Source organism: Rhizobium sp. WW_1 (assembly GCF_003610155.1).
Taxonomy (GTDB): Bacteria; Pseudomonadota; Alphaproteobacteria; order Rhizobiales; family Rhizobiaceae; genus Rhizobium; species Rhizobium tropici_A.
The window spans coordinates 57,446-155,378 of sequence record NZ_RAIN01000014.1; the positions used below are offsets into that span (position 1 = coordinate 57,446).

The 97,933-nt window shown below is 59.4% G+C and carries 89 protein-coding genes, 1 pseudogene and 1 riboswitch; of the genes and pseudogenes, 41 read left to right on the forward strand and 49 right to left on the reverse strand.

What is annotated here, in order from left to right:
- Positions 1–78 precede the first annotated feature (78 nt).
- Together BJ928_RS29280 and BJ928_RS29285 are read left to right on the forward strand one after the other, a co-directional pair.
- Complete coding sequence (locus tag BJ928_RS29280) at positions 79–291, forward strand: hypothetical protein (RefSeq protein WP_047634535.1); 213 nt, start codon at positions 79–81, stop codon at positions 289–291.
- Positions 292–492: 201 nt separating this feature from the next.
- A complete protein-coding gene (locus BJ928_RS29285) occupies positions 493–1,365 on the forward strand; it encodes an undecaprenyl-diphosphate phosphatase (RefSeq protein ID WP_047634533.1) in 873 nt (290 codons plus the stop codon).
- Positions 1,366–1,440: 75 nt separating this feature from the next.
- Here BJ928_RS29285 and BJ928_RS29290 read toward each other — a convergent pair whose 3' ends face one another.
- Genes BJ928_RS29290 through thiM form a run of 4 tightly spaced genes read right to left on the reverse strand, consistent with a single transcriptional unit; the run spans position 1,441 to position 4,455 of the window.
- Positions 1,441–2,205, reverse strand: a complete 765-nt coding sequence (locus BJ928_RS29290; protein ID WP_047634532.1) for a 3-oxoacyl-ACP reductase — start codon at positions 2,203–2,205, stop codon at positions 1,441–1,443.
- Positions 2,202–3,023, reverse strand: coding sequence for a bifunctional hydroxymethylpyrimidine kinase/phosphomethylpyrimidine kinase (gene thiD / locus BJ928_RS29295; RefSeq protein ID WP_047634531.1), 822 nt, complete (start codon positions 3,021–3,023; stop codon positions 2,202–2,204). The genes BJ928_RS29290 and thiD overlap by 4 nt, the downstream gene beginning before the upstream one ends.
- Positions 3,020–3,655 (reverse strand): thiamine phosphate synthase, encoded by a 636-nt coding sequence (gene thiE, locus BJ928_RS29300; protein WP_047634530.1) that lies wholly within the window; start codon positions 3,653–3,655, stop codon positions 3,020–3,022. Before thiE ends, thiD begins: the two co-directional genes overlap by 4 nt.
- Positions 3,652–4,455 (reverse strand): hydroxyethylthiazole kinase, encoded by an 804-nt coding sequence (thiM, locus tag BJ928_RS29305; RefSeq protein WP_047634528.1) that lies wholly within the window; start codon positions 4,453–4,455, stop codon positions 3,652–3,654. Before thiM ends, thiE begins: the two co-directional genes overlap by 4 nt.
- 50 nt (positions 4,456–4,505) lie before the next feature.
- Positions 4,506–4,602: riboswitch (TPP riboswitch) on the reverse strand.
- A gap of 234 nt (positions 4,603–4,836) precedes the next feature.
- On the opposite strand from thiM, the gene BJ928_RS29310 reads away from it, so the two are divergent.
- The 3 genes from BJ928_RS29310 to BJ928_RS29320 all read left to right on the forward strand — a co-directional run bounded on the left by BJ928_RS29310 (position 4,837) and on the right by BJ928_RS29320 (position 8,257).
- The gene (locus BJ928_RS29310) at positions 4,837–4,983 is read left to right on the forward strand and encodes a DUF1127 domain-containing protein (protein ID WP_015342994.1); all 147 of its coding nucleotides are present in this window, start codon (positions 4,837–4,839) and stop codon (positions 4,981–4,983) included.
- A 571-nt stretch (positions 4,984–5,554) separates the two neighbouring features.
- Positions 5,555–6,430, forward strand: a complete 876-nt coding sequence (yghU, locus tag BJ928_RS29315) for a glutathione-dependent disulfide-bond oxidoreductase (protein WP_047634526.1) — start codon at positions 5,555–5,557, stop codon at positions 6,428–6,430.
- 216 nt (positions 6,431–6,646) lie between these two features.
- Positions 6,647–8,257 carry a hypothetical protein gene (locus BJ928_RS29320; protein WP_047634525.1) on the forward strand — a complete coding sequence of 537 codons (1,611 nt, stop codon included), beginning with the start codon at positions 6,647–6,649 and terminating at the stop codon, positions 8,255–8,257.
- A 53-nt stretch (positions 8,258–8,310) separates the two neighbouring features.
- Here the strand turns inward: BJ928_RS29320 and BJ928_RS29325 are convergent, their stop codons facing one another.
- Together BJ928_RS29325 and BJ928_RS29330 are read right to left on the reverse strand one after the other, a co-directional pair.
- Positions 8,311–9,687: a sigma-54 dependent transcriptional regulator gene (locus BJ928_RS29325; RefSeq protein ID WP_047634524.1), complete on the reverse strand. Its 1,377-nt coding sequence runs from the start codon at positions 9,685–9,687 to the stop codon at positions 8,311–8,313.
- Complete coding sequence (locus tag BJ928_RS29330; protein ID WP_047634523.1) at positions 9,684–11,561, reverse strand: sensor histidine kinase; 1,878 nt, start codon at positions 11,559–11,561, stop codon at positions 9,684–9,686. The genes BJ928_RS29325 and BJ928_RS29330 overlap by 4 nt, the downstream gene beginning before the upstream one ends.
- A gap of 218 nt (positions 11,562–11,779) precedes the next feature.
- On the opposite strand from BJ928_RS29330, the gene BJ928_RS29335 reads away from it, so the two are divergent.
- The 9 genes from BJ928_RS29335 (at position 11,780) to BJ928_RS29375 (ending at position 22,721) form a co-directional block, all read left to right on the forward strand.
- Positions 11,780–13,108, forward strand: a complete 1,329-nt coding sequence (locus tag BJ928_RS29335; RefSeq protein WP_047634522.1) for a dicarboxylate/amino acid:cation symporter — start codon at positions 11,780–11,782, stop codon at positions 13,106–13,108.
- 296 nt (positions 13,109–13,404) lie between these two features.
- Positions 13,405–13,938, forward strand: coding sequence for an NUDIX hydrolase (locus BJ928_RS29340; RefSeq protein WP_047634521.1), 534 nt, complete (start codon positions 13,405–13,407; stop codon positions 13,936–13,938).
- Positions 13,939–14,255: 317 nt separating this feature from the next.
- Positions 14,256–14,501 (forward strand): helix-turn-helix transcriptional regulator, encoded by a 246-nt coding sequence (locus tag BJ928_RS29345; protein ID WP_047634520.1) that lies wholly within the window; start codon positions 14,256–14,258, stop codon positions 14,499–14,501.
- Between the two features lie 520 nt (positions 14,502–15,021).
- The gene (locus tag BJ928_RS39445) at positions 15,022–15,564 is read left to right on the forward strand and encodes a DUF982 domain-containing protein (RefSeq protein WP_245432601.1); all 543 of its coding nucleotides are present in this window, start codon (positions 15,022–15,024) and stop codon (positions 15,562–15,564) included.
- Between the two features lie 940 nt (positions 15,565–16,504).
- Positions 16,505–17,200: an outer membrane protein gene (locus tag BJ928_RS29355; protein ID WP_047634519.1), complete on the forward strand. Its 696-nt coding sequence runs from the start codon at positions 16,505–16,507 to the stop codon at positions 17,198–17,200.
- Between the two features lie 54 nt (positions 17,201–17,254).
- Positions 17,255–18,448, forward strand: coding sequence for a Hint domain-containing protein (locus BJ928_RS29360; protein ID WP_047634517.1), 1,194 nt, complete (start codon positions 17,255–17,257; stop codon positions 18,446–18,448).
- Positions 18,449–18,608: 160 nt separating this feature from the next.
- Positions 18,609–20,927, forward strand: a complete 2,319-nt coding sequence (locus BJ928_RS29365) for a glycosyltransferase (RefSeq protein ID WP_047634516.1) — start codon at positions 18,609–18,611, stop codon at positions 20,925–20,927.
- Positions 20,905–21,882, forward strand: coding sequence for a hypothetical protein (locus tag BJ928_RS29370; protein WP_047634515.1), 978 nt, complete (start codon positions 20,905–20,907; stop codon positions 21,880–21,882). Before BJ928_RS29365 ends, BJ928_RS29370 begins: the two co-directional genes overlap by 23 nt.
- A complete protein-coding gene (locus BJ928_RS29375; RefSeq protein WP_047634514.1) occupies positions 21,879–22,721 on the forward strand; it encodes a tetratricopeptide repeat protein in 843 nt (280 codons plus the stop codon). Before BJ928_RS29370 ends, BJ928_RS29375 begins: the two co-directional genes overlap by 4 nt.
- Before the next feature lie 44 nt (positions 22,722–22,765).
- On the opposite strand, the gene BJ928_RS29380 is transcribed toward BJ928_RS29375, so the two are convergent.
- A complete protein-coding gene (locus BJ928_RS29380) occupies positions 22,766–23,977 on the reverse strand; it encodes a capsule biosynthesis protein (protein WP_047634513.1) in 1,212 nt (403 codons plus the stop codon).
- A gap of 164 nt (positions 23,978–24,141) precedes the next feature.
- Between BJ928_RS29380 and BJ928_RS29385 the strand changes: the two genes are divergently transcribed.
- A complete protein-coding gene (locus BJ928_RS29385) occupies positions 24,142–24,951 on the forward strand; it encodes an ABC transporter permease (RefSeq protein ID WP_052227862.1) in 810 nt (269 codons plus the stop codon).
- Between the two features lie 28 nt (positions 24,952–24,979).
- Here the strand turns inward: BJ928_RS29385 and BJ928_RS29390 are convergent, their stop codons facing one another.
- The 4 genes from BJ928_RS29390 to BJ928_RS29405 form a co-directional block, all read right to left on the reverse strand.
- Entirely contained in the window at positions 24,980–26,095 is a 1,116-nt protein-coding gene (locus BJ928_RS29390) for a DUF6270 domain-containing protein (RefSeq protein ID WP_047634511.1), read from the reverse strand.
- Positions 26,096–26,164: 69 nt separating this feature from the next.
- On the reverse strand, positions 26,165–27,217 hold the full coding sequence (locus BJ928_RS29395) for an FkbM family methyltransferase (protein ID WP_047634510.1): 1,053 nt from the start codon (positions 27,215–27,217) through the stop codon (positions 26,165–26,167).
- Positions 27,218–27,305: 88 nt separating this feature from the next.
- Positions 27,306–28,673, reverse strand: a complete 1,368-nt coding sequence (locus BJ928_RS29400) for a glycosyltransferase family 1 protein (protein ID WP_047634509.1) — start codon at positions 28,671–28,673, stop codon at positions 27,306–27,308.
- The gene (locus BJ928_RS29405; protein WP_047634508.1) at positions 28,670–30,784 is read right to left on the reverse strand and encodes a capsular polysaccharide biosynthesis protein; all 2,115 of its coding nucleotides are present in this window, start codon (positions 30,782–30,784) and stop codon (positions 28,670–28,672) included. The genes BJ928_RS29400 and BJ928_RS29405 overlap by 4 nt, the downstream gene beginning before the upstream one ends.
- Positions 30,785–31,437: 653 nt before the next feature.
- On the opposite strand from BJ928_RS29405, the gene BJ928_RS29415 reads away from it, so the two are divergent.
- The 10 genes from BJ928_RS29415 to BJ928_RS29460 all read left to right on the forward strand — a co-directional run bounded on the left by BJ928_RS29415 (position 31,438) and on the right by BJ928_RS29460 (position 43,260).
- Positions 31,438–32,643 carry a capsule biosynthesis protein gene (locus BJ928_RS29415; RefSeq protein ID WP_047634504.1) on the forward strand — a complete coding sequence of 402 codons (1,206 nt, stop codon included), beginning with the start codon at positions 31,438–31,440 and terminating at the stop codon, positions 32,641–32,643.
- Positions 32,640–33,374, forward strand: a complete 735-nt coding sequence (locus BJ928_RS29420; protein ID WP_082011955.1) for an ATP-binding cassette domain-containing protein — start codon at positions 32,640–32,642, stop codon at positions 33,372–33,374. Before BJ928_RS29415 ends, BJ928_RS29420 begins: the two co-directional genes overlap by 4 nt.
- Before the next feature lie 649 nt (positions 33,375–34,023).
- On the forward strand, positions 34,024–35,037 hold the full coding sequence (locus tag BJ928_RS29425) for an AraC family transcriptional regulator (protein ID WP_047634503.1): 1,014 nt from the start codon (positions 34,024–34,026) through the stop codon (positions 35,035–35,037).
- Between the two features lie 57 nt (positions 35,038–35,094).
- Positions 35,095–36,267: a polysaccharide biosynthesis/export family protein gene (locus tag BJ928_RS29430; RefSeq protein WP_047634502.1), complete on the forward strand. Its 1,173-nt coding sequence runs from the start codon at positions 35,095–35,097 to the stop codon at positions 36,265–36,267.
- Between the two features lie 92 nt (positions 36,268–36,359).
- Positions 36,360–37,223: an FkbM family methyltransferase gene (locus BJ928_RS29435; protein WP_047634501.1), complete on the forward strand. Its 864-nt coding sequence runs from the start codon at positions 36,360–36,362 to the stop codon at positions 37,221–37,223.
- 38 nt (positions 37,224–37,261) lie between these two features.
- Complete coding sequence (locus tag BJ928_RS29440; protein WP_052227861.1) at positions 37,262–38,587, forward strand: glycosyltransferase family 1 protein; 1,326 nt, start codon at positions 37,262–37,264, stop codon at positions 38,585–38,587.
- Between the two features lie 15 nt (positions 38,588–38,602).
- The gene (locus tag BJ928_RS29445) at positions 38,603–39,664 is read left to right on the forward strand and encodes a hypothetical protein (RefSeq protein WP_047634500.1); all 1,062 of its coding nucleotides are present in this window, start codon (positions 38,603–38,605) and stop codon (positions 39,662–39,664) included.
- Positions 39,665–39,902: 238 nt separating this feature from the next.
- Positions 39,903–40,634 carry a response regulator transcription factor gene (locus BJ928_RS29450; RefSeq protein WP_047634605.1) on the forward strand — a complete coding sequence of 244 codons (732 nt, stop codon included), beginning with the start codon at positions 39,903–39,905 and terminating at the stop codon, positions 40,632–40,634.
- On the forward strand, positions 40,631–41,896 hold the full coding sequence (locus BJ928_RS29455) for an ATP-binding protein (RefSeq protein ID WP_047634499.1): 1,266 nt from the start codon (positions 40,631–40,633) through the stop codon (positions 41,894–41,896). The genes BJ928_RS29450 and BJ928_RS29455 overlap by 4 nt, the downstream gene beginning before the upstream one ends.
- A gap of 734 nt (positions 41,897–42,630) precedes the next feature.
- Positions 42,631–43,260, forward strand: a complete 630-nt coding sequence (locus tag BJ928_RS29460) for a glutathione S-transferase family protein (RefSeq protein ID WP_047634498.1) — start codon at positions 42,631–42,633, stop codon at positions 43,258–43,260.
- A gap of 284 nt (positions 43,261–43,544) precedes the next feature.
- On the opposite strand, the gene BJ928_RS29465 is transcribed toward BJ928_RS29460, so the two are convergent.
- Positions 43,545–44,162 carry a hypothetical protein gene (locus BJ928_RS29465; RefSeq protein ID WP_047634497.1) on the reverse strand — a complete coding sequence of 206 codons (618 nt, stop codon included), beginning with the start codon at positions 44,160–44,162 and terminating at the stop codon, positions 43,545–43,547.
- Positions 44,163–44,592: 430 nt separating this feature from the next.
- Between BJ928_RS29465 and BJ928_RS29470 the strand changes: the two genes are divergently transcribed.
- Positions 44,593–45,738: a Xaa-Pro peptidase family protein gene (locus BJ928_RS29470; protein WP_047634496.1), complete on the forward strand. Its 1,146-nt coding sequence runs from the start codon at positions 44,593–44,595 to the stop codon at positions 45,736–45,738.
- 21 nt (positions 45,739–45,759) lie between these two features.
- Here BJ928_RS29470 and ugpC read toward each other — a convergent pair whose 3' ends face one another.
- The 6 genes from ugpC to BJ928_RS29500 form a co-directional block, all read right to left on the reverse strand.
- Positions 45,760–46,818 (reverse strand): sn-glycerol-3-phosphate ABC transporter ATP-binding protein UgpC, encoded by a 1,059-nt coding sequence (ugpC, locus tag BJ928_RS29475; RefSeq protein WP_047634494.1) that lies wholly within the window; start codon positions 46,816–46,818, stop codon positions 45,760–45,762.
- Between the two features lie 4 nt (positions 46,819–46,822).
- Complete coding sequence (locus BJ928_RS29480; RefSeq protein WP_047634493.1) at positions 46,823–47,653, reverse strand: carbohydrate ABC transporter permease; 831 nt, start codon at positions 47,651–47,653, stop codon at positions 46,823–46,825.
- 3 nt (positions 47,654–47,656) lie between these two features.
- On the reverse strand, positions 47,657–48,592 hold the full coding sequence (locus BJ928_RS29485) for a sugar ABC transporter permease (protein WP_047634491.1): 936 nt from the start codon (positions 48,590–48,592) through the stop codon (positions 47,657–47,659).
- A gap of 90 nt (positions 48,593–48,682) precedes the next feature.
- On the reverse strand, positions 48,683–49,942 hold the full coding sequence (locus BJ928_RS29490) for a sugar ABC transporter substrate-binding protein (protein ID WP_047634490.1): 1,260 nt from the start codon (positions 49,940–49,942) through the stop codon (positions 48,683–48,685).
- A 40-nt stretch (positions 49,943–49,982) separates the two neighbouring features.
- Positions 49,983–51,149: a PLP-dependent transferase gene (locus tag BJ928_RS29495; protein WP_047634489.1), complete on the reverse strand. Its 1,167-nt coding sequence runs from the start codon at positions 51,147–51,149 to the stop codon at positions 49,983–49,985.
- Positions 51,146–51,841 (reverse strand): FadR/GntR family transcriptional regulator, encoded by a 696-nt coding sequence (locus BJ928_RS29500; RefSeq protein WP_047634488.1) that lies wholly within the window; start codon positions 51,839–51,841, stop codon positions 51,146–51,148. Before BJ928_RS29500 ends, BJ928_RS29495 begins: the two co-directional genes overlap by 4 nt.
- A gap of 194 nt (positions 51,842–52,035) precedes the next feature.
- On the opposite strand from BJ928_RS29500, the gene BJ928_RS29505 reads away from it, so the two are divergent.
- Positions 52,036–52,290 carry a hypothetical protein gene (locus BJ928_RS29505; protein ID WP_047634486.1) on the forward strand — a complete coding sequence of 85 codons (255 nt, stop codon included), beginning with the start codon at positions 52,036–52,038 and terminating at the stop codon, positions 52,288–52,290.
- A 277-nt stretch (positions 52,291–52,567) separates the two neighbouring features.
- On the opposite strand, the gene BJ928_RS38950 is transcribed toward BJ928_RS29505, so the two are convergent.
- Positions 52,568–52,804: a hypothetical protein gene (locus BJ928_RS38950; RefSeq protein ID WP_156151455.1), complete on the reverse strand. Its 237-nt coding sequence runs from the start codon at positions 52,802–52,804 to the stop codon at positions 52,568–52,570.
- Positions 52,805–52,994: 190 nt separating this feature from the next.
- On the opposite strand from BJ928_RS38950, the gene BJ928_RS29515 reads away from it, so the two are divergent.
- Positions 52,995–53,900 carry a heparin lyase I family protein gene (locus BJ928_RS29515; protein WP_047634484.1) on the forward strand — a complete coding sequence of 302 codons (906 nt, stop codon included), beginning with the start codon at positions 52,995–52,997 and terminating at the stop codon, positions 53,898–53,900.
- 37 nt (positions 53,901–53,937) lie between these two features.
- On the opposite strand, the gene BJ928_RS29520 is transcribed toward BJ928_RS29515, so the two are convergent.
- The gene (locus BJ928_RS29520) at positions 53,938–54,609 is read right to left on the reverse strand and encodes a PAS domain-containing protein (protein WP_052227860.1); all 672 of its coding nucleotides are present in this window, start codon (positions 54,607–54,609) and stop codon (positions 53,938–53,940) included.
- A 126-nt stretch (positions 54,610–54,735) separates the two neighbouring features.
- On the opposite strand from BJ928_RS29520, the gene BJ928_RS29525 reads away from it, so the two are divergent.
- On the forward strand, positions 54,736–55,872 hold the full coding sequence (locus BJ928_RS29525) for an aminotransferase class I/II-fold pyridoxal phosphate-dependent enzyme (RefSeq protein WP_047634483.1): 1,137 nt from the start codon (positions 54,736–54,738) through the stop codon (positions 55,870–55,872).
- A gap of 80 nt (positions 55,873–55,952) precedes the next feature.
- Positions 55,953–57,239 (forward strand): DUF763 domain-containing protein, encoded by a 1,287-nt coding sequence (locus BJ928_RS29530; protein WP_052227865.1) that lies wholly within the window; start codon positions 55,953–55,955, stop codon positions 57,237–57,239.
- Positions 57,240–57,288: 49 nt separating this feature from the next.
- On the opposite strand, the gene BJ928_RS29535 is transcribed toward BJ928_RS29530, so the two are convergent.
- On the reverse strand, positions 57,289–59,625 hold the full coding sequence (locus BJ928_RS29535; protein WP_047634482.1) for a glucose/quinate/shikimate family membrane-bound PQQ-dependent dehydrogenase: 2,337 nt from the start codon (positions 59,623–59,625) through the stop codon (positions 57,289–57,291).
- A gap of 356 nt (positions 59,626–59,981) precedes the next feature.
- Here BJ928_RS29535 and BJ928_RS29540 point away from each other — a divergent pair, with 356 nt between their 5' ends.
- The gene (locus BJ928_RS29540; RefSeq protein ID WP_245432602.1) at positions 59,982–60,164 is read left to right on the forward strand and encodes a hypothetical protein; all 183 of its coding nucleotides are present in this window, start codon (positions 59,982–59,984) and stop codon (positions 60,162–60,164) included.
- A 59-nt stretch (positions 60,165–60,223) separates the two neighbouring features.
- On the opposite strand, the gene BJ928_RS29545 is transcribed toward BJ928_RS29540, so the two are convergent.
- From BJ928_RS29545 to BJ928_RS29555, 3 genes are all read right to left on the reverse strand, one after another.
- Positions 60,224–60,952 carry an alpha/beta hydrolase-fold protein gene (locus BJ928_RS29545; RefSeq protein WP_047634480.1) on the reverse strand — a complete coding sequence of 243 codons (729 nt, stop codon included), beginning with the start codon at positions 60,950–60,952 and terminating at the stop codon, positions 60,224–60,226.
- Positions 60,949–61,908 (reverse strand): acetylxylan esterase, encoded by a 960-nt coding sequence (locus BJ928_RS29550; RefSeq protein WP_047634478.1) that lies wholly within the window; start codon positions 61,906–61,908, stop codon positions 60,949–60,951. The genes BJ928_RS29545 and BJ928_RS29550 overlap by 4 nt, the downstream gene beginning before the upstream one ends.
- A gap of 72 nt (positions 61,909–61,980) precedes the next feature.
- Positions 61,981–62,538, reverse strand: a complete 558-nt coding sequence (locus BJ928_RS29555) for a GNAT family N-acetyltransferase (RefSeq protein WP_047634477.1) — start codon at positions 62,536–62,538, stop codon at positions 61,981–61,983.
- Between the two features lie 231 nt (positions 62,539–62,769).
- On the opposite strand from BJ928_RS29555, the gene BJ928_RS29560 reads away from it, so the two are divergent.
- The 3 genes from BJ928_RS29560 to BJ928_RS29570 all read left to right on the forward strand — a co-directional run bounded on the left by BJ928_RS29560 (position 62,770) and on the right by BJ928_RS29570 (position 65,559).
- Positions 62,770–63,048 (forward strand): hypothetical protein, encoded by a 279-nt coding sequence (locus BJ928_RS29560; RefSeq protein WP_052227859.1) that lies wholly within the window; start codon positions 62,770–62,772, stop codon positions 63,046–63,048.
- A 30-nt stretch (positions 63,049–63,078) separates the two neighbouring features.
- Positions 63,079–63,384 (forward strand): hypothetical protein, encoded by a 306-nt coding sequence (locus BJ928_RS29565; RefSeq protein WP_047634475.1) that lies wholly within the window; start codon positions 63,079–63,081, stop codon positions 63,382–63,384.
- A gap of 450 nt (positions 63,385–63,834) precedes the next feature.
- On the forward strand, positions 63,835–65,559 hold the full coding sequence (locus tag BJ928_RS29570) for a GGDEF domain-containing protein (RefSeq protein ID WP_183079473.1): 1,725 nt from the start codon (positions 63,835–63,837) through the stop codon (positions 65,557–65,559).
- 14 nt (positions 65,560–65,573) lie between these two features.
- Here BJ928_RS29570 and BJ928_RS29575 read toward each other — a convergent pair whose 3' ends face one another.
- From BJ928_RS29575 to BJ928_RS29590, 4 genes are read right to left on the reverse strand one after another with little or no spacing between them, the layout of a single operon-like run.
- Positions 65,574–66,536, reverse strand: coding sequence for a spore coat U domain-containing protein (locus tag BJ928_RS29575; protein ID WP_047634473.1), 963 nt, complete (start codon positions 66,534–66,536; stop codon positions 65,574–65,576).
- Positions 66,537–66,550: 14 nt separating this feature from the next.
- Positions 66,551–68,992 carry a fimbria/pilus outer membrane usher protein gene (locus BJ928_RS29580; protein WP_245432603.1) on the reverse strand — a complete coding sequence of 814 codons (2,442 nt, stop codon included), beginning with the start codon at positions 68,990–68,992 and terminating at the stop codon, positions 66,551–66,553.
- On the reverse strand, positions 68,937–69,656 hold the full coding sequence (locus BJ928_RS29585) for a molecular chaperone (protein ID WP_047634595.1): 720 nt from the start codon (positions 69,654–69,656) through the stop codon (positions 68,937–68,939). The genes BJ928_RS29580 and BJ928_RS29585 overlap by 56 nt, the downstream gene beginning before the upstream one ends.
- Before the next feature lie 25 nt (positions 69,657–69,681).
- Positions 69,682–70,179, reverse strand: coding sequence for a spore coat U domain-containing protein (locus BJ928_RS29590; RefSeq protein WP_047634472.1), 498 nt, complete (start codon positions 70,177–70,179; stop codon positions 69,682–69,684).
- 819 nt (positions 70,180–70,998) lie between these two features.
- Here BJ928_RS29590 and BJ928_RS29600 point away from each other — a divergent pair.
- Positions 70,999–71,640: a hypothetical protein gene (locus tag BJ928_RS29600; protein WP_047634471.1), complete on the forward strand. Its 642-nt coding sequence runs from the start codon at positions 70,999–71,001 to the stop codon at positions 71,638–71,640.
- Positions 71,641–71,738: 98 nt separating this feature from the next.
- Here BJ928_RS29600 and BJ928_RS29605 read toward each other — a convergent pair whose 3' ends face one another.
- The 4 genes from BJ928_RS29605 to BJ928_RS29620 all read right to left on the reverse strand — a co-directional run bounded on the left by BJ928_RS29605 (position 71,739) and on the right by BJ928_RS29620 (position 76,241).
- A complete protein-coding gene (locus tag BJ928_RS29605; RefSeq protein WP_047634470.1) occupies positions 71,739–72,521 on the reverse strand; it encodes a hypothetical protein in 783 nt (260 codons plus the stop codon).
- Positions 72,522–72,796: 275 nt separating this feature from the next.
- On the reverse strand, positions 72,797–74,029 hold the full coding sequence (gene pepT / locus BJ928_RS29610; protein WP_047634469.1) for a peptidase T: 1,233 nt from the start codon (positions 74,027–74,029) through the stop codon (positions 72,797–72,799).
- 188 nt (positions 74,030–74,217) lie between these two features.
- The gene (locus tag BJ928_RS29615) at positions 74,218–74,742 is read right to left on the reverse strand and encodes a DUF992 domain-containing protein (RefSeq protein ID WP_047634468.1); all 525 of its coding nucleotides are present in this window, start codon (positions 74,740–74,742) and stop codon (positions 74,218–74,220) included.
- A gap of 251 nt (positions 74,743–74,993) precedes the next feature.
- The gene (locus BJ928_RS29620) at positions 74,994–76,241 is read right to left on the reverse strand and encodes an adenylate/guanylate cyclase domain-containing protein (protein WP_047634467.1); all 1,248 of its coding nucleotides are present in this window, start codon (positions 76,239–76,241) and stop codon (positions 74,994–74,996) included.
- A 222-nt stretch (positions 76,242–76,463) separates the two neighbouring features.
- Between BJ928_RS29620 and BJ928_RS29625 the strand changes: the two genes are divergently transcribed.
- Positions 76,464–76,949 carry a nucleoside 2-deoxyribosyltransferase gene (locus BJ928_RS29625; RefSeq protein ID WP_047634466.1) on the forward strand — a complete coding sequence of 162 codons (486 nt, stop codon included), beginning with the start codon at positions 76,464–76,466 and terminating at the stop codon, positions 76,947–76,949.
- Positions 76,950–77,009: 60 nt separating this feature from the next.
- On the opposite strand, the gene BJ928_RS29630 is transcribed toward BJ928_RS29625, so the two are convergent.
- The 10 genes from BJ928_RS29630 to BJ928_RS29675 all read right to left on the reverse strand — a co-directional run bounded on the left by BJ928_RS29630 (position 77,010) and on the right by BJ928_RS29675 (position 87,893).
- Positions 77,010–77,819 carry a PhnD/SsuA/transferrin family substrate-binding protein gene (locus tag BJ928_RS29630; RefSeq protein ID WP_047634465.1) on the reverse strand — a complete coding sequence of 270 codons (810 nt, stop codon included), beginning with the start codon at positions 77,817–77,819 and terminating at the stop codon, positions 77,010–77,012.
- A 6-nt stretch (positions 77,820–77,825) separates the two neighbouring features.
- Positions 77,826–78,830 (reverse strand): ornithine cyclodeaminase family protein, encoded by a 1,005-nt coding sequence (locus BJ928_RS29635; RefSeq protein WP_047634464.1) that lies wholly within the window; start codon positions 78,828–78,830, stop codon positions 77,826–77,828.
- Positions 78,831–78,946: 116 nt separating this feature from the next.
- On the reverse strand, positions 78,947–80,461 hold the full coding sequence (gene hutH, locus BJ928_RS29640; RefSeq protein ID WP_047634461.1) for a histidine ammonia-lyase: 1,515 nt from the start codon (positions 80,459–80,461) through the stop codon (positions 78,947–78,949).
- Positions 80,458–81,222 (reverse strand): histidine utilization repressor, encoded by a 765-nt coding sequence (hutC, locus tag BJ928_RS29645; protein WP_052227857.1) that lies wholly within the window; start codon positions 81,220–81,222, stop codon positions 80,458–80,460. Before hutC ends, hutH begins: the two co-directional genes overlap by 4 nt.
- Positions 81,219–82,013: a MaoC/PaaZ C-terminal domain-containing protein gene (locus BJ928_RS29650; RefSeq protein ID WP_245432604.1), complete on the reverse strand. Its 795-nt coding sequence runs from the start codon at positions 82,011–82,013 to the stop codon at positions 81,219–81,221. Before BJ928_RS29650 ends, hutC begins: the two co-directional genes overlap by 4 nt.
- Before the next feature lie 404 nt (positions 82,014–82,417).
- Complete coding sequence (locus BJ928_RS29655; protein WP_047634459.1) at positions 82,418–83,164, reverse strand: ATP-binding cassette domain-containing protein; 747 nt, start codon at positions 83,162–83,164, stop codon at positions 82,418–82,420.
- Positions 83,157–84,221 (reverse strand): ribose ABC transporter, encoded by a 1,065-nt coding sequence (locus BJ928_RS29660; RefSeq protein ID WP_047634458.1) that lies wholly within the window; start codon positions 84,219–84,221, stop codon positions 83,157–83,159. Before BJ928_RS29660 ends, BJ928_RS29655 begins: the two co-directional genes overlap by 8 nt.
- A 108-nt stretch (positions 84,222–84,329) precedes the next feature.
- Positions 84,330–85,319 carry a substrate-binding domain-containing protein gene (locus BJ928_RS29665; protein ID WP_047634456.1) on the reverse strand — a complete coding sequence of 330 codons (990 nt, stop codon included), beginning with the start codon at positions 85,317–85,319 and terminating at the stop codon, positions 84,330–84,332.
- A 227-nt stretch (positions 85,320–85,546) separates the two neighbouring features.
- On the reverse strand, positions 85,547–86,959 hold the full coding sequence (locus tag BJ928_RS29670; RefSeq protein WP_047634453.1) for an ROK family protein: 1,413 nt from the start codon (positions 86,957–86,959) through the stop codon (positions 85,547–85,549).
- The gene (locus BJ928_RS29675; RefSeq protein WP_047634452.1) at positions 86,952–87,893 is read right to left on the reverse strand and encodes a tagatose-bisphosphate aldolase; all 942 of its coding nucleotides are present in this window, start codon (positions 87,891–87,893) and stop codon (positions 86,952–86,954) included. Before BJ928_RS29675 ends, BJ928_RS29670 begins: the two co-directional genes overlap by 8 nt.
- Positions 87,894–88,120: 227 nt before the next feature.
- Between BJ928_RS29675 and BJ928_RS29680 the strand changes: the two genes are divergently transcribed.
- The gene (locus BJ928_RS29680) at positions 88,121–89,041 is read left to right on the forward strand and encodes a sugar-binding domain-containing protein (protein WP_047634451.1); all 921 of its coding nucleotides are present in this window, start codon (positions 88,121–88,123) and stop codon (positions 89,039–89,041) included.
- On the forward strand, positions 89,041–89,694 hold the full coding sequence (locus tag BJ928_RS29685) for an HAD-IA family hydrolase (protein ID WP_047634450.1): 654 nt from the start codon (positions 89,041–89,043) through the stop codon (positions 89,692–89,694). Before BJ928_RS29680 ends, BJ928_RS29685 begins: the two co-directional genes overlap by 1 nt.
- A gap of 16 nt (positions 89,695–89,710) precedes the next feature.
- On the opposite strand, the gene BJ928_RS29690 is transcribed toward BJ928_RS29685, so the two are convergent.
- The 5 genes from BJ928_RS29690 to BJ928_RS29710 form a co-directional block, all read right to left on the reverse strand.
- On the reverse strand, positions 89,711–90,694 hold the full coding sequence (locus BJ928_RS29690) for an aldo/keto reductase (RefSeq protein ID WP_047634448.1): 984 nt from the start codon (positions 90,692–90,694) through the stop codon (positions 89,711–89,713).
- A 9-nt stretch (positions 90,695–90,703) separates the two neighbouring features.
- Positions 90,704–91,081, reverse strand: coding sequence for a DUF2255 family protein (locus tag BJ928_RS29695; RefSeq protein WP_047634447.1), 378 nt, complete (start codon positions 91,079–91,081; stop codon positions 90,704–90,706).
- A 25-nt stretch (positions 91,082–91,106) separates the two neighbouring features.
- Positions 91,107–91,340: a 4-oxalocrotonate tautomerase family protein gene (locus BJ928_RS29700; RefSeq protein ID WP_047634446.1), complete on the reverse strand. Its 234-nt coding sequence runs from the start codon at positions 91,338–91,340 to the stop codon at positions 91,107–91,109.
- A 242-nt stretch (positions 91,341–91,582) separates the two neighbouring features.
- Positions 91,583–92,821 (reverse strand): FAD-dependent oxidoreductase, encoded by a 1,239-nt coding sequence (locus BJ928_RS29705; protein ID WP_047634445.1) that lies wholly within the window; start codon positions 92,819–92,821, stop codon positions 91,583–91,585.
- Positions 92,818–93,135, reverse strand: a complete 318-nt coding sequence (locus tag BJ928_RS29710; protein WP_047634593.1) for a MocE family 2Fe-2S type ferredoxin — start codon at positions 93,133–93,135, stop codon at positions 92,818–92,820. Before BJ928_RS29710 ends, BJ928_RS29705 begins: the two co-directional genes overlap by 4 nt.
- Positions 93,136–93,313: 178 nt before the next feature.
- Between BJ928_RS29710 and BJ928_RS29715 the strand changes: the two genes are divergently transcribed.
- Positions 93,314–94,351: a LacI family DNA-binding transcriptional regulator gene (locus tag BJ928_RS29715; protein WP_047634444.1), complete on the forward strand. Its 1,038-nt coding sequence runs from the start codon at positions 93,314–93,316 to the stop codon at positions 94,349–94,351.
- A gap of 180 nt (positions 94,352–94,531) precedes the next feature.
- Here BJ928_RS29715 and BJ928_RS29720 read toward each other — a convergent pair whose 3' ends face one another.
- Positions 94,532–95,566, reverse strand: a complete 1,035-nt coding sequence (locus BJ928_RS29720; protein ID WP_047634443.1) for a sterol desaturase family protein — start codon at positions 95,564–95,566, stop codon at positions 94,532–94,534.
- A 195-nt stretch (positions 95,567–95,761) separates the two neighbouring features.
- On the reverse strand, positions 95,762–96,691 hold the full coding sequence (locus BJ928_RS29725) for a sugar ABC transporter substrate-binding protein (protein WP_047634442.1): 930 nt from the start codon (positions 96,689–96,691) through the stop codon (positions 95,762–95,764).
- 230 nt (positions 96,692–96,921) lie between these two features.
- On the opposite strand from BJ928_RS29725, the gene BJ928_RS29730 reads away from it, so the two are divergent.
- Together BJ928_RS29730 and BJ928_RS29735 are read left to right on the forward strand one after the other, a co-directional pair.
- Entirely contained in the window at positions 96,922–97,755 is an 834-nt protein-coding gene (locus BJ928_RS29730) for a sugar phosphate isomerase/epimerase (RefSeq protein WP_047634441.1), read from the forward strand.
- Between the two features lie 50 nt (positions 97,756–97,805).
- A pseudogene (locus BJ928_RS29735) lies at positions 97,806–97,933 on the forward strand (S-(hydroxymethyl)glutathione dehydrogenase); the annotation flags it as partial.

Genomic DNA, 97,933 nt, shown 5'->3' on the forward strand with positions numbered 1-97,933 from the left:
GCGTCGCAGGCAAGTCCTTCGTCGTAATTCCTCCCCAATCCCCGTAGATTCTGACGGCCTCCGAACGAGGTACGCGTGATGATCAATTTCTTTCAGCGAAACATGGCGCTTGTGCTCGCCCCCATCATGACGGCGGTCGCCATCACCCTTTACAATCTGACGTGCCTCCTGCTCAGGCATCACCATGCGCTCCTGCACGATCTGCATCGTGCGACAGGTGCCCTGATCCTTCTCGTCGTCTTTTACGGAATCATCCGTTACATGCAGTCCCTGCCGGATGAAGAAAGTTAGAAATACGGCAAACTCTGACATTCGAGCCGACAATTTCAGATAGAGTTCAGCCTTCGCGGCTATATCCTCGCCCTGTCATGACGCGGATTCGGCGATGCTTTCGGTAACGGTTGTCGATTTCGTGTTGTAAAATGCTTTTACAACAAGTTCGTCGCACCGGTCCGGTGCAAAGCCCCCATGAAGAACTGAGGATATCGAAACGTGGCTGATGTTTGTACGCAAGGCGTAGACACGGGCTTTGTTGCCCTGGGCTATGCCAAGATCGCATTTCTGGGTGTGGTACAGGGATTGACTGAGCTGCTGCCGGTCTCCTCGACCGCCCATATGCGCCTGGTGCCGGCACTGCTCGGCTGGCAGGACCCGGGTTCTGCCTTTTCGGCGACCATGCAGTTAGCGGCGCTTGCGGCGATCGTCTCCTACTTCTGGAGCGACGTGCGCTACGTCACCTTCGGATCGCTCGATGCCGTCAGGCGAAGGGATTGGCGCTCGCCTGCGATGCGGCTTGCGATCGCCATCGTGATTGCGACCGTGCCGATCGTCATTGCCGGCCTGCTGCTGTCGTCTTCCCTGAATGCTTGCGGAACGTCTTTCCGCAGCCTCTGGGTGATCGGCATCGCGTGCGTGGTCATGGGCTTGCTTCTGGCTGTTGCGGAGCTTTACAGCCGCCATCGCAAGAGCATCGAGCAGATGACGCTGATGGATGCTCTGTTCGTCGGCATCACGCAGGTCGGTGCGCTCGTTCCCGGCGTCTCGCGGTCGGGTTCGACGTTGACCGGCGCGCTTTTCCTCGGACTGAAGCGCGAGGAGGCTGCGCGGTTCTCGTTCCTGCTCGGCTTGCCCGCCATCGCGCTCGCCGGCCTGAAGGAGCTTTATGAACTCCACAAGGCACATATTCCAATGGAAGCCTGGTCGGTGCTGCTCGTCGGTCTGATCGTCGGCAGCATATCGTCCTTCATCACGATATGGGGGCTGATGCGCTTTCTGGAGCGCTTCTCGACCTGGCCCTTCGTCATCTACCGTATCGTGCTCGGCGCCGTCATTCTTTTCGGCGTGTTGACCATGGGTTGGGCTTGAGCGGCCTGTGCCATTCGGCCACCGCATAGAAAAGGGGGCGCCGCTTGTTGGAGCGGCGCCTTTTGTTTGAGGGTTTTACCCGAAGACAAGGCCACCATCGACGATGAGGTTCTGTCCGGTGACGGCCCGCGCCCAGGGGCTTGCGAAGAAGAGAACAGCGTCGGCCGCTTCCTCCGGCGTGGTGACGCGGCGCAGGGGGGTATTTGCGGCAATGATGTCGAAAACGGCCTCCGGCGTGGCGCTGCTCGCATCCGTCGTTCGCAGAAGTCCGCCGGACACCATGTTGACGGTGATCCCGAGAGGGCCGAGTTCGGCGGCAGCCGTTCGGGTCAGCGACAGCAATGCCGCCTTCGCCGCGGTGTAGTCGTGGTAGGGCACCACCGGATTCTGAAAGAGGTTGGTGCCGATCGTGACGATCCGGCCAAATCCCGCCGAGGCCATTGCCGGCCGCGCCGCCTGTATCAGGTTCAAGGCTCCCTGCAGCGCGGTTTCCAGCTGTATCGCCATCTCGGCCCAGCTCAACGCGTCCAGCTTCGAACGCGCATCGCCGTTGAAGCTGAAATCGGCCAGCGCGTTGTGCACGAGCGTCGTTGGTGCACCGAAATGCTCTGTCACCTCGGCGACAAGCCGCTTTGTATCTTCGAGTTTGCGAATATCGGCCCGAAAGGCTTTGGCGCGATCGCCAAGCAGGGCCGCGAGTGCCTCCGCCCGCTCGCGGCTGGCGCGATAATTGATCGCCACCTTCGCGCCCTCCCGGGCGAACGCCGTGGCGATGGTGGCGCCGAGACCACGCCCGGCGCCGGAAACGATGACGATCTGATCCTTGAGTGGCAGGCTCATTTCTCTACTCCTTTTCTGTCTGTCCATAGCGCATGGAAATGCTGCACGGGCCCGTGGCCGCTCCCGACGGAAAGTTGCTGCGCGGCGGCAACCGCGGCGGCGAGATAAGCCTTGCCGACGGCGACGGCTTCGGGAAGTGGCAAACCCTTGGCGATCTCAGCTGCTATGGCGCTGGAAAGCGTGCAGCCCGTTCCATGCGTATTCTTCGTCGGCAGCCGTTCGGCTTCGAACCAGGTCAACCTTCCAGCGCTTGCCAGCACATCCGGACTTTCATCACCTTCGAGATGACCGCCCTTAACCAGAACGGCGGAGGGGCCGAGCGTTGCGAGCGCTAACGCCTGGCGCGCCATGTCCTCGCGGCTCGTCGCCTCCGCCTCGTGCAGCAGCGCGGCTGCTTCGGGCAGGTTTGGCGTTACGACGGTTGCGAGGGGCAGCAATCGCGTGGTCAGCACGTCCACGGCATCGGCGGCGAGGAGCGCGGCGCCACCCTTGGCGATCATCACGGGATCGAGCACGACGGGCACGTCGCGATGTTGCTCCAGAATGTCTGCAACCGCGTCGGCGATCGCCGCATTTGCGATCATGCCGATCTTGACGGCATCGACGCGAATATCGGCAAAGATCGCCCGGATCTGGTCCGTGACGAATTGAGGAGGCACCGGATGAACACCGGAGACGCCTTGCGTGTTCTGGGCCGTCAACGCGGTCAGAGCCGCCATGCCATAAACGCCGCGGGCGGAGAAAGTCTTCAGATCGGCCTGAATACCGGCGCCGCCAGAGGGATCGGAGCCGGCGATGGACAGGACGTTGCGGATCATTGACGCGCCTCCTTGATGGCCTTTGCGATGAGGGCCGTTGCCGCTTCCGGGTTCGGTTGGCCGCATATGGCCGAGACGACCGCGAGACCGTCGGCGCCGGCAGACAGAGCATCGGCGGCATGTTCCGGTTTCAGGCCACCGATCGCGACCGCCGGAACCGGGCAGAGCTTGATGATGCGGGCAAGGCCTTCGAAGCCGATCGGTTGCTTGTGGTCGGGCTTGGTGGGCGTGGCAAAGACCGGACCGATCCCGGCATAGTCGACGATATCGGCATCGATGGCGGAAGCCAGGGCTTTCGTCTCCACCGAAAGGCCGAGGATCATGTCCGGGCCGATCATGCGGCGGGCATCGGCGGCATTCATGTCCTCCTGCCCGATGTGCAGGCCGTCGGCGCCGATGGCGATGGCTGCCTCGACATTGTCGTTGACGATCAGTCGGACATTCGTGCCATGCAGGATCTGCTTGAGGGCGCGGCCAGTCTCGACCATTGCTGTGGTCGAAGCGTCCTTATCGCGAAGCTGGATGATGGTAGCGCCGCCAGCGACGGCCGCACGCGTTGTCTCCACCATGCCGAGGTCACGGCACAGCACCGGATCGAGAACGAGATAGAGGGAGAGATCGAAGTCTTTCATGCGGCTGATATCCTTGCTGCGCGATCCAGCGCTTCCGGGGTAAGGCTGGCGAGGGCATCGAGAAAGCGCCACGAGAACGAGCCGGGTCCCTCTGCTACGGCTCCCGCCTGTTCGCCAGCGGCGGCAAAGACCGCAAGAGCCGTTACAGTGGCGTCGAACGGATTGCCTGGCGCTGCTGCGGCGAATGCGCCGACAAGGCAGGTCAGCGAGCAGCCGAGTGCCGTTACCTGCGGCATGAGGGGCGAGCCACCGGCAATGCGCTTTGCCTTTTGCCCATCCGTCACGAAATCTGTCACGCCCGTTACCGCGACCACGCAACCATGCTTTTCGGCCAGCAATCGGGCCGAATCTTCCGCCTGCTCGACTGCGTCGCGGCTGTCGACGCCTTGGCCGCGGCTGGCGCCGCCGGCAAGCGCGATGATTTCAGACGCGTTGCCGCGAATGATCGCCGGCTTTAGCTCGAGCAATTGGGCGACGGCCCGGCGGCGAAACGCGGTCGCGTAGTGCGCGACGGGATCCAGCACCCACGGCTTGCCTGTCGCGCTTGCGGAGCTCGACGCCGTCAGCATGCCCGAAAGCCAGCCGGACGAGAGCGTGCCGATATTGATCGTCAGCGCGCCCGATATGGCGGCAAACTCGCCGGCTTCCTCCTCGGCATGCACCATTGCCGGCGAGGCGCCGGCTGCGAGCATCACGTTGGCTGCGATGTTCATGGCGACGAAATTGGTGATGCATTGCACCAGCGGAGGGTTGGCCCGCATGATGCGAAGCAGATTGCCTGCTGTGGTCTGGTCTTGCATATCGCCCCTTTCAGGCGGGCGAGACGCGTAGGGACGACGAGCTGTGCTTCACGAGGTCCCGAGCGACTCCCTCCGCCAGCATGATCTGGTTCAGGTTCGAAGGGTGCTTCTCAGCCCGCCGGTTGGCGGACGCCCCTGTCTCTCATCTGTCTTCTTTTCGCAGACAAAGGCGGCGCTGTCATCAGCAAATCACAAAGGCCATTACGATGGCTGAACCGAGGCTTGCCCGCCTTTCGAGCGACCCATGCAGTGATTGCATGGGTGCAGTGATCCCTTAGCTCTGCAAAAGGCTGCGGGTTTCAACTATATGTTTCTCATCGAAGCGACGGGAGCGCCAAGCACGGCAGCTCAGCTTCGAAAACCCAAGGAAAGGGGATCATCATGAACGTAGCACGCTCTTTCAATAACTGGCGCAAGTATCGTCAGACGGTCGCCGAACTGGGCCGTATGTCCACGCGCGAACTGCACGACCTGGGTATCGATCGCGGCGAAATCCGCAATGTTGCCCGCGCAGCGATCGCTCGCTAACGGCCGCACCGGCTCCTTATAAAGCTGCATTATGCCAGCGCCTGTTCGTCCCGAGCAGGCGCTTTTGCTTTGTCGATATGGCTGATGGGTTCGGCCATGCATTCCGAGGATTGCACTGACCCAGCCCTCCGGTTTTCGCATAACGCATAACTGCCTTGCAAAGAAATGCCTATGAACTGAGCAAAAGATTGGTATGTTGTCTCCATCGAAGCGATGCATCTCCTCCCGCATCCCTTCGCTTGGCAATCGTCCTTATCCTCCTCCCAAGGGCGATTGCAGGAATAGCGGAACTCCTCCTCCCATCCGCTATTCGGTTCTCATAAAAGCCTGCCGCACCTCCTCCCGCGGCAGGCTTTTTATTTGTCGAACTATCCCATTAGCGGGGATCTCACGTAGCTATGGCGCAAAGAGATCCGTAGAAGCCCATGGCAGCAGCGCCAAACTGCGCCAGCGCATTGAAGAGTGGGCAATCTCCTCTCGCAAAAATGAACGGCGGCCACTATGTGCCACCTATGTAGCGCGCTACATCGAAGTTCGCCCCCAATTTGATTCCCGAAAAAGGAGGATGCCCATGACCGGTTCTGCCGAGTATACGCCGCCGAAAATCTGGACCTGGAACAAGGCCAATGGTGGCCAGTTCGCCAACATCAACCGCCCGATCGCGGGGCCTACCCATGACAAGGAACTGCCGGTCGGCCGCCATCCCCTTCAGCTCTATTCGCTGGGAACGCCGAACGGCGTGAAAGTCACCATCATGCTCGAAGAGCTGCTGGCGCTCGGTCACAGCGGCGCCGAATATGATGCATGGCTGATCAAGATCGGCGATGGCGACCAGTTCGGCAGCGGCTTCGTCGACGTCAATCCGAATTCGAAGATCCCCGCCTTGCTGGATCGCAGTGGTCCGAAGCCTGTGCGCGTCTTCGAATCGGCCTCGATTTTGATGTATCTCGCCGAAAAATTCGGAGCCTTCCTGCCGACTGAGCAGCCGGCTCGCGCCGAATGCATCTCCTGGCTGTTCTGGCAGATGGGCAGTGCTCCTTATCTCGGCGGCGGCTTCGGTCATTTCTATGCCTATGCACCGACGAAGATCGAATATGCGATCGACCGTTTCGCCATGGAAGTTAAGCGTCAGCTCGACGTGCTCGATCGGCGCCTTGCCGAGAGCGAATATATCGCCGGCAGCGACTACACCATCGCCGATATCGCCATCTGGCCCTGGTACGGCGGTTTGGCCAAGGGTTGGCAGTATGGTGCGGCCGAATTCCTGCAGGTGCAGGATTACAAGAACGTGCAACGCTGGGCCGAGCAGGTCTATGCCCGCCCAGCCGTCAAGCGTGGCCGCATGGTCAACCGCATGTCGGGCGATCCCTCCGAACAGTTGCGCGAGCGCCATGATGCCAGCGACTTCGACACGAAGACCCAGGACAAACTGGAAGCTGCCGGCTGATATCCGGAGATTCCTTTCTGAATAAATGAAGCCCGCGATCCCAAAGGTCGCGGGTTTTTTGTTGCCTCTGCCACCGGGCGTTGCTGGCCCCGGCAAGTCAGCCTCGCTCCATCTTGCTAGGCGTAATGTTCGGCTGCCGAGGTTCCCCCGCTCGGCACGAAACGCGCCGCGATCCTGCGAGGCGTTTCGACTTCGGCGAAAGAGGAATGCTTCCCCATGCGGCAAATTGCTGATGATCGTGCCTTGGACGAGAACATGAGCGCGGGCGCACTATCGCAGCGAGGAAGTGGGCAAAGAGATGCACTCCTCAAGCACCTCGTATCCGGCGGCGACGAGCGATTGGATTGCGACCCGGTCAGCGGATTGAACATGTATGGCTATGGGCCGGCGCCCCGGCCGGGCGATCTGGCTTTCGGCTCTTCAACGGCATCCACCATCTCTGCCGCCGCCTTTGCGGCCGTCGAATCCTATTACGCGGAGTTGGCGCGAGAGATGGAAGCAGGCTCACCGGCGGCCATCTACGATCGCGAAATCGGACAGGTGCGTGACGACCTGTTGCGTCTGCTTGGCCTGAGTCAGACGGCGGAGCCCCGGATCGACACGATCCTGGCGACATCGGGTACCGACATCCATCTCTTTTCGGCCGCACTGTTGGCGGGCGAGGACGAGCGGTCCTTGATGACCATCACGCTGATGGGCAACGAGACGGGCAGCGGCGTCATGATGGCGGCATCCGGGCGACATTTCATGAGCCGCGTCAGCAGCGAACAGACCGTCGGCAAGGGCGAGGAGCTGCGGCAGGGAGATGCGACGCGCAATGCCACCATTGCCGTCCGCAACAAGGACGGCTCCCTCCGTCCTGACAGTGAGGTCGAGGACGAGCTGCGTGGCCTCATCGAGCTCGCTCGTGCAGCTGGCCTCAGATGCCTGCTCGTGGTGACGGACGTGTCGAAGACCAGCCTGCTGGCGCCGAGCCTCGGTGCGGTCATGCGTCTGAAAGAGCGCTTCGGCACGATGTTGGATATCATGATCGATGCCTGCCAGTTTCGCCTGTCGGCGGCAACGATCCGCGCCTATCTCTCGCGTGGTTTCATGGTCGCAGTCACGGGTTCGAAATTCCTGGCCGGGCCAATTTTCAGCGGCGCGCTTCTCTGCCCGCCGCAAATCTCGGAGCGCTTCAGGTCTCTTATGCTACCCGCTGCCTTGGCGGATTATTGCGGGAAGGCGGAATGGCCGGAAGGCTGGATCGCTCGTGACGCCTTGCCGGGGCGGGCCAATCTCGGCCTGCTGCTGCGCTGGAAAGCTGCGTTGTTCGAGCTCGAACGTTTCGTCGGCGTTCCGGAAGACCGGGTGACAGCGGTTTTGTCCGCTTTCGCAGAGGCTGTTTCTCATCGCCTTGCGATCGATCCGGCCTTCGAACCGCTGCAGAGCCGGCGTTTGGACCGGAGTGAGCTATGGGGCGTGTCATCCGACCTCCGTTGGGATGAAATTCCCACCGTATTCTCGTTCTACCTGCGCAATTGCGCAGATGGTGTGATGCTGACGGCCCCCGAAATGGCGGCCGTCTACAAGGATCTGGCCGTCGAGGTAGACGAAATTGCATCGGTGCGGCTCGGACAACCGGTTCGCTGCGCCGATTTTGGCGAAGTACCCGCCAGCGCCCTTCGAATCTGCTTGAGCGCAGCGCTGGTCGTTGCGGCCAGCAAGAGCGATGAGGCGCTTGCTGCGTTGATTGCGCAGGCAATGAGGGTTCTGGATCGGACCGCCGAAGTGGCGGCCCGACAAAAGGATTCTTCCGGGACCAAGGATATACGACGAAGCGCCTGACGCGTGTCGCGCGAAACCGCTTCAGTTAACGTGTCTCACCGGCAGGTAATGGGTCAGGAACCCCGGCGTTCGTCGCCGTCAAAACCGGCGAAGTCGCCTCTGACGATGCCGTGCCGCTGGAGCTTGTCGTAGAAGGTCTTTCTGGGAATGCCGAGTGCCTCGATGGTGCGGCGAACGTCGCCATCGTTCTGCGACAGCGTTTCGCGGATGAGTTCGGCCTCGTAGCGCTCCACTCTGACGGGCAACGGCAAGCCTTCGTCCACCGCCGGCACTTCGCTGGATTTCGGCGTCGCCGCCGATTCAAGTCCGAGCACGAAGCGTTCGGCAAAATGCGAGAGTTCGCGAACATTGCCCGGCCAGTCGTGCTGCTGCAGATGGCGGCGCACCGTCGTGGATATGGCTGGCACCTCGCGCTTGAAGCGGCCGGCGGCGCGGTCGGCGAAATGGCCGAAGAGCAGGGGAATGTCATCGCGCCGATCGCGCAACGGCGGAATGGAAAGCGTGACCACGTTGAGGCGATAATAGAGATCCTCGCGGAAATCGCCGCGCTGGCGGGGATCGCCGAGATCGACTTTTGCCGCCGCGACAACGCGAAGATCGACGGGGCGGACTTCATTGGTGCCGAGCGGCGTCACCTCGCGCATTTCCAGCACGCGGAGCATCTGCACCTGAATGGCGGGCGGCATGCTTTCGATCTCGTCGAGAAACAGTGTGCCAGAGCTTGAGTGTTCGATGCGTCCGACGCGTTTCTTCTGCGCGCCGGTGAAGGCGCCGGGCTCATGGCCGAACAGCTCGCTTTCGATCACGGTTTCCGGCAGGGCACCGCAGTTCAGCGCGACGAAATTACCTTTCGCGCGGCGGCTCCAGCGATGCAGCAGGCTCGCCACCACTTCCTTGCCGCTGCCGGTTTCGCCTGTCACCAGCACATCGACATCCGTATCGGCGATCTGCCGCAGCGTATGGCGCAGGCGCTCGATGGCGGGGGTCTGGCCGATCAATGGTAGATCGCCCTGCGCCTGTTCCGCAGCCTGCCGCAAAGCCCGGTTTTCCAGGACAAGCCGCCGCTTTTCGGTCGCCCGCCGTACGCTCTGCACTAGCCGATCCGTGGCGAAGGGTTTGGCGATGAAATCATAGGCGCCATCCTGAATCGCCTGCACCGCCATCGGTATGTCGCCATGGCCCGTCATCAGAATGACCGGCAGATCGGCGTCGAGCGCCTTAATGTGAGCAAAGAGCTGCTGCCCGTCCATCTGCGGCATGCGAATGTCGGAGACAACGACGCCGGCAAAGTCGGCGTGCAGAGCCTGAAGCGCTTCGCTCGCGGCAGAAAAGGCGGAGACGGCAAAGCCCGCCAGCTCAAGCGTCTGCTTCGTCGCCCGCAGCAGATCCTTGTCGTCGTCGATGAGGAATACGGGGGAATTCTCGTTCATAGTGGGGCCTTGCGCAAATGGACGGTAAAGCGGGTGCCGCTGCCGTTGCTCTCGACGTCGATCCGGCCGCCATAGTCGACGACGATATCCTTGGAAATGACGAGGCCGAGACCGAGGCCCTTTTCCTTGGATGTATTGAAGGGCGTAAACAGCGAGTCGAGGATCGTTGCGGGAATGCCAGGACCATTGTCGGAAACCACGATCTCGACCTGCTCAGCCGTCTCGCGCACCGAAACCTCCACCCTGGCCTGGTCGCGTCCTTCCAGCGCCTCCAGCGCGTTCTGAAAGAGGTTGATCAGCACCTGCTCAAGCCGGATGCGGGTCCCGACAACGCTGAGCCCTGTTGGCGGCAATTGGATCTTGAGCGCATCCAGGCGGCCGGCAAAACGGCTCCTGAGCAGGATGACAGCCCCTTCGATCACGCTTCTGAGGTCCACGGGCTCGGGAGCGGTCCTGCCTTTGCGAGCAAAGGCTTTCAACTCCTCGGTGATGGTGCCGATACGCTCCGTCAGCGCCGCTATTGCTGAGAGGTTCTCTTTGACCGGCTGTGTCTGCTGCCTATCGAGAAAGACATTCGCGTTCTCCGCATAGGCCCGGATCGTCGCGACCGGCTGGTTGATCTCATGGGCGACGCCGGCGGCGACCTGGCCGAGGATGGCGAGGCGATTGGCCTGGACAAGATCCTGCTGCACGCCCTGAAGCTTGGCTTCCGTCGCACGGTGGTCGGCAATCTCCGCCTCCAGCCGATCACGGGCTCGGCTCAGATCCTCCGTGCGTTCAAGAACGCGGCGTTCAAGCTCTTCGCGCGCCATCCTGCTGACGGCGATTTGCATGGCGGAGACATCGCGCCGGCGCAGCAGGAAGGCGGCAAAAGCGAGGATCGGCAACAGTACCGTCAAGGTGAGAAAGCGCGTTTCGCGCACGGAGGAGGCGATCGCCTGATCGGTTGGGATCAGGTAGCCAAGCTGCCAGGGCGTCGATGGAATAGCTGTTGTCAGCCGTAAATATTCGGCAGCACTGCTCCCGGGTAGAACGGCGCGGACGATTGTCGCATCCGGGCCGACCTTCTCGGGACGACCGATCGGTAGCGGCGAGAGAGGCGCGGCACCGAACTGCAGGCTCTTGCGAATAGCCGCAGCCTCCTCCTGCGAGAGGGGCGAGGTCGTCATGAAACGCCAGGAGGGCAGGCTTGTGATGAGCACGACGCCTCGTTCATCGGTCACGTAGGCGGGACGGCCCGTTTCGCTCCAGTCGGCTTCCAACTGATCGAACTCCATCTTCACAACGACGACACCGAGCGCGGAACCGGCATCGCCGACGCGGCGCGAGATGTAGAGGCCGGGGCGATTGCTGACCGTGCCAAGCGCATAATGTTCGGCGGTTCCCGCCTCCATGGCTTTGCGGAAGTAATCGCGGAAGGAATAGTCGTTGCCGACGAAGCTCAAGGGCTCTCGCCAGTTGCTGGAGGCCATGGCGACACCGTCCTTGCCGGTGACATAAAGCACGGACGCACTGGTGCCGGAAACCAGGCTTTCAAGCTTGCGGTCGAGTGCGACGATATCGTCGGTGCGTTGGTTGGCGAGCGCATCCCGCACCTGTTGATCGTCGGCCAAGAGGAGCGGCAAGGCGCGGGGACGCTCGAGAACTGCTCGCAGCAGCGCGACCTTGAGATTTGCGTCCGTATGCCCCTGTCTTTGCAGCGTCTCGATAGCCGAAAGGCGGCCATAGAAATTGGCGCCATAGAGGCAGGCCGCAATGATGGCCGCACTTAGGAACGCGAAAACGAACCAGACCCGACGGGAACGCCGACCCAGTTGCTCGGGCGTCAAAAATCGTTCGTGGACCGGGCGCTGCAGCATCACCGCATTGTGCATGATTTCGCGCGAGCCGCAATTCCATCTGTGCGGATTACCGCACGCGTCGATGCCTTTCGATTGGCGGCATGAATTAAAATTCAACGAAAGCAATGTGTTAAAATGAAGGCGCCCATTTGGCACGGCCGTTGCAGGGAAGAACGGAACAGTCGGAGGCTGTTGAATTCTAGTCGTCGCCCGGAGGGCCGAGAGATCGGTTGGGCTTAACGGAGGACATCATGATTGCTCCCATCGCTGCCGCGGAAACGCGCGTCAAGCTTCCTTTCTATCGGCACCTCTACGTGCAGGTTCTCACCGCCATCGCCGCCGGCATCCTGCTCGGTCACTATTATCCGCAGCTCGGCACCTCGTTGCAGCCGCTTGGCGATGCCTTCATCAAGCTGGTGCGCATGGTCATTGCGCCCGTCATCTTCCTGACGGTCACGACCGGCATTGCCGGCATGTCGGACTTGAAGAAATTCGGTCGCGTCGTCGGCAAGTCGTTCATCTATTTCCTGACCTTTTCGACCCTGGCGTTGATCATCGGTCTCATCGTTGCCAACGTGGTGCAGCCGGGCGCCGGCATGCATATCAATCCGGCAACGCTGGATACCAAGGCCGTCAACAATTACGCGGCACAGGCCCATGACGCCTCGGTCGTAGGCTTCCTGATGAACATTATTCCGGACACGATCGTCGGCGCATTCGCCAAGGGCGACATTCTCCAGGTGCTGTTCTTTTCGGTCGTCTTCGGTATCGCGCTCGGCGCGGTCGGAGAGCGTGGCCGCCCGGTCGTCGACTTCCTGCAGGCACTGACCACGCCGATCTTCCGGATGGTTGCGCTGCTGATGAAATTCGCCCCGATCGGCGCTTTCGGTGCCATGGCCTTTACCATCGGCAAATATGGCATCGGCACGATTGCCAATCTCGCCTTCCTGATCGGCACCTTCTATGCCACGTCGCTACTGTTCGTGCTCGTCGTGCTGGGTGCCGTCGCCCGCTACAACGGCTTCTCGATCCTGGCGCTGATCCGCTACATCAAGGAAGAATTGCTGCTGGTGCTTGGCACGTCTTCATCGGAAGCCGCTCTTCCCGGCCTGATGAACAAGATGGAACGCGCCGGCTGCAAGCGCTCCGTCGTCGGCCTTGTCATCCCGACGGGCTATTCCTTCAATCTCGACGGCACCAACATCTATATGACACTGGCTGCGCTCTTCATCGCACAGGCGACCGACACGCCGCTGTCGTTCGGTGACCAGATCCTGCTGCTGCTCGTCGCCATGTTGAGCTCCAAGGGTGCCGCGGGCATCACCGGCGCCGGCTTCATCACGCTTGCCGCAACCCTTGCCGTCGTGCCTTCGGTTCCGATCGCCGGTATGGCGCTCATCCTCGGCATCGACCGCTTCATGTCGGAATGCCGCGCGCTGACCAATTTCGTCGGCAATGCGGTTGCCACGATCGTTGTCGCGCGCTGGGAAAACGAGCTTGACCAGACCAAGTTTGCCGCCGCCATGGCGGGGCAATTGAGCGAAGAAATAGAGGTGCCTGTTTTGCAGGCTGCTGAATAAGCTTCGCCACATTCTCCCAAGCATGAAACGGCCCCCAGCGGGGCCGTTTTCCGTTTCTGCATGGCGCAATCACTGTTTTGTGTTGGGGGTAGTGGCCGCCAATCAGGCCACGTCATCAACAGCGGCCTTCATAAAACTGTCACCGCAACGGCTCACAGCATCATACTGACAGTTGTGAATTTCGGGCGAGCCGTAAGCGGAGGGAGGGCAGCGTGTCACAGACAATTTTCGTGAGCGCAGGTCAGCCGGTCCCAGGGGGCATTTGCGTCGATCGACCGTGTCGCGAGTAGCCGCGCATGGGTTCTTCATCGTCAGCACAACAAAAGGCCCTGAGGCGTTCGGAGAGTTTTCTGTCCGAACTTGCCTCCCATGCGGATGAGCTGCTGCACGGCCGTTTCCATGAACAATACGCCGCCATTTGTTACAGGAAGGCGCCGGAGTGCGTTGATGCGCAAGTGCTCGTCGTCACCAGCCGGGAAAGCGGCAGGTGGGTCGTGCCCAAGGGTTGGCCGATCAAGGGCAAGAAGCCGCATGAGGTCGCTGCCATAGAGGCTTATGAGGAGGCCGGCGTACGCGGCAAGGTGAAGAAGAAGCCCTTTGGCTATTTCACCTATCTGAAGCAGCTCGCCGACGGCAATCGCGTTCCCTGTATCGTCGGGCTGCATCTTCTGGAGGTCGACCAGATGCTTCAGGATTTTCCGGAGCGAGGCCAGCGCCGCCTCGAATGGGTTTCCTTCATCGAGGCCGCCAGTCGCGTGCGCGAGCCTGAGCTCAAAGGGCTCTTGCTTGCGGCCGAGCGGAAGCTGCGTAAGGCAAAAGGCAAGAAGTGATTTTGCCGGGCAGACGGCATTGTCTTTCTTCTGCGGAGCTTCCTGAAGGGTGGAAACTTCGCAGCAAATAAGGTTTGGGGGCGTTCAGTTATTCCGTAACCGTGACGTGTTGTCGCTATCACAGAATATTAAGACGCGAAACGAGCCGAGAGCCAGGCGCTTGGCAGCTATGCGCTTGCGTGCTTGCCCTCGCCGCATTGATGCCTATATTGACGCAGCGTTCGGCCGCGTCTGTTTAGGCCGAGATGCCTCATGGCTGCAATAGCTGCCTTCACCCGGCAACGATTTGGCCGGCGGACGTTGGAAGGAGAAATTTCATGTCCATTACTCCAAACAATATCGATAGTTCAAAGGCTTCTACCGTTCCTGATGGTGAGATCGCTGCTGCCGTGCGGCAGGCGCGGGAAGCCATCGGTTACACGATTGACGATCTCTCCGAAACGTGTGGCCTCACCAGTGAGGAAATTACTGAAATCGAGGCTGGTGCCGAGGCTGATCCGGCGAAACTTCGCCGCATTGCCACCGCATTGCAGGTTCCGCCATCGACTTTCTTCATCGTTTGAACAGGCGGCGCACTTCGGTGCGCCCCTTTGAATCTCCGCGTGAGTCGCTCGCATAGGCTTCGCATGTGAACGATTGCAATCATAACGAGTTCCATCGTGCCTTCTGCGTGCTCGTCCACTCACATCGCGCGGGCGATGTCTCATCGAAGAAGCATTGAGGGAGTGAATTGCAGCAAGCTGCAATCCTGGATGGATAATAGGCCCTTTTGCTTCATGGTTTGCAATTATAGATAATCAAGCTTACGCAGACTGGAAGAAATTTGGCAGCGATCATAGGGCCATCTTCCGGCTTTTTAGGCGAAAACCCTCATATCTATACATTGAAAATAAGCCAGTATCAGGGCGTTTTAGGAGTATTTGCGCTTTCTGTTGTCGCGATACTGGTCAAACTCGTTTCAAAGTTTTAATCTGGCAATCTCGATTACCTTTTTGTTTAGTAGTACTTTTTTGATGCAGCATATAGCGACTATGCAGGCCCGTGCTGGGGTGGGTTTGGTGTCGCTTGTCGGGACATATGGGCATGGGGCAGAATGATAAGACTTCAGATGTCGAGCTGAATGTCGACACGCAATTGATTGGCTTGGCTCCCCCCGAAGTTAGCAGCCCTTCGACGAATATGGATGGTCGTGCAGCTTTGCCGCACGAGCCGCATGAAGAGGATGATGGCAATCTGGGCCGTGCAGGAGAAGTGACGATGTCGGGCGAAATTGCTCGTGACATGTCATTGCTTTCCAGGTTGGTGATGTGGCGGCGAAACGCAAAATCGGTAAATGCCGATGACCAGGATCAGACACCGCAGCCAGAGGCATCAATTGATCGCGCAGCGCTAGACTTCGTACCGATCGGGATCTCGTTGCAGGGCGATGAGCAGGTTCGTATCGTCAATTCCGTTGCGCAAGCCATCGAATGCCTTACCACGGAATGGCCTGTACGCTATGGAGACGCCTTCGAAGAGGCGTTGCAAGCCTGTATCGACAGCGTAAAAGGCAAAACTTCCCCCGAACAGGTTCGAGTAGCCCTCGTCAATGCGGCGAAGGCAGCTGGCATGCGCGTAACTCCCTGATACCTTCAAAATCTCTCGACTTGCGCAGCCTGGCGGCTACGGACGTTTGCCCGTCTATTGATTTGCTGGAAAAGCTGATGTCCATCGAAACTCGCGACTGGCACATCGAGGAGGCCCGACCGGTCCTTGAAGCAAGGCGACCGGGCCTCCCGACCATCGCAAATTGGCGGTTGCGATAGTTCCAAAGATGTGGCCCGCCACCGCTACTCCGTCCATACACAAAGCGACGGGAGAAGCCTGATTGCGTCTGGCGCCGGAAAGCCGATTTCACAGTAAGCTGATTGGTAACGCCGGCATGGAGTTTGTCTAAAAACGCTACGGCCAAGCAACGGGTCTAAGTCGTGTTTTGAACCCGTTGGGGGGGCCGTCAGCAAGACACATGGGAGTGTATTGTGCCGCGCGGCGGTCGGCGACGCTTTCGCATGAGATCGGTGAGAGGTGGGCTTTCGTGCCGTTGGGAGACCCGACGTTCCTTCAAAGGTCCGCCCCGTCGGGCCTCCCAGCGCAGCAGATCGATATCTGCAGTGGCGCTTAAAGCCTGAAGAAGGGGGCGTTTCCTGTCTATATTGAAAACGACACCTCACGTTTGATTACGTCATGCCGAAGTCCCTGGAACCGGCAGCTTCCCGTCGAGATGCGAAATTACCTTGGCCTGCTTTGTCCACATTCCGCATCCCGACGATGTCGCTCCATTCATCCCGGTCCAACGGCTCATGCTCCGAAGGGCATGAAACGCGCCGCTCTTGGAGATTCCATCGGTATAGAAGCAGTATATTCTCAATACATATTGCGACAGAATTGTACAAATAAAGCATACATTTTGGAAATATTTATTAGCAATCACGTATTTACAGAGATAATCGCGCCTATATTATGGCTTCAGCGTGAACTTTCGCAAGTTACATGTTGAATCGCGAATTCCTTCGAGGAGAGTTTTCGAATGCGCAAGTTTTTGGGATCTACCGTTTTCCTGCTGATGACGGTCGCAGCGAGTGCCGGCTATGCGGCGGATCTTGCCGTCTCCACGCCGCCTGAGGCTCCCGTCGAAACGACGCCGGTATTTTCCTGGACCGGTTTCTATGTCGGTGTGAACGCCGGTGGTGCCTTTGGCGGCAACGACGACGTCGGCTTCCATTCCTTCGGAAACTATCTTGGTAGATATGGCAAGCTTGACGGCTCCGGTTTCATCGGCGGTGGCCAGATTGGCTATAACTATCAGATCGACAACAACTGGGTGATCGGTCTCGAAACCGATTTTCAGGGCGGCGATATCAACGATTCCTTCAATACTGGCACGGCAAGCGCGTCGTCCAAGATCGACTGGTACGGCACATTGCGCCCGCGTATCGGCTATTCGTATGACAGGACGCTGTTCTACGGTACCGGCGGTCTTGCCTATGGTCATATCAACTACAAGGGTTCTGTCGCAGGTGTCGGCAGTTTCGATGACGACAAGACCAGGGCTGGCTGGACCGTGGGGGCTGGTGTCGAACACGCCTTCACCGACCACATAACCGCAAAGCTGGAATATCAATATGTGGATTTTGGTGGCTACAACGTGGGCGGAGATGCACTGTCGACGAAGGCCAGTTCCGACTTCCACGCCATTCGGGTCGGCTTGAACTACAAGTTCTGACGGTCGGCTTCTCGGAAAGATAAGCTTTAAATCTGAACCGGAGAGGAAAATCATATGGCTTTGATTGGCATCAACCTTGTGAATAACGGTACCACGACGATCAACAGCAGTAATGCTGGTACGTCGACGGATACGATCCAGCTCAATCTGGTTTCCAACGGCACGGTGGTAGTTGATGGTGTAAACGTTAATATCAGCAATCTCGTTGGCACAGGCGCGGTTTCGAGTACGACGATTGATGCCATCAACGGCGCCAACGTTACAATCAATGCCAGCCTTGCGAATATCGCCGCTGGCTCGACATACACTTACGGGATTGGCGCGGGGTCCAGCATCACCGTCGATGCGAGCACGCTCAACATCGGACTGCTGAACGGCGTCACCGTCGATTTTGCGAGCGCCAACGGAACTGGCCTGTTCGTCTACAATCCCGGCGGCGTCAATTTGAACCTGTCGACGCCTCCGAACGTCCTTAATGTTCAAAACGGCGACAGAATCGAAGTCGCTGGCGCGACTAGCGTGAGCCAGGTAGGCAACACCGTAACCTTCAATGAGACGGTGCTGGGGCTGCCCGTCGCTCTCGGCTCCTACACCATCCCTGCCGGTGTCACATACAGTTTCGATGCAGGCACGAACACTCTCACATTCACGAGCTGCTTCCTGCGCGGGACCCTCATTCATACGCCGCAGGGCGATATTCAGGTCGAGGATCTGCGGGTCGGAGATCTCGTCGTCACGCATAATGGCGTGGCGGAAATCAGATGGGTCGGCCGGCGGCGGATCGATCCCAAGGCGATCGACAAGCCGCGTGATACGCTGCCTGTAAAGATTCAGGCGGGCGCCATTGCGGAAAACGTTCCTTCCCGCGATCTCTACGTCTCTCCCGATCATTGCATGTTCCTGGAGGAATCGCTGATTCCGGCCAAATTCCTGATCAATGGGACGACCATCACCCAGGAAGCGACGCTGGCACCCTTCGAATATTATCACATCGAGTTGGAACAGCATTCCATCATCCTCGCCGAAGGTGCGCAGACCGAGACCTATCTCGATCTCGGTGGGCGCATGTCCTTCCTCGAGCCGGGCGTGTTGAGGTTCGGCGCGTTTCCAAATGCGGCAACGCGGACCTGGAACGATTGGTGCTATCCGCCGGTCTATGCGGGCAAGGTGCTTGAGCAGGCCCGCGTATCGCTCGAAAAGCGTGCCGAGGAAATGGGTTATCTCGTTCGAGAAGCCGCAGCATCCTGACAATAAGTGCAGAGCATCGAGGTACGGGCGGCGACGGCCGCCCGTATCGAAGCCGGCGATAGGTGCGAGACAGGGTTTTCGTCATCCGTTTGATCACGCGTCTTCGAATTTGCGTGTTGGCCATCGCCATTTGTCTGCCTCCGGTGTCTGGGAGTCATGAATGCGTCATGACGATACTGCTTCGCCTTACTCGCTTGATGCGGCTCGCATCGACGAACGCTCGCTGATCGAGAAATTTTCCGGCAAGACAGTTTTCTTCGACGGCGTGTTCAAAGGCGATTACAGCCTAGCGATTGTCAATCGCCATCTCGCGCAGGCGCTCATCGACTTGGGCGTCAATCTGACCTGCCACACCGCGGAAGACGAGTGGCAGGGCGATGCAACCCTCTCGGCCGCCACCGATATCATGCGGCGAATGCGCGATGATTATCCCTTCAACGAGACATTCGATATCCATCTGCGGAACACTTGGCCGCCGGTGACGCACAATATGGTCGGCCGGCAGAACGCCTATGTGGCTTTTGCCTGGGAAGAGCTTGAATTTCCGCAATATCTCGTGGATCGCTTTAATCATGATCTCGACCTCGTGACGGTGATTTCGAACTTCGTGCACGACAGTTTCGAGCGCTCCGGGGTGACGTTACCGGTGGAAGTCACGGGCAATGGCTGCGATCATCTTTCGGCAATTGCTGACGATGTGCCGTGCCCTCTGCCTGAAACCGGCCGCCGGCGCATCCTGCATGTGTCTTCCTGCTTTCCCCGCAAGGGCATTGATGTCCTGATCGATGCGTTCCTGCGCAGCTTCCGCGCGGATGATCCGGTCGAACTGGTCATCAAGACGTTTCCGAATCCGAACAACATCTCGGCGTCGGTTCTTGCCGAACGACGGGGCCGGCTTGCCGATGCGCCGCCCATCACGATCATCGACGAGCACTATGATGCGAGCCAACTGCGTGCGCTCTATCGCTCGGCTGCGATGCTGGTAGCGCCGAGTAGAGGGGAGGGCTTCGGCCTACCTCTGGCGGAAGCCATGCTGCTCGACATTCCGGTGGTCACCACGAATTACAGCGGCCAGCTCGATTTCTGCCGCCCCAGCACGGCCTGGCTGGTCGATTGCCACATGTCGGCCTCACAGGCCCATGTCGCGGGTTCCCATAGCCTGTGGGCCGAACCGTCCGTGGAGCATCTTGGGACGCAGATGCGCGCTGTGCTTGATCGCCCCGACGAGGCGCGCAGCCGGACAGAGCGAGCCAAAGCACTGTTGAAAGCACATTTCAGCTGGAGATCGGTCGCTATCCGCACGCTGGCCGCCCTTGCCAAATCTGCGCCGGTCGCGGCCGAAGCGCGGCGGAACTGGACGATCGATCTTATTTCTTCCTGGCAGCAGCAGTGCGGCATTGCCACCTACGCGCAGCATCTCTACGGCACGCCTGCATTCGAAGGCAGGATCGATCACATCTTCGCGCGGCGGATCATGGACGATGCCTTGCCAGAAACGCCTCCGCATACCACCGAGACTGCACCACGCAGCATATCGCGCCTGTGGGGCTACGATCTTGCTTCGCTCAAGCGGCTGGCGGGGCGCCTGGAGCAGGGGCGTGGCGAGGTCCTTTGGATGCAACATCATCCCGGCCACTTCTCGACGCCGGACATGGAATTGCTCATCCAGCCGATGGCGGCGACCGCTCATCGGCTGCGTGTGCTGACCATGCACAGCGTGAAGGAGACGTTGCGCGGGGGGACACTGGACTGGACCCGCGCGTTCAACATGGTCTTCGTGCATTCGGCGGAGGACGCGGCAGCGCTTTCAGCCGCGGGGCATCCGAACCCAATTGTCATGCCGCACGGTGTTCTCCTGCCGCCGGAAGACGCTCCGGCACCCGACCCCTCGCATTTTACCATCGGCACCTTCGGGTTCCTGATGCCCCACAAGAATATCGACCGTCTCGTATTGGCCTTCGCGGAAGCGTTGAACTACGAGCCGAGACTTCGCCTCAAACTGTTCAACTGCGTGGTCGCGAACGACGAATCTCGGGCGATGCGAGCCATGATCGAAAATCTGATCGTCTACCTCGGACTATCCGACAAGGTCATAGCGCGTTTCGATTTCATTTCCGAAGGAGAACTGCGTCGCGAGCTGATGACCTGCGATCTGCTCTCATTCCTCTATGGTCATTCGAGTGAAACGGCGACCGGGGCGGCTCGTATAGCAATGAGCGTCAATCGCCCGCTTCTGTGCTCCCGTTCACAGGTTCTGCGTGACCTGTGGCCGATCAGTCATGTCGTCAAAAGCACCGAGATAGACTGTATTGCGGAGGCGCTCGTCAGCCTTGCGCAAAGTTCCTCCCTGCTGGCGATGCTGGATCGCGATCGCAGCCAGGCGGCGCTTTGGTATTCCTATCCGCGCACTGCCGCGCGGCATGTAACAGCCATCGAAAAGATGTTGGAGGGCAACATTGACCATCGCCGAGTTGCATAGACAGCCCTTGAGTGTCCTGCCCAAAGACGTCTTCTCCCTGCCGGCAGAATCCTTCGTCGATGCCTGGGCAAAGGCGTTGGACCTGACGGAGATCGATCTGACCGAGGACGATCGCCTGTCGCTTGCGAACGCCATTCGCGGCGGCACCAATCGGCTGCGCGTGGTTGACGCGCTGAAGGCGCGGCGGCCCGTACCATTGTCGCTGAGCGGCCTTTCCGGCGTGCATGCGCTGCGCCGAGAACCGGATCAGTTCGCCATGGTCGAGAATTTCGTCCGTTTCGCAAAAGAGGATGATGCGGCTTTCCTGCGCTATGCCTTCTCGCGGATTTGCGGGCGCGATCCGACATCGGCCGAACGCCTGGGGCTAGAATTCGATCTCCGGCGTGGCGTCCTCACTCGAACGGCCGTTGTGAAGCGGATCGTCGCCATCGCGCGCCGGGATGGACAGACTGCCTATTGGGATACGCTGTTGCCCGATGATTATGGCAGCGAGCGTGAAGGTTCTGATCTATCCAACGCAAACATCTCGCCGTCGGGACTGCTGGTCAGCCCGGACGGGCAGGCAATGCTCGTGTTCGTTCGCGAGGTCGAGAATATCGGCTGGATGATCGCACCCGATCTGCTGCGTCAGCCTCTGCAGATCGATGATGGTAACTGGCGTGTGCAAGCTGGCTGGCTGCTGACGGGTCCTAAGCGCAGTTTTGCGGAAGGCGAATGGCTGCTGGATCTCGATCTGATCCAACCGCAGGCGGCCAAGCTCGATATCGAAATCGTCGCCAATTCCGGTCTCGATTTTCTGCAGGCCATAACGCTTGTCGGCTCGTTTTCGGGAACCGTATGCATGACCGTCAAGCGCGAGCATCGCTTCATCGAGCTGCGTGTTCGCATTCACGAACGCGCCCAGGAAGACCGCTGGCTGCGTCCCCGAAACATTTCCATGCGGCGTGTGCCATGAGGCGGGAGCTGCGGTTTGCATCGACGCTTCTGCGCGTCGGCCAGGGGAATGCGGCGGCCGAAACTCGCGCACCGGTCAACGTGCTGGCCGAGGCAGATGCCGCGCGCGACAGACGGGATTGGGCAACCGCGGCCTTCCATTATGAGCAGGCCGTGGAGCAATATCCGGCGCGAATATCGTTGCTCGTGCAGCTCGGCCATGCCCATAAGGAGAATGGGGATTTCGAAGCTGCGCTGGAAGCCTATCGGCACTTCCTTGAGGAAGAGCCCGACGATGTCGACATCCACCTGCAGCTTGGCCATCTCTACAACAAAATGAACGAGCCGGAGGCCGCGCTTCAATGGTACGAACGCGCCCATGCGCTTGCGCCCGGCAATGCGGATATCGCCGGCCATCTGGAGACGGCGCGCCTTCGGCTTTCGCGCGTCGATGTAGAGCGCAAACGCCAGAATGCCATGGAACTGATCCAGTCGCGGCGCTGGCCGCAGGCACGAGCGCAACTGCGTGATCTCGTAGACACGGATGGTGAAATCGACCTGATTGCGGTCTATGCGAACGTGACGAAGGAGGCCGGAGATTTTGATGAAGCGCTGCGGCTCTACGATGTCTATCGCCAATATGCGCAGAACCTCGATGCCGCCGCGGTGATCGATGTCGAGATCCAGACGGCCCATCTCTACAAAGCCATGCGGGATATCGAAGCGGCTCTGCGATATTATATCCGTGCGCGCGACGCGGAGTTCGACGTCTATGGCCATGTCACCGCGGATTCGATTACCGGTCGTGAGATCCGCGCCTGTATGGCGGAGATCTATACCTGCTTCTGGCATCCCGACTGATATCCTGATCGATAGGTTCGGGCCCGACGGAGGCTGCGGCAGGATCAGCCGCTTTCGTGATCCTTGATGGCCGTCACCATCAACCAGCCGAGCAGGTAGGCAAGGCTCAGGGACAGGAAGACGACCAGAATATTCTTGAGCGCATAGGGCATTTCTGCCTCGTCGGGCATCTGCGGGGGAACGATGATCTCGAGATAGAGTTGTTGGCGGCGTGCATCGCCTCTGGCGGCTTCCAGCGCATCGAGAGCAGCAACGAGCGCCTTGTTGGCAAATTCCCGCATCAGCACGAGACTTTCGTAATCCGCAATCCTGGGCGCGACGGAATTGTCGGAGCCGACCATCTTGGTTCGTTCATTCTCGATCTGCTGCTCCAGCGCGGCAATCTGGCTCGTCAGAAATGGGATGGAACTGCTGTCGGGCGCGGTCTTGCGCATTTCGGCAAGCCGCGCCCGCGTTGTCGCGAGCTCGGCCGTCAAATTGCTGATGAGATCGATCATCGACATGGAACTGGCGTTCGGATCGATCATGAGTTCCTTGTTTCTGAAATCCGTTATGTTTCGCTGTGCATCTATCACCCGCCGCTGAGCCTCCTGCACCTCGCTATCGGCGAAGCGAACAGCGTCACCGCGGGCACGGTCGTTTAAGCGGTCGAGCAGATCGCCGCCAAGCGCCAGCAATGTGGAATTCAGGTCGGCAGCGTCCTGCGCGTGAAAGGCGGTCGTGCGCAATACCGTGATGCCGGTCGTGTCGTTGTGGATGACCGAGACGCGGTCGGAGTAATAGCCATAAAGTTCTTCCTCGCTGTTGCTTTCCCAGAAGCGTGGAAAGCGGGTCAGCCAATCGGCCTGTGGACTGCCGAAGATCGCGCGCACGGGAAGCTTCAGGCCAAGCTCCTTCAGTGCCTGGCGAGAGCGGATATACTCCTGCACAGAGAAAGTATCGTCCTGCGAACGAGTTATACCGCTATTCTGCAACAGCGAGCCGAAGGCGTTGGACGATGGCGGGGCCGCCATGCGGACGACGAAAGACGCCTCCGAGACGTAGATCGGGGCGGCGACGAATGCGTAGTAGGCGCTGACGACAAGGGTAGGGGCGATGACGACCAACCAGTAGACGCCTAGTCGCTTGGAACGCTTGCGTTGTTTGCCGGACTTTGCCGGCCTGACGATCGATCGCACAAGTCTCCGGCGCAGAGGCTGTCGCTTGTTCTCGGCATCCGCCACCTTGCCTTGGGTTTCGGAGTCTATCAAAGCCATGACGGCGCCTTTCCTGATGGATGCAAGCCATTGCACATCAATGTTGCTGCGTCCTCGGCGGTAATTGTCCAAGTTCGACGCAATGAAAATTGAGCGAGAGGCCTTCGCCGGTATCGTTGGATCGTCGCTCGATGCCGATGGGACGACGAACAGGAGGCTGCCGCATGCATGACGTCTCGATAAATTCCGGTCGTGGCTCGCTGTTCATAACCGGATTGAAGATCCAGGGGCGCGTTCTCGGTGCGCTCATCATGCGCGAGATGCTCATCCGTTACGGGCGCGAAAACATCGGTTTTCTCTGGCTCGCGCTCGAGCCGATGATTCTGACGACAGGCGTCATGGTCATGTGGACGCTGCTTCATCACGAAGCACACGGATTGACGGTCGCCGCTTTCGTTCTGAGCGGTTACATGCCCCTGACGCTCTGGCGCCACATAAGCGGTCACGCCGTTTCGTGCCTGCGCCAGAATCTGCCGCTCATGTATCATCGCCAGATCCGTCTCGCTGACGCGCTTGTCGCCCGCGCGCTTCTGGAGATTGCCGGCACGACCGCGGCCCTCATCGTGGTCTACACCACCGCGCGTCTGGCCGGTTTCATTCCGCCCTATCAGGACCTCGGCCTGCTTTTGACCGGCTGGCTGTTCATGGCCTGGTTTTCCTTTGCGGTCGGCCTCATCTTTGCAGCCGGCTCGGAGCGGTTCGAGTTCGTCGAAAAGTTCATTCCGCCGTTCCAATATCTGACGCTGCCGATTTGCGGCATGTTCTTCATGGTCGCCTGGCTGCCGAGCGGCCTTCAGAAGTTGGCGCTCTACGTTCCCACCGTCCATTGTTTCGAACTTTTTCGCGCCGGCGTTTTCGGGGATACCGCGCAGACCTTCTTCGATGTCGGCTATCTCTTCAAATGCTGCGTGTTCACGACTGCTATCGGGCTTTGCCTCGTCAACATGGCGCGCAATCACATCAAGTTCGAATGAGAGGGCGATTTTCCGGCCCGTGACCGCGCTATAGCTTGGCATAGTGGGGCGCCTGGCTCTGGAATTCGAAGGAACGCAGCAGCGTTTCGCGTAGCTCGCGCCGGTTGGGCAGCGCATAGTGATTGAGGAAGGTTTCCGCCGATTCCGGCTCGCGCCCCAATATCCAGCGAAAGGCCGCGACGACGTCGTGGGAGTCGATCGGATCGCCGAAATGGCTGTGGGCGGGACTGCTGATTTTTGCAAAAAGATAGGGCAGCGCCCCATGCAGAATATCGAGGCTGAACCGATAGAGATTTGGATTCGACAAGGCTGTCCTGGTGAACGCCTCCATGAGACCGGAATAATTGGTGAGGATCGAAACTAGGTCGCTTGAACGCGGCAGTCCCCCGAAACCGCCATCCGCATGGAAGCGCCGGGCGATCTCCTTCCAGATCTCGGCTGAATAGTGCATCGGCGCAGGCCCGTAGAGCGCGGTGTCGTCGGAGTAGAGATCGATGGAGGGGGTCAATACCCGGCTGCTTTCGATATGCTCCAGACAGAAGTCGACGAGCATGCGCGACATAGGATAGCGCATCTGCCAGCGGCAGAAATCGATCATGTAGGTATTGCTGTCGATGAGCGTGCCACGATAGTCGGCTGTCGGCGGAACGTCGAGCAGGATCAATTCCGTGCCGGGAAGTTCCTCATTCACGAAATCGCTGAACGTCCGCATCGCCTCGATCACCAGCGTCCAGAATTCGTGACTGCCAAAAGGGACGATCTTGAAGATGCCGAAGGCCTGCCGCTGCAGGTCCGGGCTGGCCTCCAGTAGCTCGTAGGGCACTGTCAGCAAGGTGTTCCCGTGGCGCATGAGCGAGGCGCGGGTGATGCGGCTGAAATCAACGACGAGTGTTTTCGGCGCGGCCTGCTTCAGCCGGTCGCGAAAGCCCTTGCGTGCTTCGAACTGCAACTTCTTTCTGATCGGCTCCGGCCATCCGGAGATCGCCCTGATGCTGGCCTTTCGTTCGTCCATGAAGCTGGCGATGTTGATGCCGTAGCAAAAGAAGGCGACCCTGCTGCTCGGAAACGCATGGGCGACGAATTCCTCGCTCGGGCACGAGCCGTAATAGGCGATATCATCTATGTTGTTGATCCGCTTGTTCAATCATGTCTCCGTATTTGAACCGGGCATGCCGGCGCTTCATGCCGGAGCCCGTACGGCCGGGGGCTAGGGCTAGAGTGCCACCTCCCGCTGTCGCTGCTTTTTGGGCTTCGCCATCCCCAGTGTCAGTCCAAGCTGCTGGAGGCTTTCGTTGGTGCTCTCCGCACGCTCATCGTGAACCGCCAGAATGTTCGCAACGGTGCCGACCTGAAAATTCAAGTCGAGTTCCTCCGGCGTTGTCATCCGCGTCAACCTATCTTGGGCGCTGTTCCAGATGCGGTAGCCAAGTTCCGAGAGCTGGTGATGGATCGCGCCCGGCGTCGTTTTCGACAGAACGGAGAGCATGTCGCGGTTGATCTCCATCAACAGCGAGGGCTTGTGTGCCGAAAGGGTTCTTTGTGCGCCCTTCAGGAACAGGCCCTCGGCACCCTCGATATCGACCTTCATGACATCGGGCCGCAGGTTGCCGACGACGCGATCGAGTGTCTCGACTTTGGTCATGCGGCCGACCCTGGTGCCGGACGAATTCGTTATCAGCCGTGTCGCGCCTGCATTGACTGTGTCTTCGGCATTGTTCAGCTGGAGTTCCCCCGGAGCGTCGGCGAGGGCGAGCTGCCGGACGCTCACGCGGCCTTCAAAGCCGTTTTCCAAAATCGACCGGTTGAACAGATCCCAAAGCTTCGGCAGAGGCTCGAAGGCAAGGACCGTTCCCTTGAATGGCGGATTGGCCGCGATGGAGAGCGAGTAGTATCCGACATTGCCACCGACATCGATGAACTGTCCGGTTTCGGGCAGGATGGCCTTGACGAGGTCGACGTCGAACTTCTCGTACTCCCCGCTCATGATGCCAAAGGATATGTGATACTGGCGCAGATCGAGATACAATTTAAAATTGTACTTTGTCTCGAATAGAACAACAAGCGACTTCGGCACGAAATTATCGAACAGCAATTCGCTGTGGCGCTGATGGAATTCGTAGGAACTGAGAAAACGTCGACGATGTTCGTCTAGCGAAATGTCCGTCAGTTGCAGCAGATTCTGCCCGATGACATTGCGCTCATCCTCATTCATCGTCCGGCCGAGGATGAATTTATAGCAGTTCTCTATGTCGTAGAAACTTGTCACTTCGCTGCTCCCTCGTTTTCCTGATGATCCTGATCTGCCTTGTTGCTGTCTTGCGCCTGCATTGTTGCCTCCCCCCGCCAAGCGATGATCACTGCAACGCCGCCGACGGTGATGCTCTGTCGAGCCGCCGCAAGGCCCTTTGGGCCGCGTGGCGCCGAGCGGAGGGATCAGTGTCGATCAGCGTCTCCAAATCGTCGAAATGCGTGTCCCATCCGCTTACGGCGCTCGGCCTGGTTCGGCGTTGTGGCGAGGTGGCGATCATATCGAGCGCAGTTCTCCAGCTCAGCCCATCAAGCGGATCGAGGAAGATGGCCGGCTGGCCGGCCGCGGCCTCCCGATGGGCGCTGATGCTGGAGGCAACGACCGGTGTGCCGAGTGCGATCGCCTCGGCGACAGGCATGCCGTAGCCCTCCGTGAAAGAGGGGGCGAGAAGCGCGGCCGCGCCGCCGACCAGCTGCGCCAGTGCGGCATCCTCCAGGCCAGGTACCTCGATAACCAGCCCCGGCAGCGCCGGGCATCGTTCCAGCATTGCCAGAATGTGGCTGTTTTCCCACCCTCTCTTGCCGACGATCACCAACCGCGGAGCCATCGGTCCGTCGCGTTCGGCGAGGTATTGCCACAGGTGCAGCAACAGAATGTGGTTCTTGCGCGGCTCAATCGTTCCGAGCGTCACGAAATACGGCATTCGCGGGCGCGCCATGTCCGTCGGTGGTGACAGGAAGCACTGCTCGACGCCGGGCGGCAACACGGCGATCGAGGGAAGCGTCTTATCGCTCTCCTGGGCGAAAGTGCGCAGAGCGCGCGCCGTTACCTGAGAGTTGCAGAGTACCAGCGATGCGTGTTTCAGCACCGTCTCCATACGGCGGCGGTGCCGTTCCGGCTCTTCTGGTCTGACGAATTCCGGATGCGACAGCGGAATGAGGTCGTGGACATAGAAGACGCCGTTCCGGTCGGTCTCGCCGAGCCAGGAAAAGGCGGAGGTCCGCTCCAGCCGGCTGTGTGATACGTGGACGAAGGAGGCTTTGTCCGGCAGCATCAACCCATGGGCAAAGTGGTTGACGACGGCATGGGCGATCTTGCGCAGCGTCTGTGTATGTGCCTCACCCGCCTTTACTTCCGCTGCAGCCTGCCACCGGATCTTGCCATCGATGGCGGCAAAGATGCGATCGAGAAGCGCGGCCTGTGAGGGCGATATTTCCTTCGCCGCCCAGCGACTGTTGAGGATGGAGACCAGCCTGTCAGCCCGTTCGGATGGAACGGTAATGGCGCTGTTGTGTCCGGTTTCGACGAACCAGGATGGTTCGGGAAAGCCATCGAGATTAGTTGGCCTCGTCCGCTTGCGGCGCTCGTTCAGCCAGTTTGCATAATGAAGTTCGTAGCGATCTATGCCCGTTGGAGTCGGGCTATGCGCCCGCTCCATCAACCGCGAAATATCCATAACGACGGGCTTCGTCATGATTTTCGCGCCTCGATCATGTGAATGGCCTGCGCCAGCCAGCGGCGGCGCGATGGATTGGGGGCCATACCCTGGCGGGCGCGGTAAAGTTCGGCGACGATGTCTTCCGCCTCGCAGGGAAGATCGGTGATGTTCGACCAGTATCGCGGATAGAGGATGAGGGTGCCTGCAACGAGCGCGTCGAGTGTTAACATGCGCTTGCGCCTCAAGGAGACGACCGTATCGTGCGTGAGGCCCCAGCCGGCGTAGAAGGGCAGGCCATGACACCAAACCTCCTTTTCCCGCAGCAGCGCCTCGAACCCGATCTGCGACGTTGCGACATGAACTTCGTCGACGACACCGAGGAGATTGTCCAGATCGACATTGCCGATAACGAGATCGGCAGCTTGCGGAGGAGGGGATGGCGGCGGATGGCGACCGACCGCCTTTGCCAGAAGATCCGGATGCTGTTTATAGATGATGAACGCCTTCGGCCTCGCGCGCCTGATGGCCTTCAGCAGCTCGACATCGGATGGGTGACGTGCCTTGCCGAAGCGCAGAGAGGCGTCGTTCGGAACTTGTCCGGCCACCAGAACGATGGTGCGGCCCTTGGCCAGGTCGCGATAATCCGGTGCCGGCTGCGGCGGCAGATTGTATTTGGTAATGCCCATGGAGACGATGGCCTGCCGCAAGCGCTGCGCCCGCGCCAGCAGCGCTTCGTCGAAGACCGTCTTATTCAGGATCGTCTCAAGCTGGCTTGGCGCGGAGGCGTCGAAATAGATACCCTGATCATCGAAGCAAAGCGAGGATGGAGGCACAAGCGAGCTGCCGAGGCCGGAAGAGCGGATGAAACCGTCTTCGACCCGGATGATTGGCAATCGCTTGCCTTGCTTTCGCATGATGTGGTCCTCCGGCGGGCTCGCATTTCCCCAAAGGACGATCGTGTCGGCATTCTGGATTTCGGCGGCGGTCGGATTGGTCACAAACCGAATCTGCGATCGAGGGCTAGTCAGATAGCGGCGCATGACCGCCCGTTTGTGGAGCGAGAAATTGACGCAAAGGTAACGGCCGGAAAGCGAGCGGGCGCGGCTACGCCATGCAAGGAGCCGCTCGACGGCCTGTTCCGCAGTGATCGGGCTGCGCGAGACTGGATCGACGTAGCGGGAATATTGAAGGAGCGCTGCGTCGGCAAATTCGTCTATGCTGACATGACGTCCGCGACGAGAACGAGCGGCTGTCGCCACCGCGCCTTCGGCACGATCCGCCGTCAGTCCCCAGCCGGCATAGGCGGGCATGGCGAAGGTGACAACGGGTATTTCGCGCAGAAGCGCCTCCAGCCCGAGCGGGCTCGACACGGTCCAGACCTCGTCCACCTGATCCAGCAGGGATTGCGCCGAGATGGGGCGGTCGACAAATTGTACGCCGGCCGTTCGAGCGAGCGGTTGAAGAAAACCTCTTGCCCGGCTCGCGACGACCTCGGGATGGCACTTGACGATGAGGTCGGTATTTCGTTCGGCCAGAGCGGTGCTCCACATCCTCGCGAAGGTCCCGGCATCGGCGCCTGCGCTGTCAACAGCGCGATCCCCCACGACTTCGTCGACAAGCAGGATGCGTCGGCGACGGCTTCGGCGAAGCGAAACCGTCCCCTCCCGCAGATGATCATCCTGGGAGAGCCGCTCGCGGACGATCCATTGCCGCAGGTCGCGTGCCCGCTGAATGTCCGCATCTGATTGCGTATTTTGAAGCAATGCCTCCAATCGCGACGGCTGACGGGCGGAAAAATGAATGCCGAGGTCGTCGGCAACGATGGAGACCGGCGACGCTGCGCCCAGACCCGCGGATTGGAGAAAACCGCCTTCGACTGCCCAGAAGGGCAGGCGCAGCAGTCGCGCATAGAGGCGTGCGAGGCGATTGAGCGGCCCATCCCCCCAGCCGACGACACCATCGGCAGCGCCCATCGTCAGTTCGATGGGCTTCAGCGATGCGGAGAAAGCGAGACCCATCAGGGGGAACCGCTGACGTGTCGGTAGGAAGGCGAGCAGCCGTGCGTTGGTTGGGGGCAACCAGGACGGCCGGTCGCTTGCTCTTGCGGCCGAGAATTGCGTCTTCTGGGGAAAGAACTTCGAATCCATGTTTATGTAAGTCCCCCAAAAATGCCCTCTAGGAGCGATGACCGATGCTTGAGCGAGGCGATCTGCAATGTTCGATCACGACCGGCACCGCCTTGGGGGACATGGGGAGCGGTTGCGGCGGGATGATCTCTGAGAATAGCGCCAATACGCCTTTGCTGTGCCAGGCGGAGCTAGGGCCAAGAAGTCCTCGCACAACTTCTTTCAACAAGCGCCTGCGGAACCTGCCAAACGGCGAGGCGCCGCAATGATCCGACGCAAGCTTGTTGCCGACATGCTTCGAGGTGCCTCCGAGATTTCCCATTCCGAATTCCTTGGATCAGCAATAAGTGAGAAATAGCTAATGGAAGGAAAGTTATTGCTGCCACAATTTCGCCTCGCCATACGGATCGCGTCGCCAAAGTATTAATTGCGACAGAAGGCAAATTATTCTTGTTTCCAAATGTAAAAATTTCAAATTTGCGGAATTATATTTGACTTTCCAAGGATATATGGGAATCTCTTTTGAAGTAAATTGTCTTCGAAATCGCCGTGCATGTCACCCGGACGTCGGTCGGACACGATGGAAACCGGCAGGTTGCAGAAGGCTGGTCGGGCCTGGGAAAGGCGGCTGCGGAATGGTTTAGGCTATTCCAATAGAGATTTGATGGTCGCAGATGAGTCGCATCGAGAATAACAAGGAATTTGTCGATTTCGTTACGCTGGTGGATGCGCGTTCATCGGGCGTTGTCATAGGCCAACCTGTATTCTGGCCCCGTTTCGTTGCACGGTGGCTTCGCGCGCAGGCACTCCTGTTGCTGATCGTTGTCGTGCCCGGCCTGCTTGGGGCGATCTACTACGGTTTCATATGCTCGGATCAATATGTGTCGGAAACGCAGTTCGTGGTGCGCAGCCCCAACAGGAATGCTGCAGGGCTGCTCAGTGGCTTCCTCCAGAGCACCGGGTTCGTTCGCGCGCAGGACGACAGCTTCATCGTCACTGAGTTCATCAAGTCGCGCGCAGCCGTGGATGCCTTGGTAGAGCAGAATCGGCTGAAGGAGATCCTGTCCCGACCGGAAGGAGATTTCCTCAGCCGATATCCGCTGCCTTGGGCCGAAAGCAATAATGAGGAGCTTTATCAGCATTATCTTCGATTCATTACGGTGCGCACCGATAGCGGCAGCGGTGTGACGACGCTCGACGTTCGCGCATTTCGCGCCGAGGATGCCTATCACCTGGCCAATGCGCTCGTTCAGCACGCCGAAGAGCTCATCAACCGTCTTAACGATCGCGCCCGCGAGGACGCGATTCACTACGCTCAAATCGAGGTGAACGACAGCCAGGTCAGGCTGTCCAACATGCAGAAGAGCCTGACGGATTTTCGCAATCGGGAGGCGCTTGTCGATCCGAACAAGCAATCGTCGGCCGCTCTGGACATGATTGCTCGGCTTTCGGATGATCTGGCCGACAGCAAGGCACGTCTTTTGGCACTTGAAGAACAGGCGCCGCAAAGCCCGCAGGGCGAGGCGCTTCGAGCGCGCGTGGCGGCGATGGAGCGTCAGATCAGCGACGAACGGGCGCGCATCGTCGGCAGCGACGGCTCGATGGCGCCGCGCATCGCGCAGTATGAGCAGCTGCTGCTGGAGCGGGAAATGGCGGCGAAGATGTTGACATCGGCAACCGTCTCTCTGGAAAATGCCAGGATCGATGCGCAGCGACAACAACTGTATCTGGAGCGGATCGCTAATCCGAATCTGCCCGACCATGCACTCTATCCGAAACGTCTTGGTTCGTTTCTGATGTTGCTTGCCGTCTGTTTTGCCACATTCTGGATCGTGCGCTTCTTCGTGATCCAGGTTTACGAGCATGCAACCCAGCAATGACCGATGTTCCCTCCAGCCTCACGCGAATCACTTCTCCGGGCGTGCTAGCGCCGAAAGACGAGCTTACCTGGCATGAAGACGGCATTGTCGGTGTGGTTGATCTCGTCAAGGAATATGAGGTGAATGGACGGATGCGCCGCGTGGTCGACGGGGTGACATTCAAGATCGGCCGCGGCGAAAAGATCGCCGTCCTCGGGCACAACGGAGCCGGCAAGTCGACACTCGTCCGCATGATCGCCGGGATAGAGGAGCCGACTTCGGGCAGGGTCGTGCGTAATATGTCGATGTCCTGGCCGATCGCCCTCAGCGGCGGGTTCGGCGGCTCGATGACGGGTTTCGATTGCATGCGCTTCCTGTCGCGAATCTACAACAAGCCATTCAACGAGATTCGCGATGTGGTGGAGGATTTCAGCGAGCTCGGCCGCTATCTGCGCATGCCGCTCCGGACCTACTCCTCCGGCATGCGGGCGCGGCTTGCTTTCGGCATGTCGCTTGCCATCGATTTCGATTGCTACCTCATCGATGAGGTATTGGCCGTCGGCGACAAACGCTTCCAGTCGCGCTGTTTCGAAGAGCTTTTCGTCAAGCGCAAGGATCGGTCGATGATCATTGTGGGACATAATCTCAATGTGATCGGTGATCTGTGCAAATCGGCGTTGGTGTTGAAAAACGGCCGTGGTCGGGTCTTTGACGACATTGAAGCCGCGTTTCGAATCTACTCTACATTGTAGACATGTAGCGTAGCGCTGCATGCTTCGATGGCAATACACCTGGCTGTTTTACAAAATTGACACAATATCGGACGCTAGGGTTGCACCTTTCCGGCGGACCGTGGGCGGCGTGCACGAGGCGGATCGCATTGGGGACGATCGGGAATTCCTGCGGCTAAGCCACATAATATATTAGATAAACTGCAACAATCGCGCTATCCTAATTGCCGCCGGAATAGAGATCTCTCCGGCCCTGCACTTGCTCCGCTCTTTTTGTTGATATGTAATCGTAGCGGGAACTCTAGAGGTCTTGCCATATAATTTGGTAACTAATTCCGCAACCTGGGCCAGTAGATGCACTGGATATAGTACCCGATAACGATGTATTTTGTCCGATATGGTCGCTTGAAGAATTCAACTCGAGGCAGCGCCTTGAAGAGGTAGGATTCTGTATAACATCGTCACTATCTGTACTGTCGCGCTAAAATCCGTCGTGCTAATTTAAAAATTAATAATGCAACTTAAGCTCACCGATCCTGCATCTTGGGGTGGTTGCGGGAGCAAGACAACGGAGTCGTCGTAACGAACGCTAGAAAAAATGTAGCCTAGATAGAAATCACGTGTTAGCGATAGCTAATATGCAACCTGAGATTTTGAGTAGGATTAGCGGATGGCGATGTTGGAAAGAGTTGTCGAGCAATGCATTGGTACTTTCGAGGTCTACTCCCGTGATGCAATCATTCGCAATCTCGACGTGCTCGAGCCAAACTGGAAATGGACGGTCCCCTCGGAAACCTCCGGCGACTATTCCTTCAAGTTCAGCAAGCAACCGCTCCAATCGGCATCGATCATAAGCGCCGAGCATTCGGCCGGGCTGGAAGGGGTTGCAAAACAGGATCTGCCCCGCGTCAGCATCGTCTTCGTTCTAGCCGGAGAGATTGAAATCAATCATCGGCGGATGCATAAATCCCTGCGCATTCCCGCCAACAATGTCGCCAGCATCAGCGATCGCGCCGGCAAGCGGCTGGAGATCAAGCCGCGCAGTTCGTGGTTGCTCTTCCAGATACCGGAAGCCGTGATCAGACAGCATTTCGAAGAACTGACCGGCAAACCTTACGTACAGGAATTCGCGCTGGCGCCGGTGAGCTTCCGCCAAGGCGGGGCGCAAGGGCTTTATCAAACGCTGCGTCAGGCCGAAAAGGATTTGACGACCGCCCGCCAAACCGAACGGATGATGCTCGCTAAGGCATATAGCGAGCTCTTACTCGTCAAATTGTTTGCCAAGCTGCCTCACAATCTCTCCGATGCCTTCAATCGCGGCACGCTGGAAAATGCACCGCGGCAGCTTCTGAGGGCAGAGGCATTCATGCGTGACAATCTGCACAACGCCATCATGCTTGAGGATCTCGCAAACGCTGCGAGCTGCAGCCCGCGTGCGCTGCAGCGCATGTTCAGGACCTATCGCGGCGATACGCCAATGGCAATACTCTGCAACTATCGGCTGGCTGCTGCACATGGCGCCATCAAGGGCGGCCAGGCCGAAAGCATCACCGATCTCGCCATGAGCCTGCAATTCTCCAATCCTGGGCGCTTCTCCGTTCTCTACAAACACGCCTACGGCTCCAGTCCTTCATCGATCCTTCGTTTTACCCGGGAGCGCAGCGACGATGCTGGAACGGCCTAGCCTGCCTGGCACTATGATGCCTATTCAAAACTGTCTCCATGCCATTCAGGATCGTCGATGCCGTTGAAGTTCGGACTATTGTGCGTTCTCGCCTGCGTTCTTACGGGCTGTGCATTACCGGAGGCCGGTCCCAAGGCCTCCCGCATATTGCAGGAGGCGGCGGCAACCACCGTGCCGCCCTTCGCACTGGTCGACGTGACATCGACGGCGATGGTCAGAAGCGCATCTCGCCCCGAGGCGAGCTTTGCGGCCGCGTTCGGTGAGGGCGCGCGCGATCCGGGCGTGAGAATCGCCGTCGGCGACATCGTCTCCGTCAGCTTGTGGGAGGCGCCGCCGGGAAGCCTGTTCGGCACGGCGTCAAGCGCTTCGGGACAGCAACAAGCGACCGGGAGCGCGGTCACCATTCCCCCGCAAACCATCAACAGCGACGGGACGATCAGCATCCCCTATGCCGGACGTATCAGCGCGGTCGGCAAGACGCCTGCTGGCGTCGAACGAGCCGTGGTCTCCGGCCTTACGGGCAAGGCGGTGCAGCCGCAAGCGCTAGTGACCGTGCAGCAGAGCGTATCGAATACGGTAACCGTGACAGGCGAGGTTGCCGGAGGCGCGCGCGTGGCACTATCGCCAGCCGGCGACCGTGTGCTCGATGCCATCGCGGCAGCCGGTGGGTTGCGCGCCGCGGTCAACGACAGCGTCGTTTATCTGACACGCGGGCGCCGCACGGCGCATATGCCGTTCACCGCAATTGTTCAAAATCCGCGCGAAAACGTAAGATTGCGGCCCGAGGACGTTGTGACTGTCATCCGTGATCCGATGACCTATACGATTCTTGGCGCATCGGCCCAGAATGGCGAAGTGCCCTTTAGCGTGCAGCACTTGACCATGGCAAACGCCGTCGCCCGCGCCGGCGGATTGCAGGACAACCGCGCCGACGTCTCGGGCGTTTTTCTCTTCCGCTACGAGCCGCTCGATATTGCCAGGCAGGTCGTTGCGCCCAGCAATCCGCTGCTGCGCAGGGGCGGCCCCGTTCCGATCGTTTATCGGTTTGACATGAAAAACGGCGGCACTCTGCTCGCTATGCGCAACTTCGAAGTCCAGCCGAAGGATATCATCTACGTTTCGAATGCGTCCTCGCTCGACTTCCAGAAATTCATGGGCCTCTTCCAGGGCGTCACCGGAACTGCTCTGTCAGCGGCGTCGGTCGGCATAGCTGCATCCACGGCCAACTAGGGACACCGTACGGAGGGACGAGACGCGCGGGGATCGACAAAATTCATGATGTTATCCGGCTACAGAAGGCATGCTGGATCGAGTGAGGTGAAATGGGTTCTTCGGCATTGCTACATCTTCATGAGCTGATTGCCTTCGACCGGCATCAGGCCGAGGCTGCCGTCTTGCAGCGGGTCAACAGCGCCTATCTCGGAGATCACACGGCTCTGGTGCGTGTACTCGGCCGCTACAAGCTTTATGTCGACACCCGCGACAGGGGGTTCGGATCGCATGTTCTCCTGGATGGTTTCTGGGAAATCTGGCTGACGCTGTTCTGCGCCCGTAATGTCAAGCGCGGCATGACCGCGATCGATGTCGGCGCGAATTTCGGCTATTACTCGCTTCTGTTTGCTGAACTCGTGGGCGCCAAGGGCGAGTTGATCGCCGTCGAACCCAATCCTCATGCCGCTGATTTCTTGCGTCGCAGCGTCGAACTCAATGGGCTGCTCGGCCGGACCAGGATTGAAAGGTTGGCGCTCGGCGCGGCGATATCGGGCGAGGCATCTCTTTACGTTCCCCATAGCGAGCCGAAGAATGCTTTGATAGTCGAGGAGACATTCATGCCTCGCGCCGAGGATGGCGCGGTCATCAAGGTTCCCGTGACGACGCTGGACCGATTGAGCGGCACTTGCTCGCGCGTCGACTTCATAAAGATCGATGCTGAAGGGGCGGAGGAGGCCATCATCGAGGGAATGGGCGAAACCATTGCCCGTCACAAGCCGATGCTCGTCGTCGAATTCAATCCCGGTCGTTATGTCGACGCACGCGGCTTTCTTGAGCGGCTTGCCGGCATCTACGGCTCGCTGCGGCGTCTGGATTTCAGCGGTGAGGCCATTCCCATGAAGAGCGACGATCTGCTTACGAATTACGGGGGTGATGACTCGCTCCTCGTCCTTTCGCGTGACAGGCCGGCTTGAATGCGCGGAGGCGCGCCCAGATTAAGAGAGGGACGGAAGTGAGCCATACGATCCTCTACGACGGCCTTAATCTTTCCCTAAAGAAGGGTACGGGTGTTGCGACCTACACGCGCAGCCTGATGTCAACAGCCCAGTCCCTCGGCTATCAGACCGGCGTCGTCCACGGAATTCCCGGAAACGTCCCGAAGGACCCGGTCTTGCGGGAGGTTTTGTTGTTCGACGATGCCAGCGCTCGCGTCCCCGGCGCGATCGCGGTTGGCCGGCGCTGGCTGCGTCGGCGCGTCGCGGCTCCGTTCGGCATCAAGCCGGTTGCCATTCCATTGAGCGGCACGGTCATCCTGAGATCGCTGCAATCGCAATTCGGTGTATCCGATACCGTCTACGCCGCCAACGATCTGTTTCAACTCGCGCGTTATCATTTCAAGCGCTACGGCAACAATCTTACAATGAAATTCGATGCGCAGCCGGATCTTCTTCACTGCACCTATCCGATGCCGATCGCGGCGAAGAGGGCGCTGAACGTCTACACGATTCACGATCTGGTTCCGTTGCGGCTGCCCTATCTGACCGAGGACGACAAACGCTATCACTACAAGATGCTGCGCTCGCTGGTCAGGCGCGCTGACCATATCGTGACCGTGTCCGAAACTTCGCGTGCCGATATCATCAAGGTTCTCGGCGCGGACGAGGCGCGGGTCAGCAATACCTATCAGGCGGTTCACGTGCCGGAGTGGCTTCGCGAGAAGCCAGCCGATGTGATTGCCGACGAGATCGCTGGCATCTTTCATCTCGACTGGAAAGGCTATTTCCTGTTCTTCGGCGCTTTCGAACCGAAGAAGAATATCTCGCGACTGATCGAAGCATATCTTGCTGCGAAGACGACCAAGCCGCTCATTATCGTCGGCGCGCCGGGGTGGAAGGGTGCGGAGACACAGCAGCTCATTGATGACGATCGCTTCCGTTTCTATCTTCGCGCAGAAGACCGCATCCTGCCGCAACGGCAGATCCAGCGCTTCGACTTCGTTTCCTATCCTTTGCTCATCAGCCTGATCAGGGGAGCGCGTGCGGTCTTGTTTCCCTCGCTATACGAGGGCTTCGGCCTGCCGGTGCTCGAATCCATGCAGCTCGGAACGCCGGTCCTGAGCTCCACCGAAGGTTCTATCCCCGAAATCGCCGGGAACGCGGCGCTGCTGGTCGACCCCTACGACACCGAGGAAATGCGCAAGGCGATCGTTAGCCTGGATCAGGATGACGGGCTATGCGCCTCCTTTGCCAAGTCCGGCCCCAGGCAGGCAGCCCGCTTCTCACCGGATCGATATCAGCAGAAGGTGGGCACGCTCTATGATACCCTTCTCAACGGATAGTCGGAGGAGTTGGCCATGACCATCCTCTTTGCGTTCGGCATGCCTGGCGTCATGTCCTCCTGGGGCGTCGCCGCGGTTCATGCTCTTGCGCGTGAGGCCTTCGGCGATTATGCGATCATCGCGACGGATACGGTTGACGAGCTCAGGCAGCATGTCGTCGCGCAGTCGGGCAAGAATGCCGTACTCGTCTCGCAGTTTCCCGAACCCAAGCTTTCGGAGCTGATCCTTCGGGTCAATGTGCCCTTTCTGCTGTTTCTCGAGGATCCTGTCGATGCGGTTTCCTATCTCGCCCGGGCGACCGAGCAGCGGGATATCGGTCTGGTAAGGGTGGTCTCGGCGAGCCTTGCCTGCCTCGAGCCGCTCGCGGGCGCCTCCGGAGCGCTCGTCTTGCGCCGCAATGACGTCGATCAAAGCAGCGGCATAGACCTGCTTCTGAAGACCATCGACAGGCACCTCAGCACCGATCTGAAACTGGAGCAGATCGCCAATGCGCTGCTGCAGGTCGGCATGTCGATGTCGCCCTCCGGGCAGCCATTGCTCGCCAACGCGCCGAAGCTGGAGGAGGCTGCCGCGGCTGTCATCGCAGGATACTTGACGCCGCGAGAGGTGGTGCCGGAAGTCAGCGAAGCGCTGCGTGAGACGGCGAGGAAGATTCTTTGTCCTCTGGAGTTCGGACGACGGGAGAACTCGGGCGGCACCATCTTCTGGCCACAGGAGGCATTTCTCTCTGGCGATAGTTTGGGACACGCCCTGGACAATCTTGTCGATCTGGCCGGGGGAGCCCGTTGCCTCATCTATGGCCCCTATCTTCATTTGCCACCGGGGCGCTGGAATGCGAAATTCATTTTCGATGTCGATGAAGACTGCCACGGGCAAATCTTCACCGTTGAGGTGCATGCTACAGAATTGCTTGGAAGCTTGCGGGTCTGCCCGCAGGGCACCGGCTCCTTCGAAGCCGCAGTGCCTGTGGATGTGACCGATCCGCGTGCGCCGATCGAAATCCGAGTGATGATGGACAGCGGCGCGATCGAAGGGCGGCTCTCCGCCTGGAATGTCGAGTGGCTGCGAGCGGCCTGACAGGTAGAATCGCAGGTGTCATTAACGGGCCGCTGGTGAGCGCAGAATTCGCCGCGTGGATGCCACTTTCTCCACGAGTTTCGTCTCTGGCGGATTATTCTGTTACCCAACATTTCCGACGCCCGGAATTTTGTAAACGAATGTTTCCTGGCGCGAATTTTCCGTATTGACGCCGCAAAACCCTTCTTTTCAGGGAAGCGATAGTTTGTATAAGAGTTGAGAAAACGGAATGAAGCCCATGAACGCGAGCGCCGCACCGGATATTCTGATAGTTGATGACGATCACGAAATACGTTCGCTCCTCAGCCGATATCTCGAGGAGCAGGGCTTTCGCGTGTCGACGGCAAGCGATCTTCGCGGTTGCAACGATGCGCTCAATCGCCGTCAGCCTGATCTTCTTGTTCTGGATGTGATGCTCCCCGATGGCTCTGGCCTCGATCTCTGCCGGGATCTTCGAAACCGCCGCCCCCGCGTGCCGGTTATTCTGCTGACGGCACTGAAAGAGGATATAGATCGCATCCTCGGTCTTGAAATCGGCGCCGACGATTATCTCGGCAAGCCGTTCAATCCAAGAGAACTGGCCGCACGCATCCGTGCCGTCCTGCGCCGTACGAACGAGGATTCCTCGTCGGAACCGGAGCAAAGACGCTATCAGTTCGCCGATATGATGCTTGATCCGCAACTTCGCCGGGTTAGTAGAGACAGCGGTGAGGTGATTTCGCTGACGGGCGCCGAATTCGATCTGCTCAAGGCATTCCTGGAGCGGGCGGGCCGGCTGCTGTCGCGGGATCAACTACTCGATCTGACGCAGGGGCGCGATCGCGATCCTGCCGATAGATCCATCGACGTGCTGATGAGCCGGCTACGCCGCAAGCTCGGAGAAACCGTGGAAGATCCGATTTTCAGAACGATCCGCAATGGCGGATACCAGCTGGTCGTTCCGGTAACCGCCGTCAAAGGCGATTCATGAGGTCGCTCGGCGCCCGACTGGCGCTGCTTTTGATGACAGCCATTGTCCTTGTCGTGATTTCCTCGTCTTTCGTGGCAAGTCTCGTCATGCGTGGTCCGCGTCCGGACATGACCGTCGAGCGGATGGCCAGGCAGCTTTCCATCCTCGCAACCTTCGCGGAAAAGGATCGGCCCGCCGCGACGGCGGCGGGACTGGTCGTTACGCCCGTGCCGGCAGAAGGCGAGGGCGACCAGGAGCTATCCCGCTTCCTGATGGAAGCCCTGCTTCGCATCTCAGGCATGCGGCAGGCAATCATAGCGCGTCAATCGACTGGCGAAATGATCGCATCGCTGAAGCTCTCTGATGGCAATTGGCTGATCATGCCGATGCCGCAGCATGGGCCGCCGCCGGGAGGATGGAAGATCCTCGTGGGGTGGCTCGGTCTCATCATCATCGGCAGCGTGCTGGTATCCATCTTCGCGGCCTCGAAGATTATGAAGCCGCTACGTTTGCTGGAAGAGGCGGTTGCGGCGGTCAATCCCGATGGCACCCTGCCGCATATAGCAGAAAGCGGTCCGGGTGAAATTCGAGCGACCGCGCAGGCGCTCAATGGCCTGTCGGCCCGGGTGAAGGCAGCCACCGAGAGCCGCATGCGGCTCGTTGCCGCCGCCGGACACGATCTGCGAACGCCAATGACCCGGATGCGTCTGCGGGCGGAGTTCATTCGGGATGAAGAGGAGCGGCGCAAGTGGCTTGCCGATCTCGAGGAGCTCGACAGGATCGCCGACAGCGCCATAAGGCTTGTCCGGGAAGAGATTTCCAAGGATAGTCTGGAACAGGTCAGGCTTGATATGATAGTCGACGACATCGTCACGGAGCTGAAGGCGATCGACATGAACGTCGCGAGCGGCGAACTGGAGCAGGCGACGATCCACGCAGGCCCGCTCGCCGTCACCAGGGCCTTGCGAAATCTGCTCATCAATGCGGCGACGCATGGGCAGTCGGCGACGGTAACTGTGACGCATCTCGGCAACAGGGCAGTCGTTCGGATCGTGGACACGGGGCCTGGCATTCCCGAAGATCGGCTCAACCAGGTATTCGAACCGTTCTTCCGCATCGACATAGCAAGGCAGAGATCTTTTCCGGGCGCCGGTCTGGGCATGGCCATCGCGCGTGAGATCATCACCCGGTTCGAGGGCGAAATCACGGTGCGAAACCGTCAGCCGCGAGGCCTGGAACAGGTCGTCTCATTTAAGAACGCCGAGACAAAGGCCGCAGGCTAGAGACTTTCAGCAGGATTGCTGAGCAGTTTTCATCCGAACCATTCGAAACAAAAGGGCAGGGCGTTTTTGCGATTCGAAGAAGAGCGCGGATGCTCTGGCGCGCGCAGCACAAACCGTACATCACTGAGTCGCAGCCTGCCTGCCCGGAATGCAGAGGCGGTCACGGCATATTGGCATCGTAAAGAAGGCTTTACTTGCGCGAAACTGTCGAAAATTCTACATAATGCAATATTGATAGTAATATTGTAGTGATTTCTAAATAGATCGATCTCAATAGAAAAGCCGAGACACCAAATTTCGCCAAAATGCCTTGTTTCGGCAATGTTCGGAAATGTTCGCGCCCGTAACTGATGTAAAGTTGTGGTCGATCAGCAGCTTGGCTCGAGCAGGCTTTGATCGCCCCGCATACCCGGCTTCGCCATGACGCCCCCAACACGAATGGCGAAGCCGGATTGCTTTGCGCCGTAGAGCGCGCTCTTTCCCAAGTAATCCCGCCCAGCAAGAACATCCAAGCGCCCGCTGTGCGCGTGACGGCTGCGGCGATTTCCGCGAAATCACGAAACGTGATTGCCTGCGGAGTTGAGTGAAAGCAAAGGGATAGAGCATTTCTCTGATACGATCTTAGACCGCGGCGCTCTCGATCATGACAATCAGCGTCTGGCGCGATAAACTTCCGCACTGGAGTTGAACGGCCGGGTGGAGCCGGCTGTGGATCATGCCAAGGGAGATGCTGCATGACCGGAGCGTTGACGATCTGGACATATGACTGGGTGCCGCCAGGTCCTCGTGGCCACGTGCGAGACATCAGGTTGCGCTGGGCTTGCGAAGAGGCCGATCTCGATTATGAAATGAGGTCCGTGCCGTTCAAGAACCGTGGGCCGGGGCATTTTGCGCGCCAACCTTTTGGCCAAGTGCCCTTCCTCGAGGACAACGGCCTCAAGATGTTCGAGAGCGGCGCATGCCTTCTCTATCTGGCGCGTAAAAGTGAAAAGCTGATGCCGCGCGATGCCGCGGGCGACGCCGAGACGCTGGAATGGACCATTGCCGCGCTCAACTCCATGGAGATGGTGACTGTGCCGTGGTGGTTCATTGGTCTTTCCAAGACCGAGAACAATCCACTCGAAGGCTGGCTGCTCCAGCGCTTGCAGCACCTGGAAGCCGTACTGGAACAACGCGAGTGGCTTGCCGCCGGACGATTTACCGTCGCTGATATTCTGATGACGGAGGTGCTTCGCGTTCCGAAAGTGAAGGCTGCCGGCGATTTTCCGGCCATGCGCGCCTACGTCGATCGCGCCTGCGCGCGGCCTGCTTTCAAAAGAGCCTATGACGGTCAGATGGCGTATTTCGCAGCCGCTGATGGTTGAGAATCCTGGCGCGATAGCGTCGCTATAGCCGCAGGACACCCCCCGGCAGGCTAAGGTCTATCGGAATTCGATCTGATCGCTTCAGTGAAGGAGGCGGCGGTGTCTGGGCGCGAGTAGTCCGGGAGCGCCGGGCGGGGCGTTCCCGGACCATTCGACCCTTCGATGGGCCGCTCCTTCCAACCAATAGGGGCGTCCGGGGGGATCTCTAATGATTGGAGGCGGAGGGGAGATGGTCTGCAGAGAAACGGGGAGGGATTCTTGTTGCGGAAGCCCTCCTCTGTCGATCAATGGAACGGGCGCGGGCCGCCCGGGGGGACGAGTGAACGCTCAACGTCTTCCAGCTTTGCGAGCTGATCGGCCGTCAGAACATTGCGCAGGGCAAGAGCCTTGTCCTTGAGAACCTTGGCCTTGGCGGCACGATCGAGCGCGCGATCGGCCAGGCGCTCTCCGAAGAGTTGTACCTGTCCATCGCCGCCGTGATCGGCCCGAGGAGCGTCGGCATCGTCGGCGTCCGCCGGGTCGGGCTGCTCGTGTTTCGGAGGCGTCAGGAAGTCCATCAGGGCACTCGTATAGTCTCTCCAGGCATCGAGCTGGCTGCTGCGGATGCCGACCAACGTTTCAAGCGCCGACAATTTGCCAGCAATCATCAGCGCCGGATTCGGCCTGTGCGGAAAGCCAGGCGGAATGAACGCACCGCCAAAACCCATCATCGGCCACTGGGGACGCCGGCCTTGCGGATACCAGCCGGGTGGTGGCGGGCCGGCCGGATCGGGCTGCACGGTCTGTGCGTCTGCCGCTCCTTGCGGGTCTGGGGCGCCATCCGGGCCTGCCGCGTAGGCCGAAGCGGCTACGCCGCCGATTGCCGCTATCAATAAAGTTGCGACGATAAGTCGTTTCTTCATAATCAATGCCTTCGCTACGAATAACTGTTGCGAAGGCTAGGCGCTTCGTATGAACGCAGTACGTCATTATATTTCGGAATATTTCTCGCAAAGGGAATATTGCGAACGAAGTTTGCTGATGGATCGATGGCAATACTTTCTTACAATTTACGTTATTGCACAGCCGGAGAATAAGTCTGCGGCGGGCGTTTGCGGCGGGCAGGGCGACACCCCACGGCGCGCTTTTGATGGAGGCAGTGAGCCATCGAGACAGCCTTCGCTCTGTCAGATAATTTGGCGGTCGAACACGGCGGCAATCGTCGGGGAAGGCAGTTGCGATTCTCTTGCATTTTCTTTGTCGACATGATGACCGCGGGAGCGATAATGTCGGCGCAATTCCGCCTGTGTGGCGATGGATGAATATAAGGCAAAGTTATTGAGGAGAGTAGGAATGTCGTGGCAACATCCAGTACCCCAGATCACTGAAGAGGAGAGGCAGCAGCGCCTTTCGAGGCTTCGAAAGTTGCTCGATGCACAGGGGCTGGCCGGCATGTTGCTCGGGCCGACCGAAAGCCTGCGTTATTTTACCGGGCTCGTCTGGCATGCGAGCGAGCGGTTTCTGGGCGCGCTGGTGACGCCGACGGGGCTCTATTACATCGTACCGGGCTTCGAGCGCAGCCGGGTCGAAACCCTGTCGCATCTACCGGCCGAGATCCTCGAATGGCAGGAGGAGGAGAGCAGTGCGGCGCTGATCGCCCGTGTGCTCGGAAGCGTAGGCACCCTGGCGCTCGACGACAATATGCCGCTTTACTTCTATAATGCGCTGGCGAGCGAGCTTGGAGCCGAAAGGCTTGTCAATGGCGGGCCGATCATCAGCGGCCTGCGCCGGATCAAGTCTCCGGCAGAAATCGCGCTCATTCAATATGCGATGAACCTGACGCTCGATGTGCACAGGCAGGCCCACGCCTTGTTGAAGCCGGGAATTCGCGCGTCGGAAGTGGTCGAGTTCATCGATCGGCGTCACCGCGAGGCGGGCGCCCATGGCGGTTCCACCTTCTGCATCGTGTCTTTCGGCGAAGCCACATCATTACCTCATGGCGCCGATGGCGATCAGACGCTTGGCGACGACGATGTCATTCTCGTGGATACGGGAGCGCGTATCGATGGCTATCATTCCGATCTGACCCGCACATACAAGCTGAAGAGCGGCGACAGCGCCTTCGAAGATGCCTGGGCGATCGAGCGCGAGGCGCAGCAGGCCGTTTTCGACGCTGCAAAGCTGGGTGCTGCCTGCTCCAGCCTGGATGACGCGGCGCGCGCCGTGCTGGCGAGACATTCGCTCGGACCGGACTACAAGCTGCCTGGATTGCCGCATCGCGCCGGTCACGGCCTTGGCCTCGAAATTCACGAGGAGCCTTACATCGTGCGCGGCAACGCGACCGAACTCGCGGCCGGCATGTGCTTCTCAAACGAGCCGATGATCGTCTTTCCGCAGAAATTCGGCATCCGGCTGGAAGACCACATTTACATGACGCCGGATGGGCCGCACTGGTTTACGCAGCCGTCCAGCGGGCCGACAGAACCGTTTGCGAACTGAGAATTTCGAAGAGGGCGGCCGTCAAGCCGCCCTTTTTCCTTCCTCATCGAAGACATGAAGATGCTGCGCCGGAAAGGCGACATTCACCTGCGAGCCGGCGCTCAGAGCGCTGCGATCCAGCGTGAACACCTTGAACGGCAAACCATGCAGCGAGAGATGCAGGATGATGCCGAAGCCGGTGGGCTCGATCAGCTCCACATTGGCTGCCATGTCGGACGGATTGGACGACAGCACGACATGTTCGGGCCGAATGCCGAGCGTCACCTTCGCACCGTTGGCCAGCTTCAGCGGCTCGGGAAGCGAAACGAGCGTGCCGTCCTTGAGCTTCACGCCGTTGCCGTCAAAGGTTGCGTCGAGGAAGTTCATCCCCGGCGAGCCGATGAAGCCGGCGACGAAGAGATTGGCGGGGTGGTCGTAGAGCTCGAGCGGGCTGCCGACCTGCTGAACCACCCCGCCATGCATGGCGACGATCCGGTCCGCCAGCGTCATCGCCTCGATCTGGTCGTGGGTAACATAGATCGAGGTCGCCTTGAGATCGCCATGCAACTTCTTGATTTCAGCGCGCATCTGCTCGCGCAGGCGTGCGTCGAGGTTTGAAAGCGGCTCGTCGAAGAGAAAGGCTTTCGGCTGCCGCACGATGGCGCGGCCCATGGCTACACGCTGCCGCTGGCCGCCGGAGAGCGCCTTCGGCCGGCGTTCCAGCAGCGGGTCGAGACCGAGCTTGGATGCGGCATTCGCGACAGCTTTGGCGATGCCATCCTTTGCCACTTTCCGCAGCCGCAGACTGTAGCTCATGTTGCCGGCCACATTCATATGCGGATAGAGCGCATAGGACTGGAAGACCATGGCAATATCCCGGTCTTTCGGATGCAGCTCGTTGACGCGGTTGTCGGCAATGCGGATTTCGCCGCCGCTGATGTCTTCGAGGCCGGCAATCATCCTCAGCAGAGTGGACTTGCCGCATCCGGAGGGGCCGACGAGAACGACGAATTCGCCGTCCTTGATCCTGAGATCGATGTCGTGCAGCACCTGCACGTGGCCGTAGGCTTTCTTGACGTTCTGAATATCGATCGATGCCATTTGACTAACCCTTGACCGCGCCGGCCGTCAGGCCCTGCACGAGATAGCCTTGGATGAGCAGGAAGAAGAGCGCGGCCGGAATGAGCGCCATGACGCCCGCCGCCATCATCTGCCCGAAATCCACCGAGAATTTCGAGACGAAGGTGAGAAGCCCGACCGGGAAGGTGGCGGCCTGGTTGCCGTTGATCAGCATCAGCGCGAAGAGCAGCTCGCTCCACGCCGCCGTGAAGACGAAGCCGAGCGTTGCGGCGATGCCGGGCAGGGTCAACGGCAGGATGATCTGCCGGAAGGCGGTGAACTGCGTTGCGCCGTCGATCATCGCGGCCTCCTCCAGATCCTTCGGAATGCCGTCGAAGAAGGACTGCATCAGAAAGGTGGCGAAGGGCACGTTGAAGGCCGTGTAGACGATGACGAGCCCGGTCAGGCTGTTCGTCAGGTGCAGCGGCGTCAGGATCTTGAAGATCGGGGCGACGAGCATGACCAATGGAAACATCTGCGTCAGCAGCATCAGCGCCACGATCCAGTATTTGGCGCGGAAGTTGAATCGCGAAAGCGCATAGCCTGACAGTGACGCGCAGATCGTGACCGCAATCGCCGTCGAACCGGCGACGATCAAGCTGTTCTTGAAGAAGGTTGGGAAGTCGCTGTGCTGCAGCACGAAGGCGTAATGTTCCCAGGTCGTGCGCGATGGCCACATGCGCACGCCTTCCGTATAGAGCAGGTCGTTCGGCGTCACCGAGACCTTCAGCAGCCAGAAGAGCGGAAAGAGCGCGAAGAGGACGTAGCAGAGAATTGCCAAGCGATGCGCGATGATGGGAAGGACGGATCGTCTCATGATTCAATCCTTGTTCAGCAGGGTCTGCCGCAGCAGGATGATCAGCATGGAATAGGCGAGGAGCAGCACCAGCAGCACCAGGGCGATTGCCGAAGCGTAGCCGAAATCCAGTCGCTTGAAGGCCTGCGTGAAGATGTAGCTCGCAACGATCTGCGTACGGTCCGCAGGCCCGCCGCCGGTCATGACCACGATCAAGTCAGCGAAGTTGGAGACCCAGACCGTGCGCAGCAGCACGGTAATGGCGATGGTCGGCGCGAGGAAGGGAAGAGTGATCGACCGGAAGCGCTCGAACCAGCCGGCGCCGTCGATCGACGCGGCCTCGTAGAGATCGCGAGGGATCGCCTGAAGCGCCGCCAGCAGCGTAATGGCGAAGAAGGGAATGCCCCACCAGACATTGGCGACGATCGGCCCCCACATCGCATAATTCGGGTCCGACAGAATGTTGTTCGGTTCGCTCATCAGGCCCAGCGCGTAAAGCCAGTGCGGTATCGGGCCGATGACGGGGTTGAATAGCCAGGACCAATTGAGACCGGCGAGAAACGACGGAACCGCCCAGGGCAGGAACACCAGAGCCTGAACGATCGACCTCCCGAAGAACGGCTTGTCCAACAGAAGCGCCAGGATCAATCCGAAAACGAACTGCAGCAGCACCGAAGCGCCGGTCCACCAGAGCGTGTTCTTCAGCGCCCAATAAAAGGCCTTGTCCTTGGCGAGATCGCGAAAATGATCCAGGCCGATGAAGCCGCCGGAAAACGGATTGAGCAGCTGTATGTCGCGAAAGGCATAGGATATGCCGATCGCCAGCGGCACCAGCATCACGGCAATGATGAGGATAAGGGCAGGGGCGCTATAGAGATAGGGTTCCGAGGCGTCGGCGAGGCGCTTCAGCCACGGCCTGCGGTCGTGACGCCTGTCGAGCGTGTCGGCGATCGAAGTCATCTGCAAGAGTTCCCGTTCGCGGCGTTCTGACGCCGTCTGTTTCAAATGAGCAGGAACGGCGGCGGATCGCTCCGCCGCCGGACGTTTAGGTTATTTCTTGGCGAGGAATTTCTGCTGGGCCTTGGTCAGATAATCCGCCCACTGGTCGGCGAGGTCCTTGGCCGAGATGTCGCCGAGCATGGCCTGTTGCGAAGTCTTGATGGCGAGCGAATCCTTGAAGAAGGCAAACTCTTCGAGATAGGTCGGCATCACGGTCGGAACGGTGTCCTTGTCGGCCAATTCCTGGAACCAGCCCTTGAACTGGTCGCCGGCGTAGAAGGGGTCCTTCTCAGCCGCGGTATAAGCCGGCAGCGCGCCGATCTTCTTGTTCCAGATGAGGTTGCCTTCCGGTCCTTCGAGCGTTGCGATCAGCTTCCAGGAGAGATCCTTGTTCTGGCTGTTGGCGAACATCGACCAGCCGCCGTAACCGATGGTCGGGAAGGATTTGCCGTCCGGACCCTTCGGCAGCGGCGCGACGCCGAAATCGTCCTTGTTCATGCGCTCGGCAACGGCGATCAAGGCATCCGGGTCCTGGTCGAGGAAGGCGCAGGTGCCGGAATAGAAGCCGGCCACGACTTCGTTGAAGCCCCAGTTGACGCTGTCCTTCGGCGCATAGCCCTTCTTGTAGAGATCGACCATCCACTCAATGCCCTTGGCCCAGCCGGGGCTGTTCATCGTCGAGGTGCCATCATCCGTGAAATATTTATTGTCGCCGGCCATGGAGGCAGCAAAGATCATCCAGCCGTTGAGACCGCCCGGACCACCGCGCATGCAGTAGCCGTATTTGCCGGGCAGTTTCGAAATGGCTTCCGATGCCTTGACGAATTCGTCCATCGTCTTCGGCGGTTCGGCGACGCCGGCATCCTTCAGGATCTTCTTGTTGTAGAACATGGCGCGCAGATAGAAGCCGTAGGGCAGCATATAGGCGGTGTTCTTCACGTAACGACCGAGCTCGAGCGCGCGCGGGGTCAGTTCCTTCGTGTGCTCCCATTTGGCAAGGTAGGGCTCGAGGCTTTCGAGCATGCCGTTATTGCCGTAGAGCGATACCCAGGTGTCAGGCATTTCCATGACGTCGGGCGTGTCACCGGCCGAAACCATGGTGGCGAACTTCTGGAAGGCTTCGTTCCAGGGCAGGGAGATGATGTCGACCTTCGTGCCCGGGTTTTCGGCCTCGAATTTGGCGACGATCGACTTCAGCGTTTCGGTACGCTCGGGGCTGGTGATCACTTCCACGAGCTTCAGCGTCGTATCGGCAAAGGCCGTGCCGCCCATCAGGGCGGTAAAGAGTGCTGCCGTTATCAGTCTTTTCATGTTGGTTCCCCTTTTAGGTTTTCCTCTCAGATTGACGATTTCACGAGGCGGCGGCGATCGCCTCCTCGAGTTCCTTCCACAGAGCCTCGGTTCCTTCGAGGCCGATATGGAGACGTACGGAACGCGGATCGATGCCAAACGTATGCGCCGAGTTCGGCTGCGCCTTCTGCTGCAGCACGACTTCACCCGGCACGATCAGGCTCTCATGCCCGCCCCAGCTGACACCCAGCTTGAAAAGCTTGAGACGGTCGGCGAAGGCTCTGACATCGACACCTTCCCGGAAGATGAAGGAGAAAAGGCCCGACGTTCCGTTCAAGCCGGCGGGCAGGCGGTTCGCCAGGCCCGGATGGCAGACCTGTTCGACGACATCGAGCTCCTGCAAGCGCTTGGCGATCGTCATAGCAGCGGCTTCATGCGCCCTCATGCGGATCGGTAGGGTGCGCAGGCCGCGGATCAGGAGCCACGCGTCGAAGGGCGAAAGCTTGCCGCCGAGATAAGGATAGGCTTCGGCCTTCAGCCGCGCGATCATCTCCTTCGATCCCGCGACGATGCCGGCAACGACGTCACTATGGCCACCGAGATATTTCGAGGCGGAATGGATGACGAGGTCGACGCCGAGTTTCAGCGGCTGCTGGAAATAGGGAGTGGCCCAGCTGTTGTCGATCATGGAAACGACACCATGTTGCTTCGCAAGAGCGGCCAGTGCGCCGACATCGTGCGCTTCCATGATCCAGCTTGTGGGGCTTTCCATGTAGAAGACTTTGGCGCCAGGAAGCGCCTTGGCAACGGCCTCTTCATCGCGGCCATCGACATAGGTGACTTCGACCTTCATGCGCTTCAGAATGGTGCCGAACAGGCGAAAGGCATCGGGATAGACATGCTTGACCGCAACGATCCTGTCACCCGGCTCGACGAAGCTCAGCACGGCAGACGAGATCGCCGCCATGCCGCTTGCAAAACCGAGCGCATCTTCTGCGCCTTCGAGCTTCGCCAGCATTTCTTCAAACAGGCGCACCGTCGGGTTGAGGCCGCGCGTATAGGTCGGTCGCACTTTTTCACCGCGATAGGAGGCGATCATCTCGTCGTAGCTCGAGAAGGTGAAAAGCGAGGTCTGGAAGATCGGTGGCACCACGGCATCGGCGAAGTTACCGTCGTCATGGGCCGTGATAAGAGATGCGAGTTCGAACGGCTCAAGCCCGTCAGTCATTTGGACATTTCCTTGATGTCTTCCTCGACAACGTCGAGGATTTTCTGTGTTTCGGCGCGCGCCGCCTCGGGGTCTCGATCAACGATCGCGTTGAACAGCGTGCGGTGATAGGGGAAGGACCGGCGGGCAAAATCCTGTCGGTCGAAGGGATGATCCCAGAAGCGCTCGAAGGTTTCGCGCATCTGTTCGAGAAGCTGGCGGAACAATGGGTTGTGGGTGGCGTCGTAGACGGCGAGGTGGAAGGCGAGATCCTCCGGCCCCGACGTGCCCTTGGCCATGTGAACGCGCTCCATCTCGTTGAGCTTTTGCTCGATGACGACGATATCCTCGTCGGTGCGCTTTCTTGCGGCCACCATTCCGGCCTCGCATTCGATGCCGCGACGGACCTCCAGCGTCTGTAAGAGCGCGTCGCGCAGGTGCGACGGGTCGAGAGACAGAGGCATGTGGATGGTCGACTTGGAAACCGGCTTTAGCAGGTAGGTGCCGCTCCCCTTGCGGGTTTCCATGACGCCGAGGGCCTGGAAATAGGTGATCACCTCGCGAATGGTCGAGCGTCCCACCGAGAGCGCCGCCATCAGTTCTCGTTCAGTCGGCAATCTCTCGCCAGCCTGCAGCTTCGACGCTTCGATGAATGTCGTCAGCGCTTCGATGACTTGTTGCGTCCGATCAATGGACGGAAGGGGGGTAAGCATTGGTCTCCTCATGGGCGATAAATTGGTCTGACATCTGCCATCAGGTCAATCTCTTTTTTGTTGAAGCTTGCATTTTCCGGCCCTTAAATTTTTAAGGGGATTTAAGCGGGTAGTGATGAAGGTCGTTTGCGGCCTTCAAGAGTGCTGGCAGCGCTGATAGAAGGGGCGTGATATGAGTCCCGGACTGGAAAAGAATGGCCGCTAGAGATCGATATTCACGAAAGCTGGAATGCGCGAAATGCGATCATGCCGGGTTTGCCGAAGTCTCGGAAACCGACGACCGCCGCGCGGTCGGCCGTGATTTCAAGATAGACGAGATGCCGCGGGGATTTTCCACGGAAAGGCCGTCTACCGATCCGCGCAAGCACATGATCCGTTGCCGTTGCGGCTCGGTCTTTCCGTTCGAGCAGGACACCGTCTATGCGCCCGGCGGCGAGCCACGACGCTGAACAGGCAGCCGCAGAAAAGAAAAAAGCCCCGCAAAAGCGAGGCTAAGCTTGTGCCACTCCGGGGAAATCGGAAGCGACGCGGCTTTCTCTAAAGCTCGCTCTCTTTCCCGACTAGGTCAGTTTTGGCAATTGCGGTACGCTCCGGTAAAAAAGCTTCTCATTCCTGAAGAGAGGTTATCTCGCAGCTATGCTCTCACTGGCAGCAAGGGCAGGGTGAAACCATTCTGCCGTGCAATTCGTTCAGCTGGCGTTCATTTTCGCGCGGGCAAAAAGACAATCACCGCAACGCCTTGCGGTCGTCGAGGCCTGGCGTCCATTGGCTTTCGAGCCTGGTCGCCGGGCCTCGCAGATACTGAAACGCTTGGATACCCACATGCGGCTGCTTCGTGCCTTCATCGACTGGATTTGCCGCCGCCAACGGCGGCTGGAGCAGGAGACGGTTCAACACTCCGCCGATGATCCATGGGTTCTGCAGCAGATTGAAAAATTCGAGCGTGAACTGAAGCGATAACATCAGAGCTCGAAAAGCGTATCCATCCGGGCCCGTCATGTGCGTCATTACCTGGCGAATCGAAGCACCCTTGACTTGCATCCCTTGACCGATAGAGCTGGATGCGAGGCTTTCTGACGATGCTGTTGGTCAGGAGAGCCGGCTGGAACTTTCATTTTTCGGACCGCGCACTCTCTTCGATTAAAGGCTGACGATGATGACTCAGAAAGCGCTGAAGCTTGTCTTCATATTGCTATGTCTTGGCGTTTTGAATGGATCACACGCCGTGGCGCAGGAAGCCGCGCCTGCGCTATCGGCTAGCTTCGACGATCTGTGCGCCGTCGACCAGCAGCATCCGCCGAAGCTCTGGAAGATCAGCGGCAAACTGGACCCGGCCTTATGGAGATCGCGTATCGTTTGCGATCTCTCATCTCCTTCCAGGCCAATATTGCATATCACGGTGCATCCCGGCGACGCCCCCGATCAGAGTGTGGGCGACGCTCCGGTCGAACGGGTCGAGATCCAGATCAGGAAAGAAGTCATCAAGTTCGACAGGCCGACGTGGTATCACTTCGCCTTTCGGCTCGAAGCACCCTGGCAGGGGCTCGGCAACCGCACCGTCATCCATCAGGTAAAACAGAATATTCCGACGGAAGAGACGAAACCCCTTGGAATCTGTCAGTCAGCCAATCCGCTGTTCAAGATAGAGGCCATACCGACAGAAACAGGAGCCGACTTCGTTGCAAAGGTCAGGGGAACGGATGACTGCAACACCGGTCGATCGAAAATAATTTGCGGGCCCTGGCACCTCAATGTGGGCGACTGGAACGACGTGAACGTCATGCTGAAACCCAGCTTGCAGGAGGGGGCGAGCTCCCTGCAGGTCTATCTTAACGGGCGAGCCTGCGACATTTCCTATACGGGACGTCTTGGCTATCTCGATCACGGCATGCGGGACCAGGACGGCCATCCTTTCATCGATGTTCAGCCGCGTTTCGGAATCTATAGAGACTCTCTGCCCGATGTCGCCCAATCAATTGACTTTGCGGACATTCGGTTCTGGTCGACGGACCCTTCCAATGATCCTGCCTGGTCGAAACTGGCCATATCAGTCAAGTGATCGGCTGACACCGTTTCGCCGGCTAACTCCGCGCCGTTCACGCCTGAACTTCAGATGTCTTCTTCTCGCGGGCATCACGAAGATGCTTGTAGACGGTCGCCCGCGAAATGCCGAGCAGCTTGGCGAGATAGGGGACCAGATTGCGGATGGCGAAATAGCCATCCTGTTCCAGCACCTCGATGAGTGCGGCATGATCATCCTTTGCGAGGGCTGAGGCTGCAAGCCCGCGTTCGCCGAGGAAATCCGATATCGCTGCGTTGACTGTTTCTTGCCAGTCCGTGCGGAACAGTGCTGCGGGCTGCGCGCCGGTGTCCTGGAATGCGGCGAGAAGACCGAGCGCATCACGCGCCGCCTCGATCGGCGCTATGTCGAAATTGATGCAAAGCAGCCCGAATGGCTCGCTCGTCATGGTTCTGAGTACGGCCGTGATGGATTTGAGTTGCCGCCCGTCGAAATTCGTCTTCCGATAGGGACCGATGACATCGGTGCCAAGGGCGCCGATGTCTTTCAACTCGGCAAGCGAGGAGCCGCCGACCTCGCGCCGCGACAGGTTGTTGGCGATATAGGCGATGGTCTGCGTTCTTAAGTCATGGATGACGACTTCCGCGTGCGGCTTCAGCAATGTCGCGACCGCCTCGGCGATGGGAACGAATTGCAGAATATCCTGAGCCGTCAATTTCGTATTGCCTGCATCCGATGTTTTCGCCATCACCGCCTCTCACGCTTGTTGATTTACAATCGCTCTATATTTGACAATCTGTCAACTCATCTCTAACGTCCGGGATAACGGGAGCGGCGCCGATGTGCCGGTCCGATATGCTTTTTGGAGAAACCCATGCCGCTTCTGCCGGATTTCAAGCTCGAAACCTATTTCTCCAAGTGGGAATTCAGTGCGCGCTATCACATGACCGCCTCCGACGCGCAAAGCATGACGATGGCCGAGCTGCTGGCAATGGCGACCCCGGAGCAGCGGCGGGACCATAAAAACCTCTGGCTCGGCTATAGCGAGACCTACGGCAACCCGGAACTGCGCGAGATTATCGCCGACCTTTACCGGCAGGTGAAAGGCGAGGACATTCTGTGCTTTGCCGGAGCGGAGGAGGGCATCTACATCGCGATGCACGCGCTTCTCGACAAGGGAGATCATGCGATCGTCGTCACGCCGAACTACCAGTCGGCCGAAACGATCCCACTCAGCATTTGCGACGTCTCCGCCGTCGCGCTTGATCCGGACGACGGCTGGTCGCTCGATATCGACGCGGTTGCCGCTGCTATCAGGCCGAATACCCGGCTGATTTCGATCAACTTCCCCCATAATCCGACAGGCAAGGTCCTGGAGCGGGAGCGTTTCGATGCGCTCGTCGAGCTCTGCCGCGAGCATGGTATCTGGCTCTTCAGCGACGAGGTCTATCGCGGGCTGACTGTCGAGAACAAGCCGTTGTTGCCGGCGGCGGCCGATATCTATGAGCGCGGCCTCTCGCTGGGGGTCATGTCCAAGGCCTATGGGTTGCCCGGCCTGCGCATCGGCTGGCTCGCCTGCCGGGATCACGCTCTGCTGTCGAAAATGGAGCGGATGAAGCATTACCTCTCCATCTGCAATGCCGGCCCGAGCGAGAGCCTGGCAAAGATCGCGCTACTGAATGCCGACAGAATTCTGGGGCGCAACAACAGCCTGATCACCGCCAATCTGGTGAAGTTGAAGGCGCTGTTCTCGGAGTTCGATCATCTCTTTGATTGGTATACGCCGGACGGAGGCTGCGTCTGCTTTCCGTGCTACAAGGGCGCCGATGGTGTCGAAACCTTCGCGCGTGATCTCGTCGAGCAGGCAGGCGTCCTCCTTTTGCCGGCCAGCCTCTACCATTCGGATCTCAATCAGACGCCAGGCGATCGGTTCCGTATCGGCTTCGGTCGAGCCAATATCGATGAAGGTCTTGCGGCAATGCGATCCTATCTGCAACGCAATCACGTCTGATCGCTGGTTCCGGCCGGAACGGATGGCGCGGATCGGTTGCTGGAGCTACAATGCGCCTGCAAAGAACGAGAGTCGCGGATTTGGCACAGAGAGCCGGCAAAGCTGATCTTCCCCTGCATGGCGGCCGCGTGCCGCGCTGGCTTGGGGATCGGATGACGCGTTTGGGGGCCGTCATCACCGAGGCGATCGTGCAGCATTATGGCCGCGATGAACTATTCCGGCGACTTGCCAACCCCTTTTGGTTCCAGTCCTTCGGCGCTGTCATGGGCATGGACTGGCATTCTTCGGGGATCACGACGAGTGTGCTTGGTGCCCTGAAGCGCGGTTTGACGCCGCTATCTGGCGAACTCGGCATTCATGTCTGCGGCGGGCGCGGCGCGCAATCGCGCAAGACGCCGGGCGAACTGCTCGATATCGGTGATCGCGTCGGTATCGATGGTGCGTCGCTTGCCACCAAGAGCCGGCTGATCGCGAAGGTGGACAGCGCCGCGGTGCAGGATGGTTTCGACCTCTATTTGCACGGTTTTATAGTCGCCGATGATGGTAAGTGGGTCGTCATTCAGCAGGGCATGAACGGCGAGCGGCGGCAGGCGCGACGATATCACTGGCTATCCGAGGGGCTGGCGAACTTCGTGGATTCACCGCATGCCGCCATCGAAGGGCGCGACCAAGGCGAGATCGTCAATCTGGCCGACCGGCGCGCCGGGCGCTCCCGCGATGGTCAGCTGGATCTGCTCGCCTCACTCGGTCCGGATAAGATCATTCGTGAATTCAATAGGCTGGAAGGGCGAGCTCCAGTCATGGTTAAGCAAGAAGCGCAGCCGCTGCTGCCCTATCTCATCATGCCGGCACATCATGATGTGCGTCAGGAAGATGTGAACATGCGGCGCCTGCATGGAAATCTTGCCGCGGCGGCCGATCGCGGTCCGGTGGATTTCGAGGATTTGCTTCTGACGCCCGGCGTCGGTGCGCGCACGGTGAAGGCTCTGGCTTTGGTCGCCGAGGTCGTTCACGGCGCACCCTGCCGTTTCTCCGACCCCGCTCGCTTCTCGCTCGCCCACGGAGGTAAGGATCGGCATCCCTTTCCGGTGCCTCTGAAGGTCTATGACGAGACGATCAGCGTGATGAAATCAGCCGTGAGGAAAGGGCGGCTCGGTCGTGATGAGGAACTATCGGCATTGAAGCGGCTCGATGATCAGTCGAGAATGCTGGAGCGCTACGTCACGGGCCCCGATCTCAAGGAGATCGTTGCCGGCGAATTCGACAGGTCCTTTTCGTACGGCGGCCGCAGCGTCTTCGGTTGGGAGCCACCCGTAAACTCCGAGGACGACTATATGCCGCGCGACGCCCGTTCTTCGACAAATTGAGCCGAAATCTTGGCAGGTCGGAGCGGCTGTCTACCGCTCCATCATTGAATTACGGCAGGGTATAAGCGATCACGTAGTCGCCGGGTTTCGTTCCGACCGAGCCGTGCCCGCCGGCGACCATGACGACATATTGCTTGTTGTCGCTTGCCGTATAGGTCATCGGCGTCGCTTGGCCGCCCGCCGGCAGGCGCGCCTGCCATAGCTGCCTGCCGGTCGTCACATCATAAGCTCTCAAATAATCGTCCACCGCCGCACCCAGGAAGGCGACGCCGCCCTTGGTGACGATCGGTCCGCCAATGCCGGGGACGCCGACCTTGATCGGCAGCGGCAGCGGCGTCATGTCGTAGATCGTGCCGTTCTTGTGCTTGTAGGCGATCTTGCCGGTCTTCAGGTCGACACCCGCGACATAGCCCCAGGGCGGCGCCTGGCAGGGAACGCCGAGCGGGCTGAGGAACGGCCCCATATAGACGCCGTAAGCAGAGCCCTCGTTTCGGTTCAAACCCTGTTCGCTGCCCTTGTCGCCCGCCCCCTTCGGCGGGATTTCGGCGCGCGGCACCAGCCGCGAGGTGAAGGCGAGATAGGTCGGCATGCCGAACATGATCTGCCGTTCTGGGTCGACGGCGACGCTGCCCCAGTTGAAGGTGCCGAAATTACCGGGGAAGATGATCGAGCCGCGCAGCGATGGCGGGGTGTACCGGCCTTCATACTGATGCTGATGGAACGCGATGCGGCAAGCGAGCTGGTCGAATAGCGAGACGCCCCACATATCCTTTTCCTGCAATGGTGGCGGCGAGAAGGTCAAATCGGAGATCGGCTGCGTTGGCGAAGCGTGGTCCTCGGGAATAGCCCCGCCCGGCGCCGGTATCTCCTTGAAGGGAATGATCGGCGCGCCGGTGCGACGATCGAGGACATAGATATCACCCTGTTTGGTCGAGGCGACCAATGCAAGGACCGTGGTGCCGTCTGCCTTCGTCAGATCGACGAGGACGGGCTGGGCGGGCACGTCCATGTCCCAAAGATCGTGATGGACGAATTGCTGCACCCATTTGAGCTGGCCGGTATTGATGTCGAGCGCCACCACGGAGGAGGAAAAGCGTTCGACATTGGCGCTGCGCCCCATGCCGAGCTGATCGGGCGTCTGGTTGCCGAGCGGGACATAAACCATGCCGAGCGCTTCATCGGCGCTCGAGACAGACCAGCTGTTCGGCGAGTTGGTCGTATAAGTCTGTCCGGTCGCTATTGGCGCCGTCTGGTCCGGATTGCCGGAATCCCAATTCCAGATCAGCGTAGCTGTCCGGGCATCGAAGGCGCGGATGACGCCAGACTGCTCCTGTGTGGAGTAATTGTCGTTCACCGCCCCGCCGATGATGATCTTGTCCGCGACGATCACGGGTGGCGATGTCGAATAATAATAGCCGGCCGGATTGTATTTCATCCCTGTTTCGAGATGCAGCACGCCTTGGTCGGCAAAGCTCGGGCACACCTTGCCATTGGCGGCATCGAGCGCGATCAGCCGCGCATCCGAGGTCGGCAGATAGACGCGATCGGCACAGGGAGCTCCGGCAGCGACTGTTTTGTCGTGATAGTAGGAGACGCCGCGGCACGTCTGATGCTGGCGGTTGGGATTCATGCCGGCATTGGCGTCGTAACGCCATTTTTCCTTGCCGTCCGTCGCGCCGACGGCGATCGCAAGACTATGCGGCGTGCAAATGAACAGCGTATCGCCGATTTTAAGCGGCGTGACCTGATAGGTCGTCTCGCCGATGTCATCCGGGCGTTTCACGTCGCCGGTCTGATATCTCCACGCTTCCTTCAGGGTCGCGACATTCTGCGTATTGATCTGATCGAGGGGCGAATAGCGCTGACCGTAAGAGGTTCTGCCGTATTGATGCCATTCACCGTCAGGCACATCGCCGCCCATCGGGCTGTTGGCAGCCATTGTCGTTGGCAGATTGCCGGAGAGATCGTGCGGATCTGTCGTCATCGAATAGCCGGCAACCAGTATGGCGATGATCAGGGAGATGACAAGTGGCCACGGATTGGCGCCGTAATGAACGCCGTCGAGGCTGCGGAAGCCGAGCGGCCGCCGAACCCAGGGTGTCAACAGCCAGAGACCGATCAGAATGATCAGGCCGCCGCGCGGGCCGAGTTGCCACCAGTCAAAACCCACTTCCCATACGGCCCACCCGAGAGCTGCCAGCACGAAAGCCGCGTAGAGCCAAAGCGCTGCCGCTTTGCGCAGATAGAGCAGGAAAGCCGTCACAAGGAAGGCGAGGCCCGCCAGAAGATAGAACGGGCTCCCGCTGAGCATGATGAGCCAAAACCCGCCGCCGCCGAGCGCCAGGCCGATGAGTGTCAGAATGATCGATGTGATAGTGACGGCCATGATCTGCTCCAGTCTATCCGCCGATTGGACAGTGATTGATCGAAGGCATGCCAACTTGGCCGAGCCCCCTTTGGGACCCGACGCCGCATTATGTCGAAATCGTTGTCTGTTGTTTCGCCGGCATCAAGAAGAACTGCGGCGACTTGGATCGATACATCAGCCCCCCCCCCCAATCGAATCTGAGATTAAACGCCAGGATTGCAAGAATGTTCCAATGCGTAAGGCGGTCAAGTCGACGGCCTGTCACTCGATCCGATTAACGAACGTAGTTAATTTTTTAACAATTCCCAGGCTACCAATGGAACCGATATTAGAATCAAGGGTTTCCGTGCAGAGCCGGAGGACTGGAAATGAACATGAAGATCGTTACTGCGCAGTCGGAAGTCGAAACCGACGATACCGGAACCTATCCGGATGGCATGATGGAGCGTATTCTCGTCGAGTTCTCCGCAAATTCGGAGCGGCAGCATCGCAGATCGCACGAGCGGGACTATGGCACGCGCAAGGCGCTTCGGCCGATACCGGCTGGTTTGGCGTGACGATATAGAGATGAAACTAGCCCGCCTTGTGCGCGGCTATGCCGGAAGCTGATTCCGTCTCAGATATAGAGTGGCGCCATTCGGCGCCATGCGCCCGCCCGATGGGCGCGTCCATCCCAGACATGCAGTTGATGCTCGATCCGCTTGTCGGCAAGTAGCCGACTGAGATGGCGATTATTATCGATGAAGGGGTCGGCGTCGCCGATCGTCATGACGATATCGATCTGCCGCAGCTTCTCCAACCGCCACTCGCAGGCAAGCCCCGGCAGAAAATGCGTCGGCGTATGAAAATAGATATCATCGTCGTAATAGCCGTCGAACAGGTCGGTGAAGGCCTCTACCCGCATCGTCAGATCGTAACGGCCGGAAAAGGCGACCAGCTTGCGGAAGAGATGAGGGTGACGGAAGACCAGGCTTGCCGCCTGGAAAGCGCCGAGGCTGCAGCCGTGAACGATGGTGCAATCATGCTCGTTCTTCTGCGCCATCAGCGGCAGGACTTCGTGGAGAATATAATCCTCGAAAGCATTGTGCCTGCGAATGCGCTCGGCCGGGTGGCGATGGGAACCGTAAAAGGTTTCGGTCGCGAGGCCTTCGATACAATAGAGTTGAAGCTGTCCGGCGTTCAGCTTGTCCGCAAGGCTGGCTACAAGGCCGATCTGCTCATATTCCCAAAAGCGGCCGTCACGTGTGGGAAACACCAATACCTTGGCGCCGGCGTGGCCGAACACCAACAACTCCATGTCTCGATCCAGCCTTGGGCTGTACCAGCGCAGGTATTCGCGGTTCATAGCACCTTGAAAAATTGCCCGACCTTGTCTCGCAGAATTGCGTTCTGCTCTTCGCTGCCACCATAATCGAAATGGCCGGCATCCAGGATGAAGATTTCGTTAAACTTCTGTAGCGCATTTGCGACAGCGAACTGACAGGGCGGCGCGACGGCAGGATCGAAAAGGGCCGGCGCCACGAGCATCGGAACGGTGATACGGCTTGCGGCGATCGCGGCATCGAAGTAGCGCAACGTCTCCAGAACGCTGCCGTGCTTTTCCTGATAGACCTGAACGGATTGCGCGCTACCGACAGTGGGCAGGGTCAACCATAGCTGCCGATGGCCGAATGTCGGGACGATGAGATGGCCGCGCTTGATCCGCGCATCAAATGGAATTGCCAGAGCGCCGATACCGCCGCCAAAACTGATGCCGCTATAGCCGATATGACCGGCAAGCCAGGGGTAGAGGGTTTCCAATGTCGAGACGGCGAGCCAGATATCCTCGACGCAGCCGCCGATGACATAGGTATCGCGGCTTTGGATGCCGGAAAGAACATGGCCTGACGCATCCGCCGGGATCTTCGCGCTGGCGCTGAGCGAGAGCCCGCGGCAGCAGGGAAACAGGATAGCCGTCTCCTCCAGCGGCCAATCGAACTCCGGCTGATCTCTTCCGCCATATCCGTGTCCGACGACCAGACCACGCCGCACCTGACCACCACGGGGGATGAGCAGCCAGCCATTGATCTGAAACGATCCCGTCGACATGTAGCTGACGTCGAATACATGCCAATTGTCGTGGCGCAGCTTGCTGTGACGAAGTTTCGGCTGCGGATCGACGGCAAGGGCAGCCTTGTAGCGCAGCTGCCAGAAATCATCGAAGCCCGCCGGTGCTTCCGGCGCCTCTATGGCCTGCAGCTGGGCGAGATGCATGCCATAGGTCGGATCGAAGTCGAAGGGGTGAGTTGTCGGGATGCTCATGGCGAATTTGTTGCGTGAAAGCACGAGTAACGCAAGAACCGAGATTGCTGGCGCTCGTGCTTTCGTCGCAGACTACTCCTGTTGCTCTGGCTTTGGGCGATCTATGCGATAGAGCACATGCGGCCGCAGAATATGGCCCGGCGGCACTGTGACATCGTCGAAATCGCCGCCTTCGACATGGTGCATGCCGATCTTCTCCATCGCCCGGCGGGAGGGGGTGTTGATCGCCGACGTGTAGCCGATGATGCAGCGGGCCTGCAGCTGCCGCCAAGCGAAGTCGAGGCAGCGCTGACTGACTTCCGTCGCATATCCCTGCCGCCAATAGGCTCTACCGAGAATCCAGCCGATCTCCAGCGGAAAATCGCCCGGGACTTCCGGTCCTGGGCGCGAAAGGCCCGCGCCGCCGATGAGGGCACCGTCGGCTTTGCGCTCGACGGCCAGGAAGCCAAAGCCCTCCTTGGCCAGTTGCTCGCCGGCTTCATCGATCAGCTCATCCGTCTCCGCAGCGGTAAGCAGGCTCGGGTAGTAATATTGCCGAACCTCCGCATCCGCATTGATGGCAGCAAACGGAACGCGATCTCCATCCTGCCAGGGCCTGAGAACGAGCCGGGAAGTTTCGAGAATAAGCATTCTTGCCCCTTGCGGTGAACGGATCGGCGTCAATGGCGCGCAGATCGCGACGTTCTGCAAAGTTGCAGACCGCGTCGCATCTCATTCATGAATTTGCACCGAAAGTCCATCGCCACCGATGGTTTTCGTCTCCGGCTCTTATGCCGTAACGCGCGAAAAGGTGACGCAAATAGACTGGATTTACTGCGAACGGCTGTCGCTTCCCCGCCGTCGTTGGGGTATAGTGCAGGCATGATCAGAGTTCTGACGACACTTGCGGGAATTTCGATTGCGGGCTCGGCTTTGGCAGGGCAAAGTCAGGTCGTTCAAAGTACGGACAAGGTTCAGGATTGCGCGAGTGCAGTGGATCAGGTGTTGTCGACAACGAAGGGACGCCTCCTGTCTGTCAAGCCGCGTGAGAATCGCTGTATCGTGACCGTGATCGTTCCGCATGGCGAACAGCGGCCGGAAAAGGTTGTGGTTCGCGTCGATTATAACAATGCCGACAGCGGCCAGGAAAATGGCCAATAATTTTAAGCGGTGAAAGGGACCGCGTGAAACATGGGCGAAGTCATCAAGTTTCGACCCGCAGGGAGATACGGCAAGCACCTTGATGCGCAAGCTCGCATGGAAAGGGAGCTGCAGCTTCCCTTCGCGCTGGCAGACCACTCCATCCGAAAGGGTATCCGCGCAAATCCGCCGGATATGCCGCCTGTGGTCAAGTCGAAAATAGGGTTTCCGATCAGCGGCATAGCCATCGTGGTCGGCTCCATCCTGGTTTACGCGCTGGTGATATCCCATGTCATTGGCCAGCCGCATTATTCGGCGCGGGCCAACCTGATGCCTTCTGTTTTCCTGCAGAACTAGATTTGCCCGACAATGATTGCTGCGTGAAGCAAGTCCTGCCTTAACGCTTCGGCGCTGAGCGGGCCTTCAAGAACAGATTCGTCTATCGAAATAATGCGATAAGTGCTGCAACTCATTTTCGGCACTATTCCTTCCTATTGGTTGCGTGCTTGTACTGTCTGCTGACCGTCGCGGCACGCTATTTTCGGCTTTCGGTTGCATTGAACGATTGTTCCTGCACGACTTGAAATAGTGATCCTCACGGCCCGGAAGGTTGTCATGTCGGATCATCTGTTCCGGTATCGGGCTAGAAGAATATAAGAAATATTTGAGCCTGTTCGTTAAGTGAAGATTCCATCAAATCTGATGTAATCTTCAACAGACTGTGGTTTTGGAGAGCATTTGTTGTCGCGGCTTAGAATTCAACAGCTGCAATGGATCGGCGCCGTAGCTGTTATCATGGTATGCTTGATGATGGCAGGCTCGACGATTGCCTTCAGCCTGTCGGATTACATCAATTACAAGCGCGGCGTCACAGAGTTCAGCCGCTTTCACACCGCGTTGCATGCGGCCGCGACCATATCGAGAGAACGCGGGCCGGCAAATAGTCTCATGGGCGCCACGCAAGAAGAGCAGCCTCAATTTACTGCCGCCTTGAAGGCAAGCCGCGCGGAGACTGACAAGGATATCACCGAGCTCGAGGCGCTGTTCAAGACGGAGATAGATCAATCGGCGGAGATGCGCAGCGCGTTCGCTGCCGTCAAGGCCCAGTTGGAAAGCGGCCGGCGAGCAGTGGACGCCGTGGCTGCCATGCCGCTCAGCGAGCGCAGCGGTGCCAAGATTGCCGACGCCATACAGGCTATGTTCCGCGCCGCCGACCGCGCTCAGGATTACCGGGATGTCGCCGGCCGCTCGATTATTGCACTCGCCCCTGAGACGGGCGCCGAGGTGATGCTGTCCTCGATGGCTGGAACACTCAGGGAACGTGCGGGAAGAGTGGGCTCGTATGTGGTCATGATGCTGACATCGCAAGGGCAGGCCCGTTCCCACTACCGGGTCGCGTTTGAAAGCGAGTTGAATCGACTTTTCGAAGTGAATGTGCTGCTGAAGACCTACGCTCCCGCCGCGTTGCAATCCCAGGACGTAGCGCAGCTGTTGGACCAGGTGACGATAAGCTACTTTTCCGGATCTTTGCCTTACGCTCAACGCGTCGCCTTCGAGCTCAACACGGGCCATGCACCGACGCCAGGCGAATTCACAGCCAAATATGTGCCTGGAATGAAGTCGACTGAAAACTTGCGCGAACTGATCGAAGCCGTAGCACTGGTATCGCTCGAGAAAGTACAGCAGAAAGCCCTGAAAGCGATGCTGGTCTCCGCACTGCTCGCCGGCATGGCCATATTGGTCATGATCGGACTGGCCTACGTGCTCAGGCGATCGCTTTTCCGGCCCATGTTCGCGGTCATGCGGCAGATCGATGAGATCGCCGTCGGCAATCTCACGACACCACCGCGCATACCTCACGCCGGTCGTGAAGTGCGCGAGATGTTTCAACGCCTCGATCTTCTGCGCGAGCAGCAGCGTTTCAGACGGCACCTGGAAATGGAGCGCAAGTCGATGACGGAGGAACTAAGGCGTCTCTCCGAGACCGATGCGCTGACCGGCCTTCTCAATCGGCGGGCGCTCACAGATGCCGTGGAAGGATTGCTCGCCGGTCAGTCGGCGGACTTCCGGGGCATTGCGATCATCATGCTCGATATCGACCATTTCAAATCGATCAACGACCGCTATGGTCACGCCATCGGCGACATGGTGCTGCAGAGAGCCGCGCAGATTCTGGCGCCTTGCTTGCGTGCAGCCGATCTATTTGCCCGTTATGGCGGCGAGGAATTCATCATCATAATGGGCGATGTCGCGGAAGCGTCGGCACGCTCGACAGCGGAACGACTGCGCGAAACCTTGGCAAAAACAGTTGTCAGCGATGAGCATGGCCTGACGGTAACGGCAAGCTTCGGCGTCGACTGGCAGGCGCAATGCGTGTTCCAGGATTGGGAAAAGCTCGCCGTCGTCGCCGACAACCGGCTCTATCAGGCCAAGCGCAATGGGCGAAATCTGGTCTGTTGGTCGGATGCTTCGGCCGAAGACTCTGCAGTTTCCGCCTCTGGAGACGGTCCGGGCGGCGCAAACGCGGCCTGACGATGACTTGCCGCTCAAAAGGTGAGCGTCACCACCACGGTATCCGTATAGACGCCTGGAGCCGGTGTGGTCTGCGGCGGCACGCGGCCATAGACGGTCAGAAGCTGCCCGGTGCCTGTTCCGGTTCCGGCAACGGTACTGCCGGGCGTATTGACATCGCCCCAAGGCTGCGATCGGTTCGTATCCTTATAAAGGCCATAGGTCACCGCCTGCGTTCCCATCTTCATCTGTCGCGCAGTCGGCGCGGCGTTCGAGGTGCCGCCGTTCAGGGAGATCGTATAGGTCGTGCCTGGCGAGCAAGTCGCCGTTACTGAACCGGTTGCGTCGACATTGGCGCTCAAAACGCCCTGCGTTCCGAAATTGATGTTCTGGACGCTCACCAGGCAGTTGGCGGCAACGCTGGCGTTGACGTTGAACGATGCGGTTCCGATCGTTCCCGTGGGGGCAGTGCAGTTGGTTGCGCTACTGTAGACGTAATAGAAGGCGTTGTAGGTCGACGTGAAGCTGGACGTAAATGCGCCCGGCACGGCCGTCGATGGAGTTCCGAGTGCCGCTCCATAGATCGTCATGCTGCCGGTTGCTCCAATCAGCGACCCATTCAACAGGGACATTGTCAGCGCATAGACCGGCGCCCGCGATGCATAGGGCCAGCTGCTCGACCCCCACACCACGCTGCGGCCGGTGTCCGAATAGAGCTGATAGTCCAACGAACTGGTTCCGTTCAGCATCTGGCGGGCTGCGCTCGAAGATGCTCCACCACTGCCGGCACCGATATTGGGGCAGATCAGCAGCCGTTTGCCCAGGTCCAATAGCCCCCCGGAACAAGTCACGCTTATCGTCGACGTCATGTTGACCGGGGTGCCCGATAGGGTATCTACCGCGCCAAAGTTCATATCGGTCGCGCTGAAGTTGCAACTCTGCGCGGCGCATATCGAAGGCAGCAGCAAGATGAGCAAAAGAGTGATCGAACGCAGCATCTTTCCTCTCCCTTTCAAAGGCACGAGACGCCGTCGATGACCACCTGTTCGCCTCGCTGAGGCTTGTAGGTAAATTCGGCATGGCATTTCGAGCCGTCCTCGAGCGACACATCGATTGCGTTCTTTACGTGTAGTCCGCGGATATAGGCCTGGCCGTCATAGCCGATGACGAAATCCTCGCTCGATCCTTGAAGAGTGCCGCTGAGTCCGGGGCGCAGGAGCACTCCATTCTTGTCCTTGATGGTGACAAGGGCGGCCTGCGGCGCCTCGGACACGCCGAACTTGACGACAACGCCGCTGCGATCGGCCGGGACGACGATCTCCTTCGTCGCCGGCACGTCGGCATCGACCGGAAGATTCCTGGGATCGATGGATACGGTATTCGGCTGATAGGAATTAAGATTGGGAACGAGAACCCGGCCGTTCGAATCGGTCTTGCCCGCAGGTCTGTTCTGCTGCTGAACCTCGACATCGGGAGCGCCGACATCGACGACGGCAAAGGCATCGTCGATCCGGTTGGTGGCGAAGATGCCACCACCGGCGACCGCAATGGCGCCGTCGACCCTGGCAGTCGCATTTGTCTGATGGTCCTGCTGTTGGACGCCGGCCTCGACCTGCGCGAAGGGAGCCCGATAGCTGATCGCCGCTTCGCGATCGGTATCCTCTCCTTGGGATGCACGCAGCCGCCAGCCCCAACTGCCGTCTTCCTGCTGCATCGACTTGGACACGTCGGCAACGACATCGAGGCCGTTGGGGCCGCCTTGCACGCCGGTATTGGCTGTGATGTTGCCGCCGAAGGGGATGGACAGGCCGGCAAAGAATCCGAAATTGCTTCGGTCGTCGAGATCGGTAAAGGCGCTGGCATAAACAGTCGCGCGCTTGAATGTCTGACTGTAGGAAAGACCGGCAATCTTGCTCCTAGTGCCATCGGCGCTTTCGAGGTTCGTGTAGGAGAGATTGAGGCTGGAGAGATCAAGCGGCGTGGGCACGCTAAGCGTGACCTGATCGATGGCGCGCGGCACGCCGGCACTGAGGATGCTCATGTCTCCGGCTGTGCTGGTTGTCGGCCGGGCGGTGATCGAGGCTATGTCGTCATAATCGTCAAAGGTCCGCTGCACGCGAGCGTAGAGCGCCCAGCGGTCGTAGCCGAGCTCCAATGCAGCGTTGAAAAGCGCACCCGAGCGCGACCCGCTTTTGCTGGCGGCAGCCGCAATTGACCCTACACCGAACGAGCCAATGGGAAAGGCGGCGCCCGCGCCGCCGTTTAGAAGATCGGCGCCCCCCTCGACATGGCCCTCCAGCGTCAGCCAGTCGGCCAGACCGTATCTCGCCGTGGCAACGCCCATGATGCGGCCGTCATAGTCGTTTGATTCCGTTCCGAAATTCAGGCGCGGAATGCCGAGCTCCGCCGAGAAATCCAATAGGCCGCCGCGCAGAAGCCAGTTGGAGGAGTAGAAGGGTAGGGTTTGCGTCGTTTGCTGCCCAAGGCTGTCACGCACCACGACGGTTGCTTGCCCACCGCCGGAAAAGACCGGCAGATTGGTGACCTCGAAAGGTCCGGCCGGAACGTCGCTCGAATAGGTGCGGACGTTCTGTGTATAGATATCGAGCGTCGAAGGAACAGCGGCGCTCCCGGTAAACGAGGGTAGCGGTTCAGTCACCAGATCCGAGCGAAGCGCAAAATTGCGCTGAAACTGAATGCCGCCGAAATAGACCGGCCGCGTCCAGGACAGGCCGCCCGTTGTCAGATCGCCGGCGCGGTAGGTAATGAGGCTTTTCGGGTCGGAGTAGCTCCAGGTTGTGTTGAGGCGGGTTATGCCATCAAGGCTTCCGTTTGAATAGCCAGCGAGAAAGGACTGGCTGAGCGTGCCGTAAGGGCTGAAGAAACGGGCATCGAATGATCCCGATATTCCCTGAAAAAGGTTCGAACTGCTCTGCGAGAGATTGTTGGAGCTCGCATAGAGAGAATAATTGAGGACGGCGCCATAGCCCGCCTGAGGCGCGGGTATCGTAGTTTGCTGTTGCTGCCTCACATTGATGATGTGGGGCGCGCGGCCCTTGTCGGTCGTCTGCACATAGAGGCGCTGCGTCTCTTCGTCGACCTGATAGGACAGGCCGGGGAGGGCGCTGAGTTCGACCAGCTTGTCATCCGCCATGCCGGCGGGTGGCTTAATGCCAACTTCGCGCAATTCTTCCGCGGTTGCCGCTAGCGAGCCATTCGACCGTTGCTTGAAATTGCCAATCATCTTCATCGACGCATTGTTGATGAATACTTCCAGATAGACGTCCTGTGTGGACGCCGGCTGGCCTGCCGGGGCTGTATTCGCCGGCGAAGCGGGCACTTCCTGAGCACGCAGCGCCGGCACCGAGAAAAGGATGCATATGAAAACCGCGCCGGCACTACGGTTGATTAACGGCGACTTTAGCATCGAACGGCCCAAGATCGCTCTGGCCATGGAGTGTTACGCCGCCGCCGGTAAGAGACTTGGCCGCTCCTATCGGCCACTGCATGGTGGCGCCGGCAAGTACATATCCGACCAGCCCGTTGCGGCTGCCGATCTTCGTCGGCCCTTGCGCCAGGATCGCGTTCGAGAGACGGAAGCGGCTGCCACCATTATTCTTGCCGGTGAGCGAGAGGCTGTTGCCCTGTCGTTTGAGGCTCCAGGCTATATCGGCAGGCTTCACGTCCGGTCGTTTGAAAAAGACCGGAATCGACTGGCGCATGATGAATGTTACGGTACCGGCGCGGGCGCGGGAGGGGTCCGGCAGTTCGTCGACGATGACGCGATAGGTCTCCTCCGCCCTGACGGGAACCTTGCTCGTGCGAACCACTCTGACCACATATTGGGCGTTTGGACTCATCCGCGTCGAGGGAGGGCTGGCAACGACATCCCGTGTCGGCTCCAGGCTTTCTACGCCGCCCGTCTGGCTCCACTTGAAAACGCGTATCTGGACATTGATCGGATGATCTCCTTCATTGGCCAGGTTCAAGACCGTGGTCGCCGATGGCGCAATAAGTTCGAGACTCGTGGGTGCTACTCGCAGGGATGCTGCATTTACGCTGTAAGCACTGAGAAGCAAAAGCATAGTCGCAGCAATGCGTGGCAACATGCGTTGCATGACGGTCTCCTGGATCTATGAGTTTTCAGTAGGTGACGGTAACCGCCACGGTATCGTTGTAGACACCCGCAGCGGGTGTCGTTTGCGGAGGTACACGACCATAGACATTTATGGTCTGGACCGCGCCATTGCCCGTGCCGGAAACAGTATCGGTGCCTATGGTCACGCCCCACGTCTGCGTTCGGTTGGCGTCGCTGTAGATGGCATAATTGATCGTCGCATTTGCCGGACCTGTCATGAGACGGACTGCTGTCGTCGCTCCGGCTCCTGCACCGGCGCTCATGCCTACATTGTAGGTAGCACCGGATGTGCATTGCACACCGATGGTGGTTGCCTGGTCGATATTGGCGGTTATGACACCGTTTGTGCCGAAGTTGAGAGTATTGGCACTCTGGACCAGGCACTGTGACTGGATAGTGATGGTAACCGTCATATTGGCGGTTGCAGTGGCAGCCATGGCGGATGGCGCTGCTATGGTCATTGCGATACCAATAAGGGTGGCGCCGCAGAGCATTCTCAGCATTCACATTCCCCTTCGCATGTACCTCAGAAATATCAGAATATAATAAAATAAGCACATATATGCTTCGCTGGCAATGAGGCCGGAAATGGCATCGGCGTATGCGACAGTATCGAAAGAATAGCTCTCCAGTAGATGCTCGATTTATTTAATAAATACCCGCAGATACCCAATATTTTTGAAAAACATGGTTAATAATTCCTGATAGATTTTGCGCACTACCGGCATAACTACCGCGGGAGTACCGGACGGAATCTGAGCGAATCAGCGATTTTAGAGGTCACGGCAACGCCGCATGATTCGTTGCTTCAGTTATATAGCCGATGCAGAAATATCAATTCTTCCCGTATGTTCACAGTCATTGCACCGATACTCGCTATCCGCGAAAACCCAGCAGCTGGAGAGTGGGCTCCGGTATTTCACCTGACCTTCCTCTGAAAGTATTATTGGCCGTCTTGCCACCTTCTATCGAGGGATATCGCGAGGATGGTGCCGCCGCCGCCCGGTGACGTTTCAGAGATTGGTCGCGGGTTTATGCCGAGCCCAATTGTCCCAGGCACAAGATAGAAATTGCGTATGCCGGCATTGCCTCGAATATCGCGGCTCCTTCAATATCCGCAGGGTTCTATGGCGCTGCGACGCGCTCAATTTCGCTCGCTGCAAGGAAGTCTGGCGCGGCATCTCATAAGGGGATGGGAATACGCAAAGCACATTCGTCAACATTTCTTTGCAAAACGTCCGCAATTGGCCACGTTTCGGTAAAAGCCCCGCCACAGTTTGCGTGAAGATGGGTAGCTGAGAACTTGCCCAAAGGAGCGGTCGATGGATGCGCAGCCTATGAGATGGTGGAACGGCCAAAGCGAGGCGACGAAGAGATTAGGTTCCGGTCTTGCCGTTTGCGGCACGGTTGTCGCCGCCTTCTACGTGATCGTTCAAACCGGTCCCAGCGATCACTCCATGCGATATATCGATGATGGCGGACGCATTGCGATCAACAGCGCAGCACCCGCACAGCGGCTTGCCATGAACCAATTGCAGTCGGCAGTCGATGCCAGCCCCGCCAGACCGCAGGTGTTGTCGATGACAGTACCGATCCCGCAACCGTCGCCGCTTGCCGCCGTGGTTAGAACTAGCGCGCCGGTAAAGCGCGTTGCCTCGCATTCCGATGTTGCGAAGGCCAAGGTCGAGGCATCTCGTAACGTCGAACAATTCGATCGTTGCCTGCCGCAATGCGAGACGCGGGACCCGCTAATAGCAGGACATCCGGAATATGCAGAGGCGGCTCCGCCGCCCGCATATGACGAACCTTCTCCTGTGATGGAGGCTCCTGTAGTGGAGGAAAGGGTCGGATTTCATCCGCTGGCGGGCGCGCGCCATCTGTTGAACCGAGCCGCGGATGCGCCCGGCATGATGTTGCGTCGCAGTCGGCAGGCGATCGACAATGTCGCCCGCATAGATTGGTAACTGCGACGCGGGTCCGCGCCCGTTGCCGATATCAGGGCAACGGGTGCAGGGCTCTATCCCAAGACAAGATCGGCCTTGATGCGCCGATGTTGAACCGCCTATAGGCCGCCCGCGCTCGCTGTGCTGCGCAGGAGCCGGCAGAGACTGACAAGACCGGCATCGAAACTACCCGAAGCCGTCACCTGGCGACAGGCGATCAGCATGCGCTTTTGCTCGGCGCTCGACATGGTGCGGAACGCGGCGAGCGTGCGAGCGCTCGATCCTGTGCCCGAGGAATTGCCCGAACCCAGACCAAAACCGCTTGTGCCGCCTGTTCCTCCGGTCGCCATGCCGGTTCCTCCGGTGCCGGTACCGCCGGTTCCAGTGCCCGTACCCGTTCCACTGCCAGTACCGCTGCCGGAACTGCCGCCGCCAACGCCGACACCCACACCGACGCCAACTCCGGACCCGCCGACGGAAACACCAGCACCGGCATTGACACCGCTTGAACCGCCGACCGATGCGCCGAGACCTGCGTTGACACCATTGCTATTGGCCGACGCACCGACACCGGCATTGATGCCGCCGGACCCGCCGACGGATGCGCCGGCACCCGCATTGACACCGCTCGTTCCGGATACGGAAGCACCCAGCCCGGCATTCACGCCATTAGTGCCACCAACCGAAGCACCAACACCGGCACTAAGCCCGTTGGAGCCGAGCCCGGCGCCTACGCCGGCATTGATACCGCCGACCGATACGCCGACGCCTGCTCCCAGTCCGCCGCTTCCGGACCGGCTGCCGCCGTGATCTGTACCGCCGCCCGGCGCTGCATAGCTTGTCGAAGCCAACAGAAGAAATGCGGATGCAGCGATTGCCATCCGTGAGGATTGTATTTTCATGACTAGACTCCGTTTCAGGTTAGGCCGTTAGAGGGCCTGTTTCTGATTGTCGGAGCGCGCGCACCGTAGAGTTGGAATGAAGGGGGCTTTCTTATTCTCCTTTCCTCCCAAGACTACATTATAGAATAATCTAATTTAGTAATGCATCAATATAAAAATTCACGGATGCCTTGCATAATGCCAATGAAATTAGTTCCGTGCACGCTGAAATGCCCTATTTCGCGACAGGCTTACTCTGCTTTTGTAGGATGAATGACGCCTATTCTCGGAAGTCGTCAGGAACGTTCAGCCCAAACCTTCGCCAATTCGACAAGCGTCTTGACGGCTCTTTCCATGTCCTGGCGGCTGACCCACTCTAGGGGTGAATGAAAGGCATGGCCGCCGGCAAAGAGATTGGCTGAGGGCAGTCCCATGAAGGAGAGCCTGGAACCATCCGTGCCGCCGCGAATGCTGCCGCGCACCGGCGTCATGCCGGCTCGGCGGATCGCTTCGACTGCGTTTTCGACGATCTCCGGGTGGCGATCGAGGATAGTTTTCATATTGCGGTATTGATGACGGACCGTAAACGTGTGCGACGAACCGGGATAGGCCCTCATGACGTCCTTGACGATCGCCTCGAGCATGGCCTCCTTGGCGACAAGACCCGGTTCGGCAAAATCACGGATGATGAAGCCGAGCGACGCCTTTTCCATCGAGCCGCTGACACCTGTGGGATGGATGAAGCCGTCGCGGCCGTCTGTCGCTTCGGGAGCGATGTCTCTCGGCAGCCTGTCGATAATGGCGCCGGCAATCCTGATGGCGTTTTCCATCTTTCCTTTGGCAAAGCCTGGATGAATGGCAACACCCTGTATGACGATTTCGACGCTGTCAGCGGAAAAAGTCTCGTCCTCTATGTGGCCCGCCGTTTCTCCGTCGACCGTATAGGCGAATTGCGCCCCCAGTTTCTTCAAATCGACCTTGTCGACGCCGCGTCCGATCTCTTCATCGGTCGTGAACAGAAGCTTGATGGTGCCGTGGCGGATATCGGGATTGTCGACAAGATATTTGGCCGCAGCGACGATTTCGGCGAGGCCGGCCTTGTCGTCGGCCCCGAGCAGCGTCGTGCCGTCCGAGGTAATGATGTCGTTGCCGATCTGATCGCGCAGGGCAGGATGCTCATCGACGCGAATGACCTGCTGCGGATCACCGCTGAGGCGGATATCGCCGCCGGAATAGTTTTGCAGGATCTGCGGCTTGACGTTCGTGCCCGTGAAATCGGGCGCCGTGTCCATGTGGGAACAAAAGCAGATGACGGGAACCGCCTTGTCAACGTTCGATGGAATGGTGGCATAGACATAACCGTGCTCGTCCAAATGCGCGTCGGCAAGTCCTATGGCTAGCAACTCCTCGGCGAGGATGCGCCCGAGATTCTTTTGCTTGGCGGTGGAGGGTTGTGTGGCCGAAGTCGGGTCCGATTGCGTATCGACGACAACATAGCGAAGAAAGCGATCGGTGACGGTATCGGTCATGAACTGGCTCCAAAAATTCTCTGGGTTTTGCATAGCTATAGCGCCGGGCGGGTGCGCCGTTAAACAGATTTCGCGTTAAAGGGCGCCGATATTTGAAACGGGCTCGCATTACCTCGTACGAAAAGCTATGGCCGCCCCCGCGCTAGGCAAGAGCGGCCATATCGTAATTTACTGTCGGGCCGAAAGCCTCAGTCAGCCGAAGTCAGCGTAACGGACGTGCCCGTTGCAGCAACGTTGAGGCCGAGTTGGCCGGTCACGCTCACCGTCTGGAGCTGGATAGAGCCCGATGTGCCGCCAACGAGAATGTTCGTACCCACGCCGGCACCGACGGTGGCTTCGACGGTAGCGCCCTGATAGAGGCCGCTCAGAGAGCCGTGATGGTAGCCGGCTGTCGGCGCAAACACGAGCCAGACGAGCCGGCTGCGGGTCGTAAAGCCGAGGTCGACGCCCATCTTACGGATCGCACCGGTATAGTGGTCAACGCGCGCGCGTCCGACCGTCGAATGGAAGGTGCAATCCACCTCCTTGGCAGAGCCGAGCACATAACCGACACCGCCGCCGATTTCGCATTCGAGGTAGCCGATCTTAACGCCGTTGCGCTGGTCGGGTTCTTCGTCGCGATAGGTCGTCGGCATGTCCGCCGCCTGGGCGACCGCCGCGCCGGCAACGATCAACGATGCTGCTGAAAACGCCAGGGTCAGAACTTTTCTCATCTGTTTTCTCCTTGTCAGAGTATTATGGGTGGCAGGCACCCTCGTGGTCGAGCCGATAGAATCAACCCTTACTTAACGTACGTACGCGCAGAACGATCCCGAAAATAAGGCGGCTATCGTCATGATCCAACTCACAATATAGGGAGGTCTATATGCCAGGGCACCCCTTGGGCATTTCACGTTTTGCTACCGACTGAATCGCGCCGTACAAAATCGAGGATTTGCAGGACAAAACCCGCCCTGCCTGCCGATCATCCATGTTGCAGTAATTTTTCCCTGGCGGCGAAGGCGAACACATCGACCGGTTCTCCCAGCCCCTTGAGAGGGAAGGAACCGAGGCTTTCCATATCGCGCTGGCAACCGGCCATGTCGACGAAAGCCTTGGACAGAAGCACCGGGCGCTTGACCTCCTTGGTCAGCGATTCCAGCCGGGAGGCGATATTGACCGCGGGGCCGATGACCGTGAAATCGAGGCGGGTGCGCGAGCCGATGTTCCCATACATCACATCGCCGACATGCACGCCGACGCCATAGCGCAGCACTTCGCGGCCGAGCTTGCGGTTTTCCTCATTGAGCGCTGCAACACCCGCCTGCGCTTCGCTGATGGCGACGAGGAGATTGTGGCACGCATTCGGATCGCTCAGCGGGAAGATGGCCAAGAGCCCATCGCCCATGAATTTGAGGATCTCGCCGCCATGCTTTTCGATCGGGTCGACCATTGCATCGAAATAGCCGTTGAGCAGCTCGATCACATCGTCACGCGGCCACATGTCCGAGATGGTGGTGAAATCGCGCAAGTCACAAATGAGGATCGCCGCGCCGACCGTGGTGCCGCTGCCGCGCGTAGTCGCCCCCGCCAGGATTTTTTCGCTGGCGTGAGGCCCGACATAGGTGCGCAACAGCGTGCGAGCCATGATGTTCTTCAGCCGGATTTCGGTCACCATCGTGAGAGCCGGCAGAAGATCCCTCAAAAAGGCGAGGTGCTGCTCGGTGAAGCCGCCCGGAGCGTCCGAGGCAAAGGTCACGATATGGCGCTTGCCGAGCGTGTGATAAATCGGCCAGGCGATATAGTCGGTCAGCCCTTCCGCATACATTTCCTTGTACAGAGGATAGTTCAGGTCGACCTTTTGGCAGACTTCCAGATTTTTGCGGACTTCGGTCGCGCCGTTGAAGATCTCGTTGATGGGGCTCGCCAGAAACTGCGGCGTGTTCTCGACGCCATAGCTGAAGGTGGCGATGTCCGCCTCCTTCATGCCGGTGCGCCATAGAATTCTGGCACCGAGCCATTGCGGATGCATCGTTCTAAAATGCATCGTCGCTCTTCCGATCGGAATTCCGACGGCTCGCATTTTCTCGCAGAGTTCAACGAGGATATTGTCGATGAACCGCTGCTCACGCACGTCGTTCATCAGCCAATCGAGGATCTTGCTCTGTTTCGTCGGCCAGATGCCGCGGTCGTCCTGCGCCGTGGCGGCAACTGCTTCAATAGAAGATTGCATTTTCTTTACCCCACAAATTCCGTCATCCGTCATAGACGTAAGCGCCATTCGACGGGAATGGAACCATACGCTTGTCGCCAGCAACCGGGAACGGCAATCGCCTCTGTTTCGCGATTTTGAAAATCTTACGCCCGGCTATGGCAGAAGAGCCTTGAATCGGCCATAGGCTTCATATGGTTCCGCGACTCCTGCGGTGCAATATTCGGTCGACGAGGTAACGCATTGAGAGCATATCTGGCAGGTCCGGAAGTGTTTCTTCCGAACGCAAGGGAAATCCTCGACCGCAAGATCGCGCTGGCGCGCCACTATGGTTTTACGCCCGTTTCCCCCGGTGACCTGGCCGTGCCGGAAACGGAAACGCGCGGACAGCGCGGCCTTGCCATCAGCGCCATCAATGAGAAACTGATGACGAGCGCCGATCTCATCATCGCCAATCTGACGCCATTTCGTGGCGTCGCGGCTGATGTCGGCACAGCCTTCGAACTCGGCTTCATGTGCGCCCGCGGCTGTCCGGCATTTGCCTTCTCCAATTGTACCGACAACCATTTCGAGCGTGTGAGCAAGCTCTATGGCGGCGTAACGGCCCGGGGTGGCGTCATTGTCACGCGCCAGGTTCCACAGGATCAGCTCTTTCTGGACCTGGCGGCATTCGAGGAATGCTTGACCCTGGCCGCGAAGAAACTGTTGAAGCAAGCCGCCAGCGCATAATGTGCCGGCTTATCAAGCGGCTGCTTCAACTGGCCTGATCGAGCAAGTTCGTTCGAAGCTTCACCACATCCCGAGAATTTCATCCGCAAGCCGGGCTCTTGCCGGAAGCTGGTCGTATGTGGCGATATCCGGCTCCACGAAGGCAGCCAGGCCGAGTGATGCAAGGATAGCGCGTCCTTCTAGGCTTTCATGTGCCTCGAGGAGAACGGCGCGGAGCGCCGCGACGACCTCGGGAGGTTGCCGTCGCGAGGCGACCAGCAAAGGGAAGGGCGCTGGCTTCGTGGTGGCAACGATCCGCAAAGGTGCGACCATCTCCGGCTCATGTATTGCCAGAAGCTGATAGGCATAGGCATCGATAGCGCCGACATCTATGACACCCGAACGAATGGCGTCGACGACGCCGCGCGGATTGAGAAGTGGGCCGACGGTTTTCACCGCTGATGGCCGATCCGCAAGCCCTGAGAAGAATTCGCGCGGCGCGTTGTAGCCGGATTGGGAGTCGCGTACGGTCCAACCCCAGCGCGCGGTTGCAAGCGCGGCCTCGGTAAATTGCTTCTCGCGCGCGGCGACTATATGGCTCGCATAGACCGGCCTCCCGTTTGCCCAGTCAGCCAGCGAAACGGGTGCCGCCAAGGGCTGTGGCCGCTCGTCTGCCGATAGCTGCGAGAATGGAAAGCCGCACATGAAGACGGCGCCCATGTCCGGACGCCCCCATAGTTCGGAAAGAGGCGCCGGCGCGGCATGGGCGATGACGTCGAGCCCGACGCCCGATCGATCCGCAAGCCAATGAAAGAGGCGATCCCAAAGCCCCGATATGTTCGGGCTCAGATTGTACATTCGCGAGCAGGCAATGGCGGCGGGAGACGTCATGTCGCGTTACGCAAACCGAAGGCGCTGGCCGATATTCATGCGCCTTGCCTTCTCCACCATCGCCGCGCCAAGGGCAACATCCGTGGTGCTGAGGCCGCGGTGCCAGAAGAGAATAGTCTCGTCATCGCTTTCGCGCCCCGGCTTGGCTCCGCAGACGATCTGGCCGATTTCGGCATGCAGTGTCTCAGCCGTTACCTTGCCCTCATCCACATGACGGCGAAGCGCGCCGAAGGGGCGACCAGGACCGCATTGGCCCCAGTCATCGACGACGACCTTGTCCATGATGTCGGTTAGGTCGAATTCGAGCGCGCTCATCGTACCGTAGGGGACGACAAAGGCGCCCTTCTTGACCCAGGCGGTCTTGAAAAGCGGCGTCGGCTCCGGCAGGCGGCTTGCCTCAATCATGATGTCGGCGTCTTTCAGGCAATCCTCCCAATTATCCGTCACGATGATCCTTTTGCCGAGATCCTTTTCCAGCCGTGCTGCGAAAGCGTCACGGCTCTCGGGGCGGCGCGAATGCACACGGATTTCATCGAAATCGAAAATGTGGTCGAGCAGGCGTACGTTCCAGTAGGAGGTGCCGCGCGCGCCGATATGACCGAGAATCTTGCTGTCCTTGCGCGCGAGATGACGCGCACCAATGGCAGTGACGGCGCCGGTGCGCATGTCGGTAATCGCCGTCGCGTCGATGACGGCCTTCGGAACGCCGGTGTGAGGATCGAATAGATTGAGGACCGCCAATTCGGACGGCAGGCCTTGCTTGTAGTTGTCGACGAAATCGCCGACCACCTTCACGCCAGCATAGTCGAGCGGCTTCACATAGCCGCGCAGCACGTTGAAATGGCCCTTGTCGGAACTCTCGGGCACTAGATGAACACGTGGCTCGATGACGGTTTCGCCGCGCCCCTGCGCATCCAGCGCCTTTGTGACCGCGTCGAGGATTTCATCGTTAGACAGCGCCAGCGCTTTGGCGTCGATGGCATTGAGATAGTCGATCCAAATTTCCTGCATTGCCGTTGTTCTCCAAGCCTTTCGCCGGTTACGCCGGTCTGTCGAATGATGCGGGCTGTCGAACGGCCCGCGGAAAAGAGAAGCAGCAAGCGTGATCTGGCTCGCCACCATTTCAATCAGGGAGCCGTCCTTGCGGCCGTCTCCGTTATGAAGTCCGATATTCTCTGGAAATCAGGGCCCTGGGCGCGGTCTTCTTCAAGTCTCGGCACCAGTTCACGCACCTGCTGATAGGCACGCAGAGTTCCTTGGCCTAGCTCACCCGCAATGCCGCGCAGATCGACGGCCTGCGCCGACGCGACAAGCTCGATTGCTACGAGATAGCGCAGCCGCTCGATCATAGCCTCGATCTTTGACAGCACGCTCGGCGCCATGGACGCCTGATCTTCAATGCCATCCGCCACCGGGATGGGCGCAAGCGAGACAGGTGCGGCCAAATGCCGGATCTCTGCCTCAAGCGCGGAGACCGATTTTTGCACGGTAGCAAAACCCGATCTGCTTTGACCGAGCGGCGTCAAGAAGCGCGGCAACTCAGACATGCCCGGCGACATGATCTTCATGGTTCTATAGGCGATCGCCGCCGCACAATGAGCGATGGCCTGGCCGAGCCGCTCCCATGCCAGAACGAAGGCCGTCATGTCGAAGTTGCCGTTCGACAGGATAAGCCCTTCTTCGGCCAGAACGACAGGATTGTCGCCGGAGCTGACAAGTTCGATCTCGGTTGCGGCGCTGGCTTCTCCGATCGCGTGGAGGAGGGCACCCCATACCTGCGGGGCACAGCGATAGCTCAAGGGATCTTGCAGGCGTCGCGCCGCGCCATCGACAAGCAGCGAGCTATCGATCAAAAGCTCACGCAGCCGCGCCGCCGCTTCACGCTGACCAGCGGCCGGTCTGGCCGCGAGCGCCCGGTCGTCGAAGGCCGAAACATTGGCGCGAAATGCCTCGAAATTCAGCGCGACAGCCGCAAGCGACCAATCGAACAGCCGCTCGATATCCTCGATGCACAGGCATGCCTTGCCGACCGACAGACTGTTGGCAACCACGAGGACATGCCCGTCCTTCGGCCCGATCGGCAAAGGTTTCAAACCAACCTTCGCGAGGGCATCCACTGCCGGCATGACTGTGCCAGCCACTGCCGCCTCGCCGTCTCCCAGCAAAGCGCGTCCCATATGGGCCAATGGCGCAAGATCGGCGGCACCGATCGAGCCAAGTGAAGGCACGATCGGATGAAAGCCGGCATTCAGCGCGGCAACGAGGCCGGAAAACACCGGCAGCGAGACACCTGAACCGCCTGCCGCCATGCCTGCGATGCGGGCCGCCATCATCGCCCGGACAGTTTCGCGCGGCAGCGCCGGGCCGACGCCGACCGCGCGGGCCTGCGGCACACGCAATTGAAAGGCGATCAGGTCGTCGGTGGCGAGCCGGGTATCGACGCCCGCACCTAGCGCCGTCGTCAAGCCGTAGACCGGCTGGTCGGCCGCCAGATAGCGCTCCACGACTGCGCGCGCGGCGTTGATCTTTGCCTCGACGTCAGGCGAAATCTCGATGCGGGCGCCACGGCGGGCGATCGAGGCGACGTCGGCGATCGTCGGTGCAGCGTTGTTGAGAGAGACAATATCCGCGGCCATGCTCATGACTTGCTGTCTCCAAGAAATGCGCTAGCCGCTTTACGGCTTCTTCTGGAACCCGCCTCCAGACGGTATTTGTTGCCAGGATAGGTCAACAGCGCGCATGTGCACACAAGCTCTCCCGACCATGTGCGGCGGAAGACGCGCAGACAGGGCTGATCGGAACTGACATCGAGCAGTTTTCTTGTAACAGCGTCCGCTTTGATTGCCTCGACGAAATGTTCGAACTCGGTGATCGGCGCCACCCTCGTCAAATACTCGTTTGGTGTCGTCGCGTTAAAATCATTGCTCAGATAATCCGGCGCGACGGCCGGATTGACATAGCGCTCCTCCACCTGGATCGGCTCGCCATCTTCCAGATGCACGATCAATGTGTGCATGACTTCCGCGTTCGTCGGCAATTCCAGTGCTTGCGCAACCCGGGCATCAGCCAGGATACGGTCGGCGACCAGAACTCTGGAGGTGTGTCGGCGGCCGCGCTCGGATATCTCGTCTGCGATGTTCCTGATCTGCAGCAGGTCGACGTCCCGACGCTGTGAGGAAACAAAGGTTCCGAGACCTGCGGAACGTGTCAGGATGCCTTCGAACATCAGCTCGCGCAGGGCGCGATTGGCGGTCATCCGGCTGACACTGAAGGAGGCTACGAGCTCGCTCTCGGAATAGACGCGATCACCCGGCTTCAGCTTACCTTCGGCAATCAAGGTGACGATGTGCTCCTTGATCCGCTGGTAATGCGGCATATCGGGTGAGGGCGCGGATCTCTTCATACCAGCCTCGCATTGCCGTGATCGAGCGCCGTCGTTTGGCGGGTAGGAATTCGGGCACGAAAATAGACGTCCTCTCCTTCCTGCCAGATCTCGAACTCTATGGTGTCGCCGGGGAAAACGACTGCGGTAAAACGCGCCGCCATGAAACCGATATCCGCGAAGTCCTGCTTTTTCAACGCCCGGCCTATGGCGTAGCCTGCATAGCCGAATGTGCAGAGGCCGTGCAGGATCGGCCGCGGAAAGCCGGCTTGGGCTGCGTAGACGGGGTCGACGTGGAGGAGATTGAGATCGCCATTCAGCCGGTAGAGAAGTGCGGCGTTTTCCGGAACGGTGACTGCAAGCATCGTGTCGCATGGTCGGGAAGGAACGGGGTGCAACGGCTCAGGCGGTGTACCCGCCGAGCCGCATCCGCCATCACCTCGACACGCATTCGTCTGAGACATCGTGGCGATGATTTTATCATCGTCGGCAGCTGAGATTGTTCGATCGAAGGTCGCAAACATGCCCTTGTCAGGTCCACGATCAACGATCGAACGCATTTGCGAACGCGAGATCAGGGGAGTATCGAGAGGCACCGGTGCGTGGATCGTCAGGCGGTGTTCGGCATGAACCAGCTGCTGCCAGTTGACGCCAGCGTCGCCCATCCAGGAACCGGCATCTGCCACCACATTCGCCAAGGTCGGCGCAACGGTCAGATCGCGCTCCTCAACGCGGCGCAGGTGCATGGCATCAAGCGGTTCACTGCCATAGCCGGTGGAAAGCGCGTAGAGAATTGCATCCCGCGTACTCACCGTCCGCCTTACATCGGGAATGGGAAAACTCATGAGAGATCGGGCTGAGATCGGCATGGTCAATCCTGCGTTACCACGGTTCGGCAGCGTAGGGCCAGGATCGCCATTTCGCTCCGCAAGAGCACTGCAGCATCATTGGAAGCGCACATCTTCATAACTCATCCAGTCGCTTTGACCTGTCTATACAGGCACAGCATATGGCTACTTGCAAGGCAATATTCGATGAGAAGGAAGGGAAGGCAATTCCAGTGAAGGAAACCAGGTTCAACCACTGGGCTGAGTTCCACGATATGGCCCCGCATGCGATGCGGACGTCAACCCCATTTGCAATATAGGAAGCGGCAATCGCGCGTCACCGCCATTGCCGCTTCCTGTTTGCCTCAAACGCCGGCTTGGCGACGGCATTAGCCGCCGATCATCAGCCTTACGACTTCCTCGTGATTGGTGTCGGCGATGTTGCGCTCTCCCGCGACAATCCCGCGGCGCAAGACGACGATGCGGTCGGATACGGCGAAGATATCCTGCAGATTATGCGAGATGAAGATGACGCCACGCCCTTGCGCCTTCAAGGACTTGATCAACGCCACGACCTTGCGCTGCTCTGGCACGCCAAGTGCGGCGGTCGGCTCGTCCATGACCAGAATACGGGCATTCCAGTAAACCGCGCGTCCGATCGCAACCGCCTGGCGTTGTCCGCCGGAGAAATTACTGACGGGCGCATCGAGCCGCTTCACGTGGAAGTCAAGCTCGGCCATCGTTTTGCGCGCCGCTTCCGCCATGGCCTTGCGATCGAGGACCGGCAGGAAGCCGAAGAGCTTCTTCATCGGCTCGCGGCCGAGGAAGATATTGGCGCCGATCGGCAAGTTGTCGGCAAGCGCGAGATCCTGGTAGATCGTCTCGATACCCTTCTCGCGCGCATCTTGCGGTGAGGAGAAGGTAACGGGCTTGCCCTCGATCAGGATTTCGCCCGCAGTCGGCGGATAGACGCCGGAGATCGCCTTGATCATCGTGGTCTTGCCAGCGCCGTTATCGCCGGCAAGGGCCACGACTTCGCCGGGCCGCACGACCATGGAGCAATTGTCGAGGGCACGCACGGCGCCGAAATAGCGCGAGAGATTGCGGACCTCGAGGAGGGGGGTGACGCTATTCATCCTGTTTCGCTCCGCTGAACCGGCGCTGCGCCTGGTCGATGAGCACCGAAATGATGATGACGACGCCGACGGCGATGAACTGCCAGAACGGCTCCACATTCATGAAGACAAGGCCGTACTGGATAACGGCAATAACGAGAGCGCCGGCGACGGTACCGATGATCGTACCCGATCCGCCGAACAGGCTCGCACCGCCGATCACGACCGCGGCCACGCTGTCGAGCAGCAGCGGCTCGCCCGCCTGCGCCGCACCGGCCGTGAAGCGGGCGGCGTAGAGCGCGCCGCCGAGCCCCGCGCAAACGGCGGAGAGCATATAGAGGCGCAGCAGATGGGACTTGATGTCTATGCCGGCGCGGCGGGCCGCCTGCGCATTGGCGCCGATGGCGTAATTATGCTGGCCGAAGCGTGTCTGGCTGAGCAGGTAGTGCATGATGAGCACAAAGACGAGCGTGACGATGACAAGATAAGGCACGCCGAAGAACCGTCCGTTGCCGAGTTCGGCGAAATATGAGTTCTTGACCGGCACCGTCGTGCCGCCGGCAAGCAGAAAGGCCGTGCCGCGCGCAACGCCGAACATGCCGAGCGTGCCGATGAAGGGCGGAACCTTGAGACGGGAGATCAGCAGGCCGTTGATGAAGCCGGGAACCGCGGCTGCCAGCATGGCGACAAGAATGCCGAAGACCATTGCCGCGGGCAGGGGCATGTAGAGGCCGGCAATATTGGCGACATGCGCGGCGACAACCGCAGCAAGTCCCATGATGAAGCCGGTCGACAGGTCGATGCCGCCCGAAATGATGACGAAGGTCTGCCCGATCGCCAGCAGTAGCGGCGCCACCGCGAAGATCGCCACGGACTGCCAATTGAAGCTTGAGCCGACGAAGGTGCCGCCGAAGTCGATCCGCGCCCAGATCTCGAAAGTCACGATGAGTGCGGCAAGAAAGAGCCATGCGCGCAATTGCGCGATGCGGTTAAGGATGGTTTTTGCGTCGTCGCCGTGGTCGGCCTGAGGCGCCACGTGCTGATCCGTCTTGCGGACCTCTGCATTGTCGATGGTCATTGATCGGTCCAAACTGGAGCGTTAGTGGCGCGAAGATCGAACGCCATCGCTCTATCATCGTTGGATAATGTGCCTCGCCAATCCAGCGAGGCACAGACTATCTCCGCGTCAATCGGAGTAGATAAATTTGGCGATCTTCTTGTCTGTCACGTTCGACTTGTCGATGACCGTGAAGCCGGTGCCGATTGCTGTCGGGATCGAATTACCGGTCAGATGCGCGTAGGCCGCCATAACGCCGAAATAGCCGATTTCGGCCGGGTGCTGCGCGATCGCGAGGTCGACGAGGCCGGAATTGATGCTGTCGACGATGGATGTCGGCGCATCGAAGGCGACGACGCGGATCTTGCCCGTCTGGCCGGCCTGCTGCACGCCATTGGCTGCACCGAGCGCGGAGAAGAGGTTCGCGCCGAAAACACCGTCGAGATCGGAGTTGCGGGCGTAGACCGCCTGCAGCTGCGACGCTGCCTTGTTGGCGTCGTCGTCGTTATACTGCGTCTCCAGAACGGTGATGTTCGGATATTTCTTCATCTCCTCCTTGAAGCCCTGCTCGCGCTGGTCGGTGGTCGATACGCCGGGCTTAACGTTGGAGACGTAGACCTTGCCCTTTTCGCCGACGGCCTTCGCCAGGGCGCGGGCGGCAATAGCGCCGCCGAGCAGATTGTCCGAGGCGATGTAGGACAGCGGGAAGTCGGCATCGCCGTTGCCCGTCTGATAAACGCCGTTGCCGATGAAGGTATCGACCGTGATGATCGGAATGCCGGCATCATTGGCCTTTTTCAGAGGCTGGATCAACTGATCCTTGTCGGTCGGCGCGATCAGAATGAAATCGGGCTTCTTGGCGATCACCGCATCCAGAACCGGAACCTGGGTGACCGGGTTGAAATCGGGGCCGCCCTGCCAGACGAGCTCGGCACCGACAGCCTTGGCAGCCGCTTCGGCACCCTTATGCATGGTGATGTAGAAATTATCGGTCGTCAGGCCCGGAATAAGGGCAATCGTGAACTTCTTGTCTGCGGCTTTGGTGTTGCCGGCAACTGCCGCAACACCGGTCGCGAGCGATGCCACGGCCGTAGCCTTTAGAAATGAGCGGCGCTCCATGATTTTCCTCCTCTTGAAGCCGAACCTCCCCTGTCCGGCATAGCGATAATCAGTGGGTTAATTCGGCACGTCAAGTAATTTTTTTCTGCAATGAATTTCTATTATCCGTTTGATTTGATTGGAAAAGCCTCACATGTGCGCGACATTGTGATCCGCCTCGGACATAGCGTCGCAAGGCGGTTCTCGACCATTTCGCATAAGCACCGCCAGCCTTGCCGACGCTTCCATCATTCGCCGTCGAAGACGTGCGAAAGCCAACTCAAGACAGCCTCAATATCAGGCTCCTGCGTCTGGTCGACCGTCATCACGGCGCCGCACCCCATCGGCTCAGCCCGATCGGCGAGCGCGATCAGTTCCGGCACGTATTCGGCGCCCGGATGTCCTGGTAATCGATCCTCGAGCCGGCTGGCATAACGCTCGCCGGCAACCGACCCCGGCACCTTGCACCAGAGCTCGGCGACATGCTCGATCTTCGCCGCATCGATATAGGCTTCGAGCTGCGCCTTCGGCTGAAAGCCGAACCAGGCATCGATGATGAAAGTCGAGCCGGCCGGCGCCTCAGCAATAAAGGACCAGATCGCCTGGTAGCTCGCCTTTCCGAGCGTCCGGTTAAAGTCGCGATCGACCGGGCCGATATGTTGCAGGAAAGGGTTCTTGATGCCGTCGAGCGACAAGATCGGCCAGCCTGCTCGTTGAGACAGGGCTTTGGCGAGCCGGCTCTTGCCGGAAGCCGGCACGCCATTCACCAGGACGACCCGCTTTCCCTGCGATGAGACATGGGCGTCGAAAATCGAAAGTCCCGCGCCGATCACGCCGGCATCGTCGGCAAGTTTTGCCGGCAGTATTGGCGGGCAAAACCAGGGCGCGGCCGCCGGCAAGTCGGCAAGGGCGCGCGCCGCGTCGCAGCCCAGCCCGCCGCCGAGCAGGATGATTTCCGGGTCCATCGTCGCTGCGATGTTGTCGAGCGCGATGCGCAGGGGCATGGCCCATTGCCGCAGGACGCACACCGCCGCCTCGTTTCCCTCGGCCGCCATGTCCAAGACGTCTCGAATCGTCGTCGCCGGCAATCCGGCTTCGGCGATGTGCCGGCGCAGCGCGGTTCCGGAGCTGAAGGTTTCGACGCAGCCGCGCCTCCCGCAGGGGCAGGGTGGGCCATCGGAGGAAACGCAGATATGGCCGAGCTGCCCTGCCGTCCTATGCCCGTGATAGATGCGGCCGGCATGGGCGACGGCACCGCCAATGCCGGTTCCGATCGTCAGCATCGCGACATTCCGGTAGCCCTTGGCGCCACCGGTCTTCATCTCGGCAATCAGCGCCATACTGCAATCATTTTCGATGACGACAGGCTTTCCGAGAGCCGATTCCAGCCGCTTGACGAAGTCGAGGCCTGCGAGGTTGATAATGCCGCCGGACAGGATTTCGCGGCTGGCGACATCGACCCGCCCGGGTATGCCGACGCCGATCCCCAGGACCTCCGGTGCATCAAGCTCGCGCGCCAGCGCTATGACGCGCTCCAATACAAGCAGGGGATCAGTTGGCGTGCGTTCCGATAGCTTTGCAAGAATTTCGCCCTTCGCCGAGATGAGCGCAGCGCGAATATTCGTGCCCCCGATATCGACCCCGACGGCGGCGTCAGCCATTGGCGCGCTGCCCATGGTCAGCACCATGCGAGCCCGTGCCCTTGAAATGCGTCGCAATGACAGCCTGGATTTCACGCAGTCTTGGAACAGCAACCGACTCGAGCCGATCCTTCGTCACGGACCGGTCGAGCGAGATGCAATCCTTCCATAGCGAACGGCCGGCAATGACGCCCGAGGCACCGTTGCGCATGGCATCCTCGACCTGCGTCAGGAAGGTTGAGTGGTCGACCCCGGCGGAAAGAACCGCCCATGGCACCTCACCAGCAAGGCGGGTGACCTGCGCACAGGCTTGCGACGATCCCGGATAGGGGATCTTCAAGACTTTCGCGCCCAGATCGAGGCAGATCTTGCTGCCGCCGACGATCAGGGACGGCAAACTGGCTTTATATGCGGCTTCGTCCTCATCCTCGAATCTATAGGTCAGGAATTCGACGACGAGCAGAAGATCCTCGCGGGCGAAGTCCTCGATGCATTGCTTGAGGATCTCAATGTTATGGACATTCGCTGCATCCCGGTCGGAGCGCAGATAAACCATGATCTTGCCGCCGGTCGCGCCCAGCTGCCGTACGCGGCGTGCGGAAATGCCGGGAACGAGCTTCGAGAGACGATAGCCTTCCGGCGACGTATCCCAACCGGAGGCGTCGAGGCCGATCAGCAGCGCGGTGTCGCGCTGAAGGACGCGATCATCGACAAGAGCGGGGACGGCGCAGATTGGATCGACGAGAACGCAAGATGCCTTGCTTGCCAAGAAACGGGCGATATCGGCCTTGGTGTCCCCCAGGACCTTGTCGGAGATCGCGGCCTGTTCGGCCGGATCCTTGGCCAGAAGGCTGCGCATGCCGCCGCGCTGGTCGCAGGCAATCACCATCATGGCACCGTCGCTACCGCAAATCTGCTGGTAGCCGCGCATTTCAGCCGTCGTCAACTTCGTCATGTGATCCTTCCTCCAGCCGTTGCAAGACGGCGCACCGAAGCCATGCCTTCTCCACTCCTCGAAGAGGGCTTTGCTCTTGAAATTGAGGACTCTCATGCGCGGTATAAACGTTGCGAAACCGGCCTTTTTGAGCGATAACTCCTCAAGTGCCGCATGTGTAACACATTGCAGAAAGGAATTTCAATCTGAATTCGTCTCAATCGCAGGAGGCTGCGGCAAATCGCGCATTGCTGCATACCGTCGCCAAATTGCACTACCAGTCCGACATGTCGCAGGTGGACATCGCCAAGAAGCTTGGCCTATCCACCGCGACGGTATCGCGATTGCTGCAGCGGGCGCGGGCAGTCGGCATCGTCCGGATCGAAGTGATCGATCTGTCCCCCGCCGAAGATCTGAGTGCTGCGCTGATCGATCGGCTCAAGCTGCGCACCGCCGCGGTCATCGATACGCCGTCATCGAACGTGCTTAGCGCACTGGCCGCGCCTGTCGGTACGCTTTTGCAGCAGGCCGGCATGCGCTCCGGCTCGACACTGGGCATCGGTTGGGGGCGGGCGGTGCGCGAGGTGACAATGGCCGGGCTGCCGCAATTGCCGGGCATAGTCACCGTCGCGCTGAATGGCGGCATGCAACAAGCGGCGCCGCATTTCCAGATCAATGAATTCGTTCGGCAGGCAGCCGCACAGATGGGGGGCGTACCGCATTTTCTGCATGCGCCCTACATCTCGTCGGCGGAACTCCGGAATGCCTTTCTCGGCGACCCGACAGTGCAGCAGGTGACATCGCTTTGGGACAAGCTCGATGCCGCAATCGTCGGCGTTGGCCTCACGCACGCGGCAAACCCTTCCGAAGCGGCGCTGCCGGGAGAGAAGGCGCTGAGCCACGCAACCGGCGACGTGCTCCGCCATTACATTACCGAAGAGGGCGAGATCCTGCATTGGGATGGTGAGGAGGGAATGATTGCCGCCTCTCCGGAGCAATTGCGCAAGGTGCCGCTCTGCATCGCGGTCGCCGCCACTCCCGGTAAGGCGAGCGGTATCATCGGCGCGGCGCGGTCGGGAATGATCAATGCCCTGGTTACCGACGCCAATACCGCACAGGCCATACTCGATCGCCTGTCGTCCGGTCAGAAAGCGGAGAATCGGTCCTGATGCTTTTTGACGGCCGTTCCTTCGGCGCCTTCCTGTTCGACATGGATGGAACCCTTCTGAATTCGATCGCGGTTGCCGAACGGGTCTGGACCGCATGGGCAGAAAGGCGCGGCGTCGATGCCGTCAGCCTGCTGGCAACCGTCCACGGCCGCAAGGCGATCGAGACGATTACTGGCCTCGGCCTGTCGGGGATCGATCCCGCGGAAGAAGTCAGGGTGTTGACCCAGGCCGAAGTTGATGACGTCGAAGGCGTCGAGCCCATTGCCGGGGCACACAAGTTTCTGAAGAGCCTGCCGCCGGATCGTTGGGCGGTCGTCACCTCGGCTCCTCGGGAACTGGCCAAAGTTCGCCTCGAGGCGGCCGGACTTCCCTGGCCGAAAATTCTGATCGCCGGCGAAGATGTCCAGCATGGCAAGCCGGCACCAGATTGCTTCATGTTAGGTGCCAGGATGTTGGCCCAACCCATTGAGGAATGTCTTGTTTTTGAGGATGCATCTGCCGGAATAGAGGCAGCGGAAGCAGCAGGTGCTTCCGTATTGATCATCAGCGCGACGCATCGAACACCGCTCTTGGCGCGGCATCCGAGTGTTGAGGATTATGATCGTCTGGCTGCGACCATCGACGCAGACGGTCGCCTGCACCTATCGGCCTAGTGTCGCGCGTGCTCGTTTAGCGCCCTGACAGTTTCATGAATTCTTCGGGGTAGCGGTCCCCTTCTACCTTGAAGCTGGAAGATGCCTGGCTGATCTCTTCAATTTCACCCTCTTCGAGCCGCAGCGAGAGCGCGCCGAGATTTTCGTCCAGCCGTTCGAGTTTTCTCGTTCCCGGAATGGGGACGATCCAAGGTTTGCGTGCCAGCAGCCAGGCGAGGGCGATCTGCGCAGAGCTTGCACCCTTTCGGTCCGCGATCTCACGCAATCTGTCGACAAGCAATTGGTTGGCTCTACGCGCGTCCTCAGAAAAGCGCGGGACGCGATTGCGGAAATCCGAGCTGTCAAATTTCGTATTCTCATCGATCTTACCGGTCAGGAAACCCTTGCCCAGCGGACTGAAAGGAACAAAGCCTATCCCGAGTTCTTCGAGCAGTGGGATCACGTCTTGCTCCGGGTCGCGCGTCCACAGCGAATATTCGCTCTGCAAGGCCGAAACCGGTTGCACGGCATGGGCGCGACGGATGGAACCGACGCCGGCTTCCGAGAGACCGAAATGCCTTGCCTTTCCCTCCCGGATCAGGTCACGAACCGTGCCAGCCACATCCTCCATCGGGACATCCGGGTCGACACGATGCTGATAGAGCAGGTCTATGCAATCGACCCGCAACCGCTTGAGCATGCCTTCGACTGCACGCTTGATCTGCGCTGGGCGACTGTTGACGCCGCCCTTGTGAACTCCCGTCTCAGGATCAATGTCCCAACCGAACTTCGTCGCGATCACCACCTCGCCGCGAAACGGCTCGAGAGCCTCCCCGACGACTTCCTCGTTTCGGAACGGCCCATAGGCCTCGGCCGTGTCGAAGAAAGTCACGCCGCGTTCGGCCGCGCCGCGGATCAAGGAAATCATGGCGCCGCGGTCAGCCGCTTCGCCATATCCCATGCACCCGAGGCCAAGTGCCGATACTTCCAGACCTGCTTTGCCGAGAAGCCGCTTTTCCATCCTCATCTCCTAGCTCGCGACCATGATCGCGATCGTGGCCGCGCGCGATCCTCTGCCGATCATCGACGACAGATACGGACTCCCGGCATATTTCGCACGATATGCCGCATCGATCCTGTCGTTGACGTGTGCTTCTTCCGCCACGGGTTCGAACAGGACATCCCTGGTCATGCCGCCCGCCTGAATGCGCCCGGCTTTTTGTCGGATCGCCGCCTGATACCAGCTTGAGCCCGTGCCGTTGTAAGCGCGAGCATAGAGAATGCCGTCGACCACGACCGACCATATCCAGGTCGGCGTGCCATGGGTTACACCGTCGTCACGCAAGGGTGAAATATGCAGGTCATCGGTTTCGGCGATGCGCAGGAGTTCCTCGCTATGCCACGCCATGTGCGTCATCCTTTCCGCCAGCTCCTTACCGAAACGGATTATAACCGGGCGCCTTGTAAATCGTCTCCGGCCTGCCTTGAATATCGGGAACGTAGACACTCTCGGCCCAATCGGCCATCGGCACATCCTCGATCGCGACGGAAACCGAGTCTTCGTCGAGACCAAGCGTTTCCATGACGGCCTTGGTCAGGTTTTTCGCTAAGGCCTGCTTCTGTGCTTCGGTCCTACCGGCGGCCATCTTCAAAATGACATGGGGCATTACTCTACTCCTATATTGATAAGCGATTGCCGGTGGCGGCAATGCGATAGACCGCATCGGCGCAAGACGAGACTACCTGCGTGGCCTTCAGGACCTGCGAAAGGAATGTAGGAAGATCCGTTTTCGAGATTAGCACCCGAATGCTACAAGCACTTATGACGTGTGCTCATGAATTGGCGAAGCGACAGCCATAGACAGCCTGCCGAGACCCGACAGGCTATCGAAGGCGCAAGGGATGCTTCTCATGCCGCACGCGGCAACAGAGATTTCAGGTTCGCATCGGTCAATGCTTCGATTGGCGGCGTAACCCGCCTGGCGATCAGCAACTCACTCAGCTTTATATCTTTCGCGATCTTGTTGCCGGGACCGACACCGCTTGCCGCGACGAGCCGTCGGTCGTCGTCGAGGTGAAACAGGATAAAAGCGCCGTCGCCAAGATCTCGCCGAACGACGAGACACCCTTCATCGACAAGACCGGCGATCTGCAGGGTATGATCGAACTGATCGGACCAGAAATAGGGAACGGCCTGATAGCTCTGCGCCGCGCCCGACAGATTTGCCGCAGCGAGAATGCCCTGATCCTGCGCGTTGCGCCAGGCTTCGAGGCGCAGCCGGCGGCCGCCGTAAAGAGGATGGGGAAAGGAGCAGCAGTCGCCGGCGGCATAGATATCAGTAACCGACGTCTCCAGGCACTCATTGACGGCTATGCCGTTATCGATGGCAATACCGGCCTGAGCGGCAAGCTCGGTGCGCGGCTGCGCGCCGATCCCGACAACAAGCACATCCGCCGACATCTCATCTCCATCGGAGAGAGAAATATCGACGCGCCATTCATTCGCTTCTATCCCGAGGACCGTTACGCCGCATTTCACGGTGACCCCATTGCGCTGATGCAGCGCCGTGATCGCTTCGGCGATCGGCTCCGGTACGCCACGCTTGAGAATACGCTCCTGGAATTCGATGACCGTGACCTTGGCTCCGCGGCTGCGGGCCGATGCGGCGACCTCCAGGCCGATGAAACCGCCACCGAGCACGCCCACATGCATATCCGCTCGGATGAGCGAACGGAGTGCAAACGCGTCCTCGATCGTCCTTAGATAAAGTATCCTGCTGCTGGCGGGTGCGTTCGGCAATCGTCTCGGCGTCGCACCGGTCGTCAGCAGCAATTTGTCGTAGGGCATCGCCCGGCCATCCGAGAGCATGAGCTGCTTTCCGGAAGCATCGATAGCATCAGCAGATGCGCCGCAGATATGCTGAATGGCATACTTGGCCAGCACGCTATCGCTGAGGACGGCGGGCAGTTTGGGCTCTGTTACATCGAGCAAAATCTGCTTGGAAAGGGGAGGCCGCTCATAGGGGAGATGGACCTCGTCGCCGATCAGGGTGATTGCGTGCCGGTAGCCGTTTTCCCTTAGGCTCAAAGCGGCGCGCGCGCCGCATTCGCCGGCACCGACGATGATGACGCCCGCATTGCCGCTCATGCTCCTATCCCGATCATGACGCGATCGCCTTCTACTCTGACCGGATAGGTTCTCAGATTGATGCAGACCGGCGCGCCGCGCGCTTCGCCAGTCTTGTAGCTGAAACGGCCATTGTGCTTCGGACACTCGATCGTGTCGCCCATGACGAGACCGTCCGCCAGGTGGATCTTCTCGTGGGTGCAAAGTCCGTCCGTGGCGAAATACTCGTCGTCAGGGCTGCGATAGATCGCAAAGGTTTTTCCGGCGTGATCAAAGCGGACGACATCCTCCTGATCGATTTCGTCGGCAGCGCATGCATCAACCCAAGTCGTCATTTCTTCCTCCTCATTCCAATCATTGCAAGGCGCGAAGCCATCATCGGATGTCGGGAGCAAGTTGGCGTTGCGCCTTGATCGCGCTTCGTTTTCCGCTCCCGACTGGTTTGAAGCATGCGCGAGATAGGCCTTCACTTTCCACGCCGATTATGATCATTTTTCATCAGGGAGGAGCCCAATGAAAAAGACTCGCCTGGTGGATATTGCGGCGGCCGCAGGTGTCGGCATCGCGACGGTCGAGCGCGTTCTCAACGAACGCGGCAGCGTAAAGCCGCGGACGGCCGAGAAGGTGGTGCTGGCCGCCAAGCAACTCGGTTACAAGGGCATCATCCCGAGGCTCTATCGCGGCACGATCCGTATCGAGGTGATCCTGGTTCGACCGGAGTCGCCGTTCTTCAGCCGGCTCAACCACGCCTTCGAGCGGATTGCCGCCTCATTGGACAGCTCTATTACAATCCATCGCACTTTCGTCGAGGAGAGCGATCCCGAGAAATTTGCCGCGCATGTGGCCAATAGCAACATTCGCCGCCATGGCCTGATCGTCGCGGCCATCGACCATCCCGCAATTCGGGAGAGCTTGCGAGAGGCGCGTGCCGCCGGTGTTGAGGTCGTCCAGATCGTCTCCTACCTGACCGGCCGGGATGACGTCTTCGTCGGCATCGACAATTATGCCGCCGGCCGGACCGCCGGCTTCTACATGTCACGCATGCTCCGGCACGCAAAGGGAAGCGTCGTCGCCATCTGTCATAGCTGGGCCTACCAGATCCACAGGGAGCGCATTCGTGGTTTCTCCGATTATCTCAATTCTCAGCACAGCTCCGCGCTGCAGTTTTCGGAGGTCGTATTCGGCTGGGATGACGATGTGAAATCCGCCGAGATGATGACGCAGGCGCTGCGTCGCTGTCCGGATATCGTTGGCGTCTACAACGCCGGCGGCGCCAATCTCGGTGTGGGCTCAGCGCTTCGGCGCCTTCAGCAACAGGAGGAAAGCGATTGCGTCTGGATAGCGCACGAACTCAACGACGAAACACGCAGGTTCATCGCATCCGGGTTGATGACGCTCGTTCTCGATCAGGCACCTGAAACCCAGGCAAGGCGCGCACTGGATACGATATTATCGCGAATGGGGATTATCGATGTGCCTGTTAGCCAGGAGCCGGTTCCGTTCCTGACCTATACTGCCGAGAATATTGGTCCGGCGTCCAGTCACCAGTAAGCGACAAAGCCGGAGCCTGCGGAAGGAGGGCCGCAGGCTCCGGCATTTCCCGCCATCAACGGCCGGTTGGGACCGGCGGCGGGGGGAGAACCTAAAAGCGCATATGGAGCATCCAACGCCTTTGGCAAGCCGTGGAATTCAACGGGTTTGTCGGAAAAATTCCACCGGCCTACATGGGCTCTAGCCCGGCGTGCCGGAGCGGCGAGCCTGCTTCTCCGCATACTTCTTTGCGCGCTCCATGAACCGCTTGTTCATGCGATCCTCCGCCTCCTTCGAACCATCATGAAAAGTGCCGAACCACTGGTCGAGTGGGATAACGCCGTCGGCATAATTGCATTCGAAGAACTTGTGATGGAGGTAGTGGTCATAGGCATGGGTATCGATCCCGGCCTCTTCGCCGATGACGATCTTGTCGAAGCCGGCGTGGCCCGGCGCGGGTGCCAGCGCGGTATGGGTCAGATGGAACAGCGCATGGATTGGATTGGACGGTACGATCCAGTGAATGAGAACGCCTGAGAAATACAAGAGATGCTCGACCGGGTGCATGGCGAGGCCTGACCACGGGCCGGGATTGACGTTGTTGTGATGCAGCTTGTGGACCGTATGATAGAGCGGTGGCCAGTGGATCAGCCGATGCACGAGGTAGAAGTGCAGATCGCGGAAGGCCGGGATCAGCAGCATGATGATCGCGCAATAGATCGGGTGTTTGGCGAAATCGACATAGGGAATGATGCCGTTTGCAAAAGCCCAGAGCGTCATCACCTCAAAAGCCGTCCAGAAGGGTACGGCGCTCGCAAAGGTCCAGATCACGTTGTCGACGGTCTGGTTGCTGAAGAGGAAGGCGGAATTATCCTTCGACGGCCACTTGCTGTTGTATTTGAAGCTCGTGCCCTGCTTCTTCTGCATATAGAGACGCAGGTGAAAGGCGCCGAAAAACAGGAAGACCAGCGCGGCGTTGCGCAAGAGAAGATAGGCGATCCAGCCCGGCGCCAACGTCTTCATCGTCTCCATCGACGGCGTTGCATAGAGCCACAGCAGCGTCGCGACGACGGCATAGACGACATTCCAGGGCATCAGGTAACCCGGATAGCCGAAGAACCATTTCAGGAATGCGATCGGTTTGGCCGGCCAGATGAAGACAGGCGGATATTGCAGAAGCTTTTTAGGTTTCCAGTCGCCGCGCTTGTCGCGCGTGCCGTAGAGCGTGTCGTCCATGATGGGCCTCCCGGTGAATGAAACGATGCGGTCAGTGTCAGCGACGCCGGCTCGAAACGACAGCATTGATTTGATGAAATTTGCTCACGGCGGCGGAAGTTCGCTGGCGGGTAACTCAGGGCGGGAAGGGGAGGCCGGTAGCCTCTCCTTCCCATGCGCCGGCAGTCGCGCTCATCGTTGCCGATACCGGTCCTCTCAGTTTAAGCTTTCGAACTGGACCATGTTGTCCTTCGTCACCAGCTTGAAGGGTATCCAGACTTCCCGGTCGATCTGCTCGCCTTTGGCGGCCTTGATTGCGGTATCGACAGCGCCGCGCCCCTGTGCCTTGGCGTCCTGGAAGACGGTGACCTTGAGATCGCCCGATTTCATCGCCTGCAGCGCATCCGGCGTCGCATCGATGCCCGCAACGATCGTCTTGTCAGTCGAGCCGCCGGAATTCTTGATCGCGGAGATCGCACCGAGCGCCATCTCGTCATTGTTGGCGATGACGGCATCGAAGGATAGGCCCGAGGTCAGCCAATTGGAAACGAGATCGGCACCGTCCACGCGGCTCCAGTTGCCGACCTGCTCGCGTACCACCTTGATGCCCCTGCAGTCTCCTGTCTTCAGCACATCATGCACGTCCTGCGTCCGCTGGCGTGCCGCCTGGCTGCTGAGGTCGCCGACCATGATGACGATATCGCCCTTGCCGCCGAGCATGCGACAGACTTCTTTCGTCTGCAGCGTGCCGGATTCGGTTTCGTTCGAACCGACGAAGGCCTGCTTCTTGCCGAGCGTGGAGAGATCGGTCGGCTGGATGTTGACGTAGATCAGCGGAATGCCAGCTTCCTCGGCAATCTTGCTGATTGCCGGCGTGCCGTCCGAATCCACGGGGTCGACGATGATGGCGGAGACGCCACCGGCGGCGAAATTTCGGACTTGGTCAAGCTGCTTGTTGACGTCGTTTGCGGCATCCACCACCTGCAGATCGAGCCCCTTGGTCTTGGCGTAGTCCTGCATGCCGTTGGCGATCAGGGTTTGGAAATTGGTCGTCAGGTAACCCATCGAAACGCCGATCCGATCGGCGGCATGGGCCTGCGACGACAGCACGAGCGCGAGCGCGCTTGCACTCAAAAACTTCAGCATGTTCTCCTCCCAGGAAACAGCGGCCCACCCGGCCGCCTGGAAAGAGTTACCGATGGAGCCGACCGGCGTCCGGGAGTATTTTGATGAAAAACCATCATGCCGGCGGGCCGCGATCGAGCGAATACATCCGCTTTGCAATGAAACGCGCCGATGATCAAAAGCCATCACCGGGTCCGCTGGCAAAGACTTCGAATTCATGATCTGAGCAGCCTACAGGTAGGGGAGGAACGATGCAGAACTTGCTCATATTCCAGTCGCTCTGGTCCATGGAGCGGCGCAGTGCTCGTCATCCGGAGCTTTCTCTGGAAGAAAATATCGAAAAGATCGCCGCCAACGGCTTCGATGGCATCAGTACCCATTGGTATGACAGCAATGTCGTTGCGCGCATCGCGGGCCTGCTCAAGCAGCATGGCTTGCAAGCGGAGGGGCAATGCTTCCCTAAGACGGTCGACGATCTGAAGCCGGCACTGGAGGTCGCCGCGGAATTCAATGTCCATCACATCTGTCTGCAGCCCGACGTGCGGCTGCGACGGTTGGAGGACTGCATCCCCCTGCTGGAAGGCTGGCAGCGGCTGGCGGAGGAGGCCGGCATCGATGTCTGGATCGAGACGCATCGCGACCGGATGACGACGGATCTGTTTTTCACGCTCGACCTGCTCGATCGGCTACCGGAGTTGCGGCTGCTCGGCGACATCTCCCACTTCCTCGTCGGGCGGGAGTTCGCCTGGCCGGTATCCGACGAAAACCATGCGCTCATTCATCGGATACTGGACAGCTCATGGGCTTTCCACGGCCGCGTTGCCTCCCGCGAGCAAGTCCAGATCGAGATTTCCTTCCCGCATCACAGACCCTGGGTCGATCTTTTCCTCGACTGGTGGGACTATGGCTTCAGAAGCTGGCGCAGGCGTGCGGCCAAGGACGCGACGCTTGCCTTCACCTGCGAATTGGGGCCGAAACCCTATGCGATTACCGGAAGGGACGGTGAGGACAGCACTGACCGCTGGGAGGAATCCCTGCAGATGCGCCAGGAAATACGCGATTTGTGGGCCAAGATATCAAGCTAACAAATCAAACGAGATATCGGTGATAGACTATTGATTTTGGAGGAATTTCTATGGACGTAAGAGCAGCAGTCGCGGTTCAGGCAGGCAAGCCGCTTGAGGTGATGACGGTTCAGCTTGAGGGGCCTCGCGCTGGCGAAGTGCTGATCGAGGTCAAGGCGACCGGCATCTGCCACACCGA

Excerpts from the sequence above, each read along its gene's own strand:
- thiD (WP_047634531.1), bottom strand. The coding sequence starts at position 3,023 with ATGATCCGCAACGTCCTGTCCATCGCCGGCTCCGATCCCTCTGGCGGC.
- BJ928_RS29420 (WP_082011955.1), top strand. The coding sequence starts at position 32,640 with ATGACCGATGTTCCCTCCAGCCTCACGCGAATCACTTCTCCGGGCGTG.
- BJ928_RS29715 (WP_047634444.1), top strand. The coding sequence starts at position 93,314 with ATGAAAAAGACTCGCCTGGTGGATATTGCGGCGGCCGCAGGTGTCGGC.
- pepT (WP_047634469.1), bottom strand. The coding sequence starts at position 74,029 with ATGACCGATACCGTCACCGATCGCTTTCTTCGCTATGTTGTCGTCGAT.
- BJ928_RS29555 (WP_047634477.1), bottom strand. The coding sequence starts at position 62,538 with ATGCTTATTCTCGAAACTTCCCGGCTCGTTCTCAGGCCCTGGCAGGAT.
- BJ928_RS29565 (WP_047634475.1), top strand. The coding sequence starts at position 63,079 with ATGGGCGAAGTCATCAAGTTTCGACCCGCAGGGAGATACGGCAAGCAC.
- BJ928_RS29450 (WP_047634605.1), top strand. The coding sequence starts at position 39,903 with ATGAACGCGAGCGCCGCACCGGATATTCTGATAGTTGATGACGATCAC.
- BJ928_RS29655 (WP_047634459.1), bottom strand. The coding sequence starts at position 83,164 with ATGAATAGCGTCACCCCCCTCCTCGAGGTCCGCAATCTCTCGCGCTAT.
- ugpC (WP_047634494.1), bottom strand. The coding sequence starts at position 46,818 with ATGGCATCGATCGATATTCAGAACGTCAAGAAAGCCTACGGCCACGTG.
- BJ928_RS29465 (WP_047634497.1), bottom strand. The coding sequence starts at position 44,162 with ATGAAGAAACGACTTATCGTCGCAACTTTATTGATAGCGGCAATCGGC.
- BJ928_RS29520 (WP_052227860.1), bottom strand. The coding sequence starts at position 54,609 with ATGGCGAAAACATCGGATGCAGGCAATACGAAATTGACGGCTCAGGAT.
- BJ928_RS29665 (WP_047634456.1), bottom strand. The coding sequence starts at position 85,319 with ATGGAGCGCCGCTCATTTCTAAAGGCTACGGCCGTGGCATCGCTCGCG.
- BJ928_RS29725 (WP_047634442.1), bottom strand. The coding sequence starts at position 96,691 with ATGCTGAAGTTTTTGAGTGCAAGCGCGCTCGCGCTCGTGCTGTCGTCG.
- BJ928_RS29630 (WP_047634465.1), bottom strand. The coding sequence starts at position 77,819 with ATGACGTCTCCCGCCGCCATTGCCTGCTCGCGAATGTACAATCTGAGC.
- BJ928_RS29405 (WP_047634508.1), bottom strand. The coding sequence starts at position 30,784 with ATGGATTCGAAGTTCTTTCCCCAGAAGACGCAATTCTCGGCCGCAAGA.
- BJ928_RS29525 (WP_047634483.1), top strand. The coding sequence starts at position 54,736 with ATGCCGCTTCTGCCGGATTTCAAGCTCGAAACCTATTTCTCCAAGTGG.
- BJ928_RS29320 (WP_047634525.1), top strand. The coding sequence starts at position 6,647 with ATGCGGCAAATTGCTGATGATCGTGCCTTGGACGAGAACATGAGCGCG.
- BJ928_RS29535 (WP_047634482.1), bottom strand. The coding sequence starts at position 59,625 with ATGGCCGTCACTATCACATCGATCATTCTGACACTCATCGGCCTGGCG.
- BJ928_RS29400 (WP_047634509.1), bottom strand. The coding sequence starts at position 28,673 with ATGACGAAGCCCGTCGTTATGGATATTTCGCGGTTGATGGAGCGGGCG.
- BJ928_RS29695 (WP_047634447.1), bottom strand. The coding sequence starts at position 91,081 with ATGGCGTGGCATAGCGAGGAACTCCTGCGCATCGCCGAAACCGATGAC.
- BJ928_RS29545 (WP_047634480.1), bottom strand. The coding sequence starts at position 60,952 with ATGAACCGCGAATACCTGCGCTGGTACAGCCCAAGGCTGGATCGAGAC.
- BJ928_RS29470 (WP_047634496.1), top strand. The coding sequence starts at position 44,593 with ATGTCGTGGCAACATCCAGTACCCCAGATCACTGAAGAGGAGAGGCAG.
- BJ928_RS29330 (WP_047634523.1), bottom strand. The coding sequence starts at position 11,561 with ATGCACAATGCGGTGATGCTGCAGCGCCCGGTCCACGAACGATTTTTG.
- BJ928_RS29685 (WP_047634450.1), top strand. The coding sequence starts at position 89,041 with ATGCTTTTTGACGGCCGTTCCTTCGGCGCCTTCCTGTTCGACATGGAT.
- BJ928_RS29600 (WP_047634471.1), top strand. The coding sequence starts at position 70,999 with ATGGATGCGCAGCCTATGAGATGGTGGAACGGCCAAAGCGAGGCGACG.
- BJ928_RS29365 (WP_047634516.1), top strand. The coding sequence starts at position 18,609 with ATGCGTCATGACGATACTGCTTCGCCTTACTCGCTTGATGCGGCTCGC.
- BJ928_RS29730 (WP_047634441.1), top strand. The coding sequence starts at position 96,922 with ATGCAGAACTTGCTCATATTCCAGTCGCTCTGGTCCATGGAGCGGCGC.
- BJ928_RS29495 (WP_047634489.1), bottom strand. The coding sequence starts at position 51,149 with ATGACTGACGGGCTTGAGCCGTTCGAACTCGCATCTCTTATCACGGCC.
- BJ928_RS29340 (WP_047634521.1), top strand. The coding sequence starts at position 13,405 with ATGGGTTCTTCATCGTCAGCACAACAAAAGGCCCTGAGGCGTTCGGAG.
- BJ928_RS29310 (WP_015342994.1), top strand. The coding sequence starts at position 4,837 with ATGAACGTAGCACGCTCTTTCAATAACTGGCGCAAGTATCGTCAGACG.
- BJ928_RS29570 (WP_183079473.1), top strand. The coding sequence starts at position 63,835 with ATGATGGCAGGCTCGACGATTGCCTTCAGCCTGTCGGATTACATCAAT.
- hutC (WP_052227857.1), bottom strand. The coding sequence starts at position 81,222 with ATGAAGAGATCCGCGCCCTCACCCGATATGCCGCATTACCAGCGGATC.
- BJ928_RS29415 (WP_047634504.1), top strand. The coding sequence starts at position 31,438 with ATGAGTCGCATCGAGAATAACAAGGAATTTGTCGATTTCGTTACGCTG.
- BJ928_RS29575 (WP_047634473.1), bottom strand. The coding sequence starts at position 66,536 with ATGCTGCGTTCGATCACTCTTTTGCTCATCTTGCTGCTGCCTTCGATA.
- BJ928_RS29490 (WP_047634490.1), bottom strand. The coding sequence starts at position 49,942 with ATGAAAAGACTGATAACGGCAGCACTCTTTACCGCCCTGATGGGCGGC.
- BJ928_RS29515 (WP_047634484.1), top strand. The coding sequence starts at position 52,995 with ATGATGACTCAGAAAGCGCTGAAGCTTGTCTTCATATTGCTATGTCTT.
- BJ928_RS29375 (WP_047634514.1), top strand. The coding sequence starts at position 21,879 with ATGAGGCGGGAGCTGCGGTTTGCATCGACGCTTCTGCGCGTCGGCCAG.
- BJ928_RS29480 (WP_047634493.1), bottom strand. The coding sequence starts at position 47,653 with ATGAGACGATCCGTCCTTCCCATCATCGCGCATCGCTTGGCAATTCTC.
- BJ928_RS29590 (WP_047634472.1), bottom strand. The coding sequence starts at position 70,179 with ATGCTGAGAATGCTCTGCGGCGCCACCCTTATTGGTATCGCAATGACC.
- BJ928_RS29585 (WP_047634595.1), bottom strand. The coding sequence starts at position 69,656 with ATGCAACGCATGTTGCCACGCATTGCTGCGACTATGCTTTTGCTTCTC.
- BJ928_RS29325 (WP_047634524.1), bottom strand. The coding sequence starts at position 9,687 with ATGAACGAGAATTCCCCCGTATTCCTCATCGACGACGACAAGGATCTG.
- BJ928_RS29290 (WP_047634532.1), bottom strand. The coding sequence starts at position 2,205 with ATGAGCCTGCCACTCAAGGATCAGATCGTCATCGTTTCCGGCGCCGGG.
- BJ928_RS29505 (WP_047634486.1), top strand. The coding sequence starts at position 52,036 with ATGGCCGCTAGAGATCGATATTCACGAAAGCTGGAATGCGCGAAATGC.
- BJ928_RS29690 (WP_047634448.1), bottom strand. The coding sequence starts at position 90,694 with ATGGAAAAGCGGCTTCTCGGCAAAGCAGGTCTGGAAGTATCGGCACTT.
- BJ928_RS29675 (WP_047634452.1), bottom strand. The coding sequence starts at position 87,893 with ATGACGAAGTTGACGACGGCTGAAATGCGCGGCTACCAGCAGATTTGC.
- BJ928_RS29460 (WP_047634498.1), top strand. The coding sequence starts at position 42,631 with ATGACCGGAGCGTTGACGATCTGGACATATGACTGGGTGCCGCCAGGT.
- thiE (WP_047634530.1), bottom strand. The coding sequence starts at position 3,655 with ATGAAAGACTTCGATCTCTCCCTCTATCTCGTTCTCGATCCGGTGCTG.
- BJ928_RS29560 (WP_052227859.1), top strand. The coding sequence starts at position 62,770 with ATGATCAGAGTTCTGACGACACTTGCGGGAATTTCGATTGCGGGCTCG.
- BJ928_RS29635 (WP_047634464.1), bottom strand. The coding sequence starts at position 78,830 with ATGCAGGAAATTTGGATCGACTATCTCAATGCCATCGACGCCAAAGCG.
- BJ928_RS29435 (WP_047634501.1), top strand. The coding sequence starts at position 36,360 with ATGGGTTCTTCGGCATTGCTACATCTTCATGAGCTGATTGCCTTCGAC.
- BJ928_RS29700 (WP_047634446.1), bottom strand. The coding sequence starts at position 91,340 with ATGCCCCATGTCATTTTGAAGATGGCCGCCGGTAGGACCGAAGCACAG.
- BJ928_RS29580 (WP_245432603.1), bottom strand. The coding sequence starts at position 68,992 with ATGGCCAGAGCGATCTTGGGCCGTTCGATGCTAAAGTCGCCGTTAATC.
- BJ928_RS29670 (WP_047634453.1), bottom strand. The coding sequence starts at position 86,959 with ATGGCTGACGCCGCCGTCGGGGTCGATATCGGGGGCACGAATATTCGC.
- BJ928_RS29485 (WP_047634491.1), bottom strand. The coding sequence starts at position 48,592 with ATGACTTCGATCGCCGACACGCTCGACAGGCGTCACGACCGCAGGCCG.
- BJ928_RS29620 (WP_047634467.1), bottom strand. The coding sequence starts at position 76,241 with ATGCAATCTTCTATTGAAGCAGTTGCCGCCACGGCGCAGGACGACCGC.
- BJ928_RS29660 (WP_047634458.1), bottom strand. The coding sequence starts at position 84,221 with ATGACCATCGACAATGCAGAGGTCCGCAAGACGGATCAGCACGTGGCG.
- thiM (WP_047634528.1), bottom strand. The coding sequence starts at position 4,455 with ATGCAAGACCAGACCACAGCAGGCAATCTGCTTCGCATCATGCGGGCC.
- BJ928_RS29360 (WP_047634517.1), top strand. The coding sequence starts at position 17,255 with ATGGCTTTGATTGGCATCAACCTTGTGAATAACGGTACCACGACGATC.
- BJ928_RS29345 (WP_047634520.1), top strand. The coding sequence starts at position 14,256 with ATGTCCATTACTCCAAACAATATCGATAGTTCAAAGGCTTCTACCGTT.
- BJ928_RS29540 (WP_245432602.1), top strand. The coding sequence starts at position 59,982 with ATGAAGATCGTTACTGCGCAGTCGGAAGTCGAAACCGACGATACCGGA.
- BJ928_RS29550 (WP_047634478.1), bottom strand. The coding sequence starts at position 61,908 with ATGAGCATCCCGACAACTCACCCCTTCGACTTCGATCCGACCTATGGC.
- BJ928_RS29445 (WP_047634500.1), top strand. The coding sequence starts at position 38,603 with ATGACCATCCTCTTTGCGTTCGGCATGCCTGGCGTCATGTCCTCCTGG.
- BJ928_RS29385 (WP_052227862.1), top strand. The coding sequence starts at position 24,142 with ATGCATGACGTCTCGATAAATTCCGGTCGTGGCTCGCTGTTCATAACC.
- BJ928_RS29335 (WP_047634522.1), top strand. The coding sequence starts at position 11,780 with ATGATTGCTCCCATCGCTGCCGCGGAAACGCGCGTCAAGCTTCCTTTC.
- BJ928_RS29455 (WP_047634499.1), top strand. The coding sequence starts at position 40,631 with ATGAGGTCGCTCGGCGCCCGACTGGCGCTGCTTTTGATGACAGCCATT.
- BJ928_RS29280 (WP_047634535.1), top strand. The coding sequence starts at position 79 with ATGATCAATTTCTTTCAGCGAAACATGGCGCTTGTGCTCGCCCCCATC.
- BJ928_RS29710 (WP_047634593.1), bottom strand. The coding sequence starts at position 93,135 with ATGACGACTTGGGTTGATGCATGCGCTGCCGACGAAATCGATCAGGAG.
- BJ928_RS38950 (WP_156151455.1), bottom strand. The coding sequence starts at position 52,804 with ATGTTATCGCTTCAGTTCACGCTCGAATTTTTCAATCTGCTGCAGAAC.
- hutH (WP_047634461.1), bottom strand. The coding sequence starts at position 80,461 with ATGAGCATGGCCGCGGATATTGTCTCTCTCAACAACGCTGCACCGACG.
- BJ928_RS29705 (WP_047634445.1), bottom strand. The coding sequence starts at position 92,821 with ATGAGCGGCAATGCGGGCGTCATCATCGTCGGTGCCGGCGAATGCGGC.
- BJ928_RS29380 (WP_047634513.1), bottom strand. The coding sequence starts at position 23,977 with ATGGCTTTGATAGACTCCGAAACCCAAGGCAAGGTGGCGGATGCCGAG.
- yghU (WP_047634526.1), top strand. The coding sequence starts at position 5,555 with ATGACCGGTTCTGCCGAGTATACGCCGCCGAAAATCTGGACCTGGAAC.
- BJ928_RS29720 (WP_047634443.1), bottom strand. The coding sequence starts at position 95,566 with ATGGACGACACGCTCTACGGCACGCGCGACAAGCGCGGCGACTGGAAA.
- BJ928_RS29355 (WP_047634519.1), top strand. The coding sequence starts at position 16,505 with ATGCGCAAGTTTTTGGGATCTACCGTTTTCCTGCTGATGACGGTCGCA.
- BJ928_RS29430 (WP_047634502.1), top strand. The coding sequence starts at position 35,095 with ATGCCGTTGAAGTTCGGACTATTGTGCGTTCTCGCCTGCGTTCTTACG.
- BJ928_RS29615 (WP_047634468.1), bottom strand. The coding sequence starts at position 74,742 with ATGAGAAAAGTTCTGACCCTGGCGTTTTCAGCAGCATCGTTGATCGTT.
- BJ928_RS39445 (WP_245432601.1), top strand. The coding sequence starts at position 15,022 with ATGGGGCAGAATGATAAGACTTCAGATGTCGAGCTGAATGTCGACACG.
- BJ928_RS29425 (WP_047634503.1), top strand. The coding sequence starts at position 34,024 with ATGGCGATGTTGGAAAGAGTTGTCGAGCAATGCATTGGTACTTTCGAG.
- BJ928_RS29605 (WP_047634470.1), bottom strand. The coding sequence starts at position 72,521 with ATGAAAATACAATCCTCACGGATGGCAATCGCTGCATCCGCATTTCTT.
- BJ928_RS29500 (WP_047634488.1), bottom strand. The coding sequence starts at position 51,841 with ATGCTTACCCCCCTTCCGTCCATTGATCGGACGCAACAAGTCATCGAA.